The sequence below is a fragment of the Legionella donaldsonii genome (genome assembly GCF_900452385.1).
In the GTDB taxonomy this organism is placed as follows: Bacteria; Pseudomonadota; Gammaproteobacteria; order Legionellales; family Legionellaceae; genus Tatlockia; species Tatlockia donaldsonii.
Map to the genome: position 1 here is coordinate 567501 of NZ_UGOA01000001.1, position 115343 is coordinate 682843.

Consider the following 115343-nt stretch of genomic DNA (forward strand, 5'->3'; position numbering starts at 1 on the left):
GCGGGTGCTAACGTCCGTCGTGAAGAGGGAAACAACCCAGACCGCCAGCTAAGGTCCCCAAGTTATGGTTAAGTGGGAAACGATGTGGGAAGGCACAGACAGCCAGGAGGTTGGCTTAGAAGCAGCCACCCTTTAAAGAAAGCGTAATAGCTCACTGGTCGAGTCGGCCTGCGCGGAAGATGTAACGGGGCTAAAACCATACACCGAAGCTGCGGATGTGTAGTAATACACGTGGTAGGGGAGCGTTCTGTAAGCTGATGAAGGTTCATTGAGAAGTGGGCTGGAGGTATCAGAAGTGCGAATGCTGACATGAGTAACGATAAAGAAGGTGAAAAACCTTCTCGCCGGAAGTCCCAGGTTTCCTGCACGACGTTAATCGGAGCAGGGTGAGTCGGCCCCTAAGGCGAGGCAGAAATGCGTAGTCGATGGGAACCAGGTTAATATTCCTGGACTTTTTATAAGTGGTGAAGTGGGGACGAAGAAGGCTAGATGAGCCGGGCGTTGGTTGTCCCGGTACTTGCATGTAGGCGGAGAGACCTGGCAAATCCGGTTTCTCATTAACGCGGAGGTGCGAAGTGGTTCTGACCTTTCGGGGTGCAGAGAAGTCATTAATGCCAGGCTTCCAGGAAAAGCTGCTAGCCATAACTTATAGAAAACCGTACCGCAAACCGACACAGGTGGACAAGTAGAGAATACTAAGGCGCTTGAGAGAACTCGGGTGAAGGAACTAGGCAAAATGGTACCGTAACTTCGGGAGAAGGTACGCCCTTGCCGGTTAGTTGTTTTACATAACGAAGCTGGTGAGGGCCGCAGAGACCAGGTGGCTGCGACTGTTTATTAAAAACACAGCACTCTGCAAATTCGTAAGAAGACGTATAGGGTGTGACGCCTGCCCGGTGCCGGAAGGTTAATTGATGGGGTCATCTTCGGAGAAGCTCTTGATCGAAGCCCCGGTAAACGGCGGCCGTAACTATAACGGTCCTAAGGTAGCGAAATTCCTTGTCGGGTAAGTTCCGACCTGCACGAATGGCGTAACGATGGCCACACTGTCTCCACCCGAGACTCAGTGAAATTGAAATCGCTGTGAAGATGCAGTGTACCCGCGGCTAGACGGAAAGACCCCGTGAACCTTTACTATAGTTTTGCACTGGACTTTGATGATAACTGTGTAGGATAGGTGGGAGGCTAGGAAGTGCAGACGCTAGTTTGCATGGAGCCAACCTTGAAATACCACCCTGTTATTATTGAGGTTCTAACTTGGGCCCATAATCTGGGTTGAGGACAGTGTATGATGGGTAGTTTGACTGGGGCGGTCTCCTCCCAAAGAGTAACGGAGGAGCACAAAGGTACCCTCGGTACGGTCGGACATCGTACCAAGAGTGTAAAGGCAAAAGGGTGCTTGACTGCGAGACTGACGGGTCGAGCAGGTACGAAAGTAGGTCTTAGTGATCCGGTGGTTCTGTATGGAAGGGCCATCGCTCAACGGATAAAAGGTACTCCGGGGATAACAGGCTGATACCGCCCAAGAGTTCATATCGACGGCGGTGTTTGGCACCTCGATGTCGGCTCATCACATCCTGGGGCTGAAGCAGGTCCCAAGGGTATGGCTGTTCGCCATTTAAAGTGGTACGCGAGCTGGGTTTAGAACGTCGTGAGACAGTTCGGTCCCTATCTGCCGTGGGCGTAGGAAAATTGAGAGGAGCTGCTCCTAGTACGAGAGGACCGGAGTGGACGAACCTCTGGTGTTCCGGTTGTGACGCCAGTCGCATTGCCGGGTAGCTAAGTTCGGACGGGATAACCGCTGAAAGCATCTAAGCGGGAAGCCTCCCTCAAGATGAGTTTTCCCATGAAGCCCGTTGAAGACTACGACGTTGATAGGCGAGGTGTGGAAGCGCAGTAATGCGTGAAGCTAACTCGTACTAATTGGCTGATTGTCTTGACCATATAACCTGAATTGCTTTGAGGTTATAGGCAATAATGAAAGACGAATACGTTTGTGTTACCTCATATTCTTTACCGGCCTCCTGGCTATCGCAGTTAACCCTGCTTTAACCAGAACAGGCAAACCAGTTTTCCTGGCGACCATAGCGGTTTGGAACCACCTGACTCCATCTCGAACTCAGAAGTGAAACAGACCCGCGCCGATGATAGTGTGGAGTTTCTCCATGCGAAAGTAGGTCATCGCCAGGGCTTTTTTCCTAAGCGGCTTAATAGCCGCTTTTTTTTTGCCAGATTACAAAATTCTGCGTTAATTTTGACATAGCCATCCAAATTAAATTTTTTTTAGTAGTTAGTTATTTAATTTGTACATTTCATCGACAATAAATAATGATTTCTCAGTAGAATTCATGTTAATCTATCTGCGCTCGAGATAATGTTTCAGCATTTTATGAACTGAGAGTTAGCTAGATATAAATGTTGTAGTATTAATTATCATTTTACGGGGAAGTAGAGTAGCATGTTAGTCGGCCGCGTTCAGGAATTTATTAATGCTCTAGAAAGTATTAAAGATAAACTAAGTGAGGATGATAAGGCTCTTCTTAACGATTTCCAAGAAAAATATTCTGGAAGGTTTGACCCTAAAGCTGAAGAAGGCACCAGTGATCCACTATTTCCACTGGAGCTAGATAGCCCTTTAAATGAGGATGACCTTGCTTGGATTAGGGCTTGTTTTGCAAGACGCTGGAAAAATATAGCTGATAAGGAAGATGATTATACGTTTTATCCTGGAGGGGTGAACATACCTTGGATCTCACTGGCTAAAGATTTAGCGGCTGAATTGAAGATACCTTATTTGTTAGTATTAATTCCAACGCTTAAAAATCAAGTGGATCCCGATAAACTGTCGCGCCTAGAGCAAGCTCCTGATACTCGTGCAATTTTTCTTAGTGATGATGGTGTTTGGCATAGAGTTTTGGGGCTCTTAGAGCATTTGCAACACGGCAAAGGACAATTGGCTACCTACGACATGGCCAAACAGTTTAGACCCCGAGCGTTGACTCTCAATGAATTGTATCGAATTCGTTCTAAAAGAGGCGAAGATTTAGCTTTTCAACTTAAAAACGAACATTATTCCAGCTTTTGGAATTACGTACTCCGTCTGATAGCCCCTAATTGGCAACGCCGTGGCGATTGCCCTACTCATCTACTACCCAGTCTCCTTGATATTATTGAAAGTTATTATGACGCTGCTGGTAGGGAGCCGAAAGATTTTACAGAATTTCAAAAATGTCTAAAAAATTTTTCTATAGCTCTCAGTGCTTGTTCGTTAGAGGATATTAATCATTTTTATGGAATACCAATAGATTTTGGGGATAAAAAGCGGAGTTACTTAATTGAAATTCTGCTTGATTGCATGCAGAACACCGAGGATTTGCATGATAAGCTGGCTGCCGTGGCGAAATGGCTTTGTCAATTTGACCCCACCCTGGTCGGCAAGCATGAGAAACTGCAACCGCTTTATCAGTCTTTGAAAGTTGGAAACTACTTTGAGGTGGCTCAATTATGTGAATTAGTTCAAGCGTTAGAACTAAATGACACTGATCCACTGAAACCGGAGATAGATCAGCTAGTTCAGCGACTTCGTGGTGAAGATGAGATTAAACCTGAGATAATTGAGCAGATAAAACAAATTTATGCTTTGCGTTGGAAAAGTATCATCGATACACCAAATGATTATACCCGTAGGCAAGATAGACCCAATCGCAGTTGGATACATTTAGCCCGCCATTTAGCAAGTGCAGGGTATATTCACCCTAACTACTATCGGTTGCTGATTCCAACGCTGCAGATGGATAAGGATCTGGTTACTCAAGAGCTATTTACAATTTATCCCTTATCTCATCTTATTCTTTCTGATAATGGAACGAAGTTAATTCTTGCTCAACATCTTATTGATCATCATAAAGCGAACGGAACTTTTTATCAGTGTAGTGAGCATCCTCCATGCCCATTAACCCAAAAGGAATTAGCGCGTTTAGCTTTTGCAGCCCCTCGCTATCCTGATTATTTTATTCGCGTGGTCGAGACAGAACCAGAGCCCGGTATCAGCGTTAAAACTGTCGAGGCAGTCAGAGAGTTAGTTAATGGTACTTTAAATCCAGTGGGATTATTGCTTGGTTATGATATTAGTGCAACTCAACTCGATACAGCTGATAAAGCGTATGCAAAATTTCTTGAGTTTATCGCAGGATTAGAACAGACCGAGTTAGATAGATTATTTAAGCAACGAATTTCCTTTCGTACAAAACGGCTTTCCGTTGCAACCATTCTGCAAAAAATTCAGCATAAATTCGATGATGATGATCGGGGCTGTATTGCAGTTTATGGACAATATTTCCTGCAATTAGTTTTAGATTATAATCCGCAAGCTGAGTTTCGCAAAGAGATAGAAAAAGACGATAGGATTGAAATCGATTCTTTACGCCGTGTTTCAGCAAAAAAAGTTTATCGGGAGTATGATGAGATAGATGAGCAAGAGGCGAATCGAAGAGCGTTAATTATTTTTGTGTCATTAATGACGCATGGCTTTAGCTATTTACCTTTTACAAGTACTTCTCTACGTATCTGGGATAAATCTAACAATGTCCCTGATTCTAATTGCATCGATTTATTTAATACCCTTTCTTCTTTCGTTGAAAAGGGAGATGTAAAACAGAGTCGTTTTACGTATGCCTCGGTCATGGAGAATATTGTCAAGAAAGCGGCTGCGGCAAATGATTTTCTTACCTCATGGACGCGATATAATGACACATTGGAATGGTGGAAGAGTATAGAGAATCAATCAATCTTTGCCAAAGAGAATAACACCTGCTTTGAGCCAGAGCAGTTGTTTACGGTACTCTGGTCGTTATCATCAAAAAGACAATTTAAGTCAAGGATGTTAATTGAGAATTTCCTTGAGCAAATCGTGCAAACTTCCTTACAGCCCAAAAATCCTCAGTTAAAATGGGCTCGTATTAACATTGAATTCAATAAGCTATTAGGAAGTGTACCCGTTGAAGATAGGGCAAAGATGTTGGAAGAGTTAAGAAAAGAATCTGCCCCCGTTAGTTCTGATCAATTTTTAAAAGCAAATCGGGAGTTTTTGATACACCGTCTGGCTAGCTGTGGAGCGAGAGAAGGCTGTAAAAGGAGAATTGGATTATTTGGTGCTAATCCAGGGGCTTTTAAATTGTTCTACCAGGAGCTAACTGAAAAACTTAAAGAAGAAATGTTTATAGGTAGTATAAAAAGCCTGATGGGCACTTTACAGAAAAAAATTGAAAAGTTAGCTGTCAGTAAATTGCAATCCGATAGTATGTTAGAGTATTTGCAGAAATTAAGTACGACTATAACGGCGCAACCCTCTCCAGAGAAAGGAGTAACGATAGAAGATGAGCATGTGGCTATGGAGCTGGCTTTAGCTTAAGGGCCTAACATTTCTATCAAGGCTTACTCTCCCAGCTGGAGAAATAGAAACAGCACTGATCGATTAGCCCATTGCCAGCCTAAATTATTTGGCAAATTGCACAGTAATTTTAACAAAGCTGTCATAGCGTTTTTGTGCTATTTTTCCTGCATCAAGTGCAGCTTTGATTGCACAGCCGGGTGTATCTTTGTGATTACAATTGCGGAATTTGCATTGGGCAATAAGAGGCTGGAACTCGCGATAACCTTGAGTAATCTCACTAATGGGCATATGCCAAAGGCCAAACTCACGTACACCCGGAGAGTCAATTAAGGCGCCGCCGCTAGGTAAATGATAGAGACGTGAATTGCTTGTTGTGTGACAACCCAACTCTGAACTAGCTGAAATTTCCGCCGTTTGAATGTTATTTTCGTGTGGTAAAAGCCCGGCAATAAGCGAAGACTTGCCTACACCCGACTGTCCAACAAAGACACTGGTATGATGTTGAAGAGTTTTTTTCAATAACTCATAACCCTGAGTATCAAATTGACTAGTAAATACGAGGGGATAGCCAAGTGGTTTATAGCAAGTTAATAGTTCTTGCTGAATCGTTTCGCAGGGGAGATCTGTTTTGTTTAAAACAATACAAACTTCTAAGGCTAAATGTTCAGCCATAACCAGGTAACTATCCAATAAAGACCATGTGAGCTCGGGTTTTGCTGCGGTAACAACAATGACTTGACTGATGTTAGCAGCAACGGGTTTGAATAGTCCTCGCTTGTCTGGGCGACCCAGTGTGGATTGACGTGGATAACGACTTACAACCACACCTTGAGCATGGCCTTCCACTTGCCAGATGACACGATCACCGGCAACTAAAGAATCTAAATTAGGACGAATAGAGCAATGAATACGATTTCCCTGACTATCTTCGATTTCAGCATGGCGGCCAAAACGGGACAAGACTAAACCTTCTTTGCCTGAGATATCAGTGTTTTGACGATACTCGGCTTGCATTTTTTCAATGCGCGCAGCTTGTTGTTTGTTAATTCGTCTTTTACTCATGCTTTAAACATAGTCTATAATTGTCAGGATCTTAAACTTGTACAGTATGAAGGCAAACAGATATTAATGAAAGTTTATTTAGTGGGAGGGGCTGTTCGTGACCAATTATTGGGATATCCCGTTAAAGAGCGTGATTGGGTTATTGTGGGAGCGACTCCAGAACAGTTGAAGAAACAAGGTTATCAGCAAGTAGGAAAAGATTTTCCAGTTTTTCTCCATCCTACAACCCGTGAAGAATATGCTTTGGCTCGAACAGAACGAAAATCGGCTCCTGGCTATTATGGTTTCGAGTGTAATTTTTCACAGACTGTTACTTTGGAAGAGGATTTGCAGCGACGAGATTTGACAATTAATGCTATGGCACAAGATAAAAGCGGCCAACTAATTGATCCTTATCATGGCCAAGCTGATTTACAAGAAAAGCTTTTAAGACATGTTTCACCCGCTTTCGCTGAAGATCCAGTTAGGGTTTTGAGAGTAGCTCGTTTTGCGGCTCGTTACTATCATTTAGGCTTTAAAGTGGCGAATGATACGCGTGTTCTGATGTATGCAATGGTAAAGCGTGGTGAACTGGGTCATTTGGTTGCCGAGCGTGTTTGGCAAGAGTGGTCACGTAGTTTAACGGAAGAAAATCCAGAAATATTTATTACAACCTTAAGGGCATGTGCTGCATTAAAAATAGTATTACCCGAGATAGATGCTCTTTTTGGCGTACCTAACAGGAGGGATTACCATCCTGAGGTCGATAGCGGTGTACATACCTTGATGGTATTAAGTGCTGCGGTTGAACTATCGAGTGAGCCGATGGTGCGTTTTGCAGCTGTTATGCACGATTTAGGGAAAGCCATCACTCCAATGGCCGAATGGCCAAAACACCATCGACATGAGGAGCGGGGGATTCCAATTATTGAAGCCTTATGCGAACGTTTGCGAATTCCTGCGGATTACCGTAAATTTGCGGTCATGGTATCGCGCTTTCATTTAACGATTCATCGTCTTTTTGAGTTGAACGCGAAAACAATAGTTAAAGTTTTTGAGCAGACGGATGCTTTTCGCCGTCCACAACTTTTTGAAAAATTATTGCTTGTCTGTCAAGCTGATGCTCAGGGTTGTGGCCGAAAAATTGATTATAAGCAAGGGAAAAATTGGCGTTACTTATTACAAGAGTGTAGTAAAATTTCTGCTCAAAATTTAATTGAGAAGGGATATCAGGGCGAGGCCATTAAAGAGGCGTTACATCAACGGCGAGTTGCCTGCGCCGATTTAATTTTGAATTCTTGGAAACCACATGAAAAACAATAATAATCTGATTTGGATAGACTTGGAAATGACTGGCCTTGACCCAGAGAAGGATCGCATCATTGAAATAGCTACTATTGTCACTGATGCAAATCTTACTATTCTGGCTGAAGGCCCTGTTCTCGCTGTTCATCAGGCTCCTTCCTTAATTGCAGGGATGGACGAATGGAATACTAAACAACATAACCAATCAGGATTGGTTAAACGGGTACAGGAGACTACAACGACAGAAGCTGAGGCAGAAGCACAAACAATCGCTTTCCTTAAACAATACTTGGATAAAGGTAAGTCCCCTATGTGCGGCAACAGTATTTGCCAAGATAGACGGTTTTTATATAAATACATGCCTGCGCTGGCGGCCTTTTTTCATTACCGCAATCTTGATGTGAGTACATTAAAAGAGTTGGTTAAGCGTTGGCGGCCGCAATTATTAAGTGGTGTTGTGAAAGAATCAAAGCATTTGGCGCTTGATGACATTAAGGATTCAATTGCTGAACTTGTCTATTATCGCGAGCATTTTATTAATTTATCGAGTAGTAATCATGATCAATCGTGAACAACTAGTTCTTCCTAATGGTGCTGACAAATTATTATTGCACTCCTGCTGTGCGCCCTGTTCGGGTGAAGTGATGGAAGCTTTGTTATTTTCAAAAATTAATTTTTCTATTTTTTTCTATAATCCCAATATTCATCCTGTGCAGGAATATGAAATTAGAAAAGAAGAGAATATTCAGTTTGCAAAGAAACATAATATTCCTTTTATTGATGCGGATTATGATAAGGACAATTGGTTTGCAAGGATTAAGGGGCTGGAATGGGAGCCTGAGCGCGGGAAACGCTGTACCGCTTGTTTTGATATGCGTTTCGAACGGACTGCACTTTATGCTCATGAACATGGGTTTCCGGTGATCAGCAGTTCGCTTGGTATTTCTCGTTGGAAGGATATGGAGCAAATTAATGGCTCAGGAACTCGCGCTGCTAGCCGTTATCCTCATCTCGAATACTGGACTTATAATTGGCGAAAAAATGGCGGCTCGGAAAGAATGTATGAAATAGCCAAGCGCGAAAATTTTTATAAACAAGAATATTGTGGCTGCGTATACTCGTTACGAGATACAAATGCCTGGCGTAAGCAAAATAGCCGTGAGCGCATTAAAATTGGAATAAGTTATTATAGTAATCAAGACGATAATTCCTCAGCAGAACCGGCAGAAAATTAAAGGAGCAGCTATGATTTTTCATCAGCATGACGATGAGGACGAGGGGCATTCGCATGAGCACTCGCATGGCCATCATCATGGTGTTCCCCATTTTAATCGCGCTTTTTTGATTGCTATTATTGCCAATGGATTATTTGTTATTTTCCAGATTATTTTTTCTTATATCGCTAATTCGACTAGCTTATTGGCTGATGCCATTCACAATCTTGGTGATGTGCTAAGTTTAATTTTAGCCTGGATAGCCCACGGATTATTGAAGCGTATGCCGACGGCCCATACAACATATGGTATGAAGAAAACATCAATATTAGCCGCACTGGCCAATGGCGTACTATTAGTTTTTACCTGTGGAATCATTGCTACGGAAGCGATGTATAAGTTGTTTTCACCCACTGAAATACAGGCACTCTCAGTAATGATTGTGGCTGGCATAGGTATCGTCGTTAACGGAGCAACGGCGTTACTATTTTTACGTGGGGCTGATGATTTAAACATTCGTGCGGCTTTCTTGCATTTATTCTACGATGCTTTAATTTCTGTGGGCGTAGTGGTGTCAGCAGCCCTTCTTTATTGGACCAATTGGTTATGGATAGATCCGATTGTAGGCCTGTTGATTGCTCTATTTATTATCAAGGGTACATGGTCCCTTTTCAGCGATAGTTTTCGTCTGATTATTGATGGGGTTCCGCGAGGGATCTCTTGGTCGAGTGTTCGCGAATCATTGCAGGCGGAGGCTGGCGTCGTTGAGGTACATGATCTACATATCTGGGCAATAAGCACACAAGAAAATGCCTTGTCTGTGCATCTTTTTATGCCTGAATTACCATTAAGTGATGAAGCACGGCAAAAATTAGTGAACATGCTGAAAGAAAAACACAACATTCACCATGCAACTATTCAGGTTGAACGTAGCTTGCGTTTTTGTGAAGATGCCTGTACTCCAATATTGCGTTAATGGTTTTATGGCCATTCAAGGAAAGCATTGTTATGGACAGTACTTATGTTAAGACAACGGAAGTAGGTCTTGTTTTCACCAAACAGTTTTTTCAATTTTGTTTGCGGAAACAGCGCAATGATCAGACTTTAATGATTCATGAAGCAGAATATGCACCTTCTGCCAGTGAAAAAATGGCGCTTGCACTAAAACATCCTAAAAGTGGATCTCATCCCATTGGCGTACAACGCTATAATCTCTTATTCGAAAGCCAGGGTAAGCAGCAGCAAATTGTTGTTATCGTAAAATCGAAGATCAGCGAAGAAGATTATTTAAAAGCAATAAGCACTGCTTTTTTCCAATGTGGGATTCGTACTACTCATCCGGTCTATGATTATTTGTCCCAATTGGAATTTGCCTATGTTAATCGTAAAGAGGCAGCTATCTATGCGATGCAACAGGCTTATCCCGCTTTTCAGCAGTACTTACCGTTCTCTTACGGAAGCTATGTTAGTGGTGATGCCTGCGTGCTTGTTTTGCAGTATCTTGACGAGAAATGGTTATCGTTAGATCCCTTTAATATTGCCAAGTGGAATCAGCGGGCTATTGAAAACCTCTGTGCAGCACTCGCCAAGATGCATGCAGTTTGGTATCAAAAAGAAGCAGAATTGATGAAAATCCCTGGTTTTGGAAATAGGCTGGATGTGGTAATGATGCAGCAGCTTATGCCTTATTGGTTAGCTTTGGCCGATGCTGTAAAACTAGCTCAACTACCCTTTTTACAGGTTGAGGATTATGCTTTTCACTCTCGGCTAATACAAGATATTCCGATTTGGCGCGCGCAAATTGATACTATGAAAAAAACCTTGGTACAAAATGACTGCGTTCCTAAAAATGTAGCATTTAGTGAAAATGAGAGACAAATTTATGTCTATGATTGGGAAATTGCAACGATTCATTTACCACAGAGAGATGCCGTAGAGTTTTTATCTTATGTTTTACCTACCGATTTTGATGCTAAATTATTGCTACATTATCTTGACCAACATCGCTTGCAATTAGCTGAAGCAACTAAGACCAGGATTGCTGAAGAAGAATGGCAACTTGGTTTTAAATATTGCCTGTACGATTTTTTAATTCAACGTGTATTACCTCAATTGGTTTTTGAAAAATTAGAGGCACGTAATATAGCAAACGTTTACGCGAATGTTAGGAAAATGATAACGCTATTATCTTAATCACAGAGAGAGAATAATGACGCAGGTACATGTGATTCTACCCGGTTATAATACGCAAGTATTAAGCGAGGAGGTGTTGCAGCCTTATCAGAGTAGTGAATTGCAATTGAGTATTCGCTATGTCGACATTGAGGTCGATGCTATACGCCATGAGTTTGATATGGCGCTGATCGCTCCTGGGTTGATTGCTGAGGTTCTTGCAGCAGAAAAAGAGAAAGCCGATGCAATTGTTATCGATCTGATGGCTGATATTGCCTTGCGCGCACTACGCGAAGCGGTTTCTATTCCTGTCGTTAGTCTTCCTCAAACAACCATGCATGTTGCTGCAATGATGGGCAATAAATTTGCCATCATAAACACTACAGAGGAGTTAACACCTATCCAAGAAAATTTAGCCAGAGTCTATGGGCTGTATGATAGGCTAGCCTGTGTACAAGGTGTACAGCTCGATCCGACTGCTGATTATCGCTCAGAGGCTACCATGAGTGCGTTAGTAGAGCAGTGTTATGATGCGGTCACTAGCAAGCAAGCCGATGTACTGATTTTGGGCTCTGGACGGCTTATTGCTTATCGTGATGCGATTAATGAACGTTTAGAGCGCGAAGGGATTAACATCCCTATTATTGAGCCTTTACCTACAGGGATATATTTCGCTAAGTTTCTTGCTGATGCCAGAATAGCTCAAAGTAAGCGTGTTTATAACTCGCCTGCTGAAAATAGTTTAAAAAGATATGGCAACGTTTTAGCTGCCTACACCAAAGGGTGCTAAATTTTTTGATAGTGTGCTATCTACGATATTCCAATCGACGATGCCAAAAAGCAGGAATAGGCAGTTAATCAAAATCGTTAATTTCTAGCGAGCTCTTGCGGTACTTTCACCATCCTAAAACGAGTGCTTAGGACGTTGATGCAAAGCCCGGTAATCACTAGTAATCCTGCAGTTAGTTTCCAGAGTTGGAAGGGTTCCCCCAAAAGTAAGACAGAACTTAATATGCCTACGACTGGCACTAACAAAGTGAATGGGACAATAGCGCCAATAGCATAACGACTTAATAACCAGTTCCATACACCATAACCGATCCAGGTTGAGATATAGACAATGTAGAACAATGAGCTAAGGCCCAACCCGGTTAAATGTTGATAGCTATAAACAAGTTTGTCCTGTCCTTCAACAACGAGAGCGAGGATTAGCATAGGGACAAAGGCAACAAAACTTCCCCAAATAACAAGAGCCATCATATTAATATCTTTGATTTTTTTGGTAATAAGATTACCTAATCCCCAAGTTGCAGCTGCAGCAAGAATAAACATAAAGCCTAAGAGGGAGATATTTTTATCGACATGCATTGCAACTAAACCGATACCGATAAACGAAACTAAAGCGCCTCCAACCTGCCAAAGATTGGGTTGCTCACCCAATAAAGCTGCTGCAAAGAACATGCTAAAAAATACTTGTACTTGAATAATTAACGAAGCCATACCAGGTGTCATACCCGCATTCATCCCTATAAAAAGTAAGGCAAACTGTAAAGCAAACATAATTAAGCCGTATAAGGCAACTAGTCTGAAAGGTATGGCAGGTGGTTTTATCAAGAAAATGGCTGGAACACTGGCTAATAGGAATCGCAGTGCGCAAAGAAAAAGTGGTGAAATTTCGTCAAGAGCTAATTTCACGAAAAGAAAATTAACGCCCCAAATTATAGCAACTAAAAGGGCCAGTAACAGATGGGCAATAGGCATTTAAATTCACATCAATTTTTAATAATACGTTAGTTTAGTTGAAAAATTTTCAATTGGGTCGAGAAGAAACCTCTTATTTCTTAAAAGTGATATGGTATTTTTCTGAAAATAGAGTAAGAAAAAACTTTTCTGCATAAAATTTTACAGTTAGTTTTTATTTTGTCAAAAAATTTCAAAAGCCATTCACCCAATTAACTGGTTCTTGCTGTTAACTCCCCATCCGCTTTTCTGTTGATTGCAAGCGCTAGTCCTTGTCGATACGATGAGCAAGCGCCACTCTGGTCATTCAATTTTTCCAATAGTTTACCCAATTCAGCGTAAGCTTCCGCTGTTGGACTAAGTTCGAGACTTTTTTCAAAATAATTCTTTGCTTTTCCCCATAAATGATTGTTGAGACTTAGACGCCCAAGACAAAGATAGAGCGCTGCCGAATGGGGTGCTTTTTTGAGTAAAGATTCAGCAAAAGCTAATTGTTGATCATCCCCTTTCACCTGCCCATAAAGAGAAATAAGTCCTTCATGATATTCTTTCCGCAAACAGCGGCGTAAAATTGACTCTGCTTGCATCTGGTCATTCTGCATTAATAAAAACTTGCAATATTCGGCCATTAATAAAGGGTCATTGGCTAGTGCTTTGGGTAGTGATGCTATCATTTTTGTCAGAGCTTCAACTTGCGAATACTTGGCAAGTTCAGAGATAGACTGCAAATAAGTTTGTTTTCTTAGGATTTCAAAGGCTTGGCCTGTAATAACCTGATTTTTCTTTAATTCAGGTAAAAGTGCAATTAATTGCGGCCAGTCCTTAACTTCTTGATAGAGATGCATTAACAATTTAAGCACATAGGGGTGGTGGGGCGCCATATCTTGTAAATGGCGTAGTGTTGCCAAGGCTTGTTCCCATTGTTTGTTCGCAAGCTGTAATTGAGCCTGGGTCAATTCGACTGCTATTTTAGCCTCAGGCATCGATTGTTGGGCTTCCCGAAGATAATCATCGCGCAATTGATTATCTCCCATCTCCTGTGCGGCACGAGCTGCGGTGAGATAATTAAGCAATGGAGAGTCAGTATCCGGTAAGGCTTTGATTAAGTGATTTTTGGCTTGCGCCCAATAGCCCTCGCTGAACTCGATTAATCCTTGTCTTGTTTTAGCCTGTGCTTTTTGTACACGACGTTTTGTTTGCCAATGACGGAAAGCTGCAGGACCTTTACCCAGTTTAGCCATTACCAACAGGATGGTATGAAATAAAACAAAGCTAACAATCAAAGCGAAAATGGCAACTAAAAGGGTCGTTTCAACAGTCCAATGATTAATGGCAATAAGCAGGTAGCCAGGATCGCGACTAAGCTGAATACCGAGGTATACGGACGCGAGTAAGAGCAGGAAAATCATTAACACGCGAATCATTGTATAGTTTCTCCTTCCGATACAGCAGCCTTGGTGGTTTGAGAATTGGATTCAATCAGCTGATTTAGCAAAGGCAGCGATTCTTTAATGACGGGTTTAGCTGGGGCAAGGTTTTCTTGGGATAAGTCTTGCAATTTTTTGATTAAGGCTTGCGTACTCTCAGCACTTTCATCAAAGGTACGTTTCACATCCTTTATGGCTTGAGTTAACGCCAATTGATATACTTGGGGATTGTTTTGCAATATCGCCCATTGCGCTTCTTGTAAATTGAGGCGAATACTTTCGCGTAATACTGCCTGATGTACAGGTGAGAGCAAAGAATTAATCTCTTCATCGTGATGACGAACAACCACCAGCTTTTCAAGTAAACTCATACTGTCATGAACTCTGTCTCGCCAGGTAGTGGGGGACGGGGTGTCGATGTTTTTTGTAGGCACCGTAGCAACTTGATTAAATGCTTGTTTGATTGGCAAATCGGAAATGATGCTCTGTGCGGCGTCGAGTTGACTTAAGAGGCCTGCTGTATCAATTTTGGGAAGAGCTTGTAACTGGGTAATTTCTCGTGCAATCGCTTGCCGGACGGTAAATAGTTGGTGATTAGATACAGTTGCTAACAGGGTATCTGCCTGTTGCAGTAGTGCAATAGTAGCCTGTTGGTCATCGCTCCAGTGACCATTAATCTGTGCAAGCTCTAAATAATAACGCGCCTTCAATAAAACCCAATCCTGTTTTTGGTAAAGGCGTTGCTGCATGGCAATATGCAAATTTTTGCTTAATTCTTGCACCTGTGTTTCTATTTTTTCTTGTGTTTGACTACTTGTTTGTGCTGCTTCAGCAAAATGAGTTTTTGCCTCTAATTGACTTCGTTTTAACTCATTGATTTCACTATTCAGCATTTGAGTTTGTTGACTGGCCGTTTGATGTAGCTGTTGGCTGGTATAAGCAGCATATAAACCACTAACGAGAGCAATGCCTGCCATGATCAAACTCAAAACTGGGACAAAGGAAGTGGTTGTTTTAGCCGGTTTTTCTTCAATTTTATTACTTGGCGGCTGAATGGGGTGGTTTATATCATGATTGGTGGTGGTTGTTTTAGGCGCTGTTTTTGAGGCTTTGTTCTGCGCTTCATTGCTGTTGGCCATGAATTAATCCTTGATTGTATTGGTGCAATGTTTTTAAGATTGTTTCCGGGCTGCTTATCAGAATAGTTTTTATTCCTAATAATGATGCTGATTTTGCCAAGCGTTCACTGATAACCAGGCAAGGTTTGCTGCAAAGCCAAGCATGGGCGCCCTCACCAAACAAAGCAAAAATATTATGCATCGCTTGCTGGCTTGTAAACAGTATAATATCGACAACGTCATTGTGCCACAATGAATATAAATGTTGCTGATTAATCTCGGGTTTTACTCGTTTATAAACATCAAAACTATAGACATCTGCCCCGCGGCTCTTTAGGGTTTCGGCAATTAATGGCCTGCCTCCTTCTCCTTTGAATAACAGAATCTTTTTTTTATTGACCGTTTGTAGTTCAGCAAGTGCCAATAGATGTTCGCTGTCTGCATGAGAAGGGATTAGATGAATAGGAAAACCATATTTCTTTAAAGCAGAAGCAGTTCCTTGTCCGACAGCGATTAACTTCACTGTAGCAGGCCAGGCAATTTTTTGTTGTTCCAGAGTGGTGAAGCAATGTTCGACAGCATTAGCACTAATGAAGATGGCATACTCAGTTGCCGCTAAATTGGGCAAGGAGGATAGCCACTGCTGGTTATTTGCTTCAATTTTTAAAGCGGGGCATTCAATGGCTATCCCTCCCGCATCAATAATAGCGCGACTCAATTCTTTTGCTTGCCCAAGAGGCCGCGTATTGAGAACATGTAAATTATGCAGAGAATAAGTCATGATGAGAGAGAAAGGAGTTTATCTGCTCCCTTCGCCAATAAGGTTTTTGCACAGGCATCAGCTATCGCTGTTGCTTTTGATTGTGGGCCTGATTGACTGTCTTGAATGACTGTTTGGCCATCTAGAGTGAAGACTTTGGCACGTAAAAGCAATTGTTGATTAGATTGCACAGTACAAAAAACAGCCAAAGGTACGTGGCAATTACCACCTAGTAAGGCATTGACGTGGCGTTCGCTGTGTACGCAAAGTGCTGAAAGTGGATCATTAAGCGGCGTCAAAAGCTTTTTTATGTCGCTATCTTCAGCACGGCATTCTATTCCCAGAGCGCCTTGCCCACAGGCTGGCAACATAAGCTCATCACTTAAAATCTCGGTAATTATCGTTTGCATCTCCATGCGCTCAAGACCTGCTACTGCCAGGATAATGGCGTCATACTCTCCCTCTTCCAATTTATTTAAACGGGTATTGATATTGCCTCGTAATACCTTTATTTCCAAATCAGAACGGAGCGCTAAGAGCTGTGACTGGCGACGTAGACTGGATGTACCAATGACGCTGCCTGAGGGTAATTCTTGTAGTCTCTTATGTCGTTTTGCAATAAAAGCATCTAGAGGGTTATGCCGTTTACAAATGGTTGCAAGAGCGAGCCCCTCAGGGAATGTTGCCGGCACATCCTTCATTGAGTGAACGGCAATATCAGCTTCCCCAGCTAAGAGTGCTTCTTCAAGCTCTTTCACAAAGAGGCCCTTACCGCCGGTAACCAGTAATTTGTCTTTCAAAAATTTATCACCCGACGTTACCATTGGGACGAGCTCTATCTCAAGTAGCGGCCAATACTGCTTAAGTAGACCAGCAATATGATTGGCCTGCCATAAGGCCAAGGGACTCTTTCTTGTCGCAATACGTAAGGTTTCAATAGCCATACTGAGTTACAAATTAAGAATAATAAAGAAAGCATAATATCATTCTTCCCACAAGATTAATGTAGGAGTTATTTACATTTGATGGTGATGGCTTGATTTTCGAGCCATAATCACTCAAGTTAGCGATAGGTAAACAGTTCCTGGTATCTTGACATTGGTCCACTCGTGTTCAATTCTGAATTTATTTGAAGAGCATGCATGCAGTGATGAAAAATTTGAAAAAAATAGTGAACTATCTTGATCAATCGATGCAGCGCAGTTTATCTAATGCTGCACACCAGTTGATCGCCGTAGGAGCAATTGCTTTTTTTGGGTTCCCATTGTTTTACTGGATATGGACAGTATGGTTTCCACAGCCCTATGAAACCTTGGGATTACGTCTAGTAGGCAGTTTACTAGGCTTGGGTTTAATGTTAACTCCCTATTGGCCTGCAGCAAGCAAACCCTATATGCCTTGGTATTGGTTTTTGACGATTCTTTATACGCTATCCTTTTTCTTTGCTTATTCATTTTTAATGAATCATGCGAATGCCATCTCGGCGATGTCTTTATTATGCAGCGTATTTTTGCTGGTCTTGCTAGTGGATTTATTCAGTCTTTCAGTACTGTTGGTTTTGGGATGGGGGCTTGCCTTGGTTTGTTATTATTTTATGTCGCCGGAGCTCTATTTTGGTGAAGAGCATATTGAAATGACCTTGGTATTATTCTTTGTAATTATTGTTGGTTCAACCGTAAATTATAAAACCGCTATGTTACAACAGCAGCGATTGGCTGGTATGGCGGCGGCTGCTGGCATGATAGCTCATGAATTACGAACGCCTTTGTTAGGCATTAAAAGTGGTGCAAAAGCCCTGACCTATTATATGCCTCAATTATTTCAAGCGTATCATGTTGCCAAAGAACAAGAGTTGTTGACTTCTACTATCCGGGAAATGAGATTACAACAATTAGAGGATGTGGGTGAGCGTATAATTAACGAGATTGATTATGCCAATACAATTATAGATATGTTGCTGGTTAAAGCCGGCCGAGAAAACTCATTACAGAATTGTATATTAGAGCCTTGCTCAATGACTGATTGCCTAACCGAAGCGATGGCAAGATATCCTTTTAAATCAAATCATGAGCGTTCACTAATAACTTGGCGGGGGGACTTTGTTTTTACCGGTTCAAAGTTATTGATGCAACATGTACTTTTTAATCTCCTCAAAAACGCCCTGTATGCCATTGCAACTACGCAAAAAGGAGATATTTTTATATGGACTGAGACTGGCGATAAAGTGAACACCCTTTTTTTTAAGGATTCTGCCAAGGGGATGTCTTCACAACAACTGGCTCGTTTGTTTAACCATTTTTATACAACGACTTTTATGGGTACAGGAATAGGGTTATCTTTTTGCAAGTTGGTTATGAATCGTTTTGGTGGTGATATTCGCTGTGAGGCACAAGAAGGGAAATATACACAATTTGCTTTAACTTTCCCTACACTGCCATAAGGGGATGGTGTGGTTAAGATTGACCATAATGGATAATTTAATATCTAATTTTTGTTTTGGGAAAACAAGACAATTGTGTTAGCTTATATGCAAGTTGTAATTCTCATTCTTGTTCCACCAGAATGGTTAAGGGTTTTGCCGGCACTGAAAAACAGGATGATTTAAGACTTACAGTGTACTAAGAGCGTTTGCTCAGGAGGAGCTATGCCACCGTTCTCGATCCCCACCTGCTATTTTCCAAGCACCGCGTTATTTATTGATGATAGTCGCGATTTTTTACTGAATTTTGTGTTGCAGTTGGATGAAGGCCTAGCCTATCGAGTGTTTGATTCTCCCTTTGACGCTCTGGACTGTATTTACAAAAAAAGGTGTGAACTGGATTTGTTAAGTCAGCGTTGTTTGAGTGAATATACAGAGGCTAAAAATTGCCCTCTAACAAATCATACCGTGAATTTGGATTTAGCAGCTATTCATGCCGAAATATACAATTCTCGTCGTTTCTCGGAAATTTCAGTAGTAGTCGTTGATTATGCGATGCCCGAAATGGACGGAGTGGAATTCTGTCGCCGTATTGAGAATACTAATATTAAAAAAATTCTTTTAACGGGACAGGCTGATGAGAAGCTTGCGATAGAGGCCTTCAATGAAGGTTTAATCGATCGTTATATTCAAAAAAGTGATCCAAATGTTGCAGAGTTAATCACTAAAAGTATTTATGATTTACAGTTGCACTATTTTCAAGCCATGTCGGATATAGTAGTGAGGATGCTATCAGTTACTTCACCTAGTTGTTTACATGATAAAAAATTTGCCGAATTTTTTCGCCAGCTTCGTCAGGAAAAAGGCGCTATTGAATATTATCTAGCTGATAATTCAGGCAGTTTTTTGTTGCTTGATGATGATGCGAATATAAGCTTCCTCATTGTTAAAAATGAATCAGACATGCGGTTACACTATGATTTAGCATTGGATAATGGGGCCAGTGAGGAAGTCTTGGATCAACTGGCAGCAGGTGAAAAGATCCCTTGTTTTTGGCAAGCAAATACTCAAGCACCTCAATGGGATGATTGGTCGACTTGTTTGGTGCCAGCCCAGCGCTTTGTTTCAAATGAAGTTTATTTTTATGCTTATGTACAAGGTCCGGTATTGTTTGATGTACGACAGGAGAAAATTTTATCTTATCACGCTCATTTAGAAGAACTTGATGCTGAAGAGTTACTTTCCGTATAGAAATTTTAAATTAAATCCTGGAAGCCTGTAAAAAGTGGTAAGTCTCGCTCTTCTCTATTTAGTTGCAGTAAGCAATCGACCACTTTTGCTAGCTGTTCTGGTGGATGATTAGTGCTGACTGATAAGCGAATTAATGCCTTATTTTTTGGGGTTGCTGGAGCACAAAAGACTGCTCCGTGAATATCCGCTTCTTCAAGTTTATTACGCAGCCAAATGGTATTTGCTTCGCTGCCAGTAATCAGTGGAATAATTTGTGAATTACTGCCACCTAAATCAAATCCATGTTGTAGCAAGGCGTTACGTAAAAATGCTGCGTTATCATGCAACTTCGTTCTCCGCCACTCTTCTTTAGCGATAATGGCAAGTGAGGCGTTAAAACCTGCCAAATCGTGTGGGGCCAGTGCGGAACTAAAAATAGTGGGTAAGGCAGTGTAGCGGACTAGTTCGATCAAATTCCGATTTGCAACGATAACACCTCCACGTCCTGATATTGCTTTGGCAAGACTTGCAGTAATTACATCAACCTGGTTAGAAAGACCCAGTTCTGCAACCAGGCCACTGCCATTGAGACCATTTACCCCTAAAGAGTGAGACTCATCAACAACTAATAAGCAATCAAATTCTTTAGCGAGTTTTACATAGTCACCTAAGGGACTGAGCGTACCTAAGGTGCTATAAATAGAGTCTACAGCAATGATTCCTGATCCATAACGTTCCAGGCGTTTACGCAGTGATTGTACTGAATTATGCTTAAAAGGGATTGGCCTTGCGTTTGCTGCCTTGGCGCCCTCCCAAAAGGACATATGGGTATAAAAATCGAGATAAACCGGGAGATTACGAGAGGCCAGCGCTTGAATCAAACCCATATTAGCGCACCAACCTGATTGAGAGAGCAGGGCGGCGGGATAATTAGTTAAGGTCGCAAATTGTTGCTCAGAAGCAGTAAGCAAGCTGTCATCGCTTAAAAAAACGGGTGATTGCATGGAACCATTACCATGTTGTTGCATAGCTTGGATTTGAGCATTAATGAGTTGGGGATGATGACTAATACTTAAATAATCATTACTGGCAAGGCGCAAGGCGTTCGCTGTGGGTATTTTGCCTTTTAGAATGTGAGTGCCTTTCCAGGATTGCTGCACCCGTATTTTAAAATAGCGCTGCAGGACCGTATTGATAAACCCAGGGAATTTATCCTGTGTTTTTGATAAAGCCGCTTTTTCGATCTTAGCTGATGCGTCTTGAGTATCGTATTTAGCCATCGACTATCGATCCCAATTATGTATTTGATTCTTAGCGCAACATAACCGGATAAAGATTATGAGTATTCCCAGTAAGTTATAACAAGGTGTTAGGGTACCGTCAATTTTGCCGGAGCTCGTTTGCTGTGACGATAGCATCTTATCAGTTTTGCCACTCGGCAATTTTTCTAATAACCAGTCCAGAGCCATATAGAACTACTCCTGTAAGCATAAGGCATAAAATACGAATAATTGTTGGTGTTGCCGAGGCATCGTAAATAAGCGCTTTTCCGGCGGCAAACCCTAAAACAAAGAGAGCTGATTTAGCCATGATTTTATCTTTCCGAAAATAAGCGATACTCATCACACAAATAGCATAGAAAAGCCAGGAAGCGGAAACCGCAAGTGAATTATAATCAGTGGTTAATTGATAAAGCGCTGAGATCGCGAGCAAATGGGCCAAGCCTAACAACAGATAGCCATATTCTTCTTTGCGAGTAATACTGGCGTGGTGTTTTATCAGCAATACCCAAATGCTACAAAAGGATGCTGTAGCAACAATGAACCAGGCAGGATTAAAATCAGCCATCAAATGAGCAAGCATTCTAAGGTACTCCATGGCTAAAATAATCAGCACTGCAATAGTAGGTATCAGAGAATAATGTGGTTTTTTCGTTGTTAAATAGCTCACAGGGAGCAAGGCGCTGCCAAGTATTATTACTACAAAGAGCCAAGGACGCAGTTCTAGAGGTAAGAGTTCAAGATAGATTGAGTGAAAACAAACGAGCGTAGTAAAAGCAACAATGACTGACTCGCTGTTAAGGCTGGAAACCCATTTTTTGGCATAAAGGTACAACCCTATAAGCAGACCGGCAAAACCTAATGAGATCCAAGGTGCAAGCCCGGGTTCAATTCGATCAATAAAATAATATTCCATGGCGTAGAATATAATCAGCACGGGAAAGAAACTCCAGGCTTCTTTTTCTGAGAGTTGCTGACTAGTTAGACGAGTGTAAAAATAAGTTCCTACTGAGAAAATAATGAAATGCAGAGCCAGTATAAACGCTATCAATAGATCGTTATTGAGATGGAATCCAACTAGTGCGGTAACAAGAATGGATAAATAGGCTGCAATCATCGTTAGAAGGCGTGATTGTACCCAGATTGAAATGGTTGCAAAGGTTAGTGAGCAGACGATGAAATAGTAAAGAGAAAAAACAGTTGTTACATGCAGGCCTAGAATACCTGGTGTTGTATAAGCACCAATGGCTGCGATAATTGCATAAATATCATGCTTAACCTTTATGTAAAGCCAAATACAGATTGATGAAATAAGAATTGTCATTGCCAGAGCTGTTTGAAAGGAGGCTAGTGAATAAAGTCCGTAGGCAGCAAAAACAGTGCAATAAAGAATAATAATACCTGCAGCGGGTAGCAAACTGGCATATTTACGATCGGATTCCAAGAGTTGATAACCTGCACCAATCAAAGCAAAACCAAATAAGGCGGCAAGGCCAATCTGTTTTTCTGCAGTTAACCAACCCGATTCAAGGGAGAGTTTCAAAATAAACCCTGCTGCCAATACGAAACACACTACGGCAATAAGGCCAAGCCAATTTCCTGGTTTAGCTGCCGGCAGCGATTCTTTGGGCTGTATAGGCGGTAGTATTGTTGTTATAGATGTTGCCTCGACCCAAGGAGATTCTGTGGTGTTACTTAAATGATTCTCAATAAGGCTCAGGCGCATTTCGATAGCGCATAATCGTTCTTCAAGTTTACTTAAATCGATCATCACGTCTTCCCTAGACTGGCATTAATAAACAGAGCATATTATTTCCTGCTTCTTTTTGCTAACCCCCTAATCTATTTATTTTTATTTAATCGATTCAAGCAACGAAAGAGAGACAATTTTTAATATGAAAAATCTATCTTTGGACGTCTTTAAAATCGCGTTTACAACTGAGCAAGCATTAGGGTGATAAACCTTATTATTGGGTTTTTCTGCCTGGTGATGGTTCAAATTTAACAATCAATGACAGGAGAGTTTCTCTCCAAATGGTCAGCTGTACTTGTCGAAGCAATAACTGCATTAGATAAGGTCATTTTAGTCGCACATTCAATAGGCGGAATGTATGCATTGGCTACCGAAAAATTGGAGCGTTTATAGATTGGATTAATATTGATGGATGGTTCAGTGAAACGTAAGTATTCCAACGTCCTAACATTTTGCTCAGAACTAAAAATGCCGGTCATTACCCGTGGATAGAAAATTCGGAAGAGGTTATTGCTGATTTAAAGAGTATTATTAAAAACAAGATTAAGATACTGCTAAACAAATACCTTGTATCAAAGAGAGTAATTCAACCCAGGAAATGAATTGATTTCCTGGGTTGACCTCAGGTAATGGCAACTGCTTAACCAGTTATTATCTAATTTCAGAATCTTCCAGTATTTTTTTTGCCTGGTTGGCTCGATATTGTTGTATGAGAGTTCGGTATTGAGGGTATTTGTTACCGAGGATTGTGGTAGCCAACACAGCAGAATTAATTGCACCAGCTTTTCCGACAGCAAGCGTGCCAACAGGAATTCCAGCAGGCATTTGGACAATAGATAAAAGAGCATCCAGACCATTGGTAAATGTTGATGAAGGCATGGGAACGCCCAAGACTGGTAATAGGGTTTTGGCTGCAATAACCCCTGGTAAATGCGCAGCTCCACCAGCAGCGGCAATAATCACTTCGATCCCATTTTGTTCAGCGGATTGAATGTAAGTAAATAAAGCATCAGGAGTACGATGTGCTGAAAGTACTCGCACTTCGTGAGGAACATCAAATTTTTCAAGCATGAGACTGGCTTCTTCCATAATGGACCAATCTGATTTTGATCCCATTAAAATAGATACTAGTGTTTTTGACATAATCATTCCTGGCTAGTTGTTATTCAATACGCGCAATGCTAATACTATAACGTCAATCCATTAAACATCTCATGCTTCTCGCGAGAAGGGGGGATGTTTGCAAAAGAGTTTATAGTAGAATGAACTAGAGTCAATCGATAACTTCGAACGGTGGTTATGAAAAATCTATGAGAACAACTGGGCTGCGGGTTAGATTTTCAGAGTAATGATTCTAAAAGGAGTCGATGTTCGCTTTATTTTTTGCAAGTCGACGAGTACTATTATAGCCAAATATCACAAGATCAGAGATATACGATTTGATGATGGACTTCAATAACCACCTAATACCCGAGCCAACCCCAACTGGTCAATTAGGAAAAGAAAAAGTTGTTATAATAATTCCGACCTATAATGAAATGTTCGTTATTAAGAACACCATTATGCAAGTATTTGCTGCCGTGGAAGCGATTGAGGATTTTGATGTTCATATCTTAATTTTTGATAGCAACTCAACAGATAAGACTCAAGACATTGTAAGCTCTCTACAAGATGATTATCCAAAATTGCATCTAAAAAGGGAGCAGGAAAAATCTGGTCTGGGATCCGCTTATTTACAAGCAATGAGATATGCTTTAACTGTGATGAATGCTGATATTGTCTTTGAGTTCGATGCAGATCTTTCTCATCAACCTAAATACATCAAGCCAATGCTGGAAAAAATAAAGGATTTTGATGTTGTGGTTGGTAGTCGTTATGTGCCTGGGGGGAGTATTCCAAAAAACTGGGAATGGCATCGTAAGGTATTTTCTGTACTGGGTAACTATGTTGCAAGAACAGTACTAACACCCAAATATAAAGACTTCACGAGCGGCTTTAGGGCAACGCGCCGACGAAGTTTGATTAATGTACTTCCTCAACGTTTTCTTTCTAATCATTATGCTTATAAACTACAACTACTTTGGTTGTTGCACAAAAGTAAAGCCAAAATTTGTGAATATCCTATAGAATTTATTGATAGAGAAGATGGAGAAAGTAAATTACCTAAGAACAGTATTATTGATGCTTTACATGTTGTTTTTACTTTACGTTATTATGAGCTCAAACGTTATTTAAAAATGTGTTTAGTTGGTTTGATGGGTATGACAGTTCAATTTGTCGCGTATAATTTATTTCGCAAATACCTGCCGGCTTTTAATGCCTCACAACTCGCTGTATTAGCGGCGATTATTCATAATTTTATTTTAAATCGTAACTTTACTTTTAAGAGCAGTTTGAAGCTTAGCAAATTTTTTGAAATGAAGCGCCTGCTTTGGTTTGGTCTTTATTCGGTGGTTATGATTTATCTGCAGAGCTATTGGCTTAAATTTGGAATCACATATTTAGGCAGTGGTTTTCTGCAAGAGAATCTGATTATTGGGGTTGGTATTGGTTTGGCTTCTCTTCTAAATTATTTTGCCTATTCTCGTCATGTATGGCCTGAGCCTAAAGTACTTAATCGTGACGTGCTAGATGATAGTAAGACAACGGCAACTTGATTAGGTGATAATTCTCAGGAACAGGTTCAGTCTTCAAGGTAAGATACAATGCTTTGCCAGCTTGTGGGGTTACACTAATCATTGAGTTACGTGCAAGGTAGGCGCCGGTATACCATTTATAATACAGGGCAGGGCTTACTGATATGATTTCATCATTTTTGCAGTAGTTGATTAGATAATTGAGATCTTCTAGCATGGCTTTATGACGGTTAAAGCCTGAAGAAAGATTTAAAACTATAGCAATACAAGCGACAAAAATCAGGCAACTCAAGCTTGTAAGTGTCTTAAAAAACCAAGGTTTACTTTTACAATAATCAGCAATTGTTTTAACAGATTCAAAACAAAAATACATCATTGCCAAGGTAAAAAAGGGTGCTGATTGCATAATATAGTTCAGTGCTTGTCGATGGCTGATGCCAACTGGCAAGGATGAAACCAATGCCAAGGCGAAAAAGAACCACGCTCTTTTTTCCTGTAAACTGGATTTAAATTTTTTAACAAGACTTTGCCCTTCAATTTTTGCGGAAATAGCCAAAGATAAAAGAGCAAAAACAGTCACCAAGCGGTAAGGTTTGTAAAAAAGGACAACGATATGTAAGTGGTTTAAGCCAACATAATTTAATTCACGTGTACCAGTAATTGAGGCCAGGAGTTGTTGGGAAAAATATTTTTGTGTATTAACCAGTGCTGCAGGCACCAATAAATAAAAACCACTCAGTAACAGGACCACAAGAGCGATTAAAAATAGGGTTTCTTTAATACCTTTAACAAGGGCTTGTTGTTCCAGGATAAGTTTGTTAAGTAGAGGCACTGCAAGAGGGAAAAATGCAGTAGGTCCATTACAAAAAAAAGCGACTAAAATGGCTATAGCACTAATCAGGTATTGGAGAAAGAAAGCTGATTTTGATTTTGTGTTAGCCAATAAGACTAAACTTGCGAAGGTGGTAAATAAGGTTAGGGTGCTTTCCAGCATATTACTGGTATAGATATGGTTTAAAGGAGTCAACAACCACAAAAACAATAATAATCCCAATGTCAGGAAACTCGTATTTTTATTTTTTAACCAATACCAGGAAATTAAAGCAAACTGCCCTAGTGCCATTAAAAATGAATAAAATTGCTCCACACCGAAGCCTTGGCCAAAAAGTCTAAAAAATAAAGACTGGAAATAAAAAACCAGAGGAGGGTGCTCATAAAATAAAGGAAAATCAGTTTGAGAGTAGTAAGGTTGCCACAAACTCCCGTAGCCGAGGCTTAAATTCTTAGCGATGGCCGCATAAATAACACCATCCATGAACATTCCCTGGCGCGTGAGAGGCAAAATGATGAATATCAACAACAGACTTAAAGAAAAAAAGCAGAGTGGGTACCAGGAACGACTCGAATGCATGGGTTATTTCCTAAATAAACGTCATCCAGTGCCAAAGTATAAAAATGAGGATTCGTAGCTGGCCATTGCAGCAGGCTCACATTCTCCACAAGCTAGTTAAGTGGCGTGAGTTAGCTGCAGACCTTAGCATGTGTGTAGTTTTTTTGCAAGGCAATTGCTTCAACGAGAGCCTGGCCTTCGAGCTGCTGTACGCGGGCTTTTAAACATTCCGGAGTGTCATTTGGTAAAACAGGGCAGGTTTTCTGCAAAATAATTGGTCCTGCATCGACTTGCTGAGTGACAAAATGAACTGTGCAGCCTGTTAAGTGGTCAGCGGATTCTAAAACAGCCTGATGTACTGCCAGATCCATAAGTCCTGCGTGAGCAGGCAACAGGGAAGGGTGGACATTAATGATTCGATTGTGCCAGGTTAAAACAAATGAGGCAGATAAGATGCGCATATAGCCCATTAAAACAACCAGGTCGATATGATGTTGATGAAGTAGTGACGATAAATGATGGTCAAAATTTTCGCGACTTAAACCTTCTGGATTGACAAATATCGATTTAAGACCGAAATTTTTAGCTCGGGCTAGAATTCCTGCCTCAATTTTATTACTGAGCACCAAAGTGATGGTAGCACTCAGTTGCCCCTTAGCGATTGCAGTCACAAGTGCGTCGAGATTGCTGCCACGTGTTGAACCCAGGATGGCTAAACGGATCATAAATTTCGGCGCCTTGCCATATCGTCAATACGATACTGGATTAATGGTTGAGTACCAATATCCTGACGGTGAAATAAAGGGCCATCAATACGAGAAATTTCATTTTCAGCATGCATTTCTGCAGTAAAAATAGTATCTGCAATGCCAACATAGGCTGCAGTCCTTGCACCCGCAGCAAAAATTTGGTTATCAATTTGGTTAACGGAGGCAAGGTACAAATTTCCCTGTTGTTGTATTTTACTGAAATCAACAACAAAATTTTTAATAGGGTTATCTGGATAACCTTGAGGCACAGCGTATTTACAAACGGTAGCCTGCGGTGAAAATTTGATTTCTGCTTCGTTGAGTTTCCCGCTTATCATTGCCTGGCAAATTGCCAAAAAATCTGTTTCTAAAATGGATAGCACATTTAAAGCTTCCGGATCACCAAAGCGGGCATTAAATTCAATAACGAATATACCTTCTTTAGTTGCAATAAAACTGCCGTATAAAATACCGATGTATTTTTCGTCGAATTCGCGTGATAAAGCTTGAAAAACTGCCTGGTTAATAGCAAAAGCCTGGTTAATTTCATGTTCTGTTAAAAAAGGTAAGCGATGATTAGAATCGGAATAACTTCCCATTCCTCCTGTATTAGGGCCTTTATCCCCATCATAAGCGCGTTTATGATCTTGGACTAAAGGCATTGGAACCAGTTTTTCACCATCGGCAAAGCACATGAAGGAAAATTCTTGGCCGAGGAGTTTTTCTTCGACAAGGAAGGTTTGATTTTTAGCTATAATATCCTGGCAAAAAACGTTAGCTTCGGCAAACGACTGTAACTGTTCTCCGGCCACTTTGACGCCTTTACCACTCATTAACCCATTTGCCTTAATAACATAGTTGCCTTCGCCCAATTCATGAAGAAAGCTATCAAGATTGGTGAGACTAGAGAATTTTTGGTAACGAGGTAAGCCTGGAATATGGTATTGCTGCATGAGGTCGCGAGCAAATTCCTTACTTGTTTCAATTTGTGCGAGCGCTTTTTTAGGTCCAATAGTTGGAATACCTGCTTGCCATAGAATATCAGCCATCCCTTTTTCCAGTGGCGCTTCGGGGCCAACAATAGCTAGCTCTATTTTCCATTGTTTTGCCTGGGCTAAGACAGCGGCGCAAGCGGTGATATCACCTGTACAATAATCAGCGGTGAGTGGTTTGATGGCTGGATTAACAGAGCTGGCATAGCAATACAATTGCGTCTTTTGTGGTGAGCGATAAAGCGCGTTGATTATCGCGTGTTCACGTGCGCCTGAACCAATAACAAGGATCTTCATTGTCTTAAGTCTCCGTTTCTTCTAGCTCCAGGCGATTCATTTTTCGCTGCTGCTCAAGCTGGATCATTTTTTGAGTATTTATCGTATTGCAGAAATAATTACCATCCATACATGACATACAAGGTTGTTTGATTTGATGGCGACCACGCCGGGTTACGGCCTCGATCAGATCAGGGTGAGACTGATACATTAACGCATCAACGCCAAGGTATTTGGCTATTTCTTCGTCTGTTAGGTGGGCCGCTATTAGTTCCTGACGGGAGGGTATGTCAATACCGTTAAAACAGGGGTTTTTTATGGCGGGTGAGGTTGAGGCAAAATAAATTTTTTTAGCGCCAAATTCTCTTACCATTTTTACAATTTCACGTGATGTGGTACCTCGGACAATACTGTCATCCACAATCAATACATTTTTATTGGCGATTTCAGTTCGTTGAGGCGTTAGCTTATAGCGAATATTGCGTTTGCGAGTACTTTGATTAGGCATAATAAAAGTACGGCCTATAAATGGATTTTTATATAAGCCTTCCGAATACCGCACACCTAATTCATGAGCAAAAGACAAGGCTGCGGTATTGGCAGTGAAGGGTGCCGGAATAACAACATCTGGCAGGATATTGGGGTATTTTTTTTTCCATTGGAGAGCCAGGTTTTGTCCCATTCGCAAGCGCGCGCGATAGACACTAACGTTATTTAGAGTTGAATCCGGACGAGCAAAATAAACATATTCAAAAACACAGGGCCGAAATTCAGCAGTTTTTATTACTCGACGATATAATTTGCCCGCTTGATTAACATACGCTACTTCGCCTGGTTGAATATCTCCTTCCGGTTTAAAGCCAAGCGCATAAAACGGAGTCGTTTCCGAAGCAAAAATGATGTCTTTGCTATTATCAGATCTTGTGCGTGTCCCCCATACAAGTGGTCGAACGCCATGGGGATCGCGAAATGCAACCAATCCTTTTCCAATGACCGTACTTACGATAGAGTAGGCGCCCTCAACATGATTAAAAATATAGTCAACCGCTTTGCAGAGAAGCTCAAAGAAATCATCGTCATCCTCTTTTTTCTTGCTAGCCTCATTAACTAGTTGGTCAGCAAACATGAGCAATAGCGCTTCGGAATCTAATGAGGAATTAAGGTGACGATACTGCTTTAAGCGAATTTCATCGGCCAATTCCTGATAATTAGACAGGTTGCCATTATGGGCAAGCGCAATGCCGCGCGGACTTCCAATCCACAGGGGTTGAATGTCTGAGGCAGTATAGCCACCTGCTGTAGGATAACGCGTGTGGCCGATGCCTATGTTTCCTTTCAGTGCAAGAACATTTTCAGAAGTAAAAACTTCTTGTACTAGCCCCAAACCACTTTGACTATAAAAACGTTGCTCACAAGTCAAAATACCTGCAGCGTCTTGTCCTCGATGCTGTAGATGAATAAGACTGTCATAGAGTTCGGAAGCCACTGGTTCATGACTGTAAATGCCGACTATGCCGCACATAATCTTACCTTAAATAATGGGAAATATTTCGTTTTATGCGTTGCTCCGCAGGTTCATCAAATTCACTAAAATCAAATTCTTGACTGGTAATCATTTCATAGAGCTGAATATAGCGTGCCGATAGCTCAGCAATTAATTCGCGTGGCGCTTGTGGTAAAACTTTATCGTTGTAGGGGTCACAGTGTTTGGCAAACCATAGGCGCACAAATTCCTTGTCGATGTTTTCTGGTTCTAAGCCTGCTGCGATACGAGCCTGATAATTAGTTGCTAACCAATAACGACTTGAATCAGGGGTATGAATTTCGTCCACTACCATGATATTGCCTTCCTTATCACGGCCGAATTCATATTTGGTATCGACTAGAATCAAACCATGCTTTTCAGCCCTTTCAACACCAGCTTGGTATAGCTTGAGTGCTAATGTGGAGGCGGCGGCCCAATCTTCTTCACTCATCCATCCTTCTGCGACAATCTCAGCAGGGGATATTGGTCGATCATGATGAGCTTCTTTTGTTGTTGGGGTTAGGACAGGTTCTTGTAATCGCTGATTTTTTTGTAGGCCTTCAGGAAAGTAAAGACCACAATAGTCACGAACACCCCGTTGGTATTGGGTCCATAATGACGTTTCTGTGGTGCCGGTAATATAGCCTCGGACGACAAATTCAATTGGAAAAACAGTACATTTTTTTGCGACAACTACATTGGGATCAGGTACCGCAATAATATGATTTGGAACAAGATGTCTGGTTTGCTCAAACCACCAGGCGGAAGTTAGGTTTAATACGGCTCCTTTATAAGGAATCAGAGCAAGATGTCTATCAAAGGCAGTTAATCTATCGGTGGTAATTAATAGAATATGTCCGCCAAGATCATAAAAATCTCGTACTTTACCTTGATTTTTTTTACCGAAAGGTAGGTTTGTTTTACTGAGGCAAAAGGGTAATGCTGCCTGAATTTCATCACAATAATTGGTAGTCATATTGATAGCATTCATGTGCGTATTGATTCCTAATTATGTTTGTTAACAAAATAGAGTTGATTAATTCATTGATATCGGCTGTATCACTCTTGAACTGCCATACCACACCGTAGCTAATTTTTTTTACTCCTTTTACGGCGTAATGGCTTGTCAGGGTTTGTAAGGCTTGCTGCCCTATCAGATCGTCTTTTGCACGTACAAGGAAGGTTGGACTCTGTGTGTGCTCAAGCTCACCGAGTGTGGCTAATTGTTCTTTACGAGGACAATATAAAACCTCACTCTTTTTTATTTGCTCAATCATGTCTTGCGAGTCACAATCAATTTCCCAATGCACAAAGCGCTGAACAAGGACAGGAAAACCTAATTGCCTTAATGTTTGTTGTACGGTTAAAGCTTGATTGTCAGTAATAATTAATTTAACCAGACACTGATAACTGCCAGGAATTTTGTTAAAAGGCTGTAATTCGACGGAGGTCTGGGCGGAGACCTTTCTGCTGACTGGTGTTTGTTCCTTTTTAGTTTCGATATAAGCACGCATGGAAGTAAAAATGGGATCGCCGTGGATTGTGCGTTCAGGATGAGGCATGATTGCCATAACATTTCCTGTTGTGTTGCAAATGGCAGCAATATTTTTTACAGACCCATTGGGGTTAATAGGGAAATTGTCAATTAACTCTCCCTGTTCATCACAGTACTGAAAGAGAATTAACCCCTGTTTTTCTAATTTTTCTAATAAGGCTTCCGGCATAATAAAACGTCCTTCACCATTGGCAGTAGGTAAATGGATTAGATCGCTGGCGGAGAGATGAGACGTGAAAGCATTATCCCGATAATGAGAAGCAAGCCGCAGGTTAATCCAGGCATTGTAAAAACCTGTTCCTATTATTTTACCATCTACAATTCGTTTATTATCTGTTAGTGCCAGAGTATCGTCGGTATCCAAGCCTGGTACTAGACCTGACTCAACTAGTATTTGTGCTCCATTGCAGATACCCAATACAGGTTTACCCTGTTCACTTTGATGTTTTATTTCCTTCATGAGGGGCGCTAAAGCGGCAATAATTCCAGCACGCGAGCGATCTTCGTAAGAAAAACCACCCACGAGGACGTAACCATCCATACTGTGCAATTTTGACAGAGACTCATTCCATAAAAAGTCGATTGGCTCCATACCGGCGCGTTTTATCGCTAAAGCTGTTTCCCGTTCACAATTGGAGCCTGGAAATTGGATTAACCCTATGCGAATCATAATAGCTGTACCTTTCTGTCCCCTTTTACTACACGGCCTATCTCGTAAAGAGGGAACGATGGAAAGTTGAGTAAGACTTCCTGAACAGAACTAAGGACTTCAGGGGCTAAAAATAAAACCAAGCCTGCACCCATATTAAAGGTACGGTACATCTGGTGATCATCCAGATTGCCGAGTTTGCGCAAAAGATTAAATAGAGGTTGCTCTGGAATTTGTTTCTTGATGATTTCTACACTGCAATCGGACGGTAGAATACGAGGAATATTTTCTAATAAACCGCCGCCTGTAATATGCGCCATCCCCTTTATGGGTAGGTTCTTCTCGAGAATTTTCAAAATGGGTTGCGTGTAATTCAGATGAGGGATTAATAATTCTTCACCGATGGTGTGATTAAAATCCTGGAACCGGGATTCAACGTTATAACCAGCAATATCAAAAAGCAATTTTCTCGCAAGAGAATAACCATTGGTATGTAAACCACTGGAAGGAAATGCCAGAACAAGATCACCTGCACAGATGTTTTTTCCCAATATAGCCTTGTCTTTTTCAACTACACCCGTGACGACACCAACCAGATCAAACTCTCCAGGAAGATAGGTGCCAGGCATTTCTGCTGTTTCACCGCCGACAAGAGAAATACCTTCGTTGCGGCAAGCAGAAGCAATGCCTTTGACAATTTGCTCTACAACGAGTGGTTTTAATTTAGCATTGGCAATGTAGTCAAGCAAAGTGAGCGGTTTGGCTCCCATCACCAGAATGTCATTGGTTGTCGCACTGACAAGATCAATACCGATAGTGTCAAATTTCTGCATCATTTTGGCGACCATCATTTTTGTACCAACTCCATCAATGCTTTGGACAAGTACAGGGTGCTCATAATGATGCATGAGGTATTTCAAATCATACAAGGCTCCGAAACTGCCTATCCCAGTTAATACTTGTGGAGAGAAGGTGCTTTCTACTGCTTGTTTAATGCGACGAACCGCTTCGTTACCCGCTTCCACATCAACTCCAGCCATTTTATAATTAATGCTAGACATTTAGATTAACCTCTCTCTTAAGCCATTTTCCCAGGCATTACTGGCGATGCTAATGGGCAAATTAATCACGGAATTGAAAGTCAAAACAGGAACGGCGATGGTTTCTCCAATCGCTGTATATGAAATAGGATAAGAACCGAATAATTGTTCCAATTCACTTAAATTTTCTGGTGATACCTCAAGGATAAATCCACCGCTTTCAGAGAATAATTTTTTGTTCGTTGGTAAATCACCAGGAATAAAGACATTCACACCAATTTTATTTTTAAAACTCATTTCTGCCAGTGCGACGGCTATCCCCCCTTCGGAAATATCATGGGCGGATAAAATCAAACCACGCTGGATAGCTGAATAGACTGCTGTAATTTCATTGGCAAAGGAAGTTAGATCGGGTTTAGGAAGTTGGCTGCCAAGCTGCTGGTGAAGTTGATAATAAATACTGCCACCACATTCATCTTTGCGTTCACCTAATAATAGCAGAACTGAACCTGGGCGTTTTAAGGCATAAGTCAGTGCTTTGGAGAAATCAGGCATAGATCCAATACAACTAATAATAGGGCTGGGTGGAATAGAGCCTTGTGCAGACTCATTATATAAAGAAACATTGCCGGAAATAATAGGCAAGCTGACATCAGGTGCTTCTATCATGGTGACTGCCTTGCAGGCAGCGACAATTCCTCGTACTGAATCCACAAACTCACCCATTTGGACTTGGTTTTCTGGATTGCCAAAACATAAGCAATCAGTCAGTGCAAGTGGCCAAGCTCCTATAGCAACAATGTTACGCACTGATTCCAGGACGGCATTAATTGCTCCCCAGTAAGCGTCAATTTTGTTATAACGAGGATTGTGATCGATGGATAAGGCAATACCGGTAAGACGAATTTCCGCCGGGTATTTATCTTCGTTAAAAGGTGCCATTAGGCCGGCATCAGCCCAGCCTGGTTCTATAATTGTGCGACCTTGTACCTGTTTATCATAAGTTTCAAACACAGCTGCGCGAGAAGCAATATTTTCATGTGCCAAAAGACGTAGAAGAATCTCATTCGAGTCATCATTTGCGAAGGGCTCTGGTTCAGTGCAGATTTTATTTTGTGTACAATAGGGGCGATCGTAGAGAATGCCTTGCGTGATATCTTTGGCCTGAGCAGAAACAATGGTTTTATTTTTGTATTTAACAACATATAAACCATCATTTCTTAATTTACCAATGACTGTTGCCTGTGCGCCATTACAGATTTCGGGAAGAGCGAAATGTTCGTTATAATGGGTTAGCAATGGGGTAACTAACTCTTTGGGGACTACCCACATGAAACGCTCCTGGGTCTCAGAGCACAGGATCACTGCAGGTAATAAGTTCTCCATGCTGGTTGGTACTGAGTCGAGCTCAATGTCTGCTCCATAGCCGCCAGCCTCCGCTAGTTCCACACTGGCACAAGCTATTCCACCAGCGCCAAGATCCTTAAAGCCCACACGGCTAAGCAGGTTTTGTTCTCGTAGCAAGTTAAAAAAAGCATAATTGGCTTTAAGAAGGTGACGTTGTAAAAAAGCATTGGGTTCTTGCACCGCCCCTTTATTTTGCTCTTCCTGTTCAGTACTGAGTGTCGCAGAGGCAAAAGCAGCACCGCCAAAGCCGCTGTTATCGGTCGGCTTACCGATCAGGACAAAATAATAATCTTCTGCATTGGCAGGGGCATAAGAGTGGATTATTTGATCTTCTCGGACGACACCTAAAGTAACAAGAGTGACCAGGCAATTTTCATTGTAGGCTTCATCGTAATACAAATCACCAGCAAGGTTAGGAATGCCAAGGGGATTGGCATAACCTGCAATACCCTGGACAACGCCTTTTTGGATCCATTTCGTTTTAGCACGATTGATATCACCAAAGCGTAAACTGTCTGCAACGGCGATCACTTCAGCCCCCATACAACAGACATCCCGAACATTACCGCCTACGCCTGTTGCTGCTCCTTCAAAAGGAACTAGTTGTGAGGGATGATTATGTGATTCATGACTCACGACAATTCCGTAACGTAAGCCCTGATGATCGGTCGCTACAGCAACAATTCCAGCATCTTCTTTAGGGCCGAGAATGACATGAGGAGCTGTTGTAACAAACTGATTCAGATACTTACGACTGCTTTTGTATGAGCAATGTTCAGAACCCTGTATCGACCATAATACGCACTCGGCGTAGTTAGGGGGGCGTTTTAACAAGTGGTTCTGAATAGTGAGCGCTTCCTCAACGGTCAAGCGTAGATTAAATTGCTGCAGCAAACGGGCGATTTCCTCAGAGGATAATCGAGAGAAATCAAAGCAATCAGGCGTTTCTTGCATTTGCAGGCGCTAACCATCAAGCTAGAAAGTGCCCCATACCTTAGCGAGATTTTAGAGGAAAAGCAAACGTTTAATTTTGGTTTTTTTTAAAGCAATTTCAGTTAATTATGCAAAAATAGTGCATCCTTGTTGTGCTAATTTAGGTAGCCAATCAGGCAAAAGCAGGGATTTGTTCAATCGCAAATCAAGTTTTTCAAGCTTGCTCAATGTCTGGAGTGTGGCTGGAAGTTCGGATAGTTGATTGGCTCGCAAATCCAGGAACCGTAGTGCTTTAAGTTGACCAATTGATTCCGGGAGATGAGTTAGTTGATTATTGCGCAGATCTAGGTCAGTGAGTTTTTTAAGATCACCAATGTTTGCAGGGAGGGTATTTAATCGATTATTTTCTAACATCAATTTTCGTAAATTGGTTAGTTTGCCGATCGATAAAGGTAGTTGGGTTAGTTGATTTTCCATGACATATAATTCTTTCAATTTTGCTAACTTGCTTAAGGCTTCAGGTAAGTTTTGAAGTTGATTCCTGTATAGGCGTAATTCAATAAGATTACTTAATTTTCCCAGGGAATCGGGAAGCGAAATAAATTGATTATAAGTTAAATTTAGATAGAGGAGATTTTTTAAATTTCCAAAAGTTTTGGGCAGTGTTTGAAGTTGATTGCCACCTAAATAAAGAAAACGTAGTTTGCTCAAATTACCGAGTGACTCGGGGATTTCAGTTAATTGATTGTGCTGCATATCGCAAATTTGCAAATTTTTTAGTTGGGAAATATTTTCTGAAAAAGAGACAATTTTATTTGCACTTAGATTGACCGACTCTAAGGTTTCTATCGCAAAAAAAGAAGAGGGTAAATCGGTTAAATAGTTATTATAGAGACTTATTTTTTTAAGCTTTTTTAGCTGAGAAATATTTTCAGGTAATTGCCTTATACAATTTTGATCGAGATAAAGTGTTTCTAACTGGTTATATTCTATAATTTCCTTAGGAAAAGAAACGAGATCACTATTGGTTAAATTCAATAACTTCATTGGTTAATTCTCTTATTAAGTCAGCAGCCGATTTCTCTTGGCATAAATGAGCTGCTTGTCCAGCCCATAAGGCCATAAAATCCGTGCAATTTTGTTTTGCTGCCTCAACACGCATACTCCTTGTTAAGGCATTTTGTATTGGATAGGCAAGAATAGAGTTCTCTTGGTTTGTTAAGCGTTCGGTAAATTTGTTTCTTATGCCGCGAGCAAATTTCCCTGAAAATGCCGTGGTAAGTACGGTATTATCTTTCCGACTAGTTAATAAAACTTCTTTATATTTTGGATGAATTCCTGATTCCACGCAGGTTAAAAAAGCGGTTCCCATTTGTATACCCATAGCTCCAAGAGCGAGAGTCGCAGTTATATGGTTACTATTCATGATACCGCCTGCAGCAATAACCGGTATTTTTACCTGAGTTTTTAATAAAGGTAATAGTTCTCTAAGCTCAAGCAGAGCATCTTCGGCTTTACCAAGGAAAGTACCGCGATGACCACCTGCTTCTTTACCTTGCACAACCAGGATATCAATACCTGATTTTTCGAGAAGCAAGGCTTCTTCAACCGTAGTGGCAGTCCCAATCAAGATAGTACTATTTCTTTTTAATTGGGTTACCCACTGTGGTGCAAGTACGCCGAAAGTAAAGCTGAAAATAGGTATTCTTTCTTCCACAATAACCTTCATTTGCTCCTCGAATGAAGGGGTATAAGGAGGATTGATGGGTTTAACTTCGTGCTTAAGTTCTACGCAAGCATTAGTAATTACTTTACAAGTTTGTTGAATTTGTTGTTGGCTGGCTATGGCTATTTCAGGAATGAACAGATTTACTGCAAATGGTTTATCAGTCAAAGCACGAGTTTTAAGAATATTCTCTCTAAGTTCGTTGGCGGTTAAATAGCCTGCACCAAGAGAACCAATCGCTCCGGCATTACAGACAGCCGCAACTAAGGATGGGGTTGTCGCGCCTCCCGCCATGGGTGCTTGAATTAGAGGAAAGTGGCTACCTAGTTGTTTGCTAAGTCTTGTCTGCGGCATCAATGTTCTCGTTACGGAGGAAAGACTAATTGGCTATTCAGGTGAAAAACTATAACAGATAGTCGAACAATGTGAAGTCAGGCTGGAAATACTATCTTCTTGTCGGTATGATTTTTATATTCAGGTATGAAAAGGTAATCCCCATGCGTCTTAGTTTTGCTATCTCGCTCATTGCTATAGCGTTGAGTGCATACGCTAGTGATGATTTTGACCGCCAACAAATTGAACAAAGAATTAAACCGATTGGCCAGGTACGTGTGGAAGGACAAGAGCCCGCACCGACTGCTACTGCAAAACCAGTTAAAGCAGAAGCCAGCTCTGCTAAAGAAGCTCCTGGACAGGCTACTTATGAAAAATATTGTTCGGTTTGTCACCGTGATGGTGTGGCGGGGGCACCTAAATTTCGAGTCGCGGCTGATTGGAAACCACGAATTGAACAAAAGAAATTGGATGGGCTTGTTGCTTCATCTCTTAAAGGACTGAATGCCATGCCACCGAAGGGAACCTGCCAAGAATGCAGCGAAGAAGATCTTAAGCAAGCTATTCAATATATGACATCAGAACATGAATAAAGTTATTTATCGACAGGGACAAATTTTGTTGGCAGGGTTAAGTTTTTTTATCCTTATAAGTTCTTTTTATTTTCAGTATGTGAAGAATTTGCAGCCTTGTCCTTTGTGCCTCATGCAACGCCTATGCGTTTTTTTATTATTTATATTAGGCCTGATAGGGATTTATGTAGAGCAGATTAAACCGCGTAAAATCATCGCCGTGTTGCAAATTATTTTTGCTTTGGGCGGTGTATTTTTTGCTGGCCGCCAACTGTGGCTGCAAGCCTTGCCTGCCGGCCAAGCTCCGGCTTGTATGCCTGACTTAGGAGTCTTAGTTAGGTATTTTCCCTGGAGCGATGTTTTACATGCCCTTTTTTGGGGTGCAGGGGATTGTGCTGAGGTTAATTGGACTTGGCTTGGCCTCTCCATGCCTGCCTGGTCAGCTTTTTATTTTTTATTTATGCTGGTAGCTGCTATTTTTATCATCCGCCGAGTAGAAACTTAAATTATATGTTTTACTGACCTAGTATTGACAGCTTGACGCTATGGGCTGCTCATACTCCGGACCTATGCTTAACTGCAATGCGTTGAAACAAACCATGTCAATCAAACTGGTAAAATAGGAAACTCGGAATAGTCAGTTATGGGGGCAATAAAGTATTTTTACCAGTGATGATGCCGAGAGGACGAGTAAATACTGGTAAATATGAGGCCACTTGGCTATCATCGCACACCATTACAATCGATAAAACAAGTTATGACGAACAAGTTCCATTGCGAGGTTCTTAAGAATTATCCTTTCAACAAAGCACGGGTTACCCGTGTTAATACTCCCCACGGTGATTTTGTAACACCAGTATTTATGCCTGTTGGTACTCGAGCTGGTGTGAATAATATGACCCCGTGCGAATTACTAGAGGCGGGAAGTCAGATAATCCTGGGGGGCAATACTTACCATATGCTTTGTGCCCCTGGCATGCAGATCATTGAGCAAGCGGGAGGGATGCATCGTTTTATGGGTTGGCAAGGTCCCATGCTAACAGATAGCGGGGGTTTTCAAGTATTTTCTTTGTCCAAGAATAAAGAGATTTGTACTATCGATGAAGAGGGTGCGCATTTCAAATTGCCAGGTACACAGCGTTTGATTCATATGACCCCTGAAATGTCTTTGGAAACACAAAAAATTATCGGTGCTGATATCATTATGGCTTTTGATCAATGCACCCCCGACAGTTGTTCTCGTGAAGAAGTACAGAAGATAATGGTGCGTACACACCGTTGGCTTAAACAGTCGATAGCCTATCATGAGCGATATCCGAATTCTCGTTATGGTGCAAGCCAGGCTTTGTTTGGTATTGTCCAAGGGGGTATTTACGAAGAGCTGCGACGAGAAAGTGCTGATTTTGTCTCTTCCATGCATACAGATGGCATTGCGATTGGTGGAGAAACAGTAGGTTTTGATATGCCAACTACTGTGGAAATAATTCGTTGGGTCAGGGAGTACCTGCCCGAGAATAAACCGCGCTATACCATGGGAGTAGGTATGTCGCCGCAAGATTTATTGGATGTTGTTGCTGAGGGGATTGATATGTTTGATTGTGTTGCCCCAACGCGTAATGCTCGTCACGGTGCTCTGTATTGTGGTGAACTTCTTCCCGAAGGTCAGTGGTTACGATTTGTCAGTAGTTATGAGAATCAGCGTATTCAGATTAAGAAAGCCTGTTTTGCGGATGATACATCACCGGTGATGGCTAGCTGTTTGTGTTATACTTGCAGGAATTACACGCGTGCTTTTTTACATCATCTTTCTAAACAAAAGGCTAATTTGTTCACCGCATTGGCAAGTATACATAATATCCATGTAATGCATGATGTTTGTGCTAAAATGCGCGACCTAATACTTGCGTCATAATCTTTAAGAGATAACAGGAGACATAATGATTTTAATTTCTACTTCAAAAGGCGATATTCGTATACAGTTGGATGAAGAAAATACCCCAAAAACCGCCGAAAATTTTCGCAACTATGTTCGTAAGGGTTTTTACAATGATACGATCTTTCATCGTGTAATTGATGGTTTTATGATTCAAGGCGGTGGATTGACAGCTGAGATGACGCAGAAGCCAACAGAGGCATCGATTTCTAACGAAGCTAAATCAGCCAAAGCGAATAAACGAGGCACCATCGCTATGGCTAGAACGATGGATCCTCATTCAGCAACAGCGCAATTTTTTATTAATGTCGCCGATAATGCCTTCTTGAATTTTAGTGGGGAGCATCCACAAGGGTATGGTTATTGTGTCTTTGGTGAAGTGACTGACGGGATGGATGTCGTTGATGCCATTGTGAAAGTTAAGACAGGACAACGCATGGGGCATGCAGATGTGCCCTTGGAAGATGTTGTTATTCATGAAATTAGTGAAATTTGATGGCAAACTGCTTAATCGGCGGTGAATTATTTTCGCCGCCGTTTGCGCAGACTTTCTGAGTAGTCAAATTTGGGCATTTCAATGTGAAAGAAAATAGCGAGTAGACGAGCGGAGAAAATAGCAATTAATGTAATGATTACATTGAGTTCATTGGCAACATGGAAATGTGCCAGAATAATAAATAGTAAGGCTCCGGCCAAAGCAATAACGGCATACAGTTCTTTACGCAGCACAAGCGGGATATCATTGCACAATATGTCGCGTAACATACCACCACAAATACCTGTAATCAGGCCACTAATAATGGCGATGCTAGGAGAAAGGCCGCTGGCAAGAATTTTTTGGGTACCGATGATCACAAAAGCTGATAAACCCAATGCATCGAGTATAAGGAAAACCTTCATAATCCGAACCAGTGAATGGGCAATAAAAATAGTTAAAAAAGCACAGGCTGAAGTGTATAATAGGTATTCAGGATGAGCGACCCAAGTCAGCGGATGCGTATTAAAAAGAGCGTCGCGTACGGTTCCGCCGCCGAGAGCAGTAATACAGGCAATCAACATGACTCCAAAAAAATCCATTTTTTTTCGACCTGCAGCGATGGCACCAGTGATTGCTTCCACACAAATGCCCATAATAAATAGGTAATGTAATAACATAGTTTTGCATTGCGTCAAAAAGATGCAATCATAACACTGTTTATCTGACTGGCGAAATAGAACGTATACGCTAGGCTTATAATAAATAACCCCTTAGAGTTTTGGAGAGAGGATAATGATTGACGAACAACCTACACCATCCAAATTTATTAATGCAGTCGACAAGGAAATGCATGACAGTATTTTACGGTTAGATCAAAAGCTTAAAGGTTTATTGGCAGAGATCCAGGTAAAAAAAGAATCGATGGCTTTGGAAAAAACTGACGAGGTAATTGAGAATCGTAAAAAACATTTATTAATCTTGGAGGATGAAGTAAGTCAAGCAATAGAAAGCATCAGAACACTGGTTAATATGACTGTTTCTGAGGAATTAAGTGATGAAGAATTTAATGCCATAAATCAGGAAAATTTGGAGTCATTACGCCAAGTTTTTGATGATAATATTGACAAAATTACTAAATTGCAAAAGGCCTTTTAATGCTAAAAAACGGCTTATTCTAATAGAATGTCCAGTAATAAAGCTGTGCAGAGTTATGGCAAATGAACCAGATATCGTATTGACAGGATGATTTGCCGTTTTTCTATCTTTGAACAGAGGGATGTGTGACCTATTTATGGCAAAGATCATGGATAATAAGACATTAAGGGTGATTGCTATTGTTTTGGTTTTATTTTCCTTCTGGCCATTTTTTTCGAATGCCGCTCTGCCAAACTCAGTCCTATTGGAGCAAAACGTTGACCAGCTAGTAGCGGCTGATATGCAACAGTACCATATTCCTGGTTTGGCCCTTGCTGTCTTATACAAAGGTGAGCCTGTCTTGATCAAGGGCTATGGTTATGCTGATTTGCAAGGGCGGCCAGTCAAAACAGAGACACTATTTGGTATCGGCTCGATATCTAAATCCATCACTGCCTTTGCAGTGATGATCTTGGTACAGCAAGGTAAAATTAACCTTGATGCTTCCCTATTAAAATACCTCCCAGATGCGCCGAAACAATGGCAGTCTGTAACAATTCGGCAATTGCTTTCACATACCAGTGGTATTCCACAACATCAAGGGCCTCATTTACCTTGGTTGCGTATTTGGCAAAAACTGGCTAACAAACCGATGCAATTTTCGCCTGGTACTCATTTTAAATACAACAATTTTGGTTATATTGTGTTGAGTCGTGTCATTGAGAAAGTTAGTCAGCGAAGTCTGAGCGATTTTTTAGCGGAAAACCTATTTACTCCCCTAAACATGCAGCAAACAGGATTTCCTGATACCTTACGTCCCCCAGGTTTGGCGGCTGGCTACCGAGTAATCAATAACAAGGTAGTTCCCAATCCAAATCGAACGCCTTGGTCGCAAATGTGGGGCTCTGGCGGTATTGTGTCATGCATTAGCGACATGGCGAAATGGGATGCAGCCATGACGAAGGGAAAACTATTACAATCAGCCAGTTATCGGGAAATGTGGGGTCCAGTTTTTTTACAGGATGGTCAGCCTTCTGGTCGTAAAGGATGGTCATGGGCTTTAGGTTGGCAGGTATCCTATTTTGGAAATAAGCTTGTCGCTCAAAAAAATGGTGCGATACGGGGTTATGGTAGTTGGATGGTTCGCCATATTGATGAGCAAATTTCTATCATTATATTAGTCAATACAAATCATGTCCCTTTAAGACGTATCGCGAATAAAATTTATAGGCAGTTTATTTTGGTGCAGAAAGAGAATAATTAAGAGCCATTGCTAAATTTATACTGTATAGCCATAAGACTGCTTGAGATTGAAATTAATTACAGGAACGCCATGTTATATTTAACTGAAGCACAAATGGATATGGTTTTTGCCATATTAGAAAAAAATAATAGGCTCGAACGCACTCTGGTATTGCAGTTTTCCATAATAAGTTCGAGAAATGAGCTTTCTGAAAATAGGCTGTTTAGTCCAAATCGATTTCAACATAGCTTGGCTAGTATTGAGGTTCTTATTCTGGCTGTAGTATTGGCCCACTATCCTGGTAAGACTATCGATGAGTTACTTGAGGAAATAAAACGGGAATATATAAATTGTGAATTTTTCACCCATAAAGCAAGCCAAATGATTTCCTTTATGGGCCTCTTAATGAATCTCATTGATAAAGAGTTCTTGGTTAGTAAAGAAAACACTTGTTTTTTAAATGAAACCCACCTTGATTTGCCTTTAGTTCCAATGATCCTGCCTGAGGTAGTCAAAAGGGAAACTGTGGAAATGAATATGGATGGTACGCAAGAGCGTATTACTCCTGGTTAGGGGCCTGACATTTCTATTATCTTGGCCAAAAAAAGATGATTTCCTTCCTGGACTACCTTGTAAACAGTGCAGCGACGCTCGTAACTCAATACTTTTCGACTCAAGCAAGCAAAATGTCAGCAGACCCTGGTATATTTTGTTGGTAAATTGAAAAACATGTAAATAAATTGCCAGATTTTTATCGCTAATGATTTTATTTTATTGCTTGCCCGGTTATGCTCAGTCTCTGTCTTTGGAATTGAAAATCGGCTGTTTAGCGATTTGTAAAAGCGAAAATTATGATGACTATTGGTTCTTGGTATTACCCCTCGCTTATTGCCCTTTGTCTTTATGGTGCTTGGGGGTATTGGGGCGCCCGGGCGGCAAATTTTATTAATCCACTTTCTATTACTTTTTATTCCAGTCTGGGGGTTTTGGTATCTGGTGTCCTTGCTCTTGTATTGCTGAATTTCAAACCAGAACTATCTGTGAAAGGAGGTCTTTATGGTCTTCTTAATGGGGTTGCCAATGGTGTTGCTTGCATTTTTTTTATTATTGCCTTACGTAGGGGGCCAGCAATGCCTGTTGTTTTGATTACCTCCATGTATCCTGTTATCACATTACTGTTATCGATACTTTTTTTAAAGCAAGGCTTGTCCCTAAAACAAACCCTGGGAATGGTGTTTGCCATGATTGCTTTAATTTTGTTCTCCATGGAGTGAGTCATTTTTCATCTAAGGAATCATTTTGCCATTAGGATCTAAGGATAGCGGGGGGGCCGAATCAAAAGCACTCATGACTATCAATACCAGAAAAATGAGTAGAAATAGGAAAAATAAAATTTTTGTTATGTAGGTAGCGGTAGAGGGTGTTCCTTTATAACTGAATAATGCGGTTAGCAGTGTCATTACTAAAAAAAAAAGGGCCCATGGAAACATCATCCATCCTTAGAGATGAGTCTATAAGTTATCTATAGTAGGGACATTTTGTTTTTTTGTAAAATCAGGGGGCTTATCCACCTTGCTCAAACCAGAGTCGCTCTTATAAATTTCAACCTGATTATACGTTGTTTTACATCTTAACTATTAAAGAGGGCCAAGCGCTCATCTATAGAAAGACTAAACGCTTGACGTTTAAACCCATTGAGAGGAAATTACATATAATAGTTAAGCGCAACTGCTCCCGTAACGAATTTAGCCGCATGCGGACCGGTGATAGAAAACCAGACCCCGCCGATAACACCGAGAGTTGAGGTAAAGTTATACTCCATTGCTGGGGCCAGGGAAACCTGATCGCCCGCTCTCCCGCCAACGCCTGCAACAGTACCTCCGGGAGTGAATCCAGGATTGCCATCAAAATTGGTTGCTGGACTATGGACATACAATACTTCAAAAACAGGAACCCAGTTTTGGGTCAATGTATATTCAGCAGCTAAATCAACCGCATAACTGTTGTCCAGGTTAACTCGCCCCTCCGTTGAGGGGGTACCTCCAAAAACACTGACTCCATGAACTTTGACATCGCTGAATCTTGCTGCAACTAAACCCAAGCGCGTACGCAAATAATGTTCGTTTGTGAATTGAGTCAATCGTTGGAAGTTCACGCCAATAAAAGTTTGATAAGCACCGAGACCAGTCTGATCAGTGCCCAATTTTCGTGGGTTTAAGTTATCAAAGCGCCCCGTAGGAAATACCTCCTGTAAGACAAGTCGTAAATCGGGCAGCCAGGAGTTTTCTTTTTGCCGCAAAACCTGGATACCCAAACCTAAACTGTAATCACCAATATCATTTCCATGCTGTCCATGATCCCAACTGTAGTCGTAAGGTAAGGATGTTTGCAAATCTAAAAAATCATTGATTCCTGCCGTAATAATAGGGATGACTTCAATGTTTCGAAATCCGTTCGGATAGCCACTATAAAAAGCATAGGGTTCAAAATTGAAATGGCCTGCGGGAATTGTTTTTCCCGCAGGGGCAAGCAACGGGCCTGTGAACCATGGTCCCGCTATTGCCGCTTGAGTAAAGAATAATAAAAATAGAAGTCGCGTATACATAAGAGTCGCATCCAGTGCAAAAAAATAAAATTTTAAACTTTTTTTATATTAATGGAATGATTTTTCTTTTTAATTTTTTGATTTTTCTTTTATCACCCCTCATTCCAGAGATGCAGGGTAATCAGGGTTTTTGTTATTAATTTAATCAAATTATTCTTTTAATAAACAGAAAGGATTTGAGAAAAGGATGTGTCTTGTGTTACAATGCGCGTCGTCAATAGAAAGAATGATTGGTTGCAATGAGAGGTTTTTATCAGACTCTCAAGGATTTTTGTAACAGATTTATGGGCAATCTTTTGTTTCTAAAGACAAAAATGGAAAAGCTAATAGAGACATTTGAAGAAGCCTAAAATAAAAATTTAAATTTTATAGATTTTAGTGCACACTAGTCTTGTGTTGAAATAAGGTAGTGCTCTCTTTAAGTGTTTTAAGTCTAACTTAACCAATTAAAAGGGTCTTTAATGAAAAAATTAGCAGCAGTAGCAATAAGTTGTTTAATTCCTTTTTTCTCATTTGCTGGTAGTGCAGATAACGGGGTTCTCGATACTTTTCAGGAACGTTGTGCAAAAGAAACAGATCCCATTAAACGTCAAAATTATTGCCATATACTTGATCAACATAGTCAGGCAGACGCTAACATGACTGATACGCTACAAGAGACAGTGGTCGTTTAAAAAGCGTAGAGAGTTTTATCTACCTTTCTGCTAGCCCTCTAAATCCAGTTTTGAGGGCTGAGTGATAACAGTTTTCTTCCCCATTCCTGGTTTTTTTTCTATGCAATCAAAGAATTAATCGTTCCTCACTGTCTATTAGTCAATCAACTTTGTTTAACCTGTTAGATTTTAGATTTCATGCCCCAAGAGTATGAAGCCTCTTTGTGAGGCCGGCATGGATAGAAAGAATAGGAAGATTAAACCAGCGAGTCCATGGGTATTAGCTGTTTAAGTTCTTTGGGCTTGGACAGGCTTGCCAAGTTATCACAAGTTATAAAAAGATCCTGCAGCTGATTCGTGCAGTATAAACCAATTTTACGAAAGTCATCGGATTGGTTGGTAAAAATTTCTTGTGTTTGAGAGCAAGACTGTTTACTGGCCAATGAGTAAATGTAAGAGACATTGTCCTGGCGGATTGCGAGAGAAGAGCCGATTGGATAATGATGTTTGATCTGTTTCAGGTAATAAAGTTCATCATAACGCGCCGGGCTATATAATGATTGCCAGCTAGTTTGTACACCTGAGCGAAACCAGGCGGGATGATAGGTTTGATCATAACGCCAGAGCTCGCTATTAAATAGGTTAAATTCAAGTGCAGGCGTGGAAGAGAAAATGACTATCTCTTGTTCAATACCAACACGAGTAATGGCAATATGATTAATTTCATGGATGCCAAGTATATCTTTGAATACAGCCCCTACTTTATTTTTAAACGCAAACAATAATTTTAGTAGTTGCGAATGTGGTCTTATCTCGTTGTGAATATCCATAACTAATACTTAATTGCTCCATGCTAGTGACTAAATCGTTTAATAGAGGAAAGAGCCAAATCAATAATTTTTTTTGATTGCTCTTCAGTCGCATTGATTTGACCAAGGTCATTGATCAATTCCAGCAAGAAATCAGGAAGCTCATCTCCAAGTAGGGAATTTGTATATAGTTCACCTGCTTGCGTGAAAACATAGTGTAATAAATTCCTATTAATAGTAATTCTATCGTCCGGCTGTGGGGAGCCGTGGTGATGATCACCAAAGAGTAACCAACCTGGCGAAACATTAAGTTTCGAAGAAATCTCAACAAGTTTGGTCGGTTCTGGAATTGCTTCACCGCGTAAATATTTACGGCAGATCTGTAGTGAATACCCGGTAATCTCCGCTAGTTTATGAATACATACTCCTGATGTAGAGCGTTGTGAATTAAACCCAGCAGCAATCATGGCATCACGTAGGCGATAGGCAAATTGTTTAGTTAAATCGACTTTTTCCATGAACGCGCTTTTCTAGGTAACTGAATTAACGCAGTGTAGCAAAGGGTTAGATTTCCTGCAAATTCGCAACGAAACGAAACATATTATTTCTTTTGGAAATTAATAGTTGCAATTTCGTATTGTTCTGTAATAATAGAATGGGAAACAAGGAGTTGTTTCAATTAGTGTCCAAACAGGGAGTTTTGCACTACGTGATGGAACAAAGTAGAGCAATGTTTTATAACAGTGGTTTAGTCATGGCTGCTAACCTCGCATCCTAAATATGGCTTGAATAATCAGCAGTTCCATTCAGGCCTTCCTTCTCTAAACAAGGCAGACTTACGAAAAGCACCGGGATCGAGGCAAAATTTGATTTAATGAGAAATTAATCTAACAAAATGATTAAATTAAATTCAAATTTTAACGAAAGTCGTTGAATTTCAGGTAACTCCTGTAAGCATTAAAATTATTTGCTTTGTAATCATAGCTTTTATATAATCAACGCCATTCTAGGTATAGAACGAATAATAGGCACGTAGCTCAGTGGTAGAGCACCACCTTGACATGGTGGTGGTCGGTGGTTCGATCCCACTCGTGCCTACCAACTTAACCCTGCCCCGCAGGGTTTTTTTTTGTCGTATGTTGATCGTTGAAATTATTCTCTAGCTACCAGTTGTTATTGCAATTATGATTGAAACTTTACCTGCCTGATAGATGGAAGGATAACAAAATGCCAAATGTTAAATTGCCTGATGGAAGTGTCAAACATTTCGAACAGCCTGTAACGGTTTATGATGTCGCTCAAAGTATTAGTCCTGGATTGGCAAAAGCTGCACTTGCGGGACGAGTTGATGGTCGGCTGGTCGATACTAGTTACCTTATGCGTGATGATTGCGCCTTAGTCATTATTACCGAAAAACAGCAGGAAGAGAGCCTTGAAGTGATTCGTCATTCAACAGCTCATTTATTGGCACAGGCAGTTAAACTCTTATTTCCCGGCGCGCAAGTTACTATTGGACCTGTTATTGAGGATGGGTTTTATTACGATTTTGCTTTTCAAAGACCATTTACTCCAGAAGATTTGGAACGTATAGAAGCGAAAATGGAGGAGTTGGCCAAAGCGGATTACCCAATTACTCGTCGAGTATTGCCACGAGATGAGGCAATCGCTTATTTCCGCAATATTGGTGAGGAGTATAAAGCTAAAATTATTGCCGATATTCCTGAGGGGGAAACGCTTTCCTTATACAAACAAGGGGATTTCGAAGATCTCTGCCGTGGTCCTCATGTGCCTTCTACTTCGTATTTGAAAGCATTTAAGTTAACTAAAGTAGCAGGAGCTTATTGGCGAGGAGATGCACGTAATGAAATGTTACAACGTATTTATGGTACGGCTTGGATAGACAAAAAAGCGCTAGCGGATTATTTGCATCGTTTAGAAGAAGCTGAAAAACGTGATCATCGAAAATTAGGCAAAGCTTTGGATTTATTCCATTTTCAGGAAATTGCCCCTGGTATGGTTTTTTGGCACCCTAAAGGATGGATTGTTTATCAACTACTTGAACAATATATGCGTAGTCGTTTGTATGATTTTGGTTATCAAGAAATTAAAACACCGCAGTTAGTTGATAAGGTTTTGTGGGAAAAATCAGGGCATTGGGATAATTTTCGCGATGAGATGTTTGTTACAGAAACAGAAAATCGTCAATATGCTGTAAAACCAATGAACTGCCCTTGCCATGTACAGGTTTATAATCAAGGACTTAGGTCTTACCGTGATTTGCCATTGCGTTTTTCTGAATTTGGTAATTGTCACCGCTGTGAACCTTCTGGCTCTTTGCATGGCTTAATGCGTGTGCGCAACATGGTACAGGACGATGCACATATTTTTTGTACAGAAGAGCAAATTCAGTCTGAAGTAGCAATGATGCTTGAGTTAGTCCAATCAGTCTATACCGATTTTGGTTTTAAAGAGATAAAATACCGGTTAGCCTTGCGTCCAGAAAAGCGGGTAGGCAGTGATGCCGTTTGGGATAAGGCAGAGGAAGCATTAAAGCTTGCTATGCAGAGTAGAGGGATTGAATGGATTGATGCTCCGGGGGAAGGTGCCTTCTATGGGCCGAAGATTGAATGCTCGCTAGCTGATTGTTTAGGGCGTATTTGGCAGTGCGGTACAATACAGGTCGATTTTTCTATGCCAGACAGACTTGATGCCCAATATGTCGCAGAAGATGGTAGTCGACAAACACCGGTCATGTTACATCGTGCTATCCTGGGTTCATTTGAGCGCTTTATGGGAATTTTAATCGAGCATTATGCGGGTCGGTTCCCCTTATGGTTGGCACCTACGCAAGTTGCTGTATTGACAATTAGTGAAAAACAGCATGATTTTGCCGCTAAAGTGACAACTATTTTACAAAAGCAGGGCTTTCGTGCAAATTTTGACTTGAGAAATGAGAAGATTGGCTTTAAAATCCGCGAGCATACTTTACAAAAAGTACCTTACTTGCTGATTATTGGCGATAAAGAAGTTGAAAATAATTCTGTCGCGGTACGAACAAGAGAAGGTGTGGATTTGGGTGTGATGAATATTGATACAATTTGTGATACCATGCGTCAGGAAGTTGACGCAAAAGGTCGCGTATAAACCACTTGGAGGATTAAACCATTAGCGTATCGAATAAGCGTGATAGTGATCGCGCGCGAATTAACGAAAAAATTAATGTACCTGAGGTACGCTTAATTGATGTCGATGGCAACCAGGTGGGCGTTGTATCAACGCGAGAAGCATTGAGGGCGGCGGAAGAAGGTGGCTATGATTTAGTGGAGATTTCACCCACAGCTAACCCCCCCGTTTGCCGCATTATGGATTATGGCAAATTTCTTTTTGAATTGAATAAAAAGCAAACGGAAGCGAAGAAAAAGCAGAAGCAATTTCAAGTCAAAGAGTTAAAATTCCGTCCGACGACGGAAGAGGGAGATTACCAGGTCAAGCTACGCAACCTGGTCCGTTTCCTCAATCATGGTGATAAGGTCAAGATCACACTACGATTTCGTGGTAGAGAAATGGCTCATCAGGAAATAGGTATGAAACTCATGGAGCGTTTGCAACAGGATACCGCTGAATATGCGGTGATCGAGCAGCATGCGAAACGAGAAGGCCGCCAATTACTGATGGTTTTAGCACCAAAGAAAAAATAAGGTAGTTGTAAAAATATTCGCTCAATTATCCATCCTAAAGTGAGATAAAGAGCTAATCGATTACACTGCATCGTTATTAATAGCAGAACAAATGCGGAGTAGAATGCTATGCCAAAATTAAAGTCGCATCGTGGAGCGCACAAACGCTTCCGTAAGACAGCTAGTGGTATTATCAAGCGTCGTGGCGCTTATAGAAACCATATCCTTACTAAAAAGACCAGCAAGCAGAAACGTCAGTTGCGTGTTGCTTCGGGTACATTGAAGCAATGTGATGCGCGTCTGGCTGAGCGTATGTTGCACGGTAGTTAAGGGGAGGAATGAATAATGCCAAGAGTTAAACGTGGTGTGACGGCGAAAGCACGTCATAAGAAGATTTTAGATCAAGCGAAAGGTTATTACGGTGCCCGTAGCCGCACCTACCGTGTTGCCAAACAAGCGGTTATCAAAGCTGGACAATATGCTTACCGTGATCGTCGCCAGAAAAAACGCCAGTTCCGCGCTTTGTGGATCACTCGGATTAATGCACAGGCTCGTGAGTGTGGTTTATCATACAGTCGGTTAATTGCCGGGTTGAAAAAAGCCAGTATCGAGTTGGATCGTAAAGTGCTTGCTGACATGGCTGTATACGATAAACATGCCTTTGCTGCTGTAGCTGAAAAAGCGAAAGCTGCGCTTGCCTAATCAGTTTTTGTCGTGATAATTAACAAGGAGGCTTTGGCCTCCTTTTTTACGTGTGGGTTCTAATCATGCAAGATATCATTGCGTTGCAGCAACAGGCTGCTGATGCCATCGCTCAGGCAGAAGACGTTACCGCCCTTGAATCGATTCGTGTCGACTATTTGGGCAAAAAAGGACAGCTCACCGAAATCCTCAAAGGGTTAGCTAATTTATCCGCAGAAGAAAAACCCAAAGTGGGCCAGTTAGTTAATTTGGCTAAACGAGAGATAAGTCTTCTCATTGAAGAAAAGATGTTGCATTTAAAAGAAGCGCAATTACAGAGTAAATTGGCTGCTGAGCGAATTGATGTAACGTTGCCAGGCCGTACCAATCAACATGGTTCTTTACATCCAGTAACGCAGGTAAAGCAACGCATTAATGATTATTTTAGTCGGTTAGGCTTTGATATTGTCACTGGCCCGGAAATTGAAACTGAATTTTATAATTTTGAAGCACTTAATATTCCAGGACACCATCCGGCCCGTGCCATGCACGATACCTTTTATTTTGGGGATGGGCATTTATTGCGCACTCATACTTCGCCAGTACAAATTCGGACAATGGAAGAGCGTACACCACCTTTACGGTTGATCGCTCCAGGACGAGTTTACCGTTGTGATTCAGATGTCACCCATACACCTATGTTTCATCAGGTAGAAGGCTTGCTTATTGATAAACAGGCTACGCTAAATGGCTTAAAAGGGTTATTACAGGATTTTTTTGCTGATTTCTTTGGACGAGAGTTGGCTTTACGCTTTAGACCCTCTTATTTTCCTTTCACGGAGCCCTCTGCTGAGGTGGATATAGAGTGTACACAATGTTTTGGTAAAGGTTGCCGTTCATGCAAGTTCACTGGTTGGCTAGAGGTTTTGGGTTGCGGCATGGTACATCCTAATGTGCTGACCGCGGTTAATATTTCTCCAGATGAATATCAAGGCTGGGCTTTTGGTATGGGAATGGATAGATTGGCTATGCTGTATTTTGGAATTGATGATTTACGCATGATGTTTGAAAATGACTTAACTTTTTTAAAACAGTTCTAGCAGCCACATATAATAATGTTGGTCTACTGGATAATCTCCGGATATTAGGCGGGTATTTACAATGAAAGTGAGTGAATTGTGGTTACGTGAATGGGTAAACCCTTCTTTGAATGGACAGCAATTAGCGTCTCTTCTGACCATGGCAGGTTTGGAGATTGATGCAGTGACTCCAGTTGCGGGTGCTTTTACGGGTGTCATTGTCGCAGAAGTTTTAAATACGACTCCTCATCCCCAGGCAGATAAACTGACCTTGTGCGAAATTAATACGGGTGCTGGAAAACCGTTAAAAGTAGTTTGTGGTGCGGCAAATGTGCGCCAAGGTTTGAAAGTAGCACTCGCCCAAATGGGGGCTAATTTACCTGGTGGCTTAGTAATTAAAGAATCAATGCTCCGCGGAGAATTATCGCAGGGTATGCTATGTTCTGTTTCGGAGTTGGGGCTTGCCGAGAATTCTGACGGTATTATGGAGTTGGATGAAGATGCTCCGTTAGGGACGGATTTACGTACTTATCTTGCACTAGACGATCAAGTACTCGATATTGATTTAACGCCTAATCGCGCCGATTGTTTTAGCGTTTTGGGTGTTGCACGGGAGGTGGCTGTTTTAACTTCATTACCCCTCCAACAGCTACCCGAAAAGACTCGTTTACCGACTACCGATGAGCAATTGGCGATTAAATTACGAAACCCGGATGCCTGCCCACAATATTACGGGCGTGTAATTCGTGGTATTAATCCTCAGGCACATACACCTATTTGGATAGCAGAGCGTTTGCGTCGAGCAGGTTTGCGTCCTATCCACCCAGTCGTCGATATTACTAATTATGTGATGCTAGAGCTCGGTCAACCTATGCATGCCTTTGATTTGCAATCCATTGATGGGAATATTAATGTTCGTTTTGCTAACGCAAACGAAACATTGCAATTACTGGATGGGCAGCAGATTAATTTGCATGACAGGGTATTGGTGATTGCTGACGATAAAAAAGCCTTGGCAATGGCTGGAATTATGGGGGGAGAGGATAGTGCAGTACAGGAGCATACTACGGATATTTTTCTTGAAAGTGCCTTTTTCAGTCCGATAATAATTGCTGGTATAGCACGTAGTTATGGGTTGTGTACGGATTCATCTCAACGCTTTGAACGTGGAGTTGATCCAGCATTGCAGTTGTTGGCTCTTGAGCGTGCTACGGATCTATTGCTGGATATTGTTGGTGGACATGCTGGCCCTGTATCGTCTGCCTCTGAGTTAGCCGCCTTACCCTTAAAAAATAAGATACTGTTCAATCCAGCTAAAGTGCAGCAACTAACCGGTTTAGCCGTTGATGAAGATGAAATGGTTAGAATGCTACAAGGCTTGGGCATGGATGTTGATAGAAAAACAGCTGAAGCATGGCAGATTAAAATCCCCTCTCATCGTTTTGATATTAGTTTAGATGTTGATTTGATTGAAGAAATAATTCGTCTACATGGTTATGACAAATTACCTGGCGCTAAGATGAATACCACGATTCAGGCTGGAAATATCAATCCTTTAGAATCGCTAGCTGCACGTTGCGGCCAGTTTTTTATTGCGCGTGGCTACAATGAAACAATTAGCTACAGCTTTGTTGATCCCGCGTTGCAACAAGAATTGTATCCCCAAAACCTGACCATGCAATTATTAAATCCTATTTCTTCTGAATTATCGCAAATGCGGGTAGGCATGTGGCCAGGATTGATTGCTGCGATGGTCTATAATACCCATCGCCAGCAAACAGCACTTAAGTTATTTGAGAATGGAGTAATTTTTGATTTACAGCAAGGTTCTTTGCAGGAACATGCCTGCATAGCAGGATTACTGACTGGCGAGCAAGGAGCAATGAATTGGAGCGAAAAAACCGCCAAGTTTGACTTTTATGATGCAAAAGGCGATTTGCAAGCACTGTTTGCTGCGTTGCAATCACCAGAGGTCCATTTTATTGCTGGTGTACATCCTGCACTTCACCCAGGCAAGTCAGCCCGGATTATGGTTGGTAATCAGGAGGCGGGATGGTGTGGTGTTTTACATCCACGCATAGCAGATGCTCTGGATAGCCAGGATGAGGTAGTGCTTTTTGAGCTTCGATTGGCTGCACTGATTAATACAGAGGCAGTACGCTATCAGCAAATTTCAAAATTCCCCCAGATCCGTCGTGACTTGTCGTTGCTGGTTAATAACGAAGTGAGTGCAGCACAGATAGAGCAATTAGTTCGGCAAACAGTTGATGAGGCTTTACTAAAATCGTTTGATGTCTTTGATGTGTATACTGGAGAGACAATTCCAGAAGGTAAAAAAAGTCTGGCAATTGCACTCACTTTGCAGGATGATAAACGAACAATGGTCGATAATGAGATCAATGAGATAATCAGTGCTATAATCAAGAAGCTGGAAGAAAAATTTGCCATTATATTGAGGGACTAATCGTGAATGCACTAAGTAAGGCAGTGATTGCAGAAACTTTATGTGATGAGTTAAAATTGACCAGACCTGATGCAAAAGAAATGGTTGAAGAGTTTTATGAAACACTAAGGCATGCTCTTGAAAATGGCCAGCATGTTAAATTATCAGGATTTGGTAATTTTACCTTACGTGATAAGCCACAGAGACCAGGTAGGAACCCTAAGACAGGGGAAGAAATTCCGGTAGTAGCACGACGTGTTGTTACCTTTAAACCTGGGCTCAAATTAAAAACCAAAATTGAGGAACGAGGTAAGTAGTCTTTTGACCCATTATACAAAGCATGTTTTTCTATGCACTAATCAAAAAGCTGCTGGTAAGCAATGTTGCGCGAACACAGGCGGAGAGTTGTTTTTTGATTACATGAAAACAAAATTATTAGAGCTGGGCTTGCATGGTCCTGGTAAAATAAGAGTAAGTAAATCTGCGTGTCTTGGTCGGTGTAGTGCCGGACCCTGTATCGTGATTTATCCAGAAGGGGTTTGGTATAACTATGCAACAACGGCGGATATTGATGAAATTATAGACAACCATTTGGTTGCTGGTCATTCAGTTGAACGTTTGCTAATCCCCAATTAAACGTATATCTTTCAGCCAAATTGTAAAACCTTGCAAGAATTTATTTCATTTTACTTGTAGGTTAGCACGGTTTTGGTTAAAATCGCCCGTCCAAGATTGAAAGATTACCAATAAGGCGGTACGGAGTTATTTAATGAAGACATTTAGCGCCAAGACACACGAAGTCAAACGTGACTGGTATGTAGTCGATGCTAGCGACAAAGTTTTAGGTCGTCTTGCTACTGAGATTGCTCGTCGTTTAAGAGGCAAGCACAAGGCTGAGTATACCCCTCATGTTGATACAGGGGACTATATCGTTGTAACCAATGCGGAGAAAGTGACTGTTACTGGTCGCAAATTCAAAGAAAAGATTTATTACCATCACTCAGAATTTCCTGGTGGTATCAAATCAATTTCTTTCGATAAATTACAGGCAAAGAACCCTGTGCGTATTATCGAGCTGGCAGTGAAGGGGATGCTTCCAAAGAATCCTTTAGGTAGAGAAATGTACCGTAAACTGAAAGTGTATGCCGGTAATGAGCATCCGCATACAGCACAGCAACCCAAGCAACTTGAGATTGAGGAATAAGTATTATGGCTGAAAGACAGCAATATTACGGTACCGGCCGTAGAAAAAGCTCAACGGCCAGAGTGTTTTTACGCCCTGGTAAAGGTCAAATCGTGATCAATAATCGTGCTTTAGAAGATTATTTCGGTCGCGAGACTTCTTGCATGGTTGTATGCCAACCACTGGAAACAGTGGAAGTTATGGGCAAATTCGACGTTTATGCAACAGTCGCTGGCGGTGGTATCTCTGGTCAGGCAGGCGCTGTTCGTTTGGGTATCGCGCGTGCGCTAGTGGCCTATGACGAGTCTGATCTGGTTGAGGGTGCGGAACCCAATCCTAACTCTTACCGTCGAAAACTGCGTGCTCGTGGCTTGATGACAACAGATTCGCGACGCGTGGAAAGAAAGAAAGTTGGTTTGCACAAAGCACGTCGTGCAACACAGTACTCCAAGCGTTAATTGTTCTAAAAAAACCCTGCAGAAGCAGGGTTTTTTTATCTTCTGATTCTTTCCTGGAATTACACTAACCCTTGTACCGTTTATGGTATCCTATCTGTTTTTTTACTCAGGCTTGCTCCTACTGTGGTCGTATTCTCATATAGCTTATTCGGAAACTCTACAATAGAAGAGAATTGTTTCGTCCCTGCGTGGCTCGAATCCTGATGTATTTCATGTGTAAACCCCGATTCTGCGCCCCGTGTCTCCTCGCATCTCTCGCTGTGGCGAGTTTCCAAAGAAAGTCTACTATCTCCTGTTTTAATACCCGGTGTAACTTTAGGTAAAAATACCAGGACGATTGCTCAGGTAATTTACAAGGGCGTTTCCAAATACTTAATTCTTTGTTATAACTGGATTTATATTTTTTCCTGTCGGAAGAGTGTGTCTGCCAGGAGGACGGACTCAGGGACAGAAACCAGGACGAAATGACCGTGATTGATAATGTTGATCCCAACCCTAGTAGTGATGATATTCCCAGTGAGGAAGAAATTGATGAACAACGGCGTCATTTTTTAGTGACGACGACCAGCCTATTAGGAGGCGTCGGTGTTGCCTGTGCATTAACCCCTTTTGTTGCTTCATGGTTCCCTAGTGCAAAAGCACAAGCGGCTGGTGCGCCTGTGCAGGTTGATCTTTCCAAGATAGAGCCGGGGCAACAAGTGACGGTTGAATGGCGGGGAAGACCCGTCTGGATTATTCGACGTACCAAGGAAATGTTACAGCAGCTTAGCGGTCATGATGAGCAATTACGGGATCCGGATTCATTGGTTGATCAGCAACCAACTTATGCAAAAAATCAATATCGTTCGATAAAACCGGAATATTTAATACTGGTAGGGGTGTGTACGCATCTAGGTTGCTCGCCAAAATATACTCCTGTCGACAATGAACTTGGTCCTAATTGGCCAGGTGGTTTTTATTGTCCTTGTCATGGTTCAACGTTTGATCTGGCTGGCAGAGTATTTAAAGGGGTTCCAGCACCCATTAATCTGGAGGTTCCTCCATACCAGTTTATCAGCGAGCATGTCATTGTAATTGGGCAGGACAAAGAAGAAGGATAATACCATGAAGGCTTTGATCAATTGGGTGGATGCCCGTTTTCCACTGCTTAATACATGGAAAAGCCATGTCAGTGAATACTATGCTCCCAAAAATCTGAATTTCTTCTATTATTTTGGTTCCCTGGCTATGGTGGTATTAGTCAATCAATTAGTCACTGGCTTATGGCTGACGATGTTCTATACACCAACCTCTGAACAAGCTTTTTCTTCTGTTGAGTACATCATGCGTGATGTCAATTATGGTTGGTTACTGCGTTATATGCACTCAACGGGTGCTTCCGCATTTTTTATAGTTGTTTATTTACACATGTTTAGGGGATTATTGTATGGCTCCTACCAAAAGCCAAGAGAACTGATCTGGCTTTTGGGTATGGCCCTCTTTATTTTACTCATGGCGGAGGCTTTTTTTGGTTATCTACTTCCCTGGGGACAGATGTCTTATTGGGGGGCACAAGTCATTACTTCCCTGTTTGGGGCAATTCCATATATAGGTGATGGTTTGGCAACTTGGTTACGGGGTGATTTCAATGTTGCTAATGCGACCTTACAGCGTTTTTTTGCTTTACATGTTGTTGGTATTCCTATTTTACTGCTCGTACTGGTTTTCTTGCATATTATTGCTCTCCACAAAGTTGGGTCTAATAATCCACAAGGAATCGAAATCAAGAAGCATCTGAATGAAGAAGGTAAGCCACTTGATGGCATTCCTTTTCATCCTTATTTTACCGTGAAGGATTTAGTCGGTGTCATTGTCTTTTTGATTGGTTTTTTTGCGGTAGTATTTTTTATCCCTGAAATGGGCGGGTATTTTCTAGAGTATGCTAATTTTGCTCCGGCAAATCCAATGGTAACGCCGGAACATATTGCTCCTGTATGGTATATGACACCCTTTTATGCCATTTTGCGCGCTATCCCACATAAGCTAACAGGTGTGATTGCTATGGGAGCAGCAATATTAATTTTATTATTTATACCCTGGTTGGATAGAAGCCCTGTCCGGGCCATGCGTTACAAGGGAAATTATTCGAAATATGCCTTTATTACTTTTGTAATTAGTTTTTGCATTCTAGGTTATTTGGGGACGGTACAAGTGACCCCGCTGAAACAGTATTTGGCTAGAATTTGCACAGTTGTTTATTTTGCTTATTTTCTATTGATGCCTTTTTACAGTCGTTATGAGCAGCATAAAACAGTACCTGAGAGGATAGATGGATGAGCAAGGGTCGGATAGTTACTTACTTACTCAGTTTGTTAATGAGTTCTTTGCTACAGGCGGCAACTGTTAGCAAGATTGAGATGTCGTCAATTGATATAGACATCGATGATCAGGCTAAAATACAGCGAGGCGCAAAATTATTTATGAATTATTGTTCTGGCTGCCATTCGCTGCGGTATATGCGTTATAGCCGTATGGCAAAAGATCTTGGGTTAACGACCTTTGATGGTGAACTGGATAAAGATTTGTTAGTTAATAATCTCATTTTTACCAGTGCTACAGTCCATGATCCGATTCATATTAGTATGCCGGCTGCTGATTCCCGGCAATGGTTTGGCATTACCCCACCCGATTTGTCTTTGTCAGCACGCGAACGTGGTCCAGAGTGGATTTATACTTATCTGAAGAGTTTTTATGCTGATGACTCAAGACCTTTTGGCGCTAATAATTTATTGGTACCAGAGGTGGCAATGCCAAATGTTTTAGCTCCACTTGCCGGAAAAGTGATTGCGGTAAGGGAGGGTGATCCTAAAACGTCGACGATCTCTCATTTAGTTCTTGTAGAAAATGGAGAAATAAATCAGCAGCAGTTCGATAGCGCTTTGCAAGATTTGGTGACTTTTCTTGTCTATGTCGGCGAACCTGTAAAATTAGTACGTTATCATTTAGGAATAATTGTGCTGATTTTTTTAAGTATATTCTTAGTCGTAGCGTATCAACTCAAGAAAGCATATTGGAAAAAGCTCCATTGACCCTTAATGACCAATTCGACAGTACGTTTCTGGTCATCGGTCGTAACAGGGATTTCGTGGTTGATTTGCAAAACAAAATTGACTTATTTATAGCGAAATGACAAATTGTCATACTAGGTTCATCACGCTAGGTAAAATTGTGGTAAAATGCTGCTCTTTAACCTGCTGTAAAGTATGGTTTAACGATTGATGAGGAGTTGCTGATGGCTATTGTTGCAAAGCGCACGATTATGTCTTTGTATTCTGATAATGATGATATTTATAGTCATCAAGTTCGTATTGTATTGGCAGAAAAGGGTGTAAATGTTGAGATCCTTCACGCTAAACAAGGGGAAGCTCCTAATGAATTAGTTGCTGTAAACCCCTATGGTACGATTCCTACCCTGCTCGATCGCGAATTGGTTTTGTATGAAGCCCGTATTATTATGGAATATTTAGATGAGCGCTTTCCTCATCCACCACTTTTACCTGTATATCCGGTTGCTCGTGCAGAAACACGAAAGATGATGCATCGGATTGAGCAGGATTGGTACTATTTACTGCAACGCATTAAAGCGGGCGTTGATCAAGAAGAAGCGCGTACACATTTATTTGATAGCCTGGTAAGTTTGGAACCGATCTTTGCTGATAAACCTTACTTTTTAAGTGATGAATTTTCTTTACTAGATTGTGCTCTCGCACCATTATTGTGGCGTCTACCCCAGCTGGGTATAGAAATACCTGCCAAGATGAAGGGATTGCATGCTTATATGCAACGTTTATTTAAACGCGATTCATTCCAGGCAAGCTTGACAGACGCTGAGAGGCAATTAAGGGCTGCCTAATGATGAATATGACCTCTAATAAGCCTTATCTGATTCGTGCCATTTATGATTGGATTGTTGATAATGATCTGACGCCGTATATATTGGTAAACGCAGCCTATCCCGGGGTACAGGTTCCACAGGAGCATGTTAATAGTGGGCGAATAGTATTAAATATTTCACCCAAAGCATGTCGTGGTTTGCATCTTGAAAACGATAGAATAGTATTTACTGCGCGATTTTCTGGTCATAGTGTGCAGATATTTATAGTTCCAGCTGCAGTACTTGCCATCTATGCCAAAGAAAATGGTAGGGGAATGGAGTTTGGTGAAGATACCGGTGAACCCCCGCCACCACCGACAGCAAAAGCTGAAATAAAAGGGCGTAGTAAACCTTCGTTAACCCTTGTAAAAAAAGATTAGACGCTTAAGCTGTCAATTCCTAAGGCAGGTGATTTGTGAGCGTTTTAGCAAATCACTCGCCTCAACGATAAAAACAGGACTTACGAAACACATCGGGGTCGAGGCAAAATTTAAATGTTAATGAGGGCGTTTAGCCGTACTAAATGACCGAATTAACATTAAATTTTAGCGAAGAGATTGGCTGTTGTTCGTAAGTCCCGAAGAATTGACAAGTGAATTCCTGCTAGCTAACGGAGCATAACAAGGCCATGACTACATCAAAGGTTGCTCTTTATCAGGCCAAACACATTCGTTTATGTGAAGAGATGGCTACGAATGATTTAGGATTGTCTGAAGATGAGTTAATGGTTCGCGCGGGAACCAGCGCCTTTTCTACCTTGTCCATGTTATACCCCACAGTACGTACTTTAGCCATTTTCTGTGGCAGTGGTAATAACGCTGGTGATGGTTATGTTCTCGCCCGCCTTGCGCACAAAAAAGGGTATTCCGTTGTTGTCAATCAACACAAAACCATAGAGGATTTGCCACCGCCTGCAGCCAGAGCAGCTGCAGCTGCAATTGCTGCTGGTGTTTCCTGTCAGTGCCTTGATGATGCTATAGACCCTGAGGCGGAGTTAATTGTTGATGCCTTACTAGGAATTGGTTTGCAAGGCGATGTGCATGGTCCAATAGCGACAGCGATTACTCAGATCAATGACAGTGGTTTGCCAGTATTGGCCCTTGATGTCCCTTCAGGTCTAAATGCCGATACAGGTTCTGTGAAGGGGGTAGCTGTCAAAGCGAATGCTACAGTGACATTCATCGCTTACAAGCTTGGATTAATGACCCTGGATGGACCTGATCATTGTGGTGAATTAGTTTGTCATAGTCTGCAACTTGAATCTTGTTTAGTAAAGATTAAACCTGCTGCCTATCTCTTGGATGAAAATTTAGGCCATGCTTTACTTCCACGACGTTTAAAAAATTCTCATAAAGGCCATTTTGGCCATGTCTTGGTTATTGGTGGTGGGCATGGTATGCCCGGTTCAGTTTATTTGGCGGCAAATGCTGCTTTGCGGGTGGGTGCTGGTTTGGTAACTATTGCTACCAGACCGGAATATGCAGGGCAAGTTTTACCTTTATTACCAGAAGCAATGATTTATGGCATTGAAGAAGCTGTTGAGCTTTTGCCGCTTATTGCCAGGGCAACTGTCTGTATTATTGGTCCTGGTCTTGGTGAGGATGAGTGGGCAAAGGTTTTATTTAACCAGGCAATTGCTTCTCAATTACCAATGGTTATTGATGCTTCAGCCTTGCGGCTACTCGCTCAGAATCCTCAACATGATGATAATTGGATCTTGACGCCTCATCCAGGAGAAGCAGCCAGTTTGCTCCAATGTTCTACTGCAGAGATTCAAAAAGATAGGTATCAAACAATATTGACGCTACAACAGCAATATGGGGGAAATGTTGTCCTGAAAGGCGTAGGTTCAATGGTGTGCACGGATGAGCCTGGTGTGTATCTTTGTGCTGATGGTAATCCCGGTATGGCGAGCGCAGGAATGGGTGACGCCCTTAGTGGTGTCATTGCAGGCTTAATTGCCCAAGGCCTGGCACTTGCTGAGGCTGTCAAATTGGGTGTATGGATACATGCCAGTGCTGCAGATGCCGCAGCCGCTGTAATGGGTGAGCGTGGATTGTTGGCTAGTGATTTAATGCCTTATCTACGTCGTCAGGTTAATTATTTATCAAGAATAAAATGAGTTTTTATGGTCAAAGTTGATTGCATTGCTTTGCCTGATGTGCAATATTCCGAAGCGCTTGCAGTACGCTTGGCAGCTTGCTTAACTGCTCCCTTAGTGTTGACCTTTAGTGGTGAGATAGGCGCAGGGAAAACGACGTTTATCCGCGCTATGCTGCGAGCTCTAGGCGTTAAATCAGCTATTAAAAGTCCGACTTTTTCATTGCTTGAAAGCTACCAATGCCAGTATTTACAAGTACATCATTTTGATCTCTACCGTATTCACGATGAAACAGAGCTGGAGTATATTGGTTTTAGAGATTATTTTTTGACTGATGCAATCTGTTGTATTGAATGGCCTGAACGAGCCGGTCAAAGTTTGGGACATGTTGATATTAATTTTGCCTTTACTATTGAGGGGAGTGGCCGTTCGTTGACTTTAACCGCAACAACTGCCGCTGGAGAATTAATTTTGTCTTGCCTTGCAGGTAAACAATGAAGATACGCATAACTAGTATTTGCTTATTGATAGTCTGGTGTTCGACTTTGATGGCAGCAAAATTGTTATCTATTGAGATTAAGCAACAGTCAGGGAATCCTTCTGTACTGTTTACTCTGGATGAAGCGGTTACGCACAGAGTATTCACGCTCACAAATCCCAATCGTGTGGTGATTGATTTTGAGGGCACTGATTTGTCGGTAAACCTGAATCGAGTTAATTTGGGTAGGCAGTTAATCAAATATATTCGTAGTGGCCGCCCAAACCCACAAACCCTGCGTCTGGTTTTTGAGGTCAGTCAGGCTGTCATGACCAGGACGAATCCTATGCATCGTTCAGCATCGTCAAAACACGGCTTTTCATTAGATCTTTCTGCAAATGGTAATTTGCAGGGCCCCTCAACGTCATCCACTGTGCCTGTCAACAGAAGTAGGGCAACAAATACAGCGAAAGTACCGGTATCGGCTCGCCATGAACCCGGGAAAACGCTGCGTGATGTTGTTGTCGTACTCGATCCTGGGCACGGCGGGAAAGATCCTGGTGCTAGTGGACCAAGACGCACGATGGAAAAAGAGGTTACTCTTAGAATCGCGCAAAAGTTGAAACAAATTATCGATAGGCAACCTGGTATGCGGGCGGTATTAACGCGAAACGGCGATTATTATATTGGCTTACGTGAGCGTTTAACCATTGCCCGGAAATATAATGCCGATGTCTTCGTCTCGATCCATGCAGATGCTTTCATCAATCAGCAATCTAATGGCGCTTCTGTTTTTGCTTTATCACAATCGGGGGCAACCAGTGAAGCAGCTCGATGGTTAGCTGAGAAGGAAAACTATTCCGAGTTGGGCGGTGTCAATTTATCAGAACTAGATGATCAAAGTGGATTAGTACGTACGGTATTAATTGATTTGTCGCAAACAGCGACCATTGGTGCCAGTTTACATATGGGAGAAAGAGTATTACGGGATCTCGATAGGATAACCAATTTACATAATCATAAAGTTGAGCAAGCTCGTTTTATGGTATTAAAATCACCGGATATTCCTTCCATTTTGATTGAAACAGGTTTTATCTCTAATCCTCGCGAAGAAAGTAACCTAACAAATCCTGCCTACCAGACTCATTTAACGGAGGCGATTTTCCAAGGTTTGAAACGTTATTTTTGGGATTATCCTCCGCACGGTACACGTATAGAAGCTTTGGCTGGCAATAGTAAAATCCATATAGTGCGTAGTGGTGAGTCGTTGCCTAGAATTGCTGCGCAATATCATATGTCAGTCGCGGTGTTACAAGCGGTAAATCATTTATCAAGTTCGCAGCTAAAAATAGGGCAAAAACTTGTTATACCTGCGTTGACATAATGAGAATTGAGCAATTACCAGTAACCGTAGCCAATCAAATTGCCGCAGGGGAAGTGATTGAACGCCCTGCTTCTGTGGTTAAAGAGTTATTAGAGAATTCATTGGATGCCCAGGCTGATATGATCAGTATTGATATTGGTTATGGTGGCCTGAATCAAATTAAAATCACTGATAATGGGATTGGTATTGTTGCTGAGGATCTACCCTTGGCAATTGCTGCCCACGCAACAAGTAAAATTAAACAGCTTAGTGATTTATACTCTATTGCCAGTATGGGATTTCGCGGTGAAGCCCTGGCGAGTATCGCATCCATCTCGCGTTTCACTATCAGTTCCAGGCCTGTGAGCCAGGAACACGGCATGATGCTTAGCAGTGATGGTCGGGCGATTCATATGACACCCTGTGCCCGTAATCAGGGAACTACTGTTGATGTACGCGATATTTTTTTTAATGCACCCGTCAGAAAAAAATTTTTAAAAACCGAGCAAAGTGAATTTCAGGCAATAGAGGCAGTGGTTAAGCGGTTCGCTTTGAGTGCGCCTGCAATAGCACTTAACCTAACCCATAATGGAAAACAACGATTAAATTTACCAGCGGCACATTGTGCCCAAACTAGATTGCAACGTATACGGAAATTATTAGGAAAAACCTTTATTGAGCAAGCGATATATCTTGATGTAGAGCACGCTGGAATGCGTTTACATGGTTGGGTTAGCAACGCTGCGTATCAGAGTAGTCAGAGCGATAAACAATGGGTCTATGTGAATGCTCGCATGGTTAAAGATAAATTGTTAAATCATGCGGTTAAACGAGCCTATGAAAGTTTACTGTATCCTGGTCGATATCCAGCTTGTTTGTTGTACCTGACATTAAATCCAGCAGAGGTAGATGTTAATGTTCATCCTACTAAGCATGAGGTGCGTTTTCAGCAACCACGGCTGGTACACGATTTTATCACCTCTCAAATTCAGCAGGCTTTGGCAGTACCAGGAACATCCTGTGGTTACCAGCAATCATCGGTGAAAGAAATCACAACGGGGCAGCAAATTCACGAAAACTATCTATCCTTACCCCTTTCGATTAAGAAAATTGAACAAAGTGCTGCAGTGACAAGCCACTGGATCACTTTAAATACTGCTTATGCATTAGTTTTTATACAAGAACAGCCCTATTTAGTCGATATCGAGAAATTGCAACGCCATTGGTTACTATCAATATTGGCGCAGGAATCATTGCCCTTAGCCAGCCGCCCACTGTTGGTGCCTATTAGTTACCCTATTAAGGAATTTAGCCCGGATAGGATGAATCATTATCGCCAATCATTGAATCAAGTAGGAGTAGAATTGGGTTTAGCTGGTGAAAATGCGATGTTGGTTCGCTCTTTGCCAATGGCTGTGCCCCATCTTGATATTAAGCGTTTTCTTGCACTCGTTTTTAAGTTAAGTTCGCCTACAAATCAGCAATTGATTGAGTTATTGAGTTTATGTCAATTGTTTAATGTGTACCAAGCCTTACCAGAGGAAACAGAGATTTTATGCGTCTATCTGCAAACTTTGTATAATGCAAAAGAGTTGCCTGTTTGGTGCAGACAGTTATCGACTACACTGTGTGAGAGTTTGTTAAATGCCTGAAATTCTTTTTTGCTTAATGGGGCCAACAGCCTCTGGAAAAACAGCGTTAGCCAGTGAATTAATAAAGCATTTTCCTTTTGAAATTATCAGTGTTGATTCCGCAATGGTCTACAGGGAAATGAACATTGGTACTGCCAAACCCACCCAGGAAGAATTATTACAGGTACCACACCATTTAATTGATATCATTGATCCGCCAGAAAGTTATTCTGCCGCTCAGTTTTGTACCGATGTGTTTACTCTGTGCAGAGCGATTTTTACGCGGGGCAAGATCCCTTTACTCGTGGGGGGGACGATGATGTATTTTAACGCCTTACAGCAGGGCTTATCGACTTTACCTCAGGCGGATGAAACGATTCGTGCTTCACTATTACAGCAGGCAGAAGAGTATGGCTGGGCATACTTGCATCAGCAATTGATGCAAATTGATCCTTTATCGGCAGCAAGAATTCATCCCAATGATACCCAGCGTATTCAACGTGCCTTGGAGGTTTATCAGATAAGCGGAAAACCTTTATCATCGTTTTGGTCTGAACAGAAAGAGGCATTAGCCTATCGATTTCTGAACCTGATTTTGTTTCCTGAAGATAGAGCCTGGTTACATAAAAGAATAGCCTTACGTTTTGAGCAGATGCTTGAACAAGGTTTTGTGAATGAAGTAGAACAATTGCTTCAAAAATGGCAATTGTCGCCGTCTTGTCCCGCAATGCGCAGTGTGGGTTATCGCCAGGTATTTGATTATCTGGCAGGTGATTATGATTTCGAAGCACTGCGTCATAAGGGGGTTGTAGCAACACGCCAGCTTGCTAAAAGACAGTTAACTTGGTTACGTCATTGGCAAGAAGCAACTTTTTTTGCTTGTGAAAATCCATCAACTGTTAGTGAAATCATAGCGATCATTAATGAAATATTGGATAATAGGGCACAAAATGATTGAGTTTTGTAGGGGGAGAAAACGATGTCTGCAAAAGAACAACTTGCGTGCGCTAAAAAAAATTATGTTGTACATCGACAAGATTTACCATTGAGTTGCCCAACGGATGAAATGGCATTATGGAATGCCCATCCGAAAGTGTATTTGCCGATTGAAAAAACAGGTACCGAGGTTTGTCCTTATTGTGGCTCACGCTTTGTATTAAAAAATGATTAAATCGATTTGCATTGTACGCTTATCTGCATTAGGCGATGTTTTGATGCTTGTTCCGTTGATACGTCTTTTAAAAGCAAAATTGCCTGATGCCGCGCTGACCTGGGTTATTTCGCGCCCCGCTTATGATTTGGTGGAAGGGATGGATGGGGTTGAGTTTATTGTTATCAATAAACCCAATAATCTGGCTGATTATTGGCGTTTTAAGAAGACGTTGGCGGGTAGAAAGTTCGATGTTTTATTAGCTGCTCAGGCAAGTTTCCGAGCAAATCTACTATACCCACTAATTCGGGCAACGCGAAAAATCGGCTATGACAAACTACGTGCTAAAGATGGACATGGATGGTTTATTAGTGAAACCATCAAGCCTGGGCATGATCATACTTTAGACGGATTTCTAAAATTTGCTGAGGTGCTTGGATTGGAGCAAAGCGGCTTGCGTTGGGATCTCCCAATCGGTGAGGCCGACTATGAATGGGCACGCGCTCATTTGCCGACTCAACGACCTATTTTATTAGTTAACCCTGCTGCCAGTAAACCAGAGCGAAGTTGGCTGGTTGAACGCTATATTGACGTGATCAAAGAAGCGATAAAACGTTGGCGAGTGCAAGTGGTTCTAACGGGGGGGCCGGGTGAGTATGATAGAGAGCTGGCCGATGCAATCATCAAGGAAGTTCCCTGCATTGATTTAGTGGGTAAAACAAAACCTAAGCAATTGCTTGCGGTAATCAGCCAAGCGCAAGCATTGTTGTGTCCTGACACGGGACCTTCTCATATGGCTGCGGCAGTTGGTACGCCTGTAGTTGCTTTACACGCTGTTACTTCTTCCTCGGTATCTGGGCCTTATACCTATAGGCACTTGGCAGTTGATTGTTATCCTGAAGCAGTGACTACTATTTTGAAAAAAACTCCGGAAACTAATGTATGGGGTACTCATGCTCATGGTGAAGACACAATGAAATTGGTTAAAGTGGATGCCGTATTGGCTAAGCTTGCGGAGGTGTTTGACCAAGCAGGTTAATTGCCTGGTCTTTCAGCTCAATCCAGCTAGTTTTTATTCTGAGAAGAAATAGATTGTTTATTACAGTAAATCAATTGAGAGCGTAAGCTGCTCTTTATTTTTCTTACAGGGCCTCTCGCTTTTTCCCAGGTATATACAAGATCATCTACTCGCCAGCCTGCATTGGTTTTAAGTAGAACTAATGCTTTTATCCCACCATTTACAGGCACAACGGTGTATTTTCCTTGAGTCCAGGCCTGTTTTACCTGAAAACCGTTAACAGTATCATTGCCGCCTGCTAAAACGCGAAAATCAAGACAGCCAATTTCCTTTGTTCTATCTTGCAGTTCTTTATTGATTTGATAGGCATTTTCATAGCCCTTGTATAGATCGACTGTAAAAAAAATGTTGGCAATTTTAAGTTGGTAATCGTCTTTTTGGTCAAGAATTTCATTTGCTAATACCAGAGTATAAAAGAGAACAGTAAAATCCTCTGGGCTTCCCCATTTCTTTTGCCATCTCTTCAGGTCGTCTTGGTCAATGCGCGTTACAAAGACTGCTGTAGCTGAGGACGTGGTAGCAAGGCAGGCGGGACTGGCAATGAATCCACCAACTAATAAGATAGAAAAACCTAATTTTATCCAGTTCATAGTGCCTCGTTATTAAGAATTAAAATTTAAGACCAGCGAGCAAATTGTTGGTATTTTAGTCAATACCAACTTTATAAATAGTTTACCAGCTTTGTAATAGGGGAGCCGATGATACTTGAATGGAAATTTAAGATGGCTATCACTATATCACTTATCAGATGAATTAAAAAAAGCATTAATATTTCTAATTTTGCTCATATGATGTACAATTTGGTTTTTTGTAGCCATCTGTGAGTTGGACGTGTCTGTACACCCGGAAAAAGCGTATCAATGGGTAGCAAGTTTATACTTTTTACAGAGTATCCCCTATTTTGTAGTGACTGTGATTGCCATACTCGTTTATCAACAACAGGGGATGGATAATTTCCACGCAGCATTAATCAGTAGTCTATTAATCTTACCCTGGGCTATTAAGCCAGTATTGGCGCCTTTTTTGGAACAAAAAGCAAGTAAGAAAAAATTAACGATCTTCAATCAATTATTGATAGCTTTTGTATTCCTGCTCTTGGCAATTAGTAATGAAACTCATTTTATAGTGATTAGCACGCTACTTTTTATTGGGTTAGCTTTTTTTGCAGCACTGCACGATATTGTGGCGGATGGCCTTTATTTGCTTAATTTGGATGGACATCAGCAAAAAAAATACGTGCCATTGCGTACTGTTTTTTATCAGTTCGGGCGTCTGTTTATAAAAGGAGGATTATTGGTTTTAGCTGGTCGACTGGCTATCGCGTATAAGGTTAATGTCTGGAGTCTCTTTTTTTCTAGTCTCTGCCTAATTGTCTTACTATTTGCTCTCTATCATTGGGTAAAAATACCAGAAAAAACGGACTACAAGCACCAGACGCCTCAAAGTAGTTATCTAACTATTTGTAAGAGCTTGCTTGGTAAGCGTGAATTCTATCCCGCATTAGGGTTCTTATTCTTATATAATTTTTCTGATGCTCAAATGCAAAAAATTATTCCGTTATTTTTACTTGATAAACAGGGAATGGCTCTTTCTTTATCTCAATTTGCAACCATTTATGGTATTGGGGGCTCCCTTGCTTTAATGAGTGGTGTTTTTATTTCTGGCCTTCTAATTAGCCGTTATACGTTGGCAGATTGCCTAAAAAATACGACAATCCTTTTACTGATGGGGCATTTATTATTCTTTTTTCTCTCCTTCGATGAGCACAATATTTATTTTATCTATGCAGCCATTCTGGTTAATCAACTAATCTTTGGTTTAGTGAATGGTTGTTATATGGGATATCTCTTAGCTACTGCGAATAAAGGGATTTACCCCATGTCAATGTATACAATTTGCACAGCCGCCATGGCATTGAGTTATGTTTTTTTTGGTGCGGTCAGTGGACTATTGGAACAGGCACTGGGCTATAGCTGGTTTTTCTTTTATATCTTTCTAGCCAATATTCTTCTTGTCGTGATGACTTGCTGGCGGATGAATCAGCATGGATGATTTGCTAATGCAATTGGAAAATCAATTGGTGCGAGCGAATACCATTACTGAATGTGATGAGGCTTTAGGCCGTTATTTAGCTAATAAAGGGATTAATACCTTTTCTTTTACCTACTATGCTTATCACCCCAATTCAGCCAATAAATTAAAATACGATATGTCTTCTGTCAATTTTAAAGTCTGGCATAAACATTATCTTGAAGAGCAGTATAACGACATCGATAGCACCTTAAGCTTTGTTTATAACAACCATTTACCTATTTATTGGAGTTTAGAACAACAACTTGCTCAGGCCTCCTCTGAGTTAGAACGAAAAATGCGGTTAGATTCGATTGCCTTTGGAGCTGAATCGGGCCTATCTATACCAATTCATGGTCCACATAATAATTTTGCTGTTTTATTACTGGTGCAGATGCAAAATGAACAATGTAATCTGCAACAAGCTCAAGCGCAGTATGAGTTTTTCGTGGCGGCGCATCATTATTACCACTACATCCAGACACATCTTCTTGAAGAGGTATCAGCCAATCAGATGTTTCGTCTAACACAGCGAGAAATTCAATGTTTGTTGCTTATTGCGAAAGAATATTCTGTGAAAGAGATGGCCCAACAGCTTGAGTTAAGTGAAAGAACCATTAATTTTCACATTCAAAAAATAAATAAAAAACTGGCAGTTAAAAATAAGTATCAAGCGCTAGCAAAAGCGATAGGGGAGCAATTACTTACTTTATAGCCCCCTGTTAAGAATGACAGTGGTTAGATAATTGGTGGGAAAGTTAAAATTTGACCACCGATAATTGTTGGAGAGTTTATGCAAATGTTTAAAAAAATGGCTTTACTGGCATTGATTTCTGCTCTATTACCCCTGGCGGCACAAGCCTCTTTAACCTTATATACCACCAGCTGGTCTATGTATGGCGAAAATTCCTATGAATATGATGGTGCTTATAAAAATGGTCGGCCCTATGGTCAATTATCCTATGTCAGCAATCCTGCAATGGTTGCCCAATTTAATAAAGCGGATGTTGTTGCCTGGAGTTTTTTACAGGTATGGAACAGCAATGATCCAAATCAAGCCTTTTATCAGATTCCCAGTGAGTGGTCTGGTTTGTTACATTTTGATGATTTATGGGGTGAGTTACCTTTAGAGGGCTCGTGGATATCACCTCTACCACCAGAAACCAAGGATTTTTTAACCTTCTGTGAAGCAAATAAAGGGGCTTGTGCTTCCGTACAGATCAATGGCAATACCGGCGAGAAAGAGTTGTTTAATTACACTGATCAAAAAGGAGTTGGCCAGTTGAATAGTTTTGGTGCTTTTATTAATTCGAATAAATATAAAGCGAAGCGAATTATCGCAATTGGTGGGGCAAATACTGTTGAAAACAAGGGAATTAGTACCGCTACTTTTGATGCCATTTTTGCTAATCAGGATAAATTTTTAATGCAATTTAAAGCCTGGATGACTCATTTTAAAAATCTTAAGGGCGTGGATTATGATTTTGAACCGCCTATCGATTTGCAGACTGGCGGTCAGTTACCTCCAGATGCAAAAACGAGTACTGATTACAAACGTTTGTTTGATTTAGTCAAGGCCAGCCGCAAAACCTTAGGAAGTGACACTTATATTTCAGTAACCGTCACAGCAAATAAAGACTATTTAGAAAGAATCAATCAATCAGTCGAAGGCGGATGGTTTAAACAAATTGCCGCTTATGTGGATAGTGTGAATGTGATGACTTATGATTTGCATGGCCCGTGGAATCAAAGCGGTGATCCTTACACGTCTATTCACGCTTATCTTAAGCACCCAGCGACGAGCCGTAAAGATGAGTTTGCTATCAACTATGCAACCGACGCAATCACTGAGCAGGTTTTAGCCTATGGTATGCCGAAGGAAAAACTACAGGTTGGTCTTGCTGCCTATGGTCGAGGTTTTTCTGGTGTTGAGCGAGGTGATGACAGCAGTTATCCGGGTTTTGAACAACCTTGGCGTGGTGCCAGCCATTTCACAGCGGCTTATACGAAACAAGATGGTCTATTACCCTATAATTCTGTGACTAAAGTGATGAATGAATTGGGTTATAAAAGTTATCAAATTCAGACGGCAGATGATGTTGCTGGCATCCCTTTTATTACTGGAGCTTATCTTTATAATCCAGTGGCTAAACAATTTATAGGCTATCAATCGCCTGCTGTAGTTAAATCAGTTTGCGAATTTATCAAAACCAAACAATTAAAGGGAGTGATCCTGTGGAGTGCTGATACCGATTTACCCGTTACCAATCCTGATAGTTTGGTTGCAACGTATAAAAGTGTATGTAACTAAACGGCTGTTTACTCTCTACTATCTTGGCACCTATATTTCGATTTCTGCGCTTTGCTGCTCGAAAAATCAACGTATAAGTGCCAAGCTACTTGATTAATGATGAGTAGAACTTTCCCAATCTAAAGTAATTTGTTTGGCCTAAAATAGGAATTATTTTACTCATTTGCTGTTGTGAAGTGGCATTGACCCATAAAACAAAACCGCCTTTCTTTTCTTGTTTTTTTATTATCATATTGCGATAAAGTTTAAGAAATCCCGCGAGGATTGAGCCAATAATGGCTCCTGAGATAACACCTATCCCCCCGAAAAATAAATTGTCTTTCAGAGAGCGGAAATCGCCTAGGAGAAAAATGCCAATGGCAGCAAAAATAAAAATTGGGATCCCAATAGAAAATCCCAAGACCCAGCCAAAGTCATCTATCATGAAAGGCTCTTTTTTAGGTGGATGAGCGCTATGTTGCAGGATATCGGGATCGGGAAAAGGAGTACCATACTGCTCATCTAGCTCCCCTGGACTTCCTTGAACACTAATATCCTGGCGTCCTACAACTTCCTCACTTAATTCCGTAATAATGATTTCTAATTCTTGTTCACTATCAATAATGGCACTAATTTTTTTTGCCCTTGAGGTAGCCATAGTATACTCCTTAGACCTGATGGCTAATTTAGCTTTATTTCCTCCCTCTATTAAGAATAGCTGTTTAATTGGATGATATTATCTTGATTGCCTTCGTGCTGAAGATAAAAAGGATGAATTTAGCGCAGATAAAGGGTAAAATTTATGCAATTTTGTGTTTTTGATATTCAAAATGAAATATTTGATCTTTTTTTATCTCATAGTACATAGCCTGGTTTATGCTGCAACGTATCCAGTCATGCTGGGTAATACCAAGGTGGAAATTATAAAACAGCATGGGAAAGGAAAAACCTTTGTTCACTTGCATGAGAATGAGAAAACAGCATTAGCAGCAGCTAAAACCTTTATTAAAGCGAAAGGAGGTAGTTTAATAACGCTGCGGCATTCAGGAACACGCAATATCGTTTTTCATTTACGTCGGGTGCGTTACGAATTTGATCCAAATCGCATTTTTACAGATAGAGGCATTAAGAAGACACTGAAACAATACGGCTCTTATTCGCCGGCAGCGCATACCGAAGTTAGTAAGTTTGCCGATAAAATTAAAAGGTTACTACCTAAAAACGAGACAGTTGTTGCAGTTCATAATAATAGAACTTATTCCATAAAAGAATATTTTCCTAAACATCCTTTGGCAAAGGATATTAAAGCACTCCATTATCGACCCAAAAGTAATTATAGAAATTTCTATTTTGTTACTAAATCAGAAGAATATAGACGTTTAAAGAAACTAAAATTTAACGTTGCTTTACAATCAAATTCTGCTACTGATGATGGGTCTTTATCTTTTTATCTGGCCAAAAAGAACTATATTAATATCGAGTCTGCTTTTGGGGCGTTAAAAGACCAATTAAGAATGCTGTATCATGCTTAGAGCGCAATACTATTGCTGAGGTATTTTTGCAGTGACCGGATTACTTTGTTCTGCTGTCAACCACGATTCTGTTTCTGAACTAAAAGACTCTTGATACAGGTTTTGTAACCTCGTGGCCAAGGCACTATTGCCAGATGGTTGATGAGAAAGAGTACGCTTTATAAAACTATGGCTTTGCTGCTCTCTAATCAAGTGCGTATCATTGGCCGTTATAGTGTGGTACCGAATGCTATCAATATGAGCCATTCTTTTGCCAATATGGGTATCCAGGATCAGTAATATTTTATTCATTGTTAACGGTTCACTAGGCTTGGTTTGACAAAGATATTTGGCAATCTCAGTCGCGAGGGAAAAGGCCACTTTCTTGTCTTTCTTTAAGGTCGATGCATAATCTTTTAATTCCTTAATGAATAACTGATTATAATGATCGATTTTTTCCTGTTGTGGTTTGTCGAATAGCCCATTTAGCCGGTAGTCTAGGGCATTATAGAGATTGGCTTCTTCTTGAATTTTCTTAATGACGACCGTTGCAGCTGAGCGGTGGGCTTTTAAAATTTTTCCTGCTTCTAACCATCTGTCGATGTCTGTTTCTCGCCTCGCCTGCCATAAGCAATTGTGAAAACCTGCCATCACGGTGCCATTGTAATATTCTTCTGCCATTTGTCCGATTATAGTCACCTGGCAATGCCATTCCTCCGGTATTGGTATGGCTCCGAGTGAAATCGCTTCCGTCAATGATTGGTCACCGGCTACACCGCAAACATCTGATAAACGCATGAGATCAAGCATCAAATCATGGTGGAACCTGCTGCGTTGAAAAACCCTGAACTCTCTTTCATTTGGTTTGTGGGTGTTTAATACAATGCTATCTTCTTCCCCTTTCGCATTATAAAAGCTAATTTTTGTATAGCCCAACTGTTTTAGTGCTAATTGAAAATCATTATCTTTTAACATAGTAAAAATTGATTGGGCTTTATTCTGTTTATCATTTGCGCTGACAAAAAAATTAGCATGATCGCTATCATTGCTTGCGGCAAAAGCTATTGCTGCTCTTTTATAGGAGACTGGCCAGTTGTAATAAGCAAATGCACAGCCGTTTTGGGCTACAAACTTGGTAGGATCTGTATCCTGTAAGAGTTGCTTTTTTAATAGTTGGTCATCTTTATCGAGAGCGTTGCCTTCTAAGATTTTTGCCCTTGCCTGCATTTTTTCATTCGGGCTTAATTGCGAAAATTTTTTTAAATCTGGTTCAATAAGTATTCCCGGGTATCCTTTACCTAGATTACCACTCATATGAATGACGTCGGGGTTAATTAGTGCATAAGGGGTGGTTAAATAAGAGCCGTATTCGCCAATAAAAAGTTGTGGGCGTTTAGCTTTCCGCAACGAATTATTAAAAATCGCTGTCTCAATTTCCAATGGAATATCGGTTTCATCGCGCAAGGTAAAAAAATCACTTGATTCAAATAGAACAGTCCCCAAGCGGGGATTAAGGTTATAGTCCAAAAAGTCAGGATCAATTTCTTGTATTTTTTCAAAAGATTCCATTTTACCGCTAATCCAAATCACGGCTTGCGGATATTTTTTAAAGAGAAATTTTGCTACTTTGATAGCAAGAGAAACATCACCATAACCATTTTGATCAACCATGTGCAGCAGAATAGGGCCTTTAAACTCAGATGCGATAGTTGCTGAGGCTTTGACATCACTGCTCTTAATCATACGAAACTCAAAGAAAGCTATCCCTTTTTAGTGTAGACTGTTATTTGATAAGTTTGATCGATATTTGATCATTTGTGTTGTAAGTAGATGAGCTTTTGGAATATTTTATGCGGCGTTAAGAGGCTTTCATCTTCATATCAACTCGCGAAGTTGTTATGCTTAAGCTATGCTGAATGTGAAGGCATCTTATCAATTCAATGGAGTGACGCACTATGAATTTCTGTTTAAAATCAATTGCAACTGCTGTGCTAGTTAGTTTTTCTCCGCTGATTGTTTATGCTGCTGAGAGTGAAAGCCAAGGCGCGGAATCTTTTCAAACAACCTGTGTTAATACTTGGATGAACCGCGTCAATGAAGCAAAAGATAAAGTAGACTATAAAGATTTTGGTGAAAAATATTGCGAATGTGCTGCAACTCAACCTTTGGATTCGGATGAAGCTGTGAACAAGGCAATTCAGCTTTGTATGTCACAAACTTTATTGCACGATACTATGGATTCTTTAGAAGAGGAAATAGGATTAAGCGAAGCCACAGAAGATGATATCTCTGAATATTGTCTTGATCGCTGGAACCTTGTTTATCCCAAATTAAGCGAGAATGGCAAAAGGGCAACTCAAGCTTATTGTGAATGCGCCAAACCTAAATTGATGGGGCTCATTAAAGAAGCTGACAATATGACTGATAAACAATACGCGGATGAAATTAATAGTATAGCAGCGGCTTGTTCTCCTCAAGTCAAATCTGACAAAGCCGCTTCAAATACTTCTGAGGAATAAACAGCTGGCTCGGGTTAGAAAGGGTCTCGCAATGGGTAATTACCTATTGCGGGCTAAAATAAGTAGAGGGAAGTTAATAGTTACAGGTAAATTTTGCTAAGCTAGAAGCACAAGATAATATTTCAATGGCTTCGTTCTTCAGTCATGTTAAGGAGATTAATCATGAAGAAGAATTACCTTGTTGAGCGGATGGAAAAAGACGAGGTCAATATTGCCATTGACTGGGCGGCCAATGAAGGATGGAATCCAGGATTACATGATGCAGAGTGTTTTTACCAAGCGGATCCCCATGGTTTTTTTGCTGGGAAGTTGAATGGCAAGATCATCGCTGTAGGTTCTGCGGTAATCTATGATGAGCGCTTTGCTTTTTGTGGTTTCTATATTGTTGATAAAATTTATCGCGAGCAGGGCTATGGTTTCGCTCTTACGAAAGAGCGCCTGGCTTATGTAGGACAACGCAATGTTGGTCTTGATGGTGTGACTAATATGCTCGATAAATACGCGCAGTTAGGATACCAATTTGCTCATAATAATGCTCGTTATAGTTGTTCTGGATTTCATCCGATCGTTAAAAGTAACAAGGCTTTGGTCCTCTTAAAGGACATAGACTTTAATTTGTTGCTTCTCTATGATCGCCAACATTTTCCTGCTGAACGCGCTGCTTTTTTGCGATGTTGGATTAATCAACCCGATAGTCTTGGCGTTGGTTATCTTGACGACGATCGTAAACTGGCTGGTTATGGGGTGATAAGAACTTGTCGGCAGGGATATAAAATTGGTCCTTTGTTTGCTGATAATGCGGCGATAGCTGATGAACTGTTTATTGCCTTGGCAAGTTATGCCCAAGGTAAGCCTATCTATTTGGATATTCCTGAAAATAATCCCTATGCTAAAGCCTTGGTTCAGCGGTATCAGTTGGAAAAGGTTTTTGAAACGGCACGCATGTATTTAAGGGAGACACCGTCTTTACCCATGGAACATATTTATGGAATTACTTCCTTTGAGTTAGGATAAACAATGTTACGAGACATGGTTGGATACGGAAGAAAGACGCCTAATATTCAATGGCCAAATCAAGCCAAAGTAGCCCTCAATTTTGTGATTAATTATGAAGAAGGAGCGGAATTAACGCCAGTCAATGGCGATGCTTTTTCGGAGATTTATGGCGGGGAGTTTCCCTTGGCAGCTAAAGCGGAAGGCGTGCGTAGTTTGAGTATGGAATCTTTATTTGAATACGGTAGCCGGGCAGGTTTATGGCGTCTCATCCATTTATTTGAGCAAGAGCAAATTCAACTGACGTTTTTCCTAACTGGTTTAGCGTTAACCCTCAATTCAGAACTAAGCCAGTATTTGCAGGAGTCAGCGCATGAGACAGCCGGGCATGGGTGGCGCTGGATAGATTATGCACAACTACCCCGCGAAGAGGAAAAAAAACATATTCTTCTGTGCATCAATACCATAGAAACATTAACAGGAAAACGACCTCTTGGTTGGTATACTGGACGGCGTAGTGAGCATACACGTGATTTATTATTGGAAATAGGTGGTTTTGTCTACGATTCAGATAGTTATGCCGATGACTTGCCCTATTTTGCTGCTAATCATCATCATTTAATTATTCCTTATACGCTAGATTGTAATGATTTTCGGTTTAGTACCTCGCCAGGTTTTAGTCAGTCTAATGATTTTTTCGTCTATTTAAAAAATACCTTGGATTACTTATATCAAGAAAATAGAACGACTATGATGACGATCGGTTTACATCCCCGTTTTAGTGGACATCCTGGTCGTTGTCTAGCGTTAAAGCAGTTTTTAAGTTATCTCAAACAATTCCCTGATATTTGGATAGCCCGCCGTATTGATATTGCAAGGTATTGGTTACAACAGTGTAAAGCGTTTTCTTCTAAAAAATAGCCACTAAGAAGCGTTGCCGTAACTTTGATAAAACAAGATCAAAGTTACAGCGGTCAATAGAGTTATTGTCTTACTAAAGCGGGTTGTTCTATTACTTCAGCAACCAGTATATGTGCGGTCAATTCTTCATGGGCTTTGGAGTCAACAAGTACACGTTGTGAAAAATGAAGGACTATGATGCTTAGCGGCAGAATGACAACCATATCTAATGGGAATTGAAGGAAGTGGATACCCCCAAAAGCGCCTAAGTAGGATAGGAACAACATGGCACTCATGTAGAAGACAAACCAGTAGAAGCTGGGGCTACAATCGGTGATTCGGCGTTTTTGATAAATGAGATTGATAGCAAAACCAATCAAGAGAGCTAAATCAAGTTTCCAAAGTATGTCAAAGCCACACCAATAAAGCATTAAGTTACATGCATAAAAAGCAGCATGGCAAAAAAACAGGCTGGCAGACAGTTTAAAAGGTCTCTCACGATTGGGTTGCAGTTTGCGCATGGCTAGTAAGCAGATAGGTCCTATGCCGTATGATAAAATACTGCATGACGACAGGAACGCAACCATTTTCTGCCACCCAGGAAAAGGTAGAAAAGAAAAAAGACCCACTAAAAAATTAGCGTAGAGAGTAATATAGGGGATTTGATGGCGGTTGACTTTGGTAAATACTTTAGGCAAATGATTATTTAAAGCCATGCCATATAAAATGCGAGAGGTCGCTGCTGTATAAACAAGCGTGGTGCCAAAGGGTGAAAAGGCAGCATCAAACATTAACAACATAGCAACACCACCCAAACCGACTAATAAGGTCAGGCCTACCAAAGGACCGCTATCACCCGGAAAACTCAAATTTTGCCAACCATGCGTTAAATAAGAAGATGGAATGGCTACCAGGAAACTGAGTTGCAACATAAAGTACAACACAAAACCAATTAAAACAGCGCCTAAAATAGCAATAGGAATATTGCGTTGTGGATTTTGTACTTCACCAGCCAACATTAGGCCATTCTGAAATCCGGTAAAAGCAAAGGCTACTCCGCCTGCGGAAAGCGCTGTAAATATTTGTATCCAGGAATTTTTATCAGTCAGATGGATATTGATATTACTCATTGATGGTGCAGTGTATAAAAGAGAGACAATAGCAATACTAGGCACAAGAAACTTGATAATACTGGCCACTTTGTTGCATTCTGCCAATATTCGAATGCCATAGGAATTTAGCAAAACGACAAACAGCATAATGCCGGTTGCAACTAAATAACCCACACCAGATAGCGTAAAAGTCATAGTGTCTTTTACAAGCAGACTGGGGAAAAAATGACTTGAATACTGCAGAATCGCTTGAATTTCGATGGGGGTCATGACGACATAGGATAACCAGGAAGTCCAGGCGAATAAGAAGCCCACGTCATTTCCATGAGTAAAGCTAGGGTAATTGGTCATTCCACCTGAAATGGGGAACATAGCACCCAATTCACAGAGAGGCAGGGCAATAAATAACATAAAAATTGTTGCAATAATCCAGCTGATTAAAGCATTGCTTCCTGCCATTTGAGCGCTGATAAAAGGGCTAAATAACCAGCCAGAACCAATCATGCCCCCTGCGGCGGCAATCAAAACATTCGTGCGTGAGATATCGCGTTTTAACATCCGTTTTTCCTTCTTAGAAACAAGTCTGTAGTGGCTGCATATAGTTATTTCAGTAATAATTTATTAGGCGGAAAGATTATCTATAACGCAGTTTTTAACTTGAATACAATTCAAGATTCCCTTTGCTACTATACGCTATAACGCATACTTTTATACAGCGTAAATGATACTAAGCAATACAAATATTGAGAAAGTTTTTAAATAAAGCCCTACTTTTCCTTCTAATGAAATAGGATCAAAAATAAAGTGTTTTTTTTTGTGATTATAGGTTTCTTTTTTTAACAGATATCGAATTTATTTTTCCCTAAGAACATAAACAGAGAATCAGCCTTTTTGTTCTTCGCCAAAAAATCTATAGGCATGAGGAAATTCACAGGACTTACGAAAACTCCGAGGTCGAGACAAAATTTGATTGTTAACGAAGAGACCGGCGTTTTTCGTAAGTCCTGACAAAGAGAAGCGGGTAGTGATTGATATCACTACCCGCGAATAGAATTAATTGTCTGTTGCCGATGTTGATGAGCCGGATGTGCTGAGGGATGATGAGGGTTGAGCAGCACGAGCATTTTGAATCAACAACATGGTGTTAGTAAGCAGAATGCGCTCTTGTTGTACACGACTCAGGTACAATTGATAATTGATTTCAGCTAATAAGGTGGCAATCTCTTTTTGTACTGTGGCTGCAGACGCGTTGTTAATCTGAGCTGTCCACATTGTGTTCACGCTTTGATCAGGATTATAAAGGCGCCAAGTAGCCATGTTAAATTCAGTGAGCGCCTGACTGGTTGGGGTGCTGCCAGTACCTCCAGTGGCAGTTGGGGGCGTTTGCTGTATTCTTTTGCCGAGAATATAGTAAAGATTGCTAATGCCCACTGACGTTTGTGCAGCATAGATACGCAGATTCATCAAATAAGCGCCCAATGCAGACTGTGCTTGCAGTTGTTGTAGATTGGGAGTCGTGTTTTCAGGAACCTGAGCTTGTGAAAACAACGCACTATACTGACTGTAGTTAGGAAGGGAGGCCGGAGCAACGGCACCTGTTGCATAACGAATGAAATTGGCTGCCTGTTGAACCTGGTTCGTTGCGGTTAAGCCTTGATTCTGTGTATTGCCACTCGATGAGGTAGAAGCACTATCACTATTGGTGGTGGAGTACACCAAGGGACCCATCAGGCTATTTGCATTAAGCTGAGATAGAAAGGGTTGATTGTAGTCATAAGAAAAAAAGGTTTCTGGATCAGGGATACCACTACTATCGCCGATAGCTCCAGGCGTTCCACCCAGCACGTTTGCCATGACCTGATTTTGGTTAAATACAGTAGAAGGATAATTACAAGGATTCATAACTGTCACGTTATCATTTTTCAAACAATAACTGTAATCAGGGGTTCCTAAAATATTAAGTACAGCCTGGCTGACTGGATCATTTTGATAGGTCTGTTGGTCGATAAGCTTGGAGGCGGAGGGTTGTGTGGCTGAATCAACAGACGAGTACGCGGCATAAATAAGATTGGCAAAAGTATTGATTGTTCCGGCACCTGGGAGGTTATTCGCTAGCAGCATCACTGGATTTTGGTTAGCGGTATTGACTGGAATGGCAGCCAAAAAAGTATCGTACAAAACAATATAGGATGCTTGTAGGCCCGATTCATTCAACAAAGTCTGGCTAACGGTAACGGGTGGATTATTATTGGGATCCGAAGGGCTGACATTGACGTTATAACCAAGATATTGCCCTAAATTCAGTAAATAGGTTGCGATCTCACTCAATGAGTCACTGTCAGTGCTTGATGCATACGTAGAGGTAGTTGCAGCAAGTAAAAGACCCGGTAAAACTCGACTAATCAATTTCATCATTCTTCCCCTTCAAGAGCGCGAGCTACAAGTTTTAAGCGATACTCAGAAAAAACGCGAGCTAATAATCGTAATCGTTCAAACACTATATTCCTTTTAAGAAAAAATCCAGCTGGATCATGACTACCGGTACTTGTTTCTTCTGCATGAATTAATATTCGTGAGGCACTGCCTGGATGAACTGTATCGATGGCTTGCAAAAGGCGGAGGCCGCGGCCAGATTTTATATTGCCTACCAAGCGAATAAAGACATCCTCCTGACCTAGCATTCCCATGTCTATTTTTTCGATATCATCTAACTCCTTACCCAAGCGAGAAATGACTTCCTCTAACACAGGATTCCCATCGAGAGTCCAGTCTTCAACGCTTTCCATGAAGGTAATAACTCGATAAATCATCGGGTCCACGTAATCATTCCAATACTGCGAAGAGGCTTCGTGACTAAGATCGGGCATTTTTTACTCTTTTTTTACGGTGTAATTGATTGATAGACGGCACACACTATAATTACTATAGTATAGTATGAAGAGTAAAAGTCTATTGCCCAAAAAGTAAATTTTATGAAAAAAGAATCGAAATCAAGATTTGTAACCATTTTTAAACGTATTTTCAATGTTCGCTGGTGGTTGGACTTCGATCGTTTAAAGTCATTTACTATGTATTTGGCAAATGGCTTTAAGCGTATGTTTGTCCCTCAGCAAAATGCCAAAGGCGAATCGTTTGAAAATGCAATGGCTCGCTTGAATTTAAGTGAAAAAGATTTAATTGCCAAACAATCGGCACTACACCGGTTGAGCATTCTGATGTGCGGCGCAGCATTATTTATTTTTGCTTACGCCGTTTATCACCTCTTTTACGGCAGCTATAGAGCTGTAATAGTCAGTCTGGTAATCATGATGATTGCTTTAGTTTTAGCATTTCGCTATCACTTTTGGTACTTCCAAATCAAAGAGCGAAAGTTGGGCTGCTCAATCAGTGAGTGGTACAGGCAAGGCTTGATGGGTGAAAAAAGATGAATAAAGTATTCTTTGTGTTACTAGGTTGGTTAGCCCCGTTTCTGGCATTTGCCAGTAGCAATAATCCCACCGGCGGTCCTGGCTTAAGTTTTGCTCCGCCACCCAGCGATATTTCTGTCGTATTTTTGGGGAATATTTTTGGGGTAGTGGATGGGGTTTTGCATGGTACTGGCAGCCAGATAATGGGTGCCATGTTCGAGGTATTCAACGCCGCTGTTCTAGGTATTGGCGGTGTGGTTATTATGTATACCCTTCTAGTATCAACGATGAATACAGCCCATGAAGGCCAAATGCTTGGTCAAAAATGGTCTTCTATTTGGGTACCCCTTCGCTCAACCCTGGGGCTTGCTTTATTAATCCCCAAAGCCTCTGGTTATTGCTTAATGCAGATCTTTGTCATGTGGATTGTCGTTCAGGGCGTAGGTGCTGCGGACAAGATATGGGCTGCTGCATTAAGTTATTTGAATCGTGGAGGGGTGATTATCCAGGCCCAAATGTCTCCAGGTGTATCGTTAGGGAGTGATGCTGATGCGATTGCTAAAGGTGCGGCCGCCATTCTTAATGGCCAGGTTTGTATGTTGGGTATTCAAACGGTATTAGAAAACACGCGCACCAATTTACTCAACAGTAAACAAAAGAATAGTGGTATTTGCGCTGGTTCACCATCAGATACGGTGCAAACGTTCTGTAACACGGCAGTACCTGATTTTCTAGGTACAGTCAACGCGACCTATTACCAAGACCATAATCCCTCACCTTATGCACTGCCAATGCCTAATTTTACTGATGGCCCTTATAAATTCCTCAATGGTATTTGTGGCACTATTAATTGGGTCGATTATACAGGGGCTAATAATATTCAATCGTCAATTACATCGATTACGGCCAGTGAATTACAAACAGCTCAATCGTCGAGAGCGATAGCGATTCAACAAATGTATATTGATTTATCAGCGGTTGCTCAAGTGATGATAGGCAATGATCCTTATAAACTGCTTAATCCTCCTTCATCCGGTAGTACGACTAACCAAACCCCCGCTGCACCTGATGTTGCTACCCAACAGTTTGGTGTGCCTTACTTAACGACTGGAGTAGCTTGTCCTGGACCGACGTCACCTACTGCCCAGCCAGCTTGCGTTAGCTGGGGACAAGATACGACGCTGAGTAACAACACATCAGCGCCGTTGTTTAACGGTACTGAATTCCAAGGAGCAGTTGCGGATTATAATGGGATTATGTTGCCAACACTCAATTTGGTTCAGCAGGCACAGAATGCTGATGCTGCAAACGCTGCCCGGGCCTTTATTCAACAGGCAAATCAATATGGGTGGATTTTGGCTGGAAGTTATTTCATTAATTTAGCAAAACTAAATCAGGGCAATACGAGTGCTAACAATTCATCAAATCCAAGTGCAACCAATTCGAATTTGACCGATACGGGTTCAGGTTTAGACAAGAGTACTTTTGATGAAAATCTGCCAGTATCCCCTTTCAGCAATGGCACGTGTGTTGGAACATATGCCACTTTGTGCGAGTGGCTGGGTGCCGATCCCTCCGCCATCAATGCTGTTATTGGTTTGATCAATGGGTCTACTTTTCTACCCTCTAATGAGATAATACACTCTCCTCCAACCGTTGATCCCAATACGCAAGGGTTAGTTGCCATATCTGGGCCGGGTTCTTCTACGGTAAACGGATTTATTACTAACTCGATACTTGTCAATTTACCCGGTCAACCAGGTATGACACCGCCTCAATTCGCAATGAATTTTAATATGAATATTCAAGTGGGTCAGTTTAATCTGCCTTCACAAGACTTTCCTTGCGGAAAAGTTAAAATCATGTTCTTCAGTTTCTGTTTAGGGGAACTGATGGGTAATATTTTCTATAACTTGATTTTGAAGAATATTTTTAACTTCTTCCTCAATATGATGGCGCAGGTTGTTAATGTGGTCGTAATGACTTTCCTTGCGGCACCTTTATACGGTATGGCGAATATCTTTAGGGAAGGTGTGGCGATCATTCAACAGCCAACCGTAAATCCTGTCATTGCCTTAGCTAATATGGGGGTTGCCTATATTAACTATGCGAATGAATTATGGATAACCTTGGTTGGTTTGTCAGTAACTACCATTATGATTCCCTGGTTTGGTATATTTGTCGTAGCCTTAATCATGCTGGTACTACCTCTCATTATTTCCTGGTTAGGGGTGATGGTGAGTATAGGATTTGTTACGGCTTACTACATTCCCATGTTGCCCTATATCATCTTTACTTTCGGATCAATCGCTTGGTTGATGGTGGTCATTGAAGCCATGGTTGCGGCACCCATTGTTGCATTAGGTGTGACGCATCCTGAAGGCCACGAGGCCTTTGGTAAAGGTGAACAGGCGATCATGATATTGTTGAACGTCTTTTTGAGACCAGCAATGATGATTATTGGTTATATTGCTGCTATTTCCTTGTCCTACGTTTCCGTATGGATAATTAATTCTGGTTTCGCTAATGCCCTCGTGTTTATCCAGGGGGCGACTTCTGGTAGTGGCGGTGTGAACTGGAATTATTCATACAGTGGTGACGCTCAATCTGCTTATCAACAGGCAAGTAATATGAGCTCAATGGGTACCGGTTATAGTGGTTGGGCGGGTATTTATGGCTTCTTCTTCTCTGTCCTGATCTATACCACGATGTACCTGATTGTGGTGCAGAAAGCATTTACCTTGATTACGTATTTGCCTGATAAGGTCCTGCGTTGGATTGGTGGACAACCTGAAAGTATTGGCCAGGAAGCTGCCCAATGGGGTGAGGAAGCCAAAAAACAAGTGAGTGAAGGTGGATCTGCCACTACTAAAGGTTCTCAACAGATGGATCAACAATTGGGTGGTTACGCTCAGAAAGGGCTTTCTAAACTTAAAGGTCAAAGTCAGCCAGCACCAGAGGCTAAGGCGTCGGGTGGCAAACGTGGTTCTGATGGCGGCGATGCTACTCCGGGTGGTTCGGCTCCTGAGTAATGATCGAGTAACCGAACGATTCGGAAAAGGAACAAGCTAACAGTAACTTGTTCCTTTTTTTATAGAATCAATCCTTAATATAAAGATAGGTACTCTGTGCTCTGGTCTGGGGGATTACCCATTTTTCTTGTTTACCAAAATGTTGGCAATAAAAATTTGAACAATTTGGTTTTCTTGATTAAGGGTGTGATTACGAATTTTAACGATGCCACGTTCAGGTTGAGAGAGAGAGGAGTTAATCTCTATTACCTCTGAGCTAACATAGAGTGTATCCATCGGACGTGTTGGATTAGGCCAACTGATTTCTCCTCCTAAACCAATAACTCCCCCTGCAAAACGATGTCCAATTCCTTTAACTAAAAGACGCATGGTAATAGCTGCAGTGTGCCAACCGCTTGCTATTAGTCCTTTAAAAATTGTGTTTTTAGCAGCGTTTTCATCCAAATGAAACGGTTGAGGATCAAATTCATGTGCAAATAACTTAATTTGCTCTTCATTGAGTGTATAAGTATGACTAATAAAAGTTTGCCCGATTTGAATGTCATCAAAAAATAATAAATTACTGTCGTTCATAGTGGTCTGTCATCCCTGTTTGAGTATGGTGGTTAATTCTGCATTTCCTTGCCCCAAAGTCGCAAATGAGCCAAGAGAAAAGATACCAAACTCTTAATACCTTGAGGAGCTAATAAACATTATTAAGGATAGCAACGGAACCTTTAATGGCTTTCCAGTTGGTAAGAAAGGGAATCAGAATTATCTTTGATACTCTTTCGTGCCTGCAATGATAAGTTTATAGACTCGCTCACTGATTAAGCCTTGCTCAAATTTATTTTTGGCATCAACGGTCATCAATTGCCCTCGTTGTCGCACAAGCTTGCGTGTAGTGGAGGTCACGTCGTTGGGATCACCTTCCAATAAAATATCCCGGGCTTCCTCATCAAACACCAGATATTCCCGCAGGGCAACCCGTTTGCCATCAACGGTCGGTACTAGTTTTTGCCAAATACAAAGTCTAATAGTCTCTAAAATATCGATTGTTCGTCCCAGGCGTTCTTCGCCAGAGAAAGAAGTCACTAAACGTCGCATGGTTTCAGCCACACCCGAGGTATGCAGTGTTGTATAAACAGGATGGCCAGTCAGTGCGGCTTCAAGGGCAGCACTAATTGTTTCAGCATCACGACACTCGCCCACCATGATTAAACGTGGTTTGCGTCGTAATGCATTACGAACACCGTCGGCAAAATCGGGTAAATGGCGTGGAATTTCTGACTGACTTACTACCGACGAAATAGTTTCGATTTCATCATAAACGAATTCAATCGGTGCTTCATAGGTTAAGACCTTACGATTAGAATCTTCTTTTTCGATAAGATCGCGAATGATGGAGGCAAGTAGGGTAGACTTACCCGAACCGGTTGCACCGGTTATAAAGACAATACCCTCCTGGGGGGCAATGGCTTCAACGATATTCTCTGGTAAACCCATTGTTTCTAATTTTGGTGGGGTAGTGGGGATAGTTCTCAGAGTTATTTGGATAGCGTCATGTCCTTCAACCAGACAGGAGGTTGCATTGACCCTGTAGCGATAGCGAACACCGCGGTTGGGACGGAATTCATAGTGTGTATCAATATCTTTACCAGACAGGAGCTGGGTAGTGGCATTGGGGCCGTATATGGCGTTAATCAAATCACCAAGTTCGGTATTGGAAAGACGGCGATTAGTAATTTTAAGTAGTCGCCCATATACTTCCGCAAAAATAGGCTCGCCAGTTTGGATGGTAATATCAGACGCATTAAGACTTTCTGCATGCTCCAACATTTTATCCATAAAGACTGGAGAAAAACGGGTTGGCTCATCTGGCATTAAATTAATATTACTCATAAGATCTTACTTGGCTAAGTTGACTGGGGCAATCACAGGTTGCCACGCTTTATTCGTAATAATAATTTTAGTGTTTTGTGCCAATTTTTCCATATTTTTAAATTGTTCTAATGCATTTTCATCTTTCGTAACAGCAGCTCGCCATTCATTGGCGTTAATATTCAACGCAGGTAAGGCTGTAATTCGTAATACCCTGTCATCAATATGAATTTCTGAAGAATCTCCCGTTACTCCCAAGTCAGTGTGGGAGACAAAAGGGGGCGAAACCATATTCATAGCGAGTAATTTACGATAAAGAATCATGCCAACATAATCTTCTTTAATGCGAGCAATACTCTCTTCAAGAATAGTAGAGGCTTGCTCGATACCATTTTGCCATCCTTTTTCTACGTAATAACACCAAAGTTGTTTCTCTACTTTGGTTTTAGGCAGAAGGGAAATATCCGGTCTTTCAGGCACCTTGTAGTCCATCCACAAGTATTGTCTCCAGGTAGGGGGCGTGGTAACAAATTGAGCTTGTTTGGCAACTTTGTAAGTTCGGTCTGAAATACGAATCGTTTGTGTATCGGCCAAATTCAGCGTATTTCGTCCTTCCAGCAAAACTGGGGGTAAAATATTATGCTCTAGAATTAATGAATTGAAATCATAAACTGTATCCAAACGACGTGCCTGTTTGGTCAGCTGATCATCAATGACTCTGGCGCGCCAAGCTAAACCTGATTGTGCTCCGACACTAAGAGCCGTCTCTTTCAAAGCCATCTCACGCATCTTATTCACAGTTTGTTTGGTGGCTTTGGAGCGCTTGGTATTCACCATGGCTTTCAAACCTTTAAGGGAGGTAGTATCCCCAGGCGGCACATTTTTGGTTGGAGTACAAGCAACCAAAAGAGCCACACAAACTATAAAAATACTATGAATAAATTTTGGCATAGCGCAATTCAACAACCTGACTGTTAGGATAAACATGAATGTCTGCCTTTCTTCCCGCTTGATAATCAATATCTCGCAGGATCTCAGCTAAACTCTCATCTTTACTGGTAAGACTAATTAAAACAGGAACGGCAGGTTCCTTGCCAAGAACACGTAAGCGAAAATGAGCTGCTTTCGCAATGCGCGCTGTTAATTCTTCAATAGGGCCGGCCCAATCGACAGAAGCTCGTGCCTGCAAATTATAAGCATTGGGAATGGTAAGGGTGTTGTCTTTGGTAGGAGGGGTAATCACCTTCTCTACTCTCGCCATTTCCAACATGGAGTCGCTTACTGACGTGGCAGCTTCTGCAAGTTTGATCGTTGCATCATCACTAGGATCATTAGTAGGCGGTTTTTTGAATGAATGAATGCACCCAGCCAATAGAGTAGATGCAAGAATAAGCATGACAAACTTGTTGATCATCTTTCGGGCTTTATAATCGATAAGTACTGCCTTGATTGAAACAGGAGCATGACGCCTTGTCAAGCGGAAGTAGTATTTAAGCATAGCAGACCCTAGCATTTTTCATAGAGGCCATAAATGACTTGTCCTGCTTGCCTGGACTTTCTTTCTTGCCAGATTTTAGGATCCAGGGTTAATTTTTCGGGGGCTTCAAGGTAAACCAACCCCCCAGCAGGTAGTGTATTGGAGTGGGCTAATAACTCCATGCATTGTGGAATATAATTTTCTATAAAGGGCGGATCAAGAAAAACAAGATCAAAACACTCAGTTGTCTGACGAAGATAATCTTGTGCTTTCATATGAACCACTAATAAATTATTTTCAGGGAATGAAGAAGCAATCTGCTGCAAGTTTTCATAAGCTTTGGCGGCGGTCTCAACAAAAACTACTTTTGCAGCGCCTCGCGAGAAGGCTTCGAAACCAAGAGCACCGCTACCTGCAAACGCGTCAAGGCAACGTGCCCCTCGTATATCATGCATTAACCAGTTAAAGAGTGTTTCTTTAACTCTGTCTGGAGTGGGTCTCAAATTGGCAATATCAGGAAAATGAAGTTTCTTGCCCCGATATTTTCCCCCGATTATCCGTACAGTCTGCTTCACAACTTACCTACCGAAACGAGAAGCATTTTATTGGGGTGCACTTGATGCTGAAAGGCCTTCTTTATATCGTCTGCTGTTACTGCATTAATGCGTGCTACATAAGAATCTAAATAAGTATCAGGCAAATGATAAAAAGCAATCCGCAACAGCATATTGGCAATACTACTATTGCTAGCTAGTGATAAAGGGAAACTACCTGTTAAATATTGTTTAGCATCTAGTAATTCCTGCGCATTAGGGCCTTGAGTGATAAAATTGCTCAGCGTATCCTCGGTCACTTTCAAGGCTATCGCAGCTTGTTTGCTATGTGTTGATAGGCTGATGATAAAGGGGCCGTCACCGGGCATGGGCATGAATTGGCTGACGACACTGTAACTCAGACCACGTTTTTCTCGCACCTCATAAGCTAATCGAGAAACCAGCGCGCCTCCTCCTAAAATATAATTTCCGACTGTCAATGGAAAATAGTCCGGATTATGATGATCAATGCCAATTTGACCCAAGCGCAACATCGTTTGCGATGAGGGGAAATCGATGCTGACTTTTTCCTTGTTTTTTAATTGGTTTGCTTTAGGGATGGTGGCGGCTGGTTTTCCTTTCGGTAAATTTTGGGTTAATTGTTCAGCGATTTGCTGGGCTTTTTTCTGATCAATAGCACCTACCAATACGATAACTGCATTGGAACTAACAAAATATTGTTGGTAAAATTGGTGTACATCGCCAAGCGTTAGTGCTTTGACACTCTCTCTTGTGCCATTAACAGGATGAGCATAAGGGTGAGTTTGGTAAAGTGTTTTAAAGAACACTTGATTAGCCACATCATCAGGAGATTCTTGCGTTTGCGCGATAGACATTAACTGCTGATTTTTTTCTCTCTCGAAAGCGTCTTGTGGGAAATCGGGTTTGCTGACAATAAGTTCGAAGGTGTCGATAGCGCGTTTAAGAGCCTCTTCGTTCGTTAGAGTCTTTAGGCTTAAAACCGCCATATCGCGACTGATTTCATTATTAAATTGGGCACCAGTATCAGCTATTCTCTCTGCAATTTGAGTTGCATCCATACCGGCATTCCCTTGGGCAAGCAGATCGGATGTTAATGCACTTAAGCCAAATTGCTTGCCGTCATAGGCTGAACCGGCTGCAAAGGCTATGCTGATATCTAGCATGGGTACTTCCATGGCTTGATAAAAAACCACTTTTGCACCATTTTTTGTATGCCATTGCTGCGTTTTAAAAGTACTGGCTTGTAGATTAGATACGAAGCTGATACTTAATAGAATTAATGTAAACAATGTTTTCATTGTTGTTCCTCTTCTAATACTGGAATTAATCGGGCTTCTGTTAAGGCATTTTCCTGAAAATAAAGCTGAGCTACTTGCTGCAATTGCTCGGGCGTAATGCTATTAATACGATCAGTATAAGTATCCGCAGTTTTCCAGCCCAAACCGGTTGTTTCTAGTAAGCCAAGTTCCATGGCTTGACCAAAAATAGAGTCTTTTTCAAATGTTTTTTGGGCAATAATCTGTGTTTTTATCCGTTTTAGTTCGGTTGGACTGACCAGCTCATTCTGCAATCGCTTGATTTCTTTGAGCATACCTGCTTTGAGTTCATCAATAGAATGGGCTTCAGTGGGCGTGCCAAAAACAACAAACTGAGTCTGGTAGCGTGAGTATAGATTGTAGTAAGCATCAATCCCACTGGCCAGATGGCTGCCACGGACTAAATTCTTCGCAAAGCGTGCACTTTCACCAGCATCGAGGATATTCGCGATGATTTCCAGCGCATAAGGCTCCCAAACTGTCCTAGCCGTCTTCACGCTCGGCACTGTATAGCCGAACATCAACATGGGTAATTTGGCGGGTGCGTTAATTTCAACGAATTTAGGACCCAAGTTAGGTGGTTCTATTTGGGCTTTACGGCTGTAATTAGCATGCTTACCAATGGATTCAAAATATTTTATTGCTAATTGATGGACTTCTTCTGGGTTGACATCGCCAACGACGACAAGGGTTGCATTATTAGGCGCATAAAAACGTTGATACCAGGTTTTGACATCGTCAACAGTCATTTGGTAGAGATCACTCATCCAGCCGATGACCGGGTGATGGTAAGGAGCGGTCAAATGGGCTGCAGCTAAATAGCGCTCGAAAGTCAGTGCTTGTGGGTTATCATCTGTACGTAAACGTCTTTCTTCACGAATTACTTTGATTTCTCTATTAAATTCTTCTTCATCAAATAATAGATTTTGCATCCGATCAGCTTCCAGTTCGAAGCTAATAGGCAATTTTGATGCAGCAATTTTTTCAAAATAGGCGGTGTAGTCATAATTAGTAAAGGCATTTTCTTGTCCGCCAACCGCAGCAATCGTTTTTGAAAAAACACCTAGAGGATATTTCGAGGTTCCTTTAAACATGAGGTGCTCCAGTGCGTGAGAAACGCCTGTGATCCCTCCCGGTTCATCTGCAGAACCAACGTTATACCATATCATAGATACAGCAATGGGGGCGCGATGATCTTCTTTTACCAGCACTTTTAAGCCATTTCGAAGAGTGAACTCTTTTGTTTGACTATAGGCTTGGCAAGTTAATACAGCCAAGAAAATCATTAATACAGTACGCATGGATTAACTCCAAAGCAAAAAAAGTGATAGAATTCCACATTTCCTTCGCTTTGTATACCTTATGATTAAATGGTTTAAAAAAAATCAGGATGAAACAAAATCAATATCTACGTCTACTGAAGAGTCAGAAATGCCCGCTCAGCAGCCTGAGATAGCCTCTGATCCGGTGAGTGATGATCTTCCTAAACAAGGGTTTTTTGCTCGTTTTAAACGCGGTCTGACCAAGACACGCCAGCAATTTGGCGAGGGGATTGGGCGTTTATTATTAGGAAAAAAAGAGATCGATGCAGTTTTACTGGAAGAATTGGAAACGTTGCTCCTCAGTGCGGATCTGGGTATTGAAACTTCACAAGCGATTTTAAAGCAACTAGGTGAAGAGTTGGCAAGAAAACAACTAACCGATGGTGATGCTGTTTTTGAGGCCCTTAAAAAGCGTTTGGAAACTATTTTGCTAATAAGGGAAAAACCATTGCAGGTAGAAACAGTGGATCACTCACCCTTTGTCATTTTAACAGTTGGCGTCAATGGCGCTGGTAAAACAACCTCGATCGGTAAAATGGCTAAGCAGTTTCAACAGCAAGGCAAAAAAGTGATGCTGGCAGCAGGTGATACTTTCCGAGCTGCTGCAGTGGAGCAATTACAAATTTGGGGGGAGCGCAATCAAATCCCTGTAATCGCACAACATACTGGAGCTGATAGTGCGTCCGTTATTTATGATGCTTTACAAGCAGCAAAAGCAAGAGGGATAGATGTTTTGATTGCTGATACAGCCGGTCGTTTACATACGCAAGGCAATTTAATGGAAGAGTTAAAGAAAGTGAAGCGTGTTATACAAAAATTGGATGCTAATGCGCCTCATGAAACAATGTTAGTTTTGGATGCCAGTATAGGACAAAATGCGCTCAACCAGGCGCGGCAATTTCATAAGGCTATTGGATTGACTGGTATTACTATGACCAAGCTTGATGGTACTGCAAAAGGCGGAATACTGTTTGCTATTGCTAATGAATTAGAGATACCATTCCGTTATCTGGGAATTGGTGAAGGAATTGACGACCTACGTCCTTTTGATGCCCAGCAATTTGTCAGAGCAATTTTTAATGATGATCAAATTTGACCAAGTAAGTAAACGCTATCCTGGAGGCTTTGAAGCCTTAAGCCAGGTCAATTTTTCGCTGCAAAAAGGGGAAATGGTTTTTCTGACCGGTCATTCGGGAGCAGGAAAAAGCACGTTACTAAAATTAATTGCTATGCTGGAAATACCCTCTTCAGGGCAACTCGCAGTGAATGGTATTCGTTTAAACCAATTAAAAAAACGGGATATTGCTGCCTATCGCAGTAGTTTGGGGATTACCTTCCAATCGCCTAATTTACTCAATGATAGAACCGTCTTTGATAATGTTGCATTACCTTTGCAAATTCAAGGATTTGCACCAGTTATGATTGCCAAACGGGTGCACGCAGCGCTTGATATGGTTGGTTTGTTAACTAAGGAAAAAATGTTGCCTGTTCATCTATCTGCGGGTGAACAACAACGAGTTGGCATTGCCAGGGCGGTAGTACACAAGCCCGCTTTGCTGCTAGCTGATGAACCTACAGGTAACCTTGACCCCAGCCTTTCTGCAGAAATTATGAAACTTTTTGATCAATTTAACCAGGTTGGAGTAAGTATTCTTATCGCCACGCACGATCTTGCCCTTATTGCGGGGATGAAACATCGTATTGTTATGCTTAAAGGAGGCCGGATGTGTTAAAAAATCTGCGTACTTTAAGTGCTTATCATTTGCAAGCGGCTAATAGTAGTCTTAATTTGCTTTGCCGTAAGCCACTGGCTACCATGATGACGGTGATTGTCATCGCGATTGCTTTAACCTTACCGACACTTTTTTGGGTGTTTACTGATAACTTGGAGCAATTAACTATCAATTGGCAGCGTGGGGGCCATATTTCTCTCTATTTAAAATCCCCTCTATCAGAGACTGAGCAGGCTGCTTTTGTAGCCCGTGTTCGTGCGACAGAGGGCGTTGGTAACGTAATACTCAAATCTTCAGAGGATGGACTGGCTGAATTGCAGCAACAGGAAGGCATGCATGACATTATGCGTTATCTGCCAGAAAACCCTCTCCCTGCAATGGTTGATGTTATTCCAGCTCTTGCCATTAATACCCCTGCTCAAATGGAGCAATTATTTGCTCGATTAAAAGTTTATCCGCAAGTTGAGCAAGCTAAACTTGATATGCAATGGATAACCAAACTGCATGCAATCCTGGGTTTTGCGACTAAAATAGCTCATGCATTAATGGCTCTATTGGCTTCTGCTGTCGTTTTGATAATTGGCAATACCTTGCGTCTTGCTATTCACAATCGCCATGAGGAAATTCAGGTACTAAAATTAATTGGGGCAACTGATCCCTATATTGCCCGTCCTTTTTTATATACTGGCATGTGGTATAGTTTAGCCGGTGCAATCATGGCAGTGCTTTTTGTCAATATTTTCATGCTTAGCGTTGCTGTTGCCGTTAAGCAGCTGGCAGCTGCCTACCAAATGCATTATCCCATTATGGGGCTGTCAGTTAAGCAAGCTTATTTATTGGTAATCGTCTCTACGATGTTAGGGTGGCTAGGTGCCAGATTGTCAGTAAAACAACAACTGGCTTCTATTGAGCCCTATAGTTGATGTATAATGCGGGTGCTATAGTTAATAAGGTTAATACTGAATTGTTTTGGTAATTGTTATGGTGTTGGTAACTGGAGGAGCAGTATGAGTCAGCAGTTGCAATTAGCGTCATGGAATTTACCTATTGGTAGTCTTGATGCTTATATTCATCGTGTCAATCAAATACCGCTGCTTTCTGCTGAAGAAGAATATGAGTGTGCCGAGCGTTTTCATACTGAAGGCGATCTTGAAAGCGCACGTCGTTTAGTTCTTGCTCATCTTCGTTATGTAGTTCGAGTTGCTCGTGGCTATTTAGGCTATGGTTTACCTCTTAATGATTTAATCCAGGAAGGTAATGTTGGTTTAATGAAGGCCGTTAAGCGTTTTGACCCTAAAATGGGTGTTCGCCTTGTTTCATTTGCTGTTCACTGGATTAAAGCTGAAATACATGAATTTGTTCTGCGTAATTGGCGTATAGTTAAAATTGCAACGACCAAAGCCCAACGGAAATTGTTTTTTAACCTGCGTCAAATGAAGACCCGTCTAGGCTGGTTTAACAGTGAGGAAGTCGATGCTGTTGCCAATGATCTTGGTGTCAGCCGTGAGGACGTGCTTGTTATGGAGCAGCGTCTTAATGCGATGGATGCCTCCTATGATGCCCCTCTGTCCGATGATGACGATGACGCCTTCAAAGCCCCTGCCCATTATTTACATGATGCGAATAGTGATCCCGCCCATTTAATTGAAAAAGAAGTAAGCGGGGAACAAGGCAGAGAACAGCTATTTGTTGCTTTAGAGCGCCTTGACGAACGTAGTCAGGATATTTTACAACAACGTTGGTTGGCGGATAACAAAGCGACATTGCATGATTTGGCTGATAAATATGGTGTTTCCGCAGAGCGAGTGCGCCAGCTTGAAAAGAATGCCATGAAAAAACTTCGCCAATACATGGAAGAAACGGTTTAAAATATCAAGCGTTCTTGTGCAATTGAAATAAATGACTAGGATTGTTCATCGCCAGTCAATAATTTTCTTAATTTCAATTTTGTTACCTCATCTGCAAAAGCTGAATCAATGGCATTGAGTGTAAACATTTTCATTTGATTGTCAGAGTAATGATAGGTTTGTTGTACTCGTTGATACTCTTTCGCTAAATTAGTGCGAAAAAAAGGAGGATCATCTGAGCCGAGGCTGATTTTAATACCGGCTTCCATTAGGTGGGGCAGGGGATGACTCACCAAGTCTTTAAAAAGGCCAAGAGCCACGTTGCTGGAAGGACAAACTTCCAGTGCGATATTACGATCTTTCAATTGGGCAATGGTTTCTGCGGAATGAATTGCCTGTATACCATGACCGATGCGCTCGATTGGCAAATACTCCATTGCTTCAAGCATGCCACTTGCTGGAGCAAATTCACCTGCATGTACCGTACAATGAAGCCCCGCTTCCGCAGCGATTTGGTAGGCTTTCTTGAATAATTTAGGGGGAAAATGAATTTCATCCCCACCAAGACCAAGCCCCACAATACAAGGAACTTGCTCTTTAATTGCTTGTTTTGCGACGCGGATCGCAGCGTCTGCTCCAAAATGCCTTACTGCGGTTATGATGATCCTGCCTATAATATTAAATTGATTTTCGGCATCATCAATGGCCTGTTGTATCGCCTGCAAATGTTCGGATGAGGGAATGCCACTGGCTTGCTCAGCATGATCAGGAGAATACATCATTTCTATATAAACAGTATTTTCTAAAGCGTTGGATTTCAGATAATCAAAAGTAATATCATAATAGTCTCTTGGTGTTTTAATCAGTGCAGCAATCGCATCGTAAGCTTTTAAAAAATCGAGAAAATCATGGTAACTATAGCCTTTTCCATCGCAGGCAAGTAGCGTTTGCGGAAGCGGCAGCTTATTGCGCTTGGCGAGTTTTTGGGCAAGAGTTGGGGTAATCGTTCCTTCCAAATGTGAGTGCAGCTCGGCTTTTTTTATGCTCATGGTTGTTCCTTCCCATTGCTATAATAGACTTTATTGAAATTCAGCGAATTTCGAATGAAGTCTAATGATTAATGGCAACTTAGTGTAAAAACCGATAAAATTAGCCATCTGTTATTTATTATATGCTATCCAGGACTAATCATGAGCCAGAATGATATTGATAAAGCTTACGTAAGCCCTTACGACAAATTCCTTTTTGAATTTGATGCGCAACATAAAAAATCCACCTCCCAGCTCAAAGAAATCAAAAAGCATCAGCGTATTGCCTATTTGCGTGATAATGCCAAACGAGATGAGAAGGATGATGAAATTTGGGGAGGATTCTAAGATCGGTGGGTATGTTCTCACAAACGTTCCCATGAATTTCATTACTCTTGCCAGAATTAGACGAATGTATTCTCTCTCTCTCTTTGAATGTCCCTTCGACCGGGGAGGGAGAGATTTCTAGAATTGCTATGGGTAAATTTACCCATGCATCTTTCTTTAAAAAAGAAGTATGGTTGAACAAACTCAATCATTAATGCAGTTTAATGCCACTCCCTGAAGAAATTACCTTAACTCTATTCAATTGGTTACCGCGCAAAGATCTTCTGACAGTATTTTCTGTCTGTAAGGATTGGCAGCGGATAAGTCTATCGGCAAAGACATGGAAAGAGGCCGGTGCCTCTTCTTTTGAGAATTTTAAACAAAGAATCGAAGAACTATGTCCGGAACTAAGGGAGTTTGTTTTCAATGAGAGCGTGAGTTTGGGGCTTGCCGAACGCCTCCATAAAGTATGGTCGTTATCTCAAGAAGAGCGCCAGGGATTAAAAGAGCTTCCCAATGAAGTCGATGAAAAATTGGCTAAATACCTGTTCTCCAATTATGGTTTGGCTCTTTTTTTAGAGGGGATTATTAACAAGGTAGACTTGGAGATTGTCCCAGAGGATTTTTTTAAGTTTATCTGCACGAAGGGAGGATTTACTGCCTTATTTATCGAGAAGTTAATTGCTTTCGAAGATATTGTATTGCTCGAGTTCTCGCATCTGCAATGGTTATTTTCAGAGCATGGCTTACAGGCCTTGCGGGAGCAATTAATTTCCATTGAACAGCTGGTTCTGTTACCGCCTTCCCACCTGGAATTTTTACTTACCCCTAATGGATTATCTGCATTGCGTGAAGGCTTAATGACTATTGATGAGGTAGTGGCTTTAAAGCCTGTTGAATTACAATTGTCACTGACTGATTTGAGACTGGCAGAATTGCGGAAAGTTCATAGCAATCAGCTTGACTGTGATTCACATTCCTATCAAAGCATGTAAGGCCTTATAAGCCATAATGGTCAGTAACGAGGCTGCCGGTAATGTTAATACCCAAGACATAAAAATATTACGAATTACGATGAGGTTTAACGCGCCGATACCGCGTGCTAATCCAACTCCAAGTACTGCGCCAACCAAGGTTTGTGTAGCTGAAACGGGGATACCAGTACTGGTTGCAACGACTACTGTGGTTGCCGCAGCCAGAGTAGCCGCGAAAGCACGGCTTGGTGTTAAAGCAGTAATTGCACTACCTACCGTTTCAATTACTTTTCTACCATACATTAGAAAACCAATGACTACGCCTGCACAACCAAGCAAGATAATCCAGGCGGGATAATTAGCAGCACTCACAGGCTGATCAGCGTGCATAACAAGAGTATAAATAATACTCAATGGACCTACAGCCAAGGCAACATCATTGGAACCATGCGCGAAAACCATTGCACAAGCAGTCAAGGCCATAAGTACAGCAAAATACTTCTCCACTTGAAGAAAACGTTCACGTCGCCTAATTCGGGGCATTTCAGGGATTCGTTTTATAAAGAGCATACCAATGATGGTGATGGTAATACTGGTTGCAAGGGTAACAGCTAAATCTTGCTTTAAATTAAGGTGGATATCGAAATGATTTAATCCCTTAAAAACAGTAATAAAAGACAGAACCGATCCGACGATGAAAAGATAAATAGGCACATACCATTTTGCTTTTTCGAGGGGGTCGCTTTTTACAAAGATGGCCTGTTGGATACTAATAAAAAGCACGTAGGCAGTAAATCCGGCAATCAAAGGGGAAGTTACCCAGCCAATGGCAATATGATAAACCTGACGCCACTGAATCGAGTCTGGACCTAAAACGACAGAACCGAAGCCAACCATAGAACCCACAAGCGCATTTGTAATGGAGACAGGAACACCGAGATAACTTGCAAGATTCATCCACACAGTACAGGCTAGTAAAACACCTAACATCCCCTCAATCAGAATTAAGGGTTGGTTTGATAGCTGGCTGCTAGTAATAATGCCGTCCCGCATGGTTTCTGTTACGCCGCTGCCACCAAGGAAGGCGCCGGCAAACTCAAATACAATGGCAATAATCATTGCCTGCCGAACAGTGACGGCTTTGGAGCCCATCGTTGTGCTCATTACATTGGCCAGATCGTTTGCGCCAACTCCCCAAGTCATGAAAAAACAGAAAGCGATGGCAACGAGAAGCAGAATAAAAGGATAATCCATAGGAATTACTACCGAGCAATAAGAATTTGTAGCCGACCACCCACCGTTTGGGCATGATCAGCCAAGTCACCAATCCATTGGACCAGTTTGTAGAGAAAAACTACTTCAATTGCGGGTAAATCCTTTTCCAGCTCAAAAATACGATGTCTGATATCAGCAAGCTTGTCGTCACTATCATGTTCAATTTCATCTAGTGTGACAATCATTTCTTCAACGATTTTCACTTCGCTTCCACGAAAGCCGCTTTCGAGCAGTTCATCAAGTTCATTAATCGCTTTACAAGCTTGTTTGGAAGCATCCAGGCAACGATTCAAAAAGGGCATAAAGACAGCAGTTAATGCCTCAGGGATAACCATTTGGCGGCTGGTAATGAGTCCGGCAATATCTTCTGCTTTATTGGCTATACGATCCTGGGCGCTAAGCAATTCAAGTAAATCTGTACGCGAGACTGGTAGAAACAAACCAGTTGGCAGATGCAAGCGCAAATCTCGTTTAATTCCATCCGCTTCTTTTTCAATGCTGGCTATCTTTTCTTTGATAGCGTTAGCTGTTTCCCAATCTTGTTGCAAAACGGCCTCAAAAAAAGGATAGAGCTGTTTTGCACATTGATGTGTTTTACGCATGTGTTGTTCAATAGGCCTGATAGGTGAGGGCCCGAACATGTTAAATATGCTACCCATAAAGTATGAGTCTTTGAAAAAGATTAGGGCGATTATAACTAAACTTTTACAGGAACAAAACAATTGTTTTACATAACCTATCCTGATGTCAGGAAGTAAAATCAGCAAAATAACCTGAAAAGAGAGACTTCTCTTGAAACGCTAACTGCCTTGGAGCATGGCGTTACCCCTACAATGTTCGAATTCTCAGGTATTGGCGTGTACACTGCGGTTCTGCGCGCCGTTTCTCCTTGCTGCGCTCTCAATGCAGTGTGTTCCGAAAGACGTTTCCTAACTTATTGTTCAAATTATTTTTTTTAAAAATTTAGCCTACAAGTGTTAGTCTGCTACACTTGAAAGTAGACTTCTTCGGAAACTCTACTATAGAGGAGAATTGCTTTGCCGGTACTGTGATCGTTACGCGTACCCTCCGGTTCTGTTCTCCCTGTTTCCTTGCACAGCGCGCTCTGCAGCGAGTTTCCAAAGAAGTCTGGTAGTTAAGATGAAAATCGGCTAACAAGGAGTGTTGCCATGAAAAAATGGTTTGTTGGTTTGTTGTTTTTGGCAATGAATGTTTGGGCTGATCAAATGATCACGAAAGTCATTGAATTAAATTACCAAAATGCCGATAACGTCATCCGCTTAGTTCAACCCCTACTCCAAGACGGTGAACAAATCACCGGTTCTGGTCAGACCCTGGTGGTAAAAGTCACACCGCAAACCTTAACTCAATTACGTACGGTATTGCACAAACTTGATCAACCACCAGTAACTTTTGAAATCACCGTTTTTCAAGGTGATCCAGATTGGCTTAACCAGCAGAACGATAATGATATGGTTATCAGTACGTCTTCTCAGAGCCAGCAACGCCGTCGTCAATCGGTCACAGTTATGAATGGTGAGTCAGCTTTTGTAAGTACAGGTGAAGATCAACCTGTACTCAGTTCTGTGGGTATCGGTTTCTGGGGAACAGGTGTTTCTTATGATCGCCGTTTAGTACAAAATGGTTTGCTAGTAGAACCTGTGCTGCAGGGGCAGAGGGTAAAATTAACCGTCCGCCGTGTTCGCGAACAAGATAATCAAGTCGTCAATCAGCAATTTGATGAACAGCAGGTTAATACAACGGTCATGGTGCCTCTAAATCAGTGGGTGCCTTTGGCAAGCGCAGAGGGGGATGCACCTGCGGATTCCAATACAATAGTGATTCGTGCTGGAAACCAATATACACAAAATTCTACTTTATACATTAAGGTCCGCATTGTACAAAAAGAGTCTTCCGGTATTAACAAAGAATAACGAGAGGGTTTTTGTCTCTTCGGGAGCTATTACCTTGACAACACTTCTCGATAGCAAAACAATAGCTCCTTTCTAAATATTACTCTACCAACAAGGTTGGTAGAGTGTCTTGAGGATAAAAAATGCAAATAGCCAGTATTAAAGGGCGTGAAATTCTTGATTCACGTGGAAATCCTACTGTTGAAGCCGATGTGTTTTTGACAAGTGGCGTATGTGGACGAGCAAGTGTTCCTTCTGGAGCCTCAACCGGTAGTCGTGAAGCCTGTGAGCTTCGTGACCAAGACACTACTCGTTATGCGGGTAAAGGCGTTTCTCGGGCAGTGGGCTATATTAATCATGAGATTAACCAGGCTTTAAAGGGTGTTTCGGTCAAAGAACAAGAGTCAATTGATAAACGGCTTTGTGAATTGGATGGGACGGATAATAAATCCCGGTTGGGTGCCAATGCAATTTTGGCTGTTTCTTTAGCCTGTGCAAGAGCTTATGCTAATGCGAGTAAACAACCTTTATTTATTTCGCTCAATCAAGGCGAAGCGATGACCATGCCTGTACCTATGATGAATGTGTTAAATGGTGGGGCACATGCGGATAATAATGTTGATATTCAAGAATTCATGCTGATGCCTGTAGGGGCGCCAGATTTTGCGACAGCGCTGAAGATGGGGACAGAAATTTTTCACGTCTTGAAGTCTGTATTGAAAAAGCAGGGATTAAATACAGCGGTTGGTGACGAAGGTGGTTTTGCACCGGATCTTAAATCAAATCGTCAGGCTCTTGATATCTTAGCGCAAGCAGTCGAACAGACAGGTTACCAATTAAAGCGGGACATTGTTTTTGCTCTTGATGTAGCAGCCTCTGAATTATTTCATGATGGTCAATATCATCTGGCTTCTGAAAACAAAATACTTAGTAGCGAGCAAATGATCGCTTATTATCGTGAATTGGCAACCAATTACCCAATTGTCAGCATCGAAGATGGTTTAGATGAAAATGATTGGCAGGGTTGGCAGCAATTGACTGCTGATTTAAAGGAGCGGATACAATTAGTCGGTGATGATTTATTCGTAACGAATACCCGTATTTTACAAGAAGGTATAAGCCAAAAAATGGCAAATGCTATATTGATTAAACCCAATCAAATTGGAACTTTAACCGAAACCAGACAGGCTATTCGTTTGGCACAGACAAATGGTTATCGCTGTGTAATGTCACATCGTTCAGGCGAGACAGAAGATGTTTTTATTGCTGATTTGGCTGTTGCAACCGGTTGTGGTCAAATTAAGACAGGTTCTTTATGCCGTACAGATCGAATCGCCAAATACAATCAATTACTAAGGATTAATGAGTTGGCTGCTCTCCCGTATGCTGGAAAAGCTGTTTTAGTTCGAGCTTGAAGCGGCCAATTGGGTAACCCGAGGGGTTTGATACGCTTGGGTTACGTTCACAGCGCCTTGTCGTTCTGGAGTTTCCGAAGAAGTTCTAATAGAGTATGCACGATAGAGTTCGCAAAACGAATCGTGCCCGGTATATAATAATGGAAAGAAACAATTCTCTTTGGTTAATCTATGCGATCTATCATTATTATTTTGATATTGGCGTTAATCGGCCTGCAATATAAATTATGGTTGGGTGATGGCAGCGTATCGCAATGGATTAATTTAGAAAAAAAATTAGCTATCCAAGAGCAGGAAAATGAGAAGCTTGCCGCGCGTAATCGTGCTATTGAAGCAGATATTCTTGAGTTAAAAAGCGGTGATCAGGCTCTTGAGGAGCAGGCACGTTCTGAATTAGGGATGGTTAAGAATAACGAAGTTTATTATCAGTTTGTGGATTAAGGGCCCGTTCTTCAAGATGCGTTAGATCCCATCCCTCTCTTTTGAAGGATGAGGAAATAGATTTGCAAGGTTAAACAGCAATTAATTCTGTCGGCACAATGGGTGGTAATTTATCCCATAAGCTTACTACATAACCCCCGCCTCCCGAGCCAGTTGGTTTAACAGCCAGGGCGCCTAAGTCAAGTAACATCTGCATATGTTGTTGTAAGGTTTCACTGACAAGCCCCCATTGCCGAAAACAATCGGCACTTTGTTGTATAGCTTGCACCAGGTCTTCCAGGGCGTTGGGTCCGCTTTGCTCCAGGGCTAGTTGTGCTTTTACAACACTGGCATTCATCTTATTGTCAATTTGTGCAGCGCAAGCGGCATCCTCTTGCCACAAATCCCGTACTTGGTTGATGCAATGAGAAGTGATGCCAATCTGTCCGCAAGAGGATAAGAACCAGTGTGGATGCCAAGCCTGTTTAATAGGCTTTAATAGCCCTTGTTGAAAATAAACGCCAGTCTCAGTGGCAACACCAGCAATATCAAGGCCGCTACTTTGACCATGAAATAAATTTTCCAGGTTTTTAGCAAAAGAATAAATGGATTGCGTGTTCAATACCTGTTGTGCTTCAAACCAGCGCGCTACAGCGACACAAAGTGCAGCTGAAGCCCCCATTCCTACACCAATGGGTATATCACTGTCTAAATGAAAATGGCCGGAGAGGCTGTTAAGTGATTTACCTAAGAGCTGTTGTCCTTGTTCAAGTACAGACCAAAACAACAAGTGCATATCTGAACCACTGCTCCCTTCATAATCGGCGCTAAGTTCAGAATTGGATGAGTTGTAACTCAGGGTCAGTTTCTTTTCCTGAATAGGAAAAACAAGTGCACCGTGGCCACGCAAAACAGCATGTTCTCCTGCTAAAATCCATTTACCATAAGTCGTTGTTTGAAAATCATAAGACATCGTAATTGCCAATTAAATGATCATGTTGAAATTGCAGTGCCATTTTGCTTTGATCTGGACGATAGAGTAAATGAATATTAGGCCCTGCATCCATCGTAACAATAGGACCATCCCCGGTATGGTTCCAGAAGTTTTGCAGGCTGCGTAATGCTTCCTGGCATTTTTCTGTTATATACGAAAAAGGTTGCTTGCAGCTGGTAAATAACTGATGCATATCCTGAAACTCACGCCAACAAATTTGGTAAGCACTTGGCCAATCCTGAGTTTCTAACGCATGACGTAAAACTTTTAAATTTTCTGTTGCTCGTTGACAGCGCGTTGTGTAATGGCTGCTACTTTTCACGCGAACGTGCGCTTCACTGGAAGGCACAGGCTTTTCATCGTGACTGATCACAATCACTTGATGTATTAAATCGGTATAAGGCAAATCAATTGCTTGTACAGTTTCCTCTTCCCAAAGAGCCCAGGGTGAGAAAAAAGAACGGCAGGATGAACCAGAACCCAGACGACTTAATCGTGCTTGTTCCTCAACAGAAAGCAAAGGCTTGTTACTAAGTTCACTTAAGGCAAGTACTGCACATTTGGTCAATGCTGCAAAACTTGATGCAGAGCTGGCTAAGCCACTACTGTGTGGAAAATTATTGGTTGAGCGTACAATAAAGGCACCCTTATAACCAAAATAAGCTTTCACTCGCGCCAAATGATCTAGAAAGCGTTGTTGTCCCAATGGGGACAAAACAAAGGGGGTAGCGCCCGGGGTATCTAAAGGTTCCCAAAAATCTTTTTTTCCGCTATGACTTTCAAGTACGACACTACTTAAGAGGTTGTTTAGCGTATAGGATAATGATGGATTATCCGGTATGTTTTTCTCATTGTCTTTTTTACCCATGTATTTAATCAGGGCAATATTAGCAGGTGCTTGGGCGAACCATTGCATAGCCTCTCTCCTTACATTTAGTGGCCTGGTGCATCATTCCAAAGAATTTTATGCAATTGCAGCTGAAAGCGCACAGGTAATCGGTCTGTTACTATCCAGTCAGCGAGAAGAGTCGAGTTTAACTGATTCCAGCTGGGTGAAAATAAAATTTGTACGTGCTCTGACAGGTTGTGTTCAATTATAATTTGGCAAGCCCAGTCGTAATCCTCACGGCTGCACAATACAAATTTGATTTGATCACTTTGCTTTAAGTGAGCTAAATTGGCAAATAAGTTTTTTTTACTTTCTCCGGAGCCGGGGGTTTTCAAATCCATAATGACCATGACTCGTTTATCAACTTGAGCAATATCTCGTGCCCCACTGGTTTCCAGCGACACATTAAAACCCGCGTCGCAAAGTTGACGCAATAAATCGATACAACCTGGTTGTGCCAAAGGTTCTCCACCGGTTACACAAACCTGTTTACAATTGTAGGAAGTCACTTTTTCCAAGATAGAGGTTAAACTCTGCATCTCACCACCACTAAAAGCATAGGCTGTATCACAATATTGGCAACGAAGGGGACACCCTGTGAGTCGAATGAATACCGTGGGTAATCCCACGGTAACTGATTCACCTTGCAAAGAATAAAAGATTTCTGTAATGCGTAATTGAGTACTAACTTGCTTCATGAGACGCCTAATAACTCCAGTTTCTTCATCGCCAACTGCGCAGTAGGGGTATCAGGGTAGTTTTTTAGTACTTGTTGTAAACGCACTCTTGCGTCCTCTGTTTTACCTGAGGCAGCAAGTGCATAGCCAATTTTGAGCGTGCTGGCAGCTGCTTTGCTTGAGGAGGGAAATTGCTGCAATACGATTTCAAAATGCTCGATTGCTTTGGGATAATTATTTTTAACCATATAAAGCTCACCCAGCCAATAATGGGCATTTGCAGTGTAGCCACCCTGGGGATATTGTGTTGCAAAGGCTTGCATCGCAGTAAGTGCCTCGTCAAAGCGCTTGTTTTTTACCAGATCGTAGGCCGCGAGGTAGCTGATTTGTTCATCAGCGGGATTTGTTCGGGCAGGAGTGGCAGCAGGAGTTATAGCAATTTTCGAGCTTGGTTTTTCTTGGATAGCCTTTACCGGTGTTTCACTCACCTTATTGGGAGTAGCTACTTGCGAGCCAAGCGATAATTCGGTTGGTTGGTTTGGTTGTTCTGCTTGGGCTGATTGGCCGGGCTTAACAGGACCATTATTACGCAGACGCGCATCTAAATCTTTATAAAAAGCTAATTGTTGTTGTTGTAATAATTTCAAATCATGGGCTTGTACTTCTAATTGACCGCGTAACTCTTGGACTTCCTGTTGCAAACCCTGAACTTTATCCAACAATCCGGCATTATCGTCATTGCTGTCACGGGTATCTTTTGCGAGAGCAACTTCTTCCTCATTGTCAATATTTTCAAGCTGAGCTTTGGCAACAGGCTGCTCTATGGCGGCCTGTTGTTCATCAAGAATTGCAAAATTTTCGCTGTCATCAACTACAGGTGCTTCTGCCAATGCTTGTAACGGCAAAAGGCAAGAAAAGCACAAACTTAATAGAAGTCGATGGGATTTAATCATCGTGTTGCCTCGTAAGTGAATTCAACACGACGGTTTTGCATATGAGACGCTTCGTCGTGCCCAAAATTTGCAGGCCGCTCTTTACCATAGCTGACGACACGGATTTGACTTCTACTGACACCAGCCATTCTCATCAAATCAGCGACTGTACTAGCACGACGCTCACCTAAGGCGACGTTGTATTCACGGCTACCACGTTCATCAGTGTGACCTGCGAGCAGAACACGTGCACCTGGATGTGTTTTTAGGTATTCAGATTGCGCGTTGAGCGAAGCCATATACTTGGGATTGAAACTACTGTCGTCATAAGAAAATAAATAAAGTTGGTTATGAGGTGCCTGCGTGGTATAGGATTCACCTGGCTCCTGACCAGCAAAACGGCCTAATTGTCCCAGACCATGGGCAGACGCGCCCCCGTTCATACCTGCACCGTCAGCACTACCGGGTGTTTTCGAACAGGATGCGAGCAGCACAATGCTTGCTGCAACAAGTCCCATCTTTAAAAACGATCTGGCTTTCATCCTCTTATCTCCTTTTTTTTATTCGTAGTTTACTAATAGTTAAAGCGCCGCAATGGCGGCTCATTGTACAATTGTTTTGTCTATTTCGCTATTGTCTCTATTACTTATGAGCTGAATTATCGATGGCTATTATCCTGTCTTACATGGTTTACAACAAAATTGGCTATTTCAGCAGTAAGATTTTCTGTTGCTCGATTCGCGGCAATCACACCACCGTAGGGAGTGTCCATAGGGCAACAGACCTGTTGACTAATAACTTTCGATGCGACCACTCGATTATCACTCACATGGGTTAATGTTACTTTAACAACTAAATCTAATACACTGGGCTTTCTTAAAAAATTTTGTTGTAACGCAATGAGTTGTGTGTCCAAGCGATAGTCAGTTTGTTCAGAATGCGGTGTTGAAGCGACTGCATAGAAATAACCGCTACGTTGTAAACTTTGGACAATCAGTGGAAACAGCATGTCGGCTGGAGGATCAATCCAGGCATTCTTTGCGAAACTACTTAGTTCAAAGGGTTTCTGAATATAAAGCATTTGCTCCGTTTGATAGCCGGCAACGGCATCGGGAGTAGTAACAAGAATAGATTGATGAGCAGCATTCGAGGCTAATTGCTTATTACTGAAAGCTGCCAATTTGTATTGATTAGTAACGGGTGTTTTAATCGGCGAGCACGCTGATAGTAAACATTGAGCACAGAAAAGAAGAATAAGACCAACTTTGTTCAAAATTATTCTCCTGGTCCAGGTTTAGGTGGTGTTGTACCACGGATTACTACAGCAGGATTTTGGCGCATTTGGCTACTGACTTTTTCCAGATTAGCAGCAATTGTATCAAGACGGCGTATGAGTGTTAAAGTGGGTGGCAAGGCTTGCTGTGAAATTTGCTTAATTGTTGTTTTACCTGCATCCATTGCGGAGGATACCTTATTTCCGGCGTTCGTCATCGCATTCACGGTAACCTTTAAATCTCTAACTATCTCAGGCAGTTGATGACTTGCGTCAGTAAGATTTTTTATGAGGATATCCGCATTTTCCAGGCTTTGGTTAATGTGTTTACCATTCTTGGCGATAACGCCACTAAAACTCTCTAAATTCGCCAGGGTGTTTTTGATGTACTTTGCATTTTCACGATCAAAAATCCGGCTAATTTCCACACTTACCTTATTCACATTCTCGGATACATCCTTCAATGCTTTGTCGAGTTGATTAAAAAGAGAGGGTTTCGCTGGAATAATGGGATAAGGTTCACTGGGCAATTTCTCCAAAGGCGTTAAATCGGACGAACTTGCTGACAGTCCTACATAAGTTGTTCCTGTAATTCCTTGGGAAATTAAAGTGGCCGAGGTGCTCGTGGTGATAGGTGTTCCTTCTTCAATATTAAGTAGAATTTTAACCTGTTGTGGATCGCGGCGATTGAGGGTAATTTTTCTTACAAAGCCAACTTTCACACCATTATATTTAACAGGTGATTCTTCGCTTAATCCTGAAACTGCTTCATGAATATAAACCACATAAAGACGGTATTGTTTTTGATCAAAGCCAACAGATAGCCATAGACCAGCCGCGATAAGTCCTCCGAGAAGGATTAGCACTGCCAAGCCGACTATTGTGTAGTTGGTTTTTGCTTCCAATAAACATACTCCTATTCTTTCGCTCTCAAACAGTTTAAAAGGTACTGAAGTATTCGGCAATCAAAGGATGCGGATTTTTTATCAATTCCTCTATTGGCTCGACAGCTAATATTTTTCCTTCACCGATAAAGGCGACTCGATCCGTAGTTCGTTTTATTGACTCCATGTCATGACTAACCATCACAATAGTCAGATCCAACGAGTCTCTTAAAAAAAGAATCAGCTCATCAAATTGTCTGGCACTGCGCGGGTCAAGCCCGGTTGTGGGCTCATCCAGGAATAATAATTCTGGATCCATCGCAATGGCGCGTGCTGCTGCTGCACGTCGCTGCATTCCACCACTTAACTCCGAGGGATATTTTCCGGCAGCCTCTTTAGGTAATCCTACCAAGGAAATCTTAAGCATGGCGAGATGTTCCATAAATTTTGTGTCAAGGGTAGTGAATTCTTGCATAGGAAAAACAATATTTTCTAACACGGTCATTGCGGAGAAAAGAGCACTGTGTTGGAACAACATACCCCAGCGCCGACGAAGTGCATCTGCTTTGGCACTGGTTAAATTTGCAATATCCTGGCCAAAAACTTTTAGAGAGCCCTCGGTAGGTTTTAACAACATAAGAAGACTGCGCAAAATGGTTGTTTTACCGCTGCCGCTGCCGCCGATAATCGCTAAGATTTCACCTTTTTTCACCGTCAGATTAACATCAGAATGCACCCACTGCCCACCGAGATAATTTTTTAATCCTTTAATTTCAATGACTGGCTCACTCATTTTTAAAGCCCCATCCAGCTATAAACGACGGAGAATGCCGCATCAGCAACAATAATTAAAAATAACGATTGGACAACGCTTCTTGTGGTTTGGCTGCCAATGGTATCTGCTTCTACTCTAAAGCCTTGAAAACAGCCTACCAGAGCAATCAAAATGGCAAAGGCAGGGGCTTTATACAAACCTAACAGGAGCTGATCTAAGCCTACTGAATCTTTCAAACGAGCCATGAAATCAAAGTAACCGACATTTAATATCCATTTGGACATGAGCATAGCACCGATGATACTAAAAACGTCTGCCCAGAAAATTAGCAGTGGGAAAACGAGTAGTAAGCCAAGAACCTTAGGTAAGACTAATAATTCTGTAGGGGATAAACCCATTGTTTTAAGGGCATCCACTTCTTCATTGATTTGCATGCTGCCAATCTGGGCGGTGAAGGCGGAACTGGTCCTTCCTGCCACAATGATCGCTGTAATGAGCGGAGCAAATTCACGGAAGATAGCCATACCTGATAAATAGGCAATAAAAATATTGGCTCCATAAGTTTGTAGTTGTAAGCCCATCTGATAAGCGAGAACAATACCGATTAGGAAAGACAGCAAAGCAAGAATCGGCAGAGCCTGAATGCCAGCAGAAGCAACATTTGAAGCAATACTGGGTAATTGAAAACGTTTCCAATAGCCCAAGGCTTCAAAAAGTTTGGAGCTTAAGTCGCCAATTAAAATGACGAATCCATCGGCCTGGCGCAACTTATGGACAGTTTCTTCACCAAGTCGGGCTAATATATTTTTTTTCTTCGGGGTTGGCGGTTTGTAATCCAAATTACTTTTCTTTTCCGCCACGAGCTTTATTAGTGAATCTTGTTCTTTGGCAAATTCAACGAGTTCTACTTCCTTCCCATCAGACTTCAGGATCTCCACACACTGTAGTAAGGCTAAGGCACCAGCGCTATCAAATTGGCTAAGCTCGGTGCCACTAACGGTAATTTTTTCTACCTTGGGAAGTGGGGTTTTTTTAAAACGGTCAACCAATCCATCTAAATGGAGAACTGACCAAGAGCCTTGGCATTGATAGCGATGGCTTTCTTCGTTAAAGATAAATTGGCTTGCAGGTTTTACCTTGGTCATGATTGCGATCATTTCAAGAAATAGCCTAGGATAATACGAAATCACCTGCCACAGCAAAGTACTTGTAAAAGCGTGAATCATTTTAAACGACTGCAAATTTTCTTTTGGAACATTGATCCTGGCTATTTCCGTGTGAAGCATGCCTTTAAAACGGTTTTAGCCATTGTCATTGCTTTATGGTTTGTCCGTAATGAAACTCATTTTACGAAGGCAATGACTGGTTTGGCCTGCGGTATGTCTATGCAAGGGATGATAGCTAAATCGTTTATTTCGCGAGTTGTACAAGTGATCCTGTTTGATCTGGCTTTTTTTGCAGCGTTTATCACGGGTCTATGGGTACGGGATTTTCCTCATTTATGCCCAGTCGTTTTAGTGGTGCTTGGTTTTACAGTCAATTACATGCGGCGTTTTGGTTTAAGTAACAGTGTTGCGCCAATGAAAGTGTGGACGCTTTGTTTTTTGGCAATTGTTATCCCGTTGCAAACAACAGAGTGGTGGACGTCTGTTTATGGGTTTATTATTGGTTTAGTGGCAGGAGCACTGACTCTTCTTTTTGTTTTTCCTGAAAATTACGCCAAACTATTTATTAATAATTCTAATCGATTATTTAAAGCCTTAGCGCGAGGCATGAATGCATGCCGACGACATATTTTGTTTCCGGTGCCGCCGCGAAACATTGCCCGGCTTTCTTTTGTACGGATACGAGACGTATTGCATCGCTTATTAGACAGTAATCAGACCATCGTGCAAGGCCTGGCAGTTAATGAACGTGAGAAATTAATTGATGGGATAATGATTCAGGAATATGCATTAATCCATGCTTATAACATGATGGTGGATTCTTATAAGACTATTCTGGTAAAAAATTATCAATTATCGCCCTCGAAACGCCTTGCTTTGAGTGCAATAAACAGGCAGTTTGCAGCGTTGTTGACGTCATTAACGATGAACAAAGATTATTCTGTTACGGCGAAAACTTGTCGAATTTCGATGGCAAAAATTACAGAAAAGCTAAGTCAGGAAACGTTAACAGATCCTGCTTTAGTGATGGCTTTTCTCAATCTAAAGCTTAGTTTTAATTTGCTGCATGAAAATATACTGCGTTTACAGCGGGGTGAGAATGCAAATTAGAAATACAACAAAAATGGCATTTCAAGCCGCTATGGCAATCTCGATTGCTGAAGTTATCAATGGGTATTTTCAGATGGAGCGTGGCTATTGGATCATTTTAACGGCGATGGCTCTAACGACTCAGACTTGGGGGGAGAGTATTAAACGCTCTATTGAGCGGGTTAGTATGACGATTTTAGGCGGTCTTTGCGGAACGGGATTATATTTCTTATTGCCTGCTAATGACACACTCATTCTTGTTTTACTTTTAACCTTTGTATTTTTTACTGTCTACATATTGCCAATTAATCATCTTTTGGGTGTGTTTACATTAACCGGTTTTGTGGTATTTCTTTTTGCATTACTTGGTGATTGGACGTTGTTTTTACTGAGAGAGCGCATTTTAGATACGGTTTTGGGGGCGTTAATCGCTATTTTTGTTGGCTGTATTTTTTTACCAGTAAGAACCAATATAATCGATGTTTTCATTGGTTATCTGGAAAAAATGAATGCTGCATTAGCATTGACTTTTACTACCCAACAGCAAAGCAGTCCAGTAATTAGTAATCAAAATCTGTATGCTGATTTTCAAACGATCCGCAAGCAAGCCATCGCGATTCGTTATGAAGTTCTTTTTCATCGTCTTAGTCGACAGGAGTTTAATTCCCTACTGATGCACATGGCTTTTTCCACCCAGTACGTTGCTGGTTTAACCGAGGCTTATCGTTGGTTGGTTTGTTATCTAACTAATGAGGATAAGGCGCATTTAGAGACGGCTGTTAAAACTACACAACATAATCTAACTGTATTGATAAAACATCTCAAAAGACAAAAACATCCCAGCATGCTGCCAGTAATCAATTTAACTGACTTGTTAACGAAGGCAATTAGTACTGATGCACAGCGTTTTGCTTCTTTAGAAAGTGAAGCACTGGGTTTTTATAGCTTGATGTATTTTTTTACTCGCCTAAATGCTCAATTAAATGAATCTTATAGTTTGTTAAGCCACGTGTATGATTAGATCTTTCCAAACGCGCCTGTGGAAAGAAATGCTTCGTCGATGCGCTGATACTGGCGTTCTTTGTTCCGAGCCTCCCTGCACTTTCCTTCGCCACAGCAACTTTCGGAAGAGGCCTGTTGAGCAAATTCAGTGTTCTCTAGTTGAAATTATTAGATTGTGATAAAATTCAAGCCATTTTTTCTGCTGTTGTGTACAGGACATGCAAGACGACTACAGCCAATTTGAAAAACGTAAGCAAGATCATATTGCGCTTGCTTTGATGCAAAGCAACCAAGCCAGTGAGATGAATGTATTGGATCAGGTATCTTTATGTCACGAAGCGCTGCCCGATATGGATTTTAATGAGCTCGTTATAGAAAGTCAGCGTTTTGGCCAGACCATTGCGAAACCATTTTTTGTCAGTTCTATGACAGCAGGGCATCATGATGCAGTTAATATTAATCGCAACCTGATTGCTGCCTGTGCAGCAAGTGGCTGGGCTATGGGAGTTGGTTCTCAGCGTCGTGAATTAACAGATAACCAGGCTGCTTTTGAGTGGCAATCATTGCGTCGCGATTTTCCCGAGGTAAGTTTGTTCAGTAATTTAGGTATTGCCCAATTAATTAATACACCACTTCCTCAAATCCAACGTTTAACCGAAGCCTTGCAAGCCACGGCGTTAATTATTCATTGCAATCCTTTGCAAGAAGCAATTCAACCGGAAGGAACTCCACAATTTAAAGGTTGTTGGAGTGCACTAGCCAAATTAGTGGCTACACTGCCTTTACCGATTGTCATTAAAGAAACAGGCTGTGGGTTCTCCTTGTCTACTTTACGTCGTTTAAATGAGATTGGAATTGCCGCTGTCGATGTCAGTGGTCTTGGTGGTACGCACTGGGGGCGAATTGAAGGACATCGTGCTGCGGAGGGAAGTATTAAGCATAAGACGTCGGTTACTTTTCGCAATTGGGGAATAGACACCGTACAAAGTGTTAACAATGCGGCCTCTTTGAGGCCGACGTTTGAAATATGGGGATCTGGCGGTGTCCGTCATGGTTTGGATGCAGCAAAATTATTTGCGCTTGGCGCCACGTCAGTAGGTTTTGCCAAACCAATGCTGGATGCAGCCTTGCAAAGTGCACAGCAGGTGCATGAGTTAATGGCATCTATTGAATATGAGTTAAAGGTTGCCATGTTTTGTACGGGCAGTCGTGTAATCAGTGAGTTGAAGGAGAAGGCATGCTGTTAAGCAGTCAAGCAGGTCAATTATTCCAGGGTTTTTCTAAGTTGAATCGCGAGGAAAGATTTCAGCGCTTATTGGAGTTAGGTGCACTTACTGCAGAGGATGTTGCCTATTTAGTCAAGGGCGGTGTCAGCGACACTATTCTTGCGGATAAACTGATTGAAAATGTGATTGGTTATTTCCAGCTTCCTTTGGGAGTGGCCACTAATTTTTGTATTGATGGCCAGGATTATGTCATTCCGCTTGCGGTGGAAGAAACCTCTATTATCGCTGCTTTGTCGAAAACCGCGAAATGGATAAGACAGCACGGTGAAATTCAGACCCAGGTTAAGGGTGAATGCATTATTGGTCAAATTCAGCTGGCAAAAATAGATAATTTGG

Annotated in this window: 112 protein-coding genes, 1 tRNA gene and 2 rRNA genes (2 of these 115 cut by a window edge); 66 read left to right on the plus strand and 49 right to left on the minus strand. The window is 41.5% G+C overall.

Annotated elements, in window-relative coordinates:
* The 3 genes from DYC89_RS02650 to DYC89_RS02660 all read left to right on the plus strand — a co-directional run.
* A 23S ribosomal RNA gene (locus DYC89_RS02650) occupies window positions 1-1944 on the plus strand; it begins 953 nt to the left of the window's first position.
* A 130-nt stretch (window positions 1945-2074) separates the two neighbouring features.
* Window positions 2075-2190: ribosomal RNA gene (gene rrf / locus DYC89_RS02655) — 5S ribosomal RNA — on the plus strand.
* Window positions 2191-2458: 268 nt separating this feature from the next.
* On the plus strand, window positions 2459-5410 hold the full coding sequence (locus DYC89_RS02660; RefSeq protein WP_115220378.1) for a hypothetical protein: 2952 nt from the start codon (window positions 2459-2461) through the stop codon (window positions 5408-5410).
* A gap of 84 nt (window positions 5411-5494) precedes the next feature.
* Here the strand turns inward: DYC89_RS02660 and rsgA are convergent, their stop codons facing one another.
* On the minus strand, window positions 5495-6454 hold the full coding sequence (gene rsgA, locus DYC89_RS02665; protein WP_115220379.1) for a small ribosomal subunit biogenesis GTPase RsgA: 960 nt from the start codon (window positions 6452-6454) through the stop codon (window positions 5495-5497).
* A gap of 66 nt (window positions 6455-6520) precedes the next feature.
* On the opposite strand from rsgA, the gene DYC89_RS02670 reads away from it, so the two are divergent.
* From DYC89_RS02670 to DYC89_RS02695, 6 genes are read left to right on the plus strand one after another with little or no spacing between them, the layout of a single operon-like run.
* Window positions 6521-7756, plus strand: a complete 1236-nt coding sequence (locus DYC89_RS02670; RefSeq protein ID WP_115222629.1) for a multifunctional CCA addition/repair protein — start codon at window positions 6521-6523, stop codon at window positions 7754-7756.
* Entirely contained in the window at window positions 7743-8309 is a 567-nt protein-coding gene (gene orn / locus DYC89_RS02675; protein ID WP_115220380.1) for an oligoribonuclease, read from the plus strand. The genes DYC89_RS02670 and orn overlap by 14 nt, the downstream gene beginning before the upstream one ends.
* Complete coding sequence (locus tag DYC89_RS02680) at window positions 8296-8973, plus strand: epoxyqueuosine reductase QueH (RefSeq protein ID WP_115220381.1); 678 nt, start codon at window positions 8296-8298, stop codon at window positions 8971-8973. Before orn ends, DYC89_RS02680 begins: the two co-directional genes overlap by 14 nt.
* A gap of 10 nt (window positions 8974-8983) precedes the next feature.
* Entirely contained in the window at window positions 8984-9928 is a 945-nt protein-coding gene (locus tag DYC89_RS02685) for a cation diffusion facilitator family transporter (RefSeq protein WP_115220382.1), read from the plus strand.
* A gap of 32 nt (window positions 9929-9960) precedes the next feature.
* Complete coding sequence (locus DYC89_RS02690) at window positions 9961-11145, plus strand: phosphotransferase (RefSeq protein WP_245953934.1); 1185 nt, start codon at window positions 9961-9963, stop codon at window positions 11143-11145.
* Window positions 11146-11161: 16 nt separating this feature from the next.
* Complete coding sequence (locus DYC89_RS02695) at window positions 11162-11914, plus strand: aspartate/glutamate racemase family protein (protein ID WP_115220384.1); 753 nt, start codon at window positions 11162-11164, stop codon at window positions 11912-11914.
* 77 nt (window positions 11915-11991) lie between these two features.
* On the opposite strand, the gene DYC89_RS02700 is transcribed toward DYC89_RS02695, so the two are convergent.
* The 5 genes from DYC89_RS02700 to hemC form a co-directional block, all read right to left on the minus strand.
* The gene (locus DYC89_RS02700; RefSeq protein WP_115220385.1) at window positions 11992-12885 is read right to left on the minus strand and encodes an EamA family transporter; all 894 of its coding nucleotides are present in this window, start codon (window positions 12883-12885) and stop codon (window positions 11992-11994) included.
* 191 nt (window positions 12886-13076) lie between these two features.
* Entirely contained in the window at window positions 13077-14288 is a 1212-nt protein-coding gene (locus DYC89_RS02705) for a heme biosynthesis HemY N-terminal domain-containing protein (RefSeq protein ID WP_115220386.1), read from the minus strand.
* A complete protein-coding gene (locus DYC89_RS02710; protein ID WP_115220387.1) occupies window positions 14285-15430 on the minus strand; it encodes a uroporphyrinogen-III C-methyltransferase in 1146 nt (381 codons plus the stop codon). The genes DYC89_RS02705 and DYC89_RS02710 overlap by 4 nt, the downstream gene beginning before the upstream one ends.
* Entirely contained in the window at window positions 15414-16190 is a 777-nt protein-coding gene (locus DYC89_RS02715; protein WP_115220388.1) for a uroporphyrinogen-III synthase, read from the minus strand. Before DYC89_RS02715 ends, DYC89_RS02710 begins: the two co-directional genes overlap by 17 nt.
* Window positions 16187-17113: a hydroxymethylbilane synthase gene (gene hemC / locus DYC89_RS02720; RefSeq protein WP_115220389.1), complete on the minus strand. Its 927-nt coding sequence runs from the start codon at window positions 17111-17113 to the stop codon at window positions 16187-16189. Before hemC ends, DYC89_RS02715 begins: the two co-directional genes overlap by 4 nt.
* 206 nt (window positions 17114-17319) lie before the next feature.
* Between hemC and DYC89_RS02725 the strand changes: the two genes are divergently transcribed.
* A complete protein-coding gene (locus tag DYC89_RS02725; protein ID WP_115222630.1) occupies window positions 17320-18609 on the plus strand; it encodes a sensor histidine kinase in 1290 nt (429 codons plus the stop codon).
* A 204-nt stretch (window positions 18610-18813) separates the two neighbouring features.
* The gene (locus DYC89_RS02730; RefSeq protein WP_115220390.1) at window positions 18814-19839 is read left to right on the plus strand and encodes a response regulator; all 1026 of its coding nucleotides are present in this window, start codon (window positions 18814-18816) and stop codon (window positions 19837-19839) included.
* A gap of 5 nt (window positions 19840-19844) precedes the next feature.
* Here the strand turns inward: DYC89_RS02730 and cqsA are convergent, their stop codons facing one another.
* The 3 genes from cqsA to purE form a co-directional block, all read right to left on the minus strand.
* The gene (gene cqsA / locus DYC89_RS02735; RefSeq protein WP_115220391.1) at window positions 19845-21098 is read right to left on the minus strand and encodes an alpha-hydroxyketone-type quorum-sensing autoinducer synthase; all 1254 of its coding nucleotides are present in this window, start codon (window positions 21096-21098) and stop codon (window positions 19845-19847) included.
* A 142-nt stretch (window positions 21099-21240) separates the two neighbouring features.
* Entirely contained in the window at window positions 21241-22869 is a 1629-nt protein-coding gene (locus DYC89_RS02740; protein ID WP_115220392.1) for a DUF2339 domain-containing protein, read from the minus strand.
* 633 nt (window positions 22870-23502) lie between these two features.
* A complete protein-coding gene (purE, locus tag DYC89_RS02745; protein ID WP_115220393.1) occupies window positions 23503-23994 on the minus strand; it encodes a 5-(carboxyamino)imidazole ribonucleotide mutase in 492 nt (163 codons plus the stop codon).
* Window positions 23995-24296: 302 nt separating this feature from the next.
* Here purE and DYC89_RS02750 point away from each other — a divergent pair, with 302 nt between their 5' ends.
* Window positions 24297-25508 (plus strand): glycosyltransferase family 2 protein, encoded by a 1212-nt coding sequence (locus DYC89_RS02750; RefSeq protein WP_115220394.1) that lies wholly within the window; start codon window positions 24297-24299, stop codon window positions 25506-25508.
* Here the strand turns inward: DYC89_RS02750 and DYC89_RS02755 are convergent.
* The 10 genes from DYC89_RS02755 to DYC89_RS02800 form a co-directional block, all read right to left on the minus strand.
* Window positions 25465-26802 (minus strand): hypothetical protein, encoded by a 1338-nt coding sequence (locus DYC89_RS02755; RefSeq protein WP_115220395.1) that lies wholly within the window; start codon window positions 26800-26802, stop codon window positions 25465-25467. The genes DYC89_RS02750 and DYC89_RS02755 overlap by 44 nt on opposite strands.
* A gap of 206 nt (window positions 26803-27008) precedes the next feature.
* Window positions 27009-27602 (minus strand): phosphoribosylglycinamide formyltransferase, encoded by a 594-nt coding sequence (purN, locus tag DYC89_RS02760; protein ID WP_115220396.1) that lies wholly within the window; start codon window positions 27600-27602, stop codon window positions 27009-27011.
* On the minus strand, window positions 27599-28915 hold the full coding sequence (gene purD / locus DYC89_RS02765) for a phosphoribosylamine--glycine ligase (protein ID WP_115220397.1): 1317 nt from the start codon (window positions 28913-28915) through the stop codon (window positions 27599-27601). Before purD ends, purN begins: the two co-directional genes overlap by 4 nt.
* A gap of 4 nt (window positions 28916-28919) precedes the next feature.
* Window positions 28920-30416, minus strand: coding sequence for an amidophosphoribosyltransferase (gene purF, locus DYC89_RS02770; RefSeq protein WP_115220398.1), 1497 nt, complete (start codon window positions 30414-30416; stop codon window positions 28920-28922).
* Between the two features lie 4 nt (window positions 30417-30420).
* Window positions 30421-31410, minus strand: a complete 990-nt coding sequence (locus DYC89_RS02775) for a phosphoribosylaminoimidazolesuccinocarboxamide synthase (protein ID WP_115220399.1) — start codon at window positions 31408-31410, stop codon at window positions 30421-30423.
* Window positions 31376-32644, minus strand: coding sequence for a phosphoribosylformylglycinamidine synthase I (gene purQ, locus DYC89_RS02780; protein WP_115220400.1), 1269 nt, complete (start codon window positions 32642-32644; stop codon window positions 31376-31378). Before purQ ends, DYC89_RS02775 begins: the two co-directional genes overlap by 35 nt.
* Window positions 32641-33684 (minus strand): phosphoribosylformylglycinamidine cyclo-ligase, encoded by a 1044-nt coding sequence (gene purM / locus DYC89_RS02785; protein WP_115220401.1) that lies wholly within the window; start codon window positions 33682-33684, stop codon window positions 32641-32643. The genes purQ and purM overlap by 4 nt, the downstream gene beginning before the upstream one ends.
* Window positions 33685-36024, minus strand: coding sequence for a phosphoribosylformylglycinamidine synthase subunit PurL (gene purL, locus DYC89_RS02790; RefSeq protein ID WP_115220402.1), 2340 nt, complete (start codon window positions 36022-36024; stop codon window positions 33685-33687). It abuts the gene before it with no gap.
* Between the two features lie 105 nt (window positions 36025-36129).
* Window positions 36130-37050 carry a leucine-rich repeat domain-containing protein gene (locus tag DYC89_RS02795; RefSeq protein WP_115220403.1) on the minus strand — a complete coding sequence of 307 codons (921 nt, stop codon included), beginning with the start codon at window positions 37048-37050 and terminating at the stop codon, window positions 36130-36132.
* Window positions 37025-38083 (minus strand): NAD(P)H-dependent flavin oxidoreductase, encoded by a 1059-nt coding sequence (locus tag DYC89_RS02800; RefSeq protein WP_115220404.1) that lies wholly within the window; start codon window positions 38081-38083, stop codon window positions 37025-37027. The genes DYC89_RS02795 and DYC89_RS02800 overlap by 26 nt, the downstream gene beginning before the upstream one ends.
* A gap of 143 nt (window positions 38084-38226) precedes the next feature.
* On the opposite strand from DYC89_RS02800, the gene DYC89_RS02805 reads away from it, so the two are divergent.
* The 4 genes from DYC89_RS02805 to DYC89_RS02820 all read left to right on the plus strand — a co-directional run bounded on the left by DYC89_RS02805 (window position 38227) and on the right by DYC89_RS02820 (window position 41063).
* On the plus strand, window positions 38227-38655 hold the full coding sequence (locus tag DYC89_RS02805; RefSeq protein ID WP_115220405.1) for a c-type cytochrome: 429 nt from the start codon (window positions 38227-38229) through the stop codon (window positions 38653-38655).
* Window positions 38648-39139, plus strand: coding sequence for a disulfide bond formation protein B (locus tag DYC89_RS02810; protein WP_115220406.1), 492 nt, complete (start codon window positions 38648-38650; stop codon window positions 39137-39139). The genes DYC89_RS02805 and DYC89_RS02810 overlap by 8 nt, the downstream gene beginning before the upstream one ends.
* Before the next feature lie 252 nt (window positions 39140-39391).
* Window positions 39392-40546 (plus strand): tRNA guanosine(34) transglycosylase Tgt, encoded by a 1155-nt coding sequence (gene tgt, locus DYC89_RS02815; protein ID WP_115222631.1) that lies wholly within the window; start codon window positions 39392-39394, stop codon window positions 40544-40546.
* Window positions 40547-40571: 25 nt separating this feature from the next.
* Window positions 40572-41063, plus strand: a complete 492-nt coding sequence (locus tag DYC89_RS02820) for a peptidylprolyl isomerase (RefSeq protein WP_115220407.1) — start codon at window positions 40572-40574, stop codon at window positions 41061-41063.
* Window positions 41064-41089: 26 nt separating this feature from the next.
* Here DYC89_RS02820 and DYC89_RS02825 read toward each other — a convergent pair whose 3' ends face one another.
* Entirely contained in the window at window positions 41090-41722 is a 633-nt protein-coding gene (locus DYC89_RS02825; protein WP_115220408.1) for a trimeric intracellular cation channel family protein, read from the minus strand.
* Window positions 41723-41837: 115 nt separating this feature from the next.
* Here DYC89_RS02825 and DYC89_RS02830 point away from each other — a divergent pair, with 115 nt between their 5' ends.
* The 4 genes from DYC89_RS02830 to DYC89_RS02845 all read left to right on the plus strand — a co-directional run bounded on the left by DYC89_RS02830 (window position 41838) and on the right by DYC89_RS02845 (window position 44696).
* Window positions 41838-42200 carry a hypothetical protein gene (locus tag DYC89_RS02830; RefSeq protein WP_115220409.1) on the plus strand — a complete coding sequence of 121 codons (363 nt, stop codon included), beginning with the start codon at window positions 41838-41840 and terminating at the stop codon, window positions 42198-42200.
* 148 nt (window positions 42201-42348) lie between these two features.
* Window positions 42349-43443, plus strand: a complete 1095-nt coding sequence (locus DYC89_RS02835; protein ID WP_115222632.1) for a serine hydrolase domain-containing protein — start codon at window positions 42349-42351, stop codon at window positions 43441-43443.
* 69 nt (window positions 43444-43512) lie between these two features.
* Window positions 43513-43995: a hypothetical protein gene (locus DYC89_RS02840; protein ID WP_115220410.1), complete on the plus strand. Its 483-nt coding sequence runs from the start codon at window positions 43513-43515 to the stop codon at window positions 43993-43995.
* A 281-nt stretch (window positions 43996-44276) separates the two neighbouring features.
* A complete protein-coding gene (locus tag DYC89_RS02845) occupies window positions 44277-44696 on the plus strand; it encodes an EamA family transporter (protein WP_115222633.1) in 420 nt (139 codons plus the stop codon).
* Window positions 44697-44708: 12 nt separating this feature from the next.
* On the opposite strand, the gene DYC89_RS16825 is transcribed toward DYC89_RS02845, so the two are convergent.
* A complete protein-coding gene (locus tag DYC89_RS16825; protein WP_256593805.1) occupies window positions 44709-44915 on the minus strand; it encodes a DUF1328 family protein in 207 nt (68 codons plus the stop codon).
* Window positions 44916-45127: 212 nt separating this feature from the next.
* Window positions 45128-46027, minus strand: coding sequence for a hypothetical protein (locus DYC89_RS02855; protein ID WP_115220411.1), 900 nt, complete (start codon window positions 46025-46027; stop codon window positions 45128-45130).
* A 461-nt stretch (window positions 46028-46488) separates the two neighbouring features.
* Here DYC89_RS02855 and DYC89_RS02860 point away from each other — a divergent pair, with 461 nt between their 5' ends.
* Complete coding sequence (locus DYC89_RS02860; protein WP_115220412.1) at window positions 46489-46701, plus strand: hypothetical protein; 213 nt, start codon at window positions 46489-46491, stop codon at window positions 46699-46701.
* A 236-nt stretch (window positions 46702-46937) separates the two neighbouring features.
* On the opposite strand, the gene DYC89_RS02865 is transcribed toward DYC89_RS02860, so the two are convergent.
* The gene (locus DYC89_RS02865) at window positions 46938-47510 is read right to left on the minus strand and encodes a hypothetical protein (RefSeq protein WP_115220413.1); all 573 of its coding nucleotides are present in this window, start codon (window positions 47508-47510) and stop codon (window positions 46938-46940) included.
* A gap of 23 nt (window positions 47511-47533) precedes the next feature.
* Entirely contained in the window at window positions 47534-48007 is a 474-nt protein-coding gene (locus tag DYC89_RS02870; protein WP_115220414.1) for a helix-turn-helix domain-containing protein, read from the minus strand.
* A 508-nt stretch (window positions 48008-48515) separates the two neighbouring features.
* On the opposite strand from DYC89_RS02870, the gene DYC89_RS02875 reads away from it, so the two are divergent.
* The 23 genes from DYC89_RS02875 to DYC89_RS02985 all read left to right on the plus strand — a co-directional run bounded on the left by DYC89_RS02875 (window position 48516) and on the right by DYC89_RS02985 (window position 68685).
* Window positions 48516-48590: transfer RNA gene (locus DYC89_RS02875), tRNA-Val, on the plus strand.
* Window positions 48591-48716: 126 nt separating this feature from the next.
* Complete coding sequence (gene thrS / locus DYC89_RS02880) at window positions 48717-50633, plus strand: threonine--tRNA ligase (RefSeq protein ID WP_115220415.1); 1917 nt, start codon at window positions 48717-48719, stop codon at window positions 50631-50633.
* A gap of 20 nt (window positions 50634-50653) precedes the next feature.
* Window positions 50654-51187 (plus strand): translation initiation factor IF-3, encoded by a 534-nt coding sequence (gene infC / locus DYC89_RS02885; RefSeq protein WP_115220416.1) that lies wholly within the window; start codon window positions 50654-50656, stop codon window positions 51185-51187.
* Between the two features lie 108 nt (window positions 51188-51295).
* Complete coding sequence (rpmI, locus tag DYC89_RS02890) at window positions 51296-51496, plus strand: 50S ribosomal protein L35 (RefSeq protein ID WP_019218047.1); 201 nt, start codon at window positions 51296-51298, stop codon at window positions 51494-51496.
* A 15-nt stretch (window positions 51497-51511) separates the two neighbouring features.
* Window positions 51512-51868 carry a 50S ribosomal protein L20 gene (gene rplT / locus DYC89_RS02895; protein ID WP_058447551.1) on the plus strand — a complete coding sequence of 119 codons (357 nt, stop codon included), beginning with the start codon at window positions 51512-51514 and terminating at the stop codon, window positions 51866-51868.
* A gap of 65 nt (window positions 51869-51933) precedes the next feature.
* A complete protein-coding gene (gene pheS / locus DYC89_RS02900; protein ID WP_115222634.1) occupies window positions 51934-52947 on the plus strand; it encodes a phenylalanine--tRNA ligase subunit alpha in 1014 nt (337 codons plus the stop codon).
* 61 nt (window positions 52948-53008) lie between these two features.
* The gene (pheT, locus tag DYC89_RS02905) at window positions 53009-55390 is read left to right on the plus strand and encodes a phenylalanine--tRNA ligase subunit beta (RefSeq protein ID WP_115220417.1); all 2382 of its coding nucleotides are present in this window, start codon (window positions 53009-53011) and stop codon (window positions 55388-55390) included.
* Between the two features lie 2 nt (window positions 55391-55392).
* The gene (locus DYC89_RS02910) at window positions 55393-55686 is read left to right on the plus strand and encodes an integration host factor subunit alpha (RefSeq protein ID WP_058447549.1); all 294 of its coding nucleotides are present in this window, start codon (window positions 55393-55395) and stop codon (window positions 55684-55686) included.
* A gap of 4 nt (window positions 55687-55690) precedes the next feature.
* The gene (locus DYC89_RS02915; protein ID WP_115220418.1) at window positions 55691-56005 is read left to right on the plus strand and encodes a (2Fe-2S) ferredoxin domain-containing protein; all 315 of its coding nucleotides are present in this window, start codon (window positions 55691-55693) and stop codon (window positions 56003-56005) included.
* 133 nt (window positions 56006-56138) lie between these two features.
* Window positions 56139-56573 carry a 50S ribosomal protein L13 gene (rplM, locus tag DYC89_RS02920; protein WP_115220419.1) on the plus strand — a complete coding sequence of 145 codons (435 nt, stop codon included), beginning with the start codon at window positions 56139-56141 and terminating at the stop codon, window positions 56571-56573.
* A gap of 5 nt (window positions 56574-56578) precedes the next feature.
* A complete protein-coding gene (gene rpsI, locus DYC89_RS02925; RefSeq protein WP_115220420.1) occupies window positions 56579-57010 on the plus strand; it encodes a 30S ribosomal protein S9 in 432 nt (143 codons plus the stop codon).
* 464 nt (window positions 57011-57474) lie between these two features.
* Window positions 57475-58110 (plus strand): ubiquinol-cytochrome c reductase iron-sulfur subunit, encoded by a 636-nt coding sequence (petA, locus tag DYC89_RS02930; RefSeq protein WP_115220421.1) that lies wholly within the window; start codon window positions 57475-57477, stop codon window positions 58108-58110.
* A gap of 4 nt (window positions 58111-58114) precedes the next feature.
* Window positions 58115-59326: a cytochrome b gene (locus tag DYC89_RS02935; protein ID WP_115220422.1), complete on the plus strand. Its 1212-nt coding sequence runs from the start codon at window positions 58115-58117 to the stop codon at window positions 59324-59326.
* On the plus strand, window positions 59323-60078 hold the full coding sequence (locus DYC89_RS02940; protein ID WP_370634512.1) for a cytochrome c1: 756 nt from the start codon (window positions 59323-59325) through the stop codon (window positions 60076-60078). Before DYC89_RS02935 ends, DYC89_RS02940 begins: the two co-directional genes overlap by 4 nt.
* Before the next feature lie 203 nt (window positions 60079-60281).
* The gene (sspA, locus tag DYC89_RS02945; protein ID WP_115220423.1) at window positions 60282-60902 is read left to right on the plus strand and encodes a stringent starvation protein SspA; all 621 of its coding nucleotides are present in this window, start codon (window positions 60282-60284) and stop codon (window positions 60900-60902) included.
* 2 nt (window positions 60903-60904) lie between these two features.
* A complete protein-coding gene (locus tag DYC89_RS02950; RefSeq protein ID WP_115222636.1) occupies window positions 60905-61303 on the plus strand; it encodes a ClpXP protease specificity-enhancing factor in 399 nt (132 codons plus the stop codon).
* Between the two features lie 248 nt (window positions 61304-61551).
* Entirely contained in the window at window positions 61552-63045 is a 1494-nt protein-coding gene (locus DYC89_RS02955; protein WP_115220424.1) for an NAD(P)H-hydrate dehydratase, read from the plus strand.
* A 6-nt stretch (window positions 63046-63051) separates the two neighbouring features.
* Window positions 63052-63522, plus strand: a complete 471-nt coding sequence (gene tsaE, locus DYC89_RS02960; RefSeq protein ID WP_115220425.1) for a tRNA (adenosine(37)-N6)-threonylcarbamoyltransferase complex ATPase subunit type 1 TsaE — start codon at window positions 63052-63054, stop codon at window positions 63520-63522.
* A gap of 50 nt (window positions 63523-63572) precedes the next feature.
* Window positions 63573-64886 carry an N-acetylmuramoyl-L-alanine amidase gene (locus tag DYC89_RS02965; protein WP_115220426.1) on the plus strand — a complete coding sequence of 438 codons (1314 nt, stop codon included), beginning with the start codon at window positions 63573-63575 and terminating at the stop codon, window positions 64884-64886.
* Window positions 64886-66517 (plus strand): DNA mismatch repair endonuclease MutL, encoded by a 1632-nt coding sequence (gene mutL / locus DYC89_RS02970; RefSeq protein WP_115220427.1) that lies wholly within the window; start codon window positions 64886-64888, stop codon window positions 66515-66517. Before DYC89_RS02965 ends, mutL begins: the two co-directional genes overlap by 1 nt.
* A complete protein-coding gene (miaA, locus tag DYC89_RS02975; RefSeq protein WP_115220428.1) occupies window positions 66510-67454 on the plus strand; it encodes a tRNA (adenosine(37)-N6)-dimethylallyltransferase MiaA in 945 nt (314 codons plus the stop codon). Before mutL ends, miaA begins: the two co-directional genes overlap by 8 nt.
* Before the next feature lie 21 nt (window positions 67455-67475).
* Window positions 67476-67667, plus strand: coding sequence for a zinc-finger domain-containing protein (locus tag DYC89_RS02980; protein ID WP_115220429.1), 192 nt, complete (start codon window positions 67476-67478; stop codon window positions 67665-67667).
* Window positions 67660-68685, plus strand: a complete 1026-nt coding sequence (locus tag DYC89_RS02985; RefSeq protein WP_115220430.1) for a glycosyltransferase family 9 protein — start codon at window positions 67660-67662, stop codon at window positions 68683-68685. Before DYC89_RS02980 ends, DYC89_RS02985 begins: the two co-directional genes overlap by 8 nt.
* 26 nt (window positions 68686-68711) lie before the next feature.
* Here DYC89_RS02985 and DYC89_RS02990 read toward each other — a convergent pair whose 3' ends face one another.
* Window positions 68712-69314: a hypothetical protein gene (locus tag DYC89_RS02990; protein ID WP_115220431.1), complete on the minus strand. Its 603-nt coding sequence runs from the start codon at window positions 69312-69314 to the stop codon at window positions 68712-68714.
* A gap of 241 nt (window positions 69315-69555) precedes the next feature.
* On the opposite strand from DYC89_RS02990, the gene DYC89_RS02995 reads away from it, so the two are divergent.
* The 3 genes from DYC89_RS02995 (at window position 69556) to DYC89_RS03005 (ending at window position 73105) form a co-directional block, all read left to right on the plus strand.
* Window positions 69556-70776 (plus strand): MFS transporter, encoded by a 1221-nt coding sequence (locus tag DYC89_RS02995; protein WP_115220432.1) that lies wholly within the window; start codon window positions 69556-69558, stop codon window positions 70774-70776.
* Complete coding sequence (locus DYC89_RS03000) at window positions 70769-71509, plus strand: helix-turn-helix transcriptional regulator (RefSeq protein ID WP_115220433.1); 741 nt, start codon at window positions 70769-70771, stop codon at window positions 71507-71509. Before DYC89_RS02995 ends, DYC89_RS03000 begins: the two co-directional genes overlap by 8 nt.
* A 78-nt stretch (window positions 71510-71587) precedes the next feature.
* Window positions 71588-73105, plus strand: coding sequence for a glycoside hydrolase family 18 protein (locus tag DYC89_RS03005; RefSeq protein ID WP_115220434.1), 1518 nt, complete (start codon window positions 71588-71590; stop codon window positions 73103-73105).
* 85 nt (window positions 73106-73190) lie between these two features.
* On the opposite strand, the gene DYC89_RS03010 is transcribed toward DYC89_RS03005, so the two are convergent.
* Window positions 73191-73742, minus strand: a complete 552-nt coding sequence (locus tag DYC89_RS03010; protein WP_115220435.1) for an AtpZ/AtpI family protein — start codon at window positions 73740-73742, stop codon at window positions 73191-73193.
* Window positions 73743-73914: 172 nt separating this feature from the next.
* Between DYC89_RS03010 and DYC89_RS03015 the strand changes: the two genes are divergently transcribed.
* Window positions 73915-74616, plus strand: coding sequence for a protein tyrosine phosphatase (locus tag DYC89_RS03015; protein WP_115220436.1), 702 nt, complete (start codon window positions 73915-73917; stop codon window positions 74614-74616).
* Between the two features lie 9 nt (window positions 74617-74625).
* Here the strand turns inward: DYC89_RS03015 and DYC89_RS03020 are convergent, their stop codons facing one another.
* Window positions 74626-76338 (minus strand): hypothetical protein, encoded by a 1713-nt coding sequence (locus tag DYC89_RS03020; protein WP_115220437.1) that lies wholly within the window; start codon window positions 76336-76338, stop codon window positions 74626-74628.
* 212 nt (window positions 76339-76550) lie between these two features.
* On the opposite strand from DYC89_RS03020, the gene DYC89_RS03025 reads away from it, so the two are divergent.
* The 3 genes from DYC89_RS03025 to DYC89_RS03035 all read left to right on the plus strand — a co-directional run bounded on the left by DYC89_RS03025 (window position 76551) and on the right by DYC89_RS03035 (window position 79028).
* Window positions 76551-77114: a hypothetical protein gene (locus DYC89_RS03025; protein WP_115220438.1), complete on the plus strand. Its 564-nt coding sequence runs from the start codon at window positions 76551-76553 to the stop codon at window positions 77112-77114.
* A 162-nt stretch (window positions 77115-77276) separates the two neighbouring features.
* Window positions 77277-78128 (plus strand): GNAT family N-acetyltransferase, encoded by an 852-nt coding sequence (locus DYC89_RS03030; protein WP_115220439.1) that lies wholly within the window; start codon window positions 77277-77279, stop codon window positions 78126-78128.
* 3 nt (window positions 78129-78131) lie between these two features.
* Entirely contained in the window at window positions 78132-79028 is an 897-nt protein-coding gene (locus DYC89_RS03035; RefSeq protein WP_115220440.1) for a polysaccharide deacetylase family protein, read from the plus strand.
* A gap of 62 nt (window positions 79029-79090) precedes the next feature.
* Here DYC89_RS03035 and DYC89_RS03040 read toward each other — a convergent pair whose 3' ends face one another.
* From DYC89_RS03040 to icmW, 3 genes are all read right to left on the minus strand, one after another.
* A complete protein-coding gene (locus DYC89_RS03040; RefSeq protein WP_115220441.1) occupies window positions 79091-80677 on the minus strand; it encodes an APC family permease in 1587 nt (528 codons plus the stop codon).
* A 495-nt stretch (window positions 80678-81172) separates the two neighbouring features.
* A complete protein-coding gene (icmX, locus tag DYC89_RS03045; RefSeq protein WP_147285467.1) occupies window positions 81173-82534 on the minus strand; it encodes a type IVB secretion system protein IcmX in 1362 nt (453 codons plus the stop codon).
* Window positions 82531-82986 (minus strand): type IVB secretion system protein IcmW, encoded by a 456-nt coding sequence (gene icmW, locus DYC89_RS03050; RefSeq protein WP_058447523.1) that lies wholly within the window; start codon window positions 82984-82986, stop codon window positions 82531-82533. Before icmW ends, icmX begins: the two co-directional genes overlap by 4 nt.
* Window positions 82987-83091: 105 nt before the next feature.
* On the opposite strand from icmW, the gene icmV reads away from it, so the two are divergent.
* Both icmV and dotA read left to right on the plus strand, forming a co-directional pair.
* Window positions 83092-83547, plus strand: coding sequence for a type IVB secretion system protein IcmV (icmV, locus tag DYC89_RS03055; protein WP_115220443.1), 456 nt, complete (start codon window positions 83092-83094; stop codon window positions 83545-83547).
* On the plus strand, window positions 83544-86558 hold the full coding sequence (gene dotA / locus DYC89_RS03060) for a type IVB secretion system protein DotA (RefSeq protein ID WP_115220444.1): 3015 nt from the start codon (window positions 83544-83546) through the stop codon (window positions 86556-86558). Before icmV ends, dotA begins: the two co-directional genes overlap by 4 nt.
* A 114-nt stretch (window positions 86559-86672) precedes the next feature.
* Here dotA and DYC89_RS03065 read toward each other — a convergent pair whose 3' ends face one another.
* From DYC89_RS03065 to DYC89_RS03095, 7 genes are all read right to left on the minus strand, one after another.
* The gene (locus DYC89_RS03065; protein WP_115220445.1) at window positions 86673-87131 is read right to left on the minus strand and encodes a MaoC family dehydratase; all 459 of its coding nucleotides are present in this window, start codon (window positions 87129-87131) and stop codon (window positions 86673-86675) included.
* A 180-nt stretch (window positions 87132-87311) separates the two neighbouring features.
* A complete protein-coding gene (dotB, locus tag DYC89_RS03070) occupies window positions 87312-88421 on the minus strand; it encodes a Dot/Icm type IV secretion system ATPase DotB (protein ID WP_181879440.1) in 1110 nt (369 codons plus the stop codon).
* 24 nt (window positions 88422-88445) lie between these two features.
* Window positions 88446-89369, minus strand: coding sequence for a type IV secretion system DotC family protein (locus DYC89_RS03075; RefSeq protein WP_115220447.1), 924 nt, complete (start codon window positions 89367-89369; stop codon window positions 88446-88448).
* The gene (gene dotD, locus DYC89_RS03080; protein WP_115222637.1) at window positions 89350-89832 is read right to left on the minus strand and encodes a type IVB secretion system lipoprotein DotD; all 483 of its coding nucleotides are present in this window, start codon (window positions 89830-89832) and stop codon (window positions 89350-89352) included. Before dotD ends, DYC89_RS03075 begins: the two co-directional genes overlap by 20 nt.
* Before the next feature lie 92 nt (window positions 89833-89924).
* Window positions 89925-90470 carry a 16S rRNA (guanine(966)-N(2))-methyltransferase RsmD gene (gene rsmD / locus DYC89_RS03085; RefSeq protein ID WP_115220448.1) on the minus strand — a complete coding sequence of 182 codons (546 nt, stop codon included), beginning with the start codon at window positions 90468-90470 and terminating at the stop codon, window positions 89925-89927.
* Window positions 90467-91768 (minus strand): M16 family metallopeptidase, encoded by a 1302-nt coding sequence (locus DYC89_RS03090; RefSeq protein WP_115220449.1) that lies wholly within the window; start codon window positions 91766-91768, stop codon window positions 90467-90469. The genes rsmD and DYC89_RS03090 overlap by 4 nt, the downstream gene beginning before the upstream one ends.
* Window positions 91765-93087: a M16 family metallopeptidase gene (locus tag DYC89_RS03095; RefSeq protein WP_115220450.1), complete on the minus strand. Its 1323-nt coding sequence runs from the start codon at window positions 93085-93087 to the stop codon at window positions 91765-91767. The genes DYC89_RS03090 and DYC89_RS03095 overlap by 4 nt, the downstream gene beginning before the upstream one ends.
* Window positions 93088-93217: 130 nt before the next feature.
* On the opposite strand from DYC89_RS03095, the gene ftsY reads away from it, so the two are divergent.
* The 4 genes from ftsY (at window position 93218) to rpoH (ending at window position 96709) form a co-directional block, all read left to right on the plus strand.
* Entirely contained in the window at window positions 93218-94204 is a 987-nt protein-coding gene (gene ftsY / locus DYC89_RS03100) for a signal recognition particle-docking protein FtsY (protein ID WP_412754925.1), read from the plus strand.
* Window positions 94191-94841 carry a cell division ATP-binding protein FtsE gene (gene ftsE / locus DYC89_RS03105; RefSeq protein ID WP_058448027.1) on the plus strand — a complete coding sequence of 217 codons (651 nt, stop codon included), beginning with the start codon at window positions 94191-94193 and terminating at the stop codon, window positions 94839-94841. The genes ftsY and ftsE overlap by 14 nt, the downstream gene beginning before the upstream one ends.
* The gene (gene ftsX, locus DYC89_RS03110) at window positions 94835-95764 is read left to right on the plus strand and encodes a permease-like cell division protein FtsX (protein ID WP_115220452.1); all 930 of its coding nucleotides are present in this window, start codon (window positions 94835-94837) and stop codon (window positions 95762-95764) included. Before ftsE ends, ftsX begins: the two co-directional genes overlap by 7 nt.
* Before the next feature lie 84 nt (window positions 95765-95848).
* Window positions 95849-96709 (plus strand): RNA polymerase sigma factor RpoH, encoded by an 861-nt coding sequence (gene rpoH / locus DYC89_RS03115; protein WP_115220453.1) that lies wholly within the window; start codon window positions 95849-95851, stop codon window positions 96707-96709.
* Between the two features lie 35 nt (window positions 96710-96744).
* Here the strand turns inward: rpoH and DYC89_RS03120 are convergent, their stop codons facing one another.
* Window positions 96745-97737, minus strand: coding sequence for an adenosine deaminase (locus DYC89_RS03120; RefSeq protein WP_115220454.1), 993 nt, complete (start codon window positions 97735-97737; stop codon window positions 96745-96747).
* A 141-nt stretch (window positions 97738-97878) separates the two neighbouring features.
* Between DYC89_RS03120 and DYC89_RS03125 the strand changes: the two genes are divergently transcribed.
* The gene (locus DYC89_RS03125; RefSeq protein WP_058447510.1) at window positions 97879-98064 is read left to right on the plus strand and encodes a CBU_0585 family protein; all 186 of its coding nucleotides are present in this window, start codon (window positions 97879-97881) and stop codon (window positions 98062-98064) included.
* A 203-nt stretch (window positions 98065-98267) separates the two neighbouring features.
* A complete protein-coding gene (locus DYC89_RS03130) occupies window positions 98268-99038 on the plus strand; it encodes an F-box-like domain-containing protein (RefSeq protein WP_115220455.1) in 771 nt (256 codons plus the stop codon).
* Here DYC89_RS03130 and DYC89_RS03135 read toward each other — a convergent pair.
* Both DYC89_RS03135 and DYC89_RS03140 read right to left on the minus strand, forming a co-directional pair.
* Window positions 99015-100271 (minus strand): inorganic phosphate transporter, encoded by a 1257-nt coding sequence (locus DYC89_RS03135; protein WP_115220456.1) that lies wholly within the window; start codon window positions 100269-100271, stop codon window positions 99015-99017. The genes DYC89_RS03130 and DYC89_RS03135 overlap by 24 nt on opposite strands.
* 8 nt (window positions 100272-100279) lie before the next feature.
* Window positions 100280-100951 carry a TIGR00153 family protein gene (locus tag DYC89_RS03140; RefSeq protein ID WP_115220457.1) on the minus strand — a complete coding sequence of 224 codons (672 nt, stop codon included), beginning with the start codon at window positions 100949-100951 and terminating at the stop codon, window positions 100280-100282.
* Window positions 100952-101461: 510 nt separating this feature from the next.
* Between DYC89_RS03140 and DYC89_RS03145 the strand changes: the two genes are divergently transcribed.
* The 3 genes from DYC89_RS03145 to ftsB all read left to right on the plus strand — a co-directional run bounded on the left by DYC89_RS03145 (window position 101462) and on the right by ftsB (window position 104061).
* On the plus strand, window positions 101462-102226 hold the full coding sequence (locus DYC89_RS03145) for a type II/III secretion system protein (RefSeq protein WP_115220458.1): 765 nt from the start codon (window positions 101462-101464) through the stop codon (window positions 102224-102226).
* A gap of 122 nt (window positions 102227-102348) precedes the next feature.
* A complete protein-coding gene (eno, locus tag DYC89_RS03150; RefSeq protein ID WP_115220459.1) occupies window positions 102349-103620 on the plus strand; it encodes a phosphopyruvate hydratase in 1272 nt (423 codons plus the stop codon).
* Window positions 103621-103791: 171 nt separating this feature from the next.
* Entirely contained in the window at window positions 103792-104061 is a 270-nt protein-coding gene (gene ftsB, locus DYC89_RS03155) for a cell division protein FtsB (protein WP_058447504.1), read from the plus strand.
* 70 nt (window positions 104062-104131) lie between these two features.
* On the opposite strand, the gene DYC89_RS03160 is transcribed toward ftsB, so the two are convergent.
* The 9 genes from DYC89_RS03160 to DYC89_RS03200 all read right to left on the minus strand — a co-directional run bounded on the left by DYC89_RS03160 (window position 104132) and on the right by DYC89_RS03200 (window position 111609).
* The gene (locus DYC89_RS03160; protein ID WP_115220460.1) at window positions 104132-105013 is read right to left on the minus strand and encodes a mevalonate kinase family protein; all 882 of its coding nucleotides are present in this window, start codon (window positions 105011-105013) and stop codon (window positions 104132-104134) included.
* Window positions 105003-105950, minus strand: a complete 948-nt coding sequence (locus DYC89_RS03165; protein ID WP_115220461.1) for a diphosphomevalonate decarboxylase — start codon at window positions 105948-105950, stop codon at window positions 105003-105005. Before DYC89_RS03165 ends, DYC89_RS03160 begins: the two co-directional genes overlap by 11 nt.
* 17 nt (window positions 105951-105967) lie before the next feature.
* Window positions 105968-106621, minus strand: coding sequence for a 7-carboxy-7-deazaguanine synthase QueE (queE, locus tag DYC89_RS03170; RefSeq protein WP_115220462.1), 654 nt, complete (start codon window positions 106619-106621; stop codon window positions 105968-105970).
* Entirely contained in the window at window positions 106618-107553 is a 936-nt protein-coding gene (ybgF, locus tag DYC89_RS03175) for a tol-pal system protein YbgF (RefSeq protein WP_115220463.1), read from the minus strand. The genes queE and ybgF overlap by 4 nt, the downstream gene beginning before the upstream one ends.
* Window positions 107550-108074 carry a peptidoglycan-associated lipoprotein Pal gene (pal, locus tag DYC89_RS03180; protein ID WP_115220464.1) on the minus strand — a complete coding sequence of 175 codons (525 nt, stop codon included), beginning with the start codon at window positions 108072-108074 and terminating at the stop codon, window positions 107550-107552. Before pal ends, ybgF begins: the two co-directional genes overlap by 4 nt.
* Before the next feature lie 116 nt (window positions 108075-108190).
* Window positions 108191-108805, minus strand: coding sequence for an ABC-type transport auxiliary lipoprotein family protein (locus tag DYC89_RS03185; RefSeq protein WP_115220465.1), 615 nt, complete (start codon window positions 108803-108805; stop codon window positions 108191-108193).
* A gap of 2 nt (window positions 108806-108807) precedes the next feature.
* Window positions 108808-109710 (minus strand): MlaD family protein, encoded by a 903-nt coding sequence (locus DYC89_RS03190; RefSeq protein WP_115220466.1) that lies wholly within the window; start codon window positions 109708-109710, stop codon window positions 108808-108810.
* 34 nt (window positions 109711-109744) lie between these two features.
* Window positions 109745-110482: an ABC transporter ATP-binding protein gene (locus tag DYC89_RS03195; protein ID WP_115220467.1), complete on the minus strand. Its 738-nt coding sequence runs from the start codon at window positions 110480-110482 to the stop codon at window positions 109745-109747.
* Between the two features lie 2 nt (window positions 110483-110484).
* Window positions 110485-111609 (minus strand): MlaE family ABC transporter permease, encoded by a 1125-nt coding sequence (locus tag DYC89_RS03200; RefSeq protein ID WP_115222638.1) that lies wholly within the window; start codon window positions 111607-111609, stop codon window positions 110485-110487.
* A 72-nt stretch (window positions 111610-111681) separates the two neighbouring features.
* On the opposite strand from DYC89_RS03200, the gene DYC89_RS03205 reads away from it, so the two are divergent.
* From DYC89_RS03205 to DYC89_RS03220, 4 genes are all read left to right on the plus strand, one after another.
* Window positions 111682-112740, plus strand: a complete 1059-nt coding sequence (locus tag DYC89_RS03205) for a hypothetical protein (RefSeq protein ID WP_115220468.1) — start codon at window positions 111682-111684, stop codon at window positions 112738-112740.
* Window positions 112730-113740: an FUSC family protein gene (locus tag DYC89_RS03210; RefSeq protein ID WP_181879308.1), complete on the plus strand. Its 1011-nt coding sequence runs from the start codon at window positions 112730-112732 to the stop codon at window positions 113738-113740. The genes DYC89_RS03205 and DYC89_RS03210 overlap by 11 nt, the downstream gene beginning before the upstream one ends.
* A gap of 199 nt (window positions 113741-113939) precedes the next feature.
* The gene (gene fni / locus DYC89_RS03215; RefSeq protein WP_115220470.1) at window positions 113940-114968 is read left to right on the plus strand and encodes a type 2 isopentenyl-diphosphate Delta-isomerase; all 1029 of its coding nucleotides are present in this window, start codon (window positions 113940-113942) and stop codon (window positions 114966-114968) included.
* Window positions 114959-115343 carry the 5' portion of a hydroxymethylglutaryl-CoA reductase, degradative gene (locus DYC89_RS03220; RefSeq protein ID WP_115220471.1) on the plus strand. It continues 914 nt past the right edge of the window, so only the first 385 of its 1299 coding nucleotides appear in the window; it begins with the start codon at window positions 114959-114961; its stop codon lies off the right edge, out of view. The genes fni and DYC89_RS03220 overlap by 10 nt, the downstream gene beginning before the upstream one ends.

Bases quoted from the DNA above. Each gene is read 5' to 3' on its own strand.
- tsaE (WP_115220425.1), top strand. From the start codon at position 63,052: ATGGTCAAAGTTGATTGCATTGCTTTGCCTGATGTGCAATATTCCGAA.
- DYC89_RS03195 (WP_115220467.1), bottom strand. From the start codon at position 110,482: ATGAGTGAGCCAGTCATTGAAATTAAAGGATTAAAAAATTATCTCGGT.
- DYC89_RS02705 (WP_115220386.1), bottom strand. From the start codon at position 14,288: ATGATTCGCGTGTTAATGATTTTCCTGCTCTTACTCGCGTCCGTATAC.
- pheS (WP_115222634.1), top strand. From the start codon at position 51,934: ATGCAAGATATCATTGCGTTGCAGCAACAGGCTGCTGATGCCATCGCT.
- DYC89_RS03145 (WP_115220458.1), top strand. From the start codon at position 101,462: ATGAAAAAATGGTTTGTTGGTTTGTTGTTTTTGGCAATGAATGTTTGG.
- DYC89_RS03210 (WP_181879308.1), top strand. From the start codon at position 112,730: ATGCAAATTAGAAATACAACAAAAATGGCATTTCAAGCCGCTATGGCA.
- DYC89_RS03015 (WP_115220436.1), top strand. From the start codon at position 73,915: ATGAAATATTTGATCTTTTTTTATCTCATAGTACATAGCCTGGTTTAT.
- DYC89_RS03005 (WP_115220434.1), top strand. From the start codon at position 71,588: ATGCAAATGTTTAAAAAAATGGCTTTACTGGCATTGATTTCTGCTCTA.
- DYC89_RS02695 (WP_115220384.1), top strand. From the start codon at position 11,162: ATGACGCAGGTACATGTGATTCTACCCGGTTATAATACGCAAGTATTA.
- DYC89_RS03035 (WP_115220440.1), top strand. From the start codon at position 78,132: ATGTTACGAGACATGGTTGGATACGGAAGAAAGACGCCTAATATTCAA.
- orn (WP_115220380.1), top strand. From the start codon at position 7,743: ATGAAAAACAATAATAATCTGATTTGGATAGACTTGGAAATGACTGGC.
- purL (WP_115220402.1), bottom strand. From the start codon at position 36,024: ATGCAAGAAACGCCTGATTGCTTTGATTTCTCTCGATTATCCTCTGAG.
- DYC89_RS02755 (WP_115220395.1), bottom strand. From the start codon at position 26,802: ATGGATGGTGTTATTTATGCGGCCATCGCTAAGAATTTAAGCCTCGGC.
- DYC89_RS02710 (WP_115220387.1), bottom strand. From the start codon at position 15,430: ATGGCCAACAGCAATGAAGCGCAGAACAAAGCCTCAAAAACAGCGCCT.
- DYC89_RS03130 (WP_115220455.1), top strand. From the start codon at position 98,268: ATGCCACTCCCTGAAGAAATTACCTTAACTCTATTCAATTGGTTACCG.
- purF (WP_115220398.1), bottom strand. From the start codon at position 30,416: ATGTGCGGCATAGTCGGCATTTACAGTCATGAACCAGTGGCTTCCGAA.
- DYC89_RS03120 (WP_115220454.1), bottom strand. From the start codon at position 97,737: ATGAGCATAAAAAAAGCCGAGCTGCACTCACATTTGGAAGGAACGATT.
- DYC89_RS02860 (WP_115220412.1), top strand. From the start codon at position 46,489: ATGAAAAAATTAGCAGCAGTAGCAATAAGTTGTTTAATTCCTTTTTTC.
- DYC89_RS02795 (WP_115220403.1), bottom strand. From the start codon at position 37,050: ATGAAGTTATTGAATTTAACCAATAGTGATCTCGTTTCTTTTCCTAAG.
- DYC89_RS03090 (WP_115220449.1), bottom strand. From the start codon at position 91,768: ATGAAAACATTGTTTACATTAATTCTATTAAGTATCAGCTTCGTATCT.
- pal (WP_115220464.1), bottom strand. From the start codon at position 108,074: ATGAAAGCCAGATCGTTTTTAAAGATGGGACTTGTTGCAGCAAGCATT.
- DYC89_RS02935 (WP_115220422.1), top strand. From the start codon at position 58,115: ATGAAGGCTTTGATCAATTGGGTGGATGCCCGTTTTCCACTGCTTAAT.
- dotA (WP_115220444.1), top strand. From the start codon at position 83,544: ATGAATAAAGTATTCTTTGTGTTACTAGGTTGGTTAGCCCCGTTTCTG.
- DYC89_RS02800 (WP_115220404.1), bottom strand. From the start codon at position 38,083: ATGCCGCAGACAAGACTTAGCAAACAACTAGGTAGCCACTTTCCTCTA.
- DYC89_RS03135 (WP_115220456.1), bottom strand. From the start codon at position 100,271: ATGGATTATCCTTTTATTCTGCTTCTCGTTGCCATCGCTTTCTGTTTT.
- rpmI (WP_019218047.1), top strand. From the start codon at position 51,296: ATGCCAAAATTAAAGTCGCATCGTGGAGCGCACAAACGCTTCCGTAAG.
- DYC89_RS02845 (WP_115222633.1), top strand. From the start codon at position 44,277: ATGACTATTGGTTCTTGGTATTACCCCTCGCTTATTGCCCTTTGTCTT.
- DYC89_RS02740 (WP_115220392.1), bottom strand. From the start codon at position 22,869: ATGATCGATTTAAGTAAACTTGAAGAACGATTATGCGCTATCGAAATG.
- petA (WP_115220421.1), top strand. From the start codon at position 57,475: ATGACCGTGATTGATAATGTTGATCCCAACCCTAGTAGTGATGATATT.
- DYC89_RS03025 (WP_115220438.1), top strand. From the start codon at position 76,551: ATGAATTTCTGTTTAAAATCAATTGCAACTGCTGTGCTAGTTAGTTTT.
- hemC (WP_115220389.1), bottom strand. From the start codon at position 17,113: ATGGCTATTGAAACCTTACGTATTGCGACAAGAAAGAGTCCCTTGGCC.
- DYC89_RS02865 (WP_115220413.1), bottom strand. From the start codon at position 47,510: ATGGATATTCACAACGAGATAAGACCACATTCGCAACTACTAAAATTA.
- dotB (WP_181879440.1), bottom strand. From the start codon at position 88,421: ATGCCAGATGAGCCAACCCGTTTTTCTCCAGTCTTTATGGATAAAATG.
- rplT (WP_058447551.1), top strand. From the start codon at position 51,512: ATGCCAAGAGTTAAACGTGGTGTGACGGCGAAAGCACGTCATAAGAAG.
- dotD (WP_115222637.1), bottom strand. From the start codon at position 89,832: ATGATCAACAAGTTTGTCATGCTTATTCTTGCATCTACTCTATTGGCT.
- DYC89_RS03095 (WP_115220450.1), bottom strand. From the start codon at position 93,087: ATGCGTACTGTATTAATGATTTTCTTGGCTGTATTAACTTGCCAAGCC.
- DYC89_RS02680 (WP_115220381.1), top strand. From the start codon at position 8,296: ATGATCAATCGTGAACAACTAGTTCTTCCTAATGGTGCTGACAAATTA.
- icmX (WP_147285467.1), bottom strand. From the start codon at position 82,534: ATGATGAAATTGATTAGTCGAGTTTTACCGGGTCTTTTACTTGCTGCA.
- queE (WP_115220462.1), bottom strand. From the start codon at position 106,621: ATGAAGCAAGTTAGTACTCAATTACGCATTACAGAAATCTTTTATTCT.
- mutL (WP_115220427.1), top strand. From the start codon at position 64,886: ATGAGAATTGAGCAATTACCAGTAACCGTAGCCAATCAAATTGCCGCA.
- icmW (WP_058447523.1), bottom strand. From the start codon at position 82,986: ATGCCCGATCTTAGTCACGAAGCCTCTTCGCAGTATTGGAATGATTAC.
- purD (WP_115220397.1), bottom strand. From the start codon at position 28,915: ATGAAGATCCTTGTTATTGGTTCAGGCGCACGTGAACACGCGATAATC.
- purE (WP_115220393.1), bottom strand. From the start codon at position 23,994: ATGTCAAAAACACTAGTATCTATTTTAATGGGATCAAAATCAGATTGG.
- rpsI (WP_115220420.1), top strand. From the start codon at position 56,579: ATGGCTGAAAGACAGCAATATTACGGTACCGGCCGTAGAAAAAGCTCA.
- ftsE (WP_058448027.1), top strand. From the start codon at position 94,191: ATGATCAAATTTGACCAAGTAAGTAAACGCTATCCTGGAGGCTTTGAA.
- DYC89_RS02940 (WP_370634512.1), top strand. From the start codon at position 59,323: ATGAGCAAGGGTCGGATAGTTACTTACTTACTCAGTTTGTTAATGAGT.
- DYC89_RS03200 (WP_115222638.1), bottom strand. From the start codon at position 111,609: ATGACCAAGGTAAAACCTGCAAGCCAATTTATCTTTAACGAAGAAAGC.
- DYC89_RS02840 (WP_115220410.1), top strand. From the start codon at position 43,513: ATGTTATATTTAACTGAAGCACAAATGGATATGGTTTTTGCCATATTA.
- DYC89_RS02955 (WP_115220424.1), top strand. From the start codon at position 61,552: ATGACTACATCAAAGGTTGCTCTTTATCAGGCCAAACACATTCGTTTA.
- DYC89_RS03000 (WP_115220433.1), top strand. From the start codon at position 70,769: ATGGATGATTTGCTAATGCAATTGGAAAATCAATTGGTGCGAGCGAAT.
- DYC89_RS02835 (WP_115222632.1), top strand. From the start codon at position 42,349: ATGGATAATAAGACATTAAGGGTGATTGCTATTGTTTTGGTTTTATTT.
- DYC89_RS02775 (WP_115220399.1), bottom strand. From the start codon at position 31,410: ATGAATGCTATCAATATGACTACCAATTATTGTGATGAAATTCAGGCA.
- purN (WP_115220396.1), bottom strand. From the start codon at position 27,602: ATGATCCGTTTAGCCATCCTGGGTTCAACACGTGGCAGCAATCTCGAC.
- thrS (WP_115220415.1), top strand. From the start codon at position 48,717: ATGCCAAATGTTAAATTGCCTGATGGAAGTGTCAAACATTTCGAACAG.
- DYC89_RS03020 (WP_115220437.1), bottom strand. From the start codon at position 76,338: ATGATTAAGAGCAGTGATGTCAAAGCCTCAGCAACTATCGCATCTGAG.
- DYC89_RS03065 (WP_115220445.1), bottom strand. From the start codon at position 87,131: ATGAACGACAGTAATTTATTATTTTTTGATGACATTCAAATCGGGCAA.
- purM (WP_115220401.1), bottom strand. From the start codon at position 33,684: ATGTCTAGCATTAATTATAAAATGGCTGGAGTTGATGTGGAAGCGGGT.
- DYC89_RS03125 (WP_058447510.1), top strand. From the start codon at position 97,879: ATGAGCCAGAATGATATTGATAAAGCTTACGTAAGCCCTTACGACAAA.
- DYC89_RS02825 (WP_115220408.1), bottom strand. From the start codon at position 41,722: ATGTTATTACATTACCTATTTATTATGGGCATTTGTGTGGAAGCAATC.
- DYC89_RS02750 (WP_115220394.1), top strand. From the start codon at position 24,297: ATGGACTTCAATAACCACCTAATACCCGAGCCAACCCCAACTGGTCAA.
- DYC89_RS02690 (WP_245953934.1), top strand. From the start codon at position 9,961: ATGGACAGTACTTATGTTAAGACAACGGAAGTAGGTCTTGTTTTCACC.
- DYC89_RS02725 (WP_115222630.1), top strand. From the start codon at position 17,320: ATGAAAAATTTGAAAAAAATAGTGAACTATCTTGATCAATCGATGCAG.
- ftsY (WP_412754925.1), top strand. From the start codon at position 93,218: ATGCCCGCTCAGCAGCCTGAGATAGCCTCTGATCCGGTGAGTGATGAT.
- DYC89_RS16825 (WP_256593805.1), bottom strand. From the start codon at position 44,915: ATGATGTTTCCATGGGCCCTTTTTTTTTTAGTAATGACACTGCTAACC.
- DYC89_RS03165 (WP_115220461.1), bottom strand. From the start codon at position 105,950: ATGCAATGGTTCGCCCAAGCACCTGCTAATATTGCCCTGATTAAATAC.
- DYC89_RS03075 (WP_115220447.1), bottom strand. From the start codon at position 89,369: ATGCCAAAATTTATTCATAGTATTTTTATAGTTTGTGTGGCTCTTTTG.
- miaA (WP_115220428.1), top strand. From the start codon at position 66,510: ATGCCTGAAATTCTTTTTTGCTTAATGGGGCCAACAGCCTCTGGAAAA.
- DYC89_RS02990 (WP_115220431.1), bottom strand. From the start codon at position 69,314: ATGAACTGGATAAAATTAGGTTTTTCTATCTTATTAGTTGGTGGATTC.
- DYC89_RS03160 (WP_115220460.1), bottom strand. From the start codon at position 105,013: ATGTCTTATGATTTTCAAACAACGACTTATGGTAAATGGATTTTAGCA.
- DYC89_RS02805 (WP_115220405.1), top strand. From the start codon at position 38,227: ATGCGTCTTAGTTTTGCTATCTCGCTCATTGCTATAGCGTTGAGTGCA.
- DYC89_RS02830 (WP_115220409.1), top strand. From the start codon at position 41,838: ATGATTGACGAACAACCTACACCATCCAAATTTATTAATGCAGTCGAC.
- DYC89_RS02985 (WP_115220430.1), top strand. From the start codon at position 67,660: ATGATTAAATCGATTTGCATTGTACGCTTATCTGCATTAGGCGATGTT.
- ftsB (WP_058447504.1), top strand. From the start codon at position 103,792: ATGCGATCTATCATTATTATTTTGATATTGGCGTTAATCGGCCTGCAA.
- rsgA (WP_115220379.1), bottom strand. From the start codon at position 6,454: ATGAGTAAAAGACGAATTAACAAACAACAAGCTGCGCGCATTGAAAAA.
- purQ (WP_115220400.1), bottom strand. From the start codon at position 32,644: ATGATTCGCATAGGGTTAATCCAATTTCCAGGCTCCAATTGTGAACGG.
- DYC89_RS02810 (WP_115220406.1), top strand. From the start codon at position 38,648: ATGAATAAAGTTATTTATCGACAGGGACAAATTTTGTTGGCAGGGTTA.
- fni (WP_115220470.1), top strand. From the start codon at position 113,940: ATGCAAGACGACTACAGCCAATTTGAAAAACGTAAGCAAGATCATATT.
- icmV (WP_115220443.1), top strand. From the start codon at position 83,092: ATGAAAAAAGAATCGAAATCAAGATTTGTAACCATTTTTAAACGTATT.
- DYC89_RS02965 (WP_115220426.1), top strand. From the start codon at position 63,573: ATGGCAGCAAAATTGTTATCTATTGAGATTAAGCAACAGTCAGGGAAT.
- DYC89_RS02700 (WP_115220385.1), bottom strand. From the start codon at position 12,885: ATGCCTATTGCCCATCTGTTACTGGCCCTTTTAGTTGCTATAATTTGG.
- DYC89_RS03040 (WP_115220441.1), bottom strand. From the start codon at position 80,677: ATGTTAAAACGCGATATCTCACGCACGAATGTTTTGATTGCCGCCGCA.
- cqsA (WP_115220391.1), bottom strand. From the start codon at position 21,098: ATGGCTAAATACGATACTCAAGACGCATCAGCTAAGATCGAAAAAGCG.
- rpoH (WP_115220453.1), top strand. From the start codon at position 95,849: ATGAGTCAGCAGTTGCAATTAGCGTCATGGAATTTACCTATTGGTAGT.
- ybgF (WP_115220463.1), bottom strand. From the start codon at position 107,553: ATGATTAAATCCCATCGACTTCTATTAAGTTTGTGCTTTTCTTGCCTT.
- pheT (WP_115220417.1), top strand. From the start codon at position 53,009: ATGAAAGTGAGTGAATTGTGGTTACGTGAATGGGTAAACCCTTCTTTG.
- DYC89_RS02715 (WP_115220388.1), bottom strand. From the start codon at position 16,190: ATGACTTATTCTCTGCATAATTTACATGTTCTCAATACGCGGCCTCTT.
- DYC89_RS02855 (WP_115220411.1), bottom strand. From the start codon at position 46,027: ATGTATACGCGACTTCTATTTTTATTATTCTTTACTCAAGCGGCAATA.
- DYC89_RS02730 (WP_115220390.1), top strand. From the start codon at position 18,814: ATGCCACCGTTCTCGATCCCCACCTGCTATTTTCCAAGCACCGCGTTA.
- DYC89_RS02820 (WP_115220407.1), top strand. From the start codon at position 40,572: ATGATTTTAATTTCTACTTCAAAAGGCGATATTCGTATACAGTTGGAT.
- sspA (WP_115220423.1), top strand. From the start codon at position 60,282: ATGGCTATTGTTGCAAAGCGCACGATTATGTCTTTGTATTCTGATAAT.
- DYC89_RS02870 (WP_115220414.1), bottom strand. From the start codon at position 48,007: ATGGAAAAAGTCGATTTAACTAAACAATTTGCCTATCGCCTACGTGAT.
- rplM (WP_115220419.1), top strand. From the start codon at position 56,139: ATGAAGACATTTAGCGCCAAGACACACGAAGTCAAACGTGACTGGTAT.
- DYC89_RS03010 (WP_115220435.1), bottom strand. From the start codon at position 73,742: ATGGCTACCTCAAGGGCAAAAAAAATTAGTGCCATTATTGATAGTGAA.
- DYC89_RS02950 (WP_115222636.1), top strand. From the start codon at position 60,905: ATGAATATGACCTCTAATAAGCCTTATCTGATTCGTGCCATTTATGAT.
- tgt (WP_115222631.1), top strand. From the start codon at position 39,392: ATGACGAACAAGTTCCATTGCGAGGTTCTTAAGAATTATCCTTTCAAC.
- DYC89_RS02660 (WP_115220378.1), top strand. From the start codon at position 2,459: ATGTTAGTCGGCCGCGTTCAGGAATTTATTAATGCTCTAGAAAGTATT.
- DYC89_RS02670 (WP_115222629.1), top strand. From the start codon at position 6,521: ATGAAAGTTTATTTAGTGGGAGGGGCTGTTCGTGACCAATTATTGGGA.
- DYC89_RS02980 (WP_115220429.1), top strand. From the start codon at position 67,476: ATGTCTGCAAAAGAACAACTTGCGTGCGCTAAAAAAAATTATGTTGTA.
- DYC89_RS03030 (WP_115220439.1), top strand. From the start codon at position 77,277: ATGAAGAAGAATTACCTTGTTGAGCGGATGGAAAAAGACGAGGTCAAT.
- DYC89_RS02685 (WP_115220382.1), top strand. From the start codon at position 8,984: ATGATTTTTCATCAGCATGACGATGAGGACGAGGGGCATTCGCATGAG.
- DYC89_RS03140 (WP_115220457.1), bottom strand. From the start codon at position 100,951: ATGGGTAGCATATTTAACATGTTCGGGCCCTCACCTATCAGGCCTATT.
- eno (WP_115220459.1), top strand. From the start codon at position 102,349: ATGCAAATAGCCAGTATTAAAGGGCGTGAAATTCTTGATTCACGTGGA.